The organism is Streptomyces sp. NPDC006997, assembly GCF_040635175.1.
Lineage (GTDB): Bacteria > Actinomycetota > Actinomycetes > Streptomycetales > Streptomycetaceae > Streptomyces.
This window is the reverse complement of record NZ_JBEYHH010000032.1, coordinates 1-88,904: the sequence shown is the minus strand read 5'-3', so window position 1 is coordinate 88,904 and position 88,904 is coordinate 1. Positions and strand designations below refer to the sequence as shown.

Below are 88,904 nucleotides of genomic sequence, written 5' to 3'. Positions count from 1 at the left end.
AAACGCCCGGTTACATTCCGAACCCGGAAGCTAAGCCTTACAGCGCCGATGGTACTGCAGGGGGGACCCTGTGGGAGAGTAGGACGCCGCCGAACTTCCTTTACAGCTCTGGCTCTTGGGTCTCTGACCCGAGAGCCAGAGCTTTTTTGCGTTGAGGTAAGGTCAGGAAGCATCGTTGGCTCGTTCCCCACAGGAGGCTCCCGGGTGGAGGTCCAGGAGACCCGTGTCCAGACGGATCGGGTCCTCACCATCCCGAACATCCTCAGCATGGCGCGGCTCGTTGGTGTGCCGCTCTTCCTGTGGCTGATCCTCAGGCCCGAGTTCGGGGGGCCCAAGAGCGATGGGTGGGCGCTGCTCGTCCTGGCGCTGAGCGGCATCAGTGACTACCTGGACGGCAAGCTCGCGCGGCGCTGGAACCAGATCAGCAGCCTTGGCCGACTTCTTGATCCCGCGGCCGACCGGCTCTACATTCTCTCGACTTTGGTGGGGCTCACCTGGCGGGAGATTCTGCCCCTCTGGTTGACCCTTGTACTGCTGGCCCGTGAGTTCGTCCTGCTGGTGATGGTGGGCATCCTCAGGCGCCACGGCTATCCGCCGCCGCAGGTGAACTTCCTGGGGAAGGCCGCGACGTTCAACCTGATGTATGCGTTTCCGCTGCTCCTGCTCAGTGACGGAAGTGGATGGATCGCGTCACTCGCTGCTATTTTCGGATGGGCGTTCGCAGGATGGGGTACAACCCTGTACTGGTGGGCAGGAGTTCTCTACGTGGTACAGGTGCGCCGTCTGGTTCGGGCGGACGCCATGGCCGATTGACTTCGCCCGATTGATGAGGCCGCAGTGGCGCGATGGCCCGCCGTGCAAAAGTGCGGGACAATGCGGGCGGGAGTAGTCGGCTAGACCGTCGTCTCTTAGAGGAGGACGCTTCCGACATGAAGGCCGTCGTGATGGCCGGTGGCGAAGGCACTCGCCTTCGTCCAATGACCTCAAGTATGCCCAAGCCGCTCCTGCCGGTGGCCAACCGGCCGATCATGGAGCACGTTCTGCGGTTGCTCAAAAGGCATGGGCTCAACGAGACCGTTGTCACGGTCCAGTTCCTCGCGTCTCTGGTGAAGAACTACTTCGGTGACGGCGAGGAACTCGGCATGGAGTTGACCTATGCCAACGAGGAGAAGCCACTCGGTACCGCTGGAAGCGTCAAGAACGCCGAGGAGGCGTTGAAGGATGACACGTTCCTCGTCATCTCCGGTGATGCCCTGACCGACTTCGACCTCACCGAGCTGATCAACTTCCACAAGGAAAAGGGGTCACTGGTCACGGTCTGTCTGACGAGGGTGCCGAATCCCCTGGAATTCGGCATCACCATCGTCGACGAAGAGGGCAAGGTCGAGCGTTTCCTGGAGAAGCCGACCTGGGGCCAGGTGTTCTCGGACACGGTGAACACGGGCATCTACGTCATGGAGCCCGAAGTGTTCAACTACGTCGAGGCGGATGTGCCCGTCGACTGGTCGGGTGATGTCTTCCCTCAGCTGATGAAGGAAGGCAAGCCGATTTACGGCTATGTCGCCGAGGGCTACTGGGAGGATGTCGGCACCCACGAGAGCTATGTGAAGGCGCAGGCCGACGTCCTGGAGGGCCAGGTCGACGTCGAGCTGGACGGGTTCGAGATCTCGCCGGGCGTGTGGGTGGCGGAGGGCGCCGAGGTACATCCCGACGCGGTGCTGCGCGGGCCGCTCTACATCGGGGACTACGCCAAGGTCGAGGCCGGCGCCGAGATCCGCGAGCACACCGTCGTCGGGTCAAACGTCGTCGTCAAGAGCGGGGCGTTCCTGCACAAGGCCGTAGTGCACGACAACGTGTACGTCGGGCAGCACAGCAATCTGCGGGGCTGTGTCGTCGGGAAGAACACCGACATCATGAGGGCCGCGCGGATCGAGGACGGGGCCGTCATCGGGGACGAGTGCCTGATCGGTGAGGAATCGATCGTCCAGGGCAACGTCCGGGTCTACCCGTTCAAGACGATCGAGGCCGGCGCCTTCGTCAACACGTCGGTCATATGGGAGTCGAGAGGCCAGGCGCATCTGTTCGGCGCGCGGGGCGTCTCCGGGATCCTGAACGTCGAGATCACGCCCGAACTGGCGGTACGGCTGGCCGGTGCCTACGCGACGACGCTGAAGAAGGGCTCCACCGTCACCACCGCCCGTGACCACTCCCGTGGTGCCCGGGCGCTGAAGAGGGCGGTGATCTCCGCCTTGCAGGCCAGCGCCATCGACGTACGGGACCTGGAGAACGTACCGCTGCCGGTGGCTCGGCAGCAGACGGCTCGGGGGAGTGCCGGTGGGATCATGATCCGGACCACGCCCGGTGTGCCGGACTCGGTGGACATCATGTTCTTCGACGGGCAGGGCGCGGACCTGTCACAGGGCAGTCAGCGCAAGCTGGACCGGGTGTTCGCGCGGCAGGAGTACCGGCGGGCGTTCCCCGGGGAGATCGGGGACCTGCACTTCCCGGCGAGCGTCTTCGACTCGTACACCGGGTCGCTGTTGCGGAACGTCGACACGACCGGGATCGCCGAGTCGGGGCTGAAGGTCGTCGTCGACGCGTCGAACGGCAGTTCCGGGCTGGTGCTGCCCAGCCTGCTGGGCAAGCTGGGTGTGGACTCGCTGACGATCAACCCCGGCCTCGACGAGTCGAGACCGACGGAGTCGGCGGAGGCGCGGCGGTCCGGGCTGGTCCGGTTGGGAGAGATCGTCGCGTCCGCGCGGGCCGCGTTCGGTGTGCGGTTCGACCCCGTCGGTGAGCGGCTGTCGCTGGTCGACGAGAAGGGGCGGATCGTCGAGGACGACCGGGCCCTGCTGGTCCTGCTCGATCTGGTGGCCGCCGAGCGGCGCAGCGGGCGGGTGGCGCTGCCGGTGACCACGACCAGGATCGCCGAGCAGGTGGCGGCGTACCACGGGACCCAGGTGGACTGGACGACCACCTCACCGGACGATCTGACGAGGGTCGGGCGGGACGAGTCGACGATCTTCGGCGGGGACGGCAAGGGCGGGTTCATCGTCCCGGAGTTCAGCAGTGTCTTCGACGGTACGGCGGCCTTCGTACGGCTGATCGGACTGGTGGCGCGGACGCAGCTCACGCTCAGCCAGATCGACGCGCGGATCCCGCGCGCACACGTCCTGAAGCGGGATCTGGCGACCCCCTGGGCCGTCAAGGGCCTGGTGATGCGGAGGGTCGTCGAGGCGGCCGGAGAACGCGACGTGGACACCACGGACGGGGTACGGGTGGTGGAGTCCGACGGGCGCTGGGTGCTGGTGCTGCCCGACCCGGCCGAGGCGGTCACCCATCTGTGGGCGGAGGGGCCGGACGACGCCTCCGCGCAGGCCCTGCTCGACGAGTGGTCGGCGGTGGTGGACAGCGCCGGACGCTAAAACACCCCGCACGCGCGCGTGCCGGACAAGTGTCCCCAAGGGGGCCTGTCCGGCACGCCGGTGGGGCCGTTCGGAGGTAGTGGTCGCGCCATGCGACGATGTGCGACATGCCGCAGCAGCCCCCCGTTCGGAGCACACCGCCACGCCCGGCGCGTCCGGACGCTTCCATGTCGCTGCTCACCAACGTCATGGACCACAGCCTCGACGACGGTTACGCCGAGGCGGCGGCGCGCAAGGAGGCCGCGGGGGCCGGGGGGCTGCCCAAGACGCTCCGCGCGAAGCTCGGCCTGGCCGCCGGTCTGGTGCTGGCGGCCCTGGTCGTGACCGTGGGCGCGGCGCAGGCGCGGGTCGCCGCACCCGTCGTGGCCAAGGAGCGCGAGGAGCTGATCGACCGCATCGAGAGCGAGACCGCCGCGGCGGACAAGCTGGAGAGCGGCGTCGACGAACTGCGCGACGAGGTGGGCGCGCGTCAGCGCGAGGCGCTCAAGGAGAGCGGCGACGGGGACCGTACGGCGCTGCTGGGGATCCTCTCCGGCGCCGCGGAAGTGCGCGGTCCCGGGGTGGAGTTGGTCGTCAACGACGCCGAGGACACCTCGGCGGGCGGGAACGGCGACCCGCGCGGGACGTCGGGTTTCTCCGACACGGGGCGGGTGCGGGACCGGGACATGCAGCGCGTGGTGAACGGACTGTGGGAGTCCGGTGCCGAGGCCGTCTCGATCAACGGGCAGCGGCTGACGGCGCTGTCCGCGATCAGGGCGGCGGGCGACGCCATACTGGTCGACAACAGGCCGCTGGTGCCGCCGTACACGGTCCTCGCGGTGGGGGACGGGGGCGAGCTGAAGCGCCGGTTCCAGGAGAGCGCGGACGGGCTCTACCTGGACGCCTTGAAGGACAGTTTCGGCATCCGCACCAGCATCTCCGTGGAGGACGGTCTCCGGCTGGCCGCGGCGCCCAGTGTGATCGTCCGTACCGCTGAGCCGCTGACCGGGACAGCACAGCCGAGAACCGAGAAGAACTGAGGTAGGCACAACGTGATCGCCGTACTGGGCCTCGTCGTGGGAGTCGTGGCCGGCCTGTTGGTCCGGCCCGAGGTTCCGGCGGCCGTCGAGCCTTATCTGCCGATCGCCGTGGTCGCGGCGCTCGACGCCGTCTTCGGTGGCCTGCGGGCCATGCTCGACGGGATCTTCGACGACAAGGTCTTCGTGGTGTCGTTCCTGTCGAACGTGGTCGTGGCCGCGCTGATCGTCTTCCTCGGTGACGAGCTGGGTGTGGGCGCGCAGCTGTCCACCGGTGTCGTGGTCGTCCTCGGCATCCGTATCTTCTCCAACGCCGCGGCGATCCGACGGCACGTGTTCCGGGCGTGAGGGCGATGGGCGAGAAGGACGAGGCGCCGGAGAACCGGCTGCGCAGGGAACTGCCCGCGGAGGTGCCCGCGCAGACACGGCGGCCCGAGGCTCCGGAGCAGGCCGGTGAGCCGGAGCTGACCGGCCGGCAGCGGCTGGCGCAGGGGCTGTGGCCGCCGCGGGTGACCCGGGCGCAACTGATCGTCGCGCTGCTGCTGTTCGGGCTCGGTTTCGGGCTGGCCGTCCAGGTCGCCTCCAACAGCGACGGCGACAGCGCGCTGCGGGGCGCGCGTCAGGAAGATCTTGTACGCATCCTCGATGAACTCGACGACCGTACCCAGCGTCTAGAAGACGAGAAGCAGGATCTTGAGGAGCAGCGGGACGAGCTGGAGAACAGCTCGGACCAGGCCGAGGAAGCCCGCAGGCAGCGGATCGAGAAGGAGCGGCAACTCGGGATCCTGGCGGGGACCGTGGCGGCGCAGGGACCCGGCATCACGATGACGATCGACGACACGAAGGGGACGGTCGAGGCGCACATGCTGCTCGACGCGGTGCAGGAGCTGCGCGCGGCCGGTGCGGAGGCGATCCAGGTCAACGGGGTGCGCGTGGTCGCCGGTACCTACCTGACGGCGTCGGGGTCGGGGAAAAGCGTCAGCGTCGACGGGAACAAGATCAACGCGCCCTATCGTTTCCAGGTCATCGGCAAGCCGCAGGACCTCGAACCGGCGCTCAACATCCCAGGAGGCGTGGTGCAGATGCTGGAGAAGGAGCAGGCCACCGTTACTGTGGAGCGGTCGGACAAGATCGTCGTGGATGCCTTGCGGGCGGCGAAGCGGCCTGACTACGCTCGGTCGTCCTCCCCGTGAACCGGCGGTGCATGGGAGAGGTCCGGCCAGGGCATGAGGTTGCGGGGGGTCGGCGCACCGAATGGGTGGTGCGTGGTGGAAACTGTCTGGTGGAGACGGACGTTGTGAAGGTGTCCGGGTCGGCCAGAGTGTGCAGTCAGGGTTCGTCCTGCCCCACGGGCGGGTCTGTTTCGGTCAAGGGGAATCGCCCGTGAAGTTGTTTGCGAAGTTGTTCGGCAAGAGCGCGCGAGAGGGCCGCGAGAACGCGACCGCTCGGCACCGCGCACAGCCCGACGCGGAGGGCCAGCGCCCGCTGTACCGGGATCAGGTGGCGGGTCAGGGAGGTGGCGTTCCCGGAGGTCAGGGCGCGCCGTCTGTTGACCCTGCCCAGGCCGCGGGCATAGGTTTCGGGCAACCGTCGACCTCAGGTACGGGTGGAGGGTTTACCGGCGACCCGTACGCGTCCCAAGCCCCCGGGGGGCAGCCGCGGCAGGAGGATCCGTCCATGTCGGCGCTGGTGTGTACGAGGTGCGGTAACCGCAACGCGGAGAACAGCCGCTTCTGCTCCAACTGCGGTGCGCCGCTGCGTGCCGGGGCGACGGCGGAGCGTCCGTCGGAGACGACGTCCACGATCTCCATCAGCGGTCTCGAAGCCTACGACGCCGAGGCCACCGGCCAGACGGCGGTGCCGATGCTCTCGCCCGAGGCGCAGGCGGCCGTCGACGCGCTGCCGCTGGGCTCCGCGCTGCTGGTCGTGCGCCGGGGGCCGAACTCGGGCAGCCGCTTCCTGCTGGACAGCGACCTGACCACGGCCGGGCGGCACCCGCAGAGCGACATCTTCCTGGACGACGTCACGGTCTCGCGCCGCCATGTGGAGTTCCGGCGCAGCCCCGACGGATCGTTCACGGTCGCCGACGTGGGTTCCCTGAACGGCACGTACGTCAACCGTGAGCGGATCGACCAGGTCGCGCTGTCGAACGGCGACGAGGTCCAGATCGGCAAGTACCGACTGGTCTTCTACGCCAGCCGGCACGGCATCTGATCCGCCCCCGGACCCGGTCCGGGGGAACTGCGAGGGAACGTCCATGCTGCGAACACCGAGCGGCGGTGCCGGGCGCGGTACCGCCGCCACGGACAGTGGGCTGATGAGCATCGGCACGGTGCTGAACGTGCTGCGTGAGGAGTTCCCCGAGGTCACCATCTCCAAGATCCGTTTCCTGGAGTCGGAAGGGCTGATCGAGCCGCAGCGGACGCCGTCGGGTTACCGCAAGTTCAGCTCCGGGGACGTCGAGCGGCTCGGGTTGGTGCTGCGGATGCAGCGGGACCACTATCTGCCGCTCAAGGTGATCCGTGAGCACCTGGAGGCCGTGGTGCGCGGTGAGGCCGTTCCGCTTCCGGTGCTGGGCCAGCAGCGGCAGGACGACGCGGAAGCCGTCCCCGAGCCCTGTGAGGGGCCTACGGCGGCCCGGATCGGCCGGGCCGAGCTGCTGGCCGCCGCCGGGATCGGCGAGGCGGAGCTGGTCGAGTGGGAGTCGTACGGACTGATCGCGGCGCTGCCCGACGGGGCGTACGACGCCGAGGTGGTCACCGTGGCGGCGCTCGTCGCCGAGCTCGGGCGGTTCGGGATCGAGCCACGGCACCTGCGGCTGATGAAGGCCGCGGCCGACCGTGAGGCGGGGCTGGTGGACCAGGTGGTGGCGCCGCTGCGGCGGCACCGCAATCCGCAGACCAGGACGCACGCCGAGGCCCGTACGAGGGAGCTGGCGGGGCTGACCATGCGGCTGCACGCGGCGCTGGTGCGGACGGCGCTCGGGGTCCGGCTGCCGTAAAGCCGGTGTACTGGGTTCGCCGGGCCCGTGGCGGGCTCCGTGGCTGGTCGCGGGGGGTGTGGGGCAGTGGGTGAGCGGGGTTCGGGCGGGGTCGGTCCGGCCGGTCCATGGTGGCCCGACTACCCAAACGTCCCGGGCACGTCCTAGGGTTGCTGTGTGAACGAGCTCGATGTCGTAGGTGTCCGGGTCGAAATGCCCTCCAACCAACCGATCGTGCTCCTGCGTGAAGTGGGAGGCGACCGTTACCTCCCCATCTGGATCGGGCCGGGGGAGGCGACGGCGATCGCTTTCGCCCAGCAGGGCATGGCCCCCGCACGGCCGCTGACCCACGACCTGTTCAAGGACGTGCTGGAGGCCATCGGCCAGGAGCTGACCGAAGTGCGCATCACGGACCTGCGTGAAGGGGTCTTCTACGCGGAGCTGGTCTTCGCCAGCGGTGTCGAGGTGAGCGCCAGGCCGTCCGACGCCATAGCGCTGGCCCTGCGCACCGGCACGCCGATCTACGGCAGCGACGGAGTGCTCGACGACGCCGGTATCGCGATTCCGGACGAGCAGGAGGACGAGGTGGAGAAGTTCCGCGAGTTCCTCGACCAGATCTCGCCGGAGGACTTCGGCACCAGCAGCCAGTGAGCCGTGTGGTCGGCCCGACGGACCGGTGGTCCGTGCGGGTCGTCCTCCGGTCGACGACCGCTCGCGTTCTGGCGTGTGCCGGGGGCTGGTGAGGGCGTCACGGGGCCCGTCACGAGAGCATTCGGCTAGCCTTTCCCCGCGGTGGGGCACGGGAAACCACTCTTAGGGTGATTATCACTCGGCGTGCCGAGTGTGGCGATCGTTGACGCACCCTTGGTGACTGCCTACCGTCGAGAAGGCAGGTCAAGGACGGAGGTCGGCGTGAGAAGCAGCGGCGACGGTACGGCTGGGGGTGCCCCCGGACGCATTCCGGGGGAGAGCGGTCCGTACCCTCCCTCAAGCTCGCGGCTCCGCTCGAACGGGGGATATCCCCAGGTCCGGGCGGCCGATCACGCGGTGCAGCGCCCGTCGGCCGTGCCCAGCAGCGGAGGGGCGGCGTCCATGGCATCCGAAGAGATCGGCTATCGGGGCCCGACGGCGTGCGCCGCCGCCGGGATCACCTACCGACAGCTCGACTACTGGGCCCGCACCGGGCTGGTCGAGCCGAGCGTGCGACCCGCCCACGGTTCGGGCACGCAGCGGCTCTACAGTTTCCGGGACGTCGTGGTCCTGAAGATCGTCAAGCGGTTCCTGGACACCGGGGTGTCCCTGCAGAACATCCGTAGCGCCGTCCAGCACCTGCGGGAGCGCGGGTTCCGGGATCTTGAGCGGATGACGCTGATGAGCGACGGTGCGACGGTGTACGAGTGCACCTCGTCCGACGAGGTCCACGCGCTGCTCCAGGGTGGGCAGGGGATCTTCGGGATCGCGGTGGGTGTGGTGTGGCGGGACGTCGAGAACGCGTTGTCGCAGCTGCACGGGGAGCGGGTGGACACCGGGGAGACGCTGGTCGGCCACAATCCGGCGGATGAGCTGGCGCGGCGGCGTAACCGGGCGGTGTGAGGCCGCGTGGGGGCCGGGGTCGCTGAGAATCGCTTCGGTCCTTGAGAGGCCCGTCGGGGGTCTTGGTGGAGTGCTTCGCGGGGCGCTTCTGTGGGGTGTTGTCAGTGGTGTGAGGCAGCATCGGAGAGGTGAGAACCGCGCCCACGATCCTGCATCTCGACATGGATGCCTTCTACGCCTCGGTGGAGCAGGCGTCCAAGCCGAGCCTGCGTGGGAAGGCCGTCGTCGTGGGCGGGCTGGGGCCGCGGGGGGTGGTGGCCACCGCGTCGTACGAGGCCCGGGTGTTCGGGGTGCACTCGGCGATGCCCGTGGCGCAGGCGCGGCGGCTCGCGCCGAACGCCGCGTACCTCGTGCCGCGGTTCCAGCTCTACCGGTCGGTCAGCGAGCAGGTCATGGAGCTGCTGCGGGCGCTGTCGCCGCTGGTGGAGCCGCTCAGCCTGGATGAGGCGTTCGTCGACCTGGAAGCCGGGGGAGCGGCCTGGGACGAGACCTCGGCGCGGCTGGTGGGGAGCAGGCTGCGGGCGGACATCCGGCGGGTCACGGGGCTCACCGGGTCGGTGGGGCTCGCCGCCTCCAAGATGCTGGCGAAGATCGCCTCCGAGCAGGCCAAGCCCGACGGGCTCGTGGTGATCGAGCCTGGTACCGAGCGGGCGCTGCTGGGGCCGCTGCCGGTGCGGACGCTGCCGGGGGTGGGGCCCGCGACCGGTGACCATCTGCGGCGGGCCGGGATCACCACGGTGGGGGAGATCGCCGAGGCGGGGGAGGACGAGCTGGTCCGGCTGCTGGGGAAGGCGCACGGCCACGCGCTGTACGCGATGGCGTTGGCGCGGGACGAGCGGGCGGTGGTGGCTGAGCGGGAGACCAAGTCCGTCTCGGTCGAGGACACGTATGACGTGGACATCCACGACCGGGTGCGGGTGGGGCTGGAGGTGCAGCGGCTCGCGGAGCGGTGTGTGCGGCGGTTGCGGGCGGCGGGGTTGTCCGGGCGGACGATCGTGCTGAAGGTGCGGCGGTACGACTTCTCGACGCTGACGCGGTCGGAGACGCTGCGGGGGCCTACGGATGATGCGGTGGTGGTGCGGGAGGCTGCCGCGCGGTTGTTGGAGGGGGTGGACACGACCGGGGGCGTGCGGTTGTTGGGGGTAGGGGTGAGTGGGCTCGCGGACTACACGCAGGAGGACTTGTTCGCGCAGGCGGTGGGAGGCGGGGAGGAGGTGGGGGGTGAGTCGGAGGAACGGCTGGATGGTGAGGAGGGGGAGCGGGAGCGGCGGGACGGGGAGGTTGGTGTGGGGGGTGAGCGGCGGTGGGCGCCGGGGGTCGATGTGCGTCACGCGGAGTACGGGTACGGGTGGGTGCAGGGGAGTGGCGTGGGGCGGGTGACCGTGCGGTTTGAGACGCCGGGGTCGTTGCCCGGTCGGGTGCGGACGTTCCTGATCGGGGATCCGGAGTTGGTGGGGGTGGAGCCGTTGCCGTTGGTGCCGGGGGTTCCAGCGTGAGCCGGGGTGGGGGCCGGCGTGGGGGCCGGCGTGGGGGTGGGGCGCGCGGCCCGGCGCTGCGGGGTGCCTCTCCCAAGCTCTGCCAGCAGGGGTACCCCCAGCGCCCACCCGTGCCGCCCCGGCGGCACGGCTGTCCGCAGTTCGGCGAGCAGGTGGGTCTGTGGAGCTGGGGGCTCAGGCGTCGGCCTCTTCTGTGGGGGCGGGGGTGATGTCCAGGGCGTAGTGGTGGTAGAGCTGGAGTTCCTGTTCGGGGGAGAGGTGGCGGCCTACGCCGAAGTCGGGGGCGTCCTTGATCAGGGTGCGGTCGAAGGGGACGTGGAGGGTGCCGTCGACCAGTTCGCTGGGTTCGAGGGGGACGAAGGCGTCCCTGCTGAAGAGGCCGGTGCGTATGGCGGCCCATTCGGGGACGCCGGTGGCGTCGTCGAGGTAGACCTCGTCGACGGTGCCGATCTTGACGCCGTTGCGGTCGAACGCCTTGCGGCCGATCAGGTTGCGCGGATCGATGTCGGTCTGCACGGGCCCTCCAACTGGTCGCAAGTCATCCGTTACGGCGTGGCTCGTAGCGGTTCGGGCGCTTTGCTCCGGTTACTACGAAAGGGCAGATTGAGGAGGGCGGCCACTCGAAGAAGTCGGTCTTGTGTGCGCTGGTAGGCTGGCAGACGGCTGCTGACCCTGTGCGGGAGAGTCCTCCAGACACCATCGGAGGCGCCGAAGGAGCAAATCCTCCCCGGAATCTCTCAGGCCCACGTACCGCACGGACGAGGTCACTCTGGAAAGCAGGGCGGGTGTCGACGGCGTCCGCCCTCACCGACGGTGAAAACCGGAGGCCCGCGGGTGTCCGGTGAAGCTCTCAGGTTGAGATGACAGAGGGGGAGGCCGTTGGGGCACCCGTTTCGCGGTGTCCCCCGAAGGTCGTGTCAGACCATGGAGGCCTCCGTATGACCGCCCATCGCATTCCCCTCGCCGAGCTCGAGCGGGGCATCGCCTTCGAGCAGCGCCATATCGGACCCGACCAGGAGGCGCGGGCGAAGATGCTCGCGCAGGTCGGCTACGGCTCGCTCGACGAGTTGACCGCCGCCGCGGTCCCGGATGTGATCAAGAACGCCGAGTCGCTGGAGCTGCCGGAGGCGCGGAGCGAGGCCGAGGTGCTGGCCGAGCTGCGGTCGCTGGCGGACCGTAACCAGGTGCTCGGTTCCATGATCGGGCTTGGGTACTACGGGACCTTCACACCGCCCGTGATCTTGCGCAACGTCATGGAGAACCCGGCCTGGTACACGGCCTACACGCCCTACCAGCCGGAGATCTCCCAGGGGCGACTCGAGGCGCTGCTGAACTTCCAGACCGTCGTCGCCGACCTCACCGGGCTGCCGACCTCGGGCGCATCGTTGCTCGACGAGGGCACCGCCGCCGCCGAGGCCATGGCGCTGTCGCGGCGCATGGGCAAGAACAAGAAGGGCCTCTTCCTGGTCGACGCGGACGCCCTGCCGCAGACCATCGCCGTGATACGGACCCGCGCCGAGCCGACCGGGGTGGAGGTCGTCGTCGCCGACCTGAGCGGGGGGATCCCGGCCGACGTCGCCGGGCGGGAGATCAACGGGGTGCTGCTCCAGTACCCCGGCGCCTCCGGCGTCGTACGGGACCTGGCGCCCGTGATCGCGCAGGCCCACGAGCTGGGTGCGGTCGTCACCGTCGCCGCCGACCTGCTGGCGCTCACGCTGCTGAAGTCGCCGGGTGAGCTGGGCGCGGACATCGCGGTCGGTACGACCCAGCGGTTCGGTGTGCCGATGGGCTTCGGCGGGCCGCACGCCGGTTACATGGCCGTACGGGAGAAGTTCGCGCGCAGCCTGCCCGGGCGGCTCGTGGGGGTCTCCGTGGACGCCGACGGGCACAAGGCGTACCGGCTCGCGTTGCAGACGCGGGAGCAGCACATCCGGCGTGAGAAGGCCACCAGCAACATCTGTACCGCTCAGGTGCTGCTCGCCGTGATGGCCGGGATGTACGCCGTGTACCACGGGCCCGAGGGGCTGAAGGGGATCGCCGCGCGGACGCACAGGTACGCCGCCATCCTCGCCGCCGGGCTCGTCGCCGGGGGCGTCGAGGTCGTGCACGGGTCCTTCTTCGACACCGTCACCGCGCGGGTTCCCGGGCGTGCCGGTGCGGTCGTCGAGGCCGCCCGGGACAACGGCGTCAACCTGCGGCGCGTCGACGCCGACCAGGTGTCGATCGCCTGTGACGAGACCACCACCCGGGCGCAGCTGGCCGCCGTATGGGACGCCTTCGGGGTCGAGGGTGACGTCGAGGCGCTGGATGAGGGGAGCGCGGACGCGCTGCCGGAGGCGTTGCTGCGGGGTGACGAGTTCCTGACCCATCCCGTCTTCCGCCAGCACCGGTCCGAGACCGCCATGCTGCGGTACCTGCGGCGGCTCGCCGACCGGGACTACGCGCTGGACCGGGGCATGATCCCGCTGGGCTCCTGCACGATGAAGCTCAACGCGACCACCGAGATGGAGCCGGTCACCTGGCCGGAGTTCGGTCAGCTGCACCCGTTCGCGCCCGCCGAGCAGGCCGGGGGCTACCTCACGCTCATCCGTGAGCTGGAGGAGCGGCTCGCCGAGGTCACCGGGTACGACAAGGTCAGCCTCCAGCCCAACGCCGGGTCGCAGGGGGAGCTGGCCGGTCTGCTCGCCGTACGCGGGTACCACCGGGCCAACGGGGACGAGCAGCGGACCGTGTGTCTGATCCCGTCCTCCGCGCACGGGACCAACGCGGCGAGCGCCGTGATGGCCGGGATGAAGGTCGTCGTCGTGCAGACCGCCGAGGACGGCGAGATCGACGTCGAGGACCTCCGGGCGAAGATCGAGCGGTACCGTGACGAGCTGGCGGTGCTGATGATCACGTACCCGTCCACGCACGGCGTGTTCGAGGAGCACGTCGCCGACATCTGCGCCCGGGTCCACGAGGCCGGGGGGCAGGTCTACGTCGACGGGGCCAACCTCAACGCGCTGGTCGGGCTCGCCAGGCCGGGCCACTTCGGCGGCGACGTCTCCCACCTGAACCTGCACAAGACGTTCTGCATCCCGCACGGCGGCGGCGGTCCCGGAGTCGGCCCGGTGGCCGTACGGTCCCACCTGGCGCCGTACCTGCCGAACCACCCGCTCCAGCCCGCGGCCGGGCCTGAGACGGGCGTGGGGCCCGTCTCCGCGGCGCCCTGGGGCTCCGCGGGCATCCTGCCCATCTCCTGGGCGTACGTCCGGCTGATGGGCGGCGAGGGGCTCAAGCGGGCCACCCAGGTGGCCGTCCTCAGCGCCAACTACATCGCCAAGCGGCTCGAACCGCACTACCCGGTGCTCTACACCGGGCCGGGCGGGCTCGTCGCGCACGAGTGCATCATCGACCTGCGGCCGCTGACCAAGGCGACCGGCGTGAGCGTCGACGACGTCGCCAAGCGGCTCATCGACTACGGCTTCCACGCGCCGACGATGTCGTTCCCGGTGGCCGGGACGCTGATGATCGAGCCGACCGAGTCGGAGGACCTGGTCGAGCTGGACCGGTTCTGCGAGGCGATGATCGCCATACGCGGGGAGATCGAGAAGGTCGGGGCGGGGGAGTGGCCCGCCGACGACAACCCGCTGCGCAACGCTCCGCATACCGCGGCTTCTGTCGGTGGGGCCTGGGAGCACGCCTACAGCCGGGAGGACGCGGTGTTCCCGGGTGGGGTGTCCGTCGCGGACAAGTACTGGCCGCCGGTGCGGAGGATCGACCAGGCCTTCGGGGACCGGAACCTGGTGTGTTCCTGCCCGCCGCTGGACGCGTACGAGGACTGAGGGCCGTTCCTCGGGTGCGGGTGTGTTGTGGCCGGTCGCGCGGTTGCCCGCACCCCTGAGGGGCGCTTCCCTGAGCGCGTTCCGATGACTTACGCCGGGTAGGCGTGCGTCTGGGACGCCTTCACCGTGGCCCAGACCTTCGCTCCCGGGTGCAGGTCCAGTTCCGCCGCCGCGATCGTCGTCAGGTCGGCCGTGAGGGTGAGGTCGCCCTTCAGGGCGGCGCGGATCTGGTCGCCGTGTGTCTCCAGGCCCGTGACCTCGCAGTGCCAGAGGTTGCGGGCGCTGGAGCCGGTGGGGCGGGCGCGGTGCAGGGTGACCGCGTTCGGGGGGAAGGCGACGAACGCCGGGCCCGTGAGGTGTTCCGTGGTGGTGATCGCCGGTCCGGTGGTCACGTGGACCGTGTGGCCGTCCGCCTCGCCCTGGTAGAGGTTCAGGCCCACCAGCTGGGCGATGTAGTCGGTGCGCGGGCGGCGGGCGATGTCCGCGGGGGTGCCCTCCTGGACGACCCGGCCGTCCTCGACCACCACCAGACGGTCGGCCAGCACCATGGCGTCGAGCGGGTCGTGGGTGACGAGGACGGCGACCGCCTCGAAGTCCGCCAGATGGCGGCGGAGCCCGGCGCGCACCTCAAGGCGGGTACGGGCGTCCAGCGCGGCCAGGGGCTCGTCCAGGAGGAGCAGCCGGGGGTGGGTGGCCAGGGCGCGGGCGAGGGCCACGCGCTGCGCCTGGCCGCCGGAGAGCCGCCGGGGCCTGGCGGTGGCGTGGTCGGTGAGGCCCATGCGGGCCAGCCACTCGGCCGCCCGCGCGCGGGCCGCCGCCTTGGGCACTCCCCGGCAGCGCGGGCCGAACGCCACGTTGTCGAGGGCCGTGAGGTGCGGGAAGAGCAGGTAGTCCTGGAAGACGACGCCGACCGGGCGGGACTCGGGCGGGGTGCCGTCCAGGTCGCGGCCGTCGAGGCGCAGGTGGCCGCCGGTGAGCGGGGTGAGGCCGGCGAGGGCGCGCAGGGCGGTGGTCTTGCCCGCGCCGTTGGGTCCGAGGAGCGCGACGACGTCGCCGGGGGCGGCGCCGAGCGCGACGTCGAGGTGGAAGGCGCCGCGGTCGACGACGAGGTGGGCGTCGAGGCCGCCGCGGAGGTCGGTCATGGGAGGGGCTTCCCTGTCGGTCATGGGACGGGCTTCCCTGGGGGTCATGACGGGGTCAGCCAGCGGTCGCGCAGGCCCGCGAGGACCGCGATGGAGACGGCGAGCAGGACCAGGCTGAGGGCGATGGCCGCGGCGGGGTCGTTCTGGAGGGCGAGGTAGACCGCGAGCGGCATGGTCTGGGTGCGGCCCGGGAAGTTGCCGGCGAAGGTGATGGTCGCGCCGAACTCCCCGAGGGCGCGCGCCCAGGCGAGTACGGCACCGGCGGCGACGCCCGGCGCGATCAGCGGCAGGGTCACGCGTCGGAACGCGGTGAAGCGGGACGCGCCGAGAGTGGTGGCGGCCTCCTCGTAGCGGGGGTCGGCGGCGCGCAGGGTGCCCTCGACGCTGATGACGAGGAACGGCATCGCCACGAAGGTCTCCGCGAGGATCACGCCGGTGGTGGTGAACGGCAGGGTGACGCCGAACCAGGCGTCCAGCCACTGCCCGACGACGCCGTTGCGGCCGAGGGCGAGCAGCAGCGCCACACCGCCGACCACCGGCGGCAGCACCAGCGGCAGGGTCACCAGGGCCCGCACCAGGCGGCGGCCGGGGAAGTCGGTGCGGGCCAGCAGCCAGGCCAGCGGGACGCCGATGACCAGGCTCAGCGCGGTCGCCGAGGTGGCGCACACCAGCGACAGCCGCAGCGCCTGCCAGACCTCCTCGCTGGTCAGCTGGTCGGGCAGGGTCCGCCAGGGCGTCCGGACCAGCAGGGCGGCGAGGGGGAGCAGGAGGAAGGCCAGCCCGGCGAGGGCGGGGACGAGCAGCGGCAGCGGTACGGAACGGGTGCCACGGCGCCGTGTCCTACGGGTGGCCGGTGGGCTGGTCATGGGGCGAGGAAGCCGGCGTCCGTGAGGATCTTCCGGCCCTCGGCGGAGCGCACGAGGTCGATGAACGCCTGGCCGCCCTCCGCGTTGGGGGCGTCCTTCAGGCGGGCGATCGGGTAGTTGTTGACGGCCTGCGCGGACTCGGGGAAGGGGACGCCGGTCACCTTGCCGCCCGCGGCCCGGACGTCGGTGCGGTAGACGAGGGCGGCGTCGGCCTCCTTCAGCTCGACCTTGGTCAGGGCGCTCTTGACGTCCCGCTCGTAGGAGACCGGGGTGACGCTGACGCCGCCCGCTTCCAGGGACCGTTGGGCGGCGATGCCGCAGGGCACCGTCGCGTCGCACAGGACGACCTTCAGACCGGACTTGCCGAGGTCCTTCAGGGTGGTGATCTGGTCGGGGTTGCCGGGGAGGGTGGCGATCTCCAGCTGGTTGCGGACGAAGGTGGCGGGCGGCCCCACCGTGCCGTCCGCGTTGACCACGGTCTCCATCGTCCCGGGGCTGGCGGCGGCGAACACGTCGGCCGGGGCGCCGCTGGTGATGCTCGCGGCGAGGTTGTCGCTGCCGCCGAAGCCGAGCGTCACCTCCGTGCCGGGGTGCCGCTTCTCGAACTCCGCGGCCAGGGCCGTGAAGCTCTCCTTCAGGGAGGCGGCGGCGAGGACGGTGACGGTGCCGGAGACCTGCCCCGAGGTGGTGTAGGCGGGGGCGCTGTGGGCGTCGGAGCCGGACTGGGTGTCGACGGCCGGGGAGCAGGCGCCCAGGAGGAGCAGCGCGGCGCCGCCGATCCCGCCCGCCGTCAGGGCGCGGTGGCCACGGCGGGTGCGGCGTGCGGAACGTATGGTCACGAGGGCCCTCGCTCGGTGTCCGGGAAGGGCCCCGGCAGGCCCTCCAGTGCGTCGACTCTACGCCGATCATACGTCCGCAGATGCGGGCTGTTTATTCGTTGGAACATCGCATGAGCGAGGTAATGCCGGGATGTCGGTTCGCATGTGCGACTCAGCTGATCGTCAGGTGCGGTCGATGTGGACGTTGGTCGACTTCACCCGGGCGGTGGCCGCCATGCCGACCTCCAGGCCCAGTTCCTCGACCGCCTCGCGGGTCAGCAGGGACACCAGCCGGTGCGGGCCGGCCTGGATCTCGACCTGGGCGGCGACGTCGCCGAGCTTGACGGCGGTGACGATGCCGGGGAAGGCGTTGCGGGCCGAGGTGTACGGGGTCTCCTCGTCGGTGCCGTCGGCCCTGGCGATGTCGACGGAGAACGCGGCGAGGTCCCGTCCGTCGATGAGTCGCCGCCCGTTGTCGTCGCGGTGGGTGGGCACGCGGCCCGCGTCCGCCCAGCGGCGCGCGGTGTCCGGGCTGACCCCGAGCAGGCGCGCGGCCTGGCCGATTGTGTAGGACTGCATGGGCGTCACCCTAGGGCGGCGCGGCGCGTCTCACGCCACGGGGTGCGGCCGGCTACGGGGAGTGACCGGTGCCGGACGCGCGTCGGGGCCGGTTCGCGGTGACGTCCCGCGGGCCGGCCCCTTCGGATCCCCCGGGCGGGGTGTCGCCCCCCGCCCGGTCGTGCTCACGCCGCCGTGGCCACCCGGAGTGGACGGTGCGGGTCGATGATCCTGCCGTCCGGCAGCAGTTCACCGGTGTCCTCGAAGAGCAGGACGCCGTTGCACAGCAGGCTCCAGCCCTGTTCCGGGTGGTGCGCCACGAGGCGGGCGGACTCCCGGTCGGCGGAATCGGCTGACGGACACGGTGGCTGGTGCTGGCACATGGGTGGGTTCTCTCGGTGTGGTGTGAGGTGTGGAATGGACTCGTTCATAACCGCCCCCGTTGATAAGTCGGTCGGAACCCAGTGTTGCCTTCCGGGCGGCGATCCGCAGGGATTTCGGGGCACCGCTCCTCACAGGTTCAGGACGCGCCACCCACGCGGACGGTTCAGCCCAACTGCACGGTCACTTCGGGTGGTTCGCCGTGACCGGATGGGACTAGTCCATTCTGTGTCCGCCCCGTCCCGTGCGGCGCCGGACGGGACAGGGGCGTACCCCGCCGCCGCGTCTGGTGGGGGACGCGGCAGCGGGGTACGGGACGGTCAGGCCGGGGAGCCGAGCAGCGGGGTACGGGACGGTCAGGCCGGGGAGCCGAGCAGCGGGGTCGGGGTCGCCCGGTGGGTGAGGACCGGCAGCAGGTCGGCCACCCGGTGCGGCCGGTGGGCGGCGATGCCGGGCGGGGCCGGGGCGAGCGGCACCAGCAGGTCCGTGGCGGCCGGGTGGCCGGTGGCGCCGTCCGCGGTGTGGTCGCCGTGCAGCCAGAGCGTGAGCATGTACAGGCCGGGCAGGGACAGCAGCCGCGGCTGGTACGGCTGGGTCAGGCTCTCCGCCTGGCGCAGCGCGCGCTCGGTGGAGGTGACGTACGGGCCCTCGAAGAAGTGCGAGAAGGCCCAGCCGTCGGGGGTCAGCATGGTCTCCGCGGCGGCCAGGGCGCGGTCGCCGCCACGGATCAGGAAGCGCCAGCCCGCCAGCCGGGTGGCCGGGGTGCCCTTGGCGGAGATCCGGTCCAGTACGTGGACCGGCAGTGGCAGTTCGGGTGCGACGGGACCCTGGGCGGTGCGCAGGGAGGGGGTACGTGCCTCGCGGACGGCGGTGGGGGAACCGAGAGCCGTGAGGACGGTACGGAGTGCGGGCGCGGGAGCCTCGGGGACATGCAGCGGCATGGTGGGTCGCCTCTCAATCGACAGGCACGGTGGCGCGAGGGGGCGGGGGCGGACGGCGCTGTCAGCTCACCAGGTCAGGAAGGCAGGGCCCAGGTCGGGGGCGTGCGGGACGGGTGCGGTCTGCCGCGTCGCGGACCGACGGCCGGACTCCGCGACCGCGGGCACCAACCTTCTGCCTGTTCGCGGAGTTTATACGACACGTGTTCAGGCTGTGTTTCGGCTAGTCGTTTCCCGCGACCTGGGCAAGGGTTCATTCGGTCGGTGATACGCGGGATTCTTCCCGTTTCCGGGGTGCTCGCACCGCGCTGACCTCGGGATTCGTGGCCGCCGCGGTAGGCTAATTCTCATCGGCGTTTTTCACGAGATCTCGGGCCCCGGAAGTTTCACGGGGCAACTTGCCGGGTGAATGTGCCATCGGTCGTTCGGTCGTGCCGTCACCACAGTAGCGCGCGGCGAGGTCCGCCGCAGACGTTACCGATGGCTTCGGCTGGGCATCATCCACCCTGACCAGGACACCGTGCGAGGAGGGACGCTCCATGGGGGAGAAGGTCGTGGCGGGCGCGTTCGACCTGTCTGACCGCCAGCGCTACCGCGACAAGGTCCGGCAGTGCCTGGTGGGGCTGGGGCGCCTCCTGGAGGAGGGGCGGTTCGACCGGCCCAAGAACCTCATGGGGCTGGAGATCGAGCTGAATCTCGTCGGTACGGACGGGATGCCGAGAATGTTGAATGCGCAAGTCCTTGAGCGGATCGCCAGCCGGGACTTCCAAACAGAACTCGCCATGTTCAACCTAGAGGTCAACATAGCCCCCCACCGATTGGGCGGCCGGGTATTCGACCGGCTCGCGGAGGAACTCCGCACGTCCCTGGCATATGCCGACCGGAAAGCCGGGGAGGTGTCCGCCGGAATCGCGATGATCGGTATTCTGCCGACCCTGGACCGCGACGACCTGGTCTCCTCCAACCTCTCCGACGTCGACCGCTACGCCCTCCTCAACGACCAGATCGTCGCCGCCCGCGGTGAGGACTTCGCCCTCGACATCGCGGGCGTGGAGCACCTCACCTGCACCTCCAAGTCCATCGCCCCCGAGGCCGCCTGCACGTCCGTGCAGCTCCACCTCCAGGTCACGCCGGGGCGGTTCGCCGACGTGTGGAACGCGGCGCAGGTCGCGTCCGCCGCGCAGATCGCCGTGGGGGCGAACTCGCCGTTCCTCTTCGGCCGGGAGCTGTGGCGGGAGTCCAGGCCGCCGCTGTTCCAGCAGTCCACCGACACCCGGCCGCCCGAGTTGCAGGCCCAGGGGGTACGGCCGCGCACCTGGTTCGGCGAGCGGTGGATCTCCTCGGCGTACGACCTGTTCGAGGAGAACCTGCGCTACTTCCCGGCGCTGCTGCCGATCTGCGACGACGAGGACCCGCTCGCCGTCGTCGAGAAGGGCGGGGTGCCCTCGCTCGCCGAACTCGTCCTGCACAACGGCACCGTCTACCGCTGGAACCGGCCCGTGTACGGCATCGCCGACGGCGTCCCCCACCTGCGGGTGGAGAACCGCGTCCTGCCCGCCGGTCCCACCGTCACGGACGTCATCGCCAACGCGGCGTTCTACTACGGGCTGGTGCGCGCCCTCGCCGACGAGTCCCGGCCGGTGTGGACCCGGCTGCCCTTCGACGCGGCGGCGGCCAACTTCGACGCCGCCTGCCGGTACGGCGTCGAGGCCCGCTTCCAGTGGCCGCGCCCGGTGCGGTACGGCGGGACGACCGAGGTCGACGCGGTCCGGCTGGTGCGGGACGAACTGCTGCCGCTCGCCGAGGTCGGGCTGGACGCGTGGGGCGTGGAGCCCGCCGACCGGGACCTGTACCTGGGCGTGATCGACGAGCGCTGCCGGCGCCGGTTCAACGGGGCGTCCTGGCAGGTCGCCACCTTCCACCGGGCGCTGGAGTCCGGGCTCTCCCGGGACGTCGCCCTCGCGGCGACCACCCGGCGCTACTGCGAGCTGATGCACGTCGGCGACCCGGTGCACGCCTGGCCGGTGGGGCTCCCGGAGCCGGTGCCGCTGGGCTGACCCCCGTACCCGGCCGGTCCACCGGCCCCTGACGCCGCCCCCGGTGCTGCTGAGGCCGGAGTGACCGGCGAAGATGGGGGCCGGTGGTCGGCTGAGTGAAGGCGGGTGCGCGGGTGGTGGCGGCGTCGGGGGTTGCGGACGAGGGGCTCTCGCGGCGGCGGTTGCGGGACGAGACGCTCCTCGTGCTGGCGGTGTCGCTCGGGGCGAGCGGGGTGTCCGCGCTGATCAGCTTCGTCGGGTCGGTGACCCGGCCGGGCGGTCTGAAGGACCAGGCGGCCACGCTCAACGCCTCCGCGGCGCCCGGGCGGCCCTGGCTGGACCTCGCCTGGCAGCTCTTCGGCATCGCGACGGCGCTGGTGCCGGTGGCGCTCGTCGCGCACTTCCTCATCCGCGAGGGCCGCAGCCTGCGCGTCCTCGGCTTCGACCGCACCCGGCCCTGGCCCGACCTCGGCCGGGGCGCGGTGATCGCCGCCGTCATCGGCAGCAGCGGGATCGCCTTCTACCTCGCCGCCCGCGGCCTCGGCTTCAACCTCACCGTGGTGCCGGAGGCGCTGCCCGAGGTGTGGTGGAAGTACCCGGTGCTGATCCTCTCCGCGATCCAGAACGCCGTGGTCGAGGAGGTCATCGTCGTCGGCTACCTGCTGCGCAGGCTCGGGCAGCTGGGCTGGTCGCCGGGGGCGGCGCTGACGGGGAGTTCGGTGCTGCGCGGGTCGTACCACCTGTACCAGGGCGTCGGCGGGTTCGTCGGGAACATGGTGATGGGCGTGGTGTTCGTCCACCTGTACCGGCGCTGGGGGCGCGTGGGGCCGCTGGTGGTGGCGCACTCGCTGCTCGACATCGGGGCGTTCGTCGGGTACGGCCTGCTGGCCGGGAAGGTGGACTGGCTGCCGACCGCCTGAGCGGCGGCCGGGCTCTCGTCCGTCAGGCGTGCAGTTCGCCCTCGATGACCGTGACCGCGCGGCCCGTCAGGAGGGTGCGCTCGCCGCGCAGGGAGGTGCGGACGCGGCCGGAGCGCCGGGACGCCTGGAGACCGGTGAGGTCGGGGCGGCCGAGGCGCTCGGACCAGTAGGGGGCCAGGGCGGTGTGCGCGCTGCCGGTGACCGGGTCCTCGTCGATGCCGACGTTCGGGAAGAAGCACCGGGAGACGAAGTCGTAGCCGCGGGCCGGGTCCTCGGCGCGGGCGGTGGCGATGACGCCGCGGGTGGAGTAGGCGGCCAGCGCCTTGTGGTCCGGGCGCAGGGCGTGCACCGTCTTCTCGTCGGCCAGTTCCACGAGCAGGTCGCCGACGTGCGGGCCGGTGTCGTAGGCCGCGCGGGGCTCGGCGCCCAGGGCCGTGGCGACGCCGTCGGGGACGTCCACCGCCGTCAGCGGGGCGGTGGGGAAGTCCAGGGTGAGGGAGCCGTCCCCGGCGGGCGTCGCGAGGAGCACGCCGCTGCGGGTGGCGAACCGTACGGGGCCCTCGTGGGCGCCCGTGGAGTGCAGCACGTGGGCCGTGGCGAGGGTGGCGTGGCCGCACAGGTCGACCTCGGTGGCGGGCGTGAACCAGCGCAGCGCCCAGTCGGCCCCGCCGCCCTCGGGCAGCCGGTGCGCGAAGGCCGTCTCGGCGTGGTTCACCTCCAGCGCGACGTTCTGGAGCCAGCTGTCGTCCGGGAAGGCGTCCAGCAGCAGCACTCCCGCCGGGTTGCCGGAGAAGGGGCGCTCGGTGAAGGCGTCGACGATACGGATTCGCATGAGCCGACCGTAGACGGCGCGCACGGGCACGGGCCAAGGCCAATCCGCGGGTGCTGGACCGGTCAGCCGGGGGAGCTGCCCGCGCCGTACGGGGCGTACAGGTCGAGCAGGCGGGTGCGGGACGCGCGCAGGCGGTGGGCCAGGACGGCGCCCACCCACTGGCTGACCGTGTTGCCCATGGCGGGGTCGTCCTCGCACATGGCGCGCACCGCGGTGGCGTCGAACTCGTAGGCCCGCACCGGTGAGGTGGTGACGGCGCCCAGGTGCCAGACGTGCGGCGAGAACAGCCAGGACCAGCCGACGAGTTCGTTGTGGCCGAGGGACTCGATGACGGCGGCGCGGCGGCCGGGCACGTGCATGTCGAGTTCCACCGTGCCGGTGCGGATGATCCAGAACCGGTCCGCGCGCCCGCCCTCCTGGAACAGCCGGGTGCCCTCCGGGAAGGACACCTCACGGGCGACGCGCATCAGCCGCTGCCGGTGCTCGAGGGGCAGGGCGCGCAACATGCTCGGGGTCTGCGCGGTGTTCATGGGGTGCCTCCCGTGCGGTGAGGGGGTGGGGGAGGGTGCGGTCCACCGTTCTTCCAGGGTGGCCACGCGGCGCCCGCGCGAGCGTGGGCCGACCGGCCCCGGTACGGGCGCCACTGGACCCTCACCGGCCCGGCCCCGCCTCCTCGGGGGAGACCAGGCGGATGCCGGTGACCAGGTCGGGGCGGATGCGCACGGCGTGGTCCATGTCCAGGGCCGGGAGCGTCCAGGGCCGCAGCAGGGCCCGGTAGCGGGCCAGCTCGTCCGGGTCGGTCACCAGGTACGCGTAACCGGTGACCACCACGCTCCAGCCGAGGTGGGTGTCCGGGTCGATGACGTCGGCCTCGTAGGCGACGACGACGCCGTGGCCGCCCGCGCCGCGCGCGTGCGAGGTCAGCGCCGCGCCCTCGTGGGTGCGGATGACGATGTCACCGCCGTCCAGGACGTGGTTGACCGGACGGACGGTCGGCAGCGCCTGCCGGGTGAAGACGATCCTGCCCAGCGATACGCTGCCGAGCAGCCGCAGCGCCTCCGCGCTGTCGAGTTCGATGCTCTGGCGGGGCCCGGCGGCGACGGTCCGGGCGTTGTCGAAGGTCATGTGTGTGGTCTCCGGGAGATTGATCCGTCCATTCGACCGGCTCGCGCGCCCCGTCACCAGGGCCGAACGGCCCCGTCCCGCGGCGGTCGGCGCGACCAGGGACCATCGGCCCTGGCCCTTCGGGCACCGCACCAGGCAGGATGGGGACACAGGTGCGGCAGGTGGCCGTACCGGCGACCCAGACAGCGGAACCAGGAGCGCATCCATGGCGGACAGTGAGCAGAGTGGCCCCGGCACCCCCATCCGGGTCTTCCTGCTGGACGACCACGAGGTGGTACGCCGCGGAGTGCACGACCTGCTGGACGACGAACCGGACATCACCGTGGTCGGCGAGGCGGCCACCGCGGAGCAGGCCCTCGCCCGGGTCCCCGCGCTGCGCCCGCAGGTCGCCGTGCTCGACGTGCGGCTGCCCGACGGCGACGGGGTGAGCGTGTGCCGGGAGCTGCGCTCGCGGATGCCGGACCTGGCCTGTCTGATGCTGACCTCCTTCGACGACGAGGAGGCGCTGCTGGACTCGATCATGGCGGGCGCCGCCGGTTACGTCCTCAAGCAGATCCAGGGCTCGGACCTGGTCTCCGCCGTGCGCACGGTCGCCAAGGGGCAGTCCCTGCTCGACCCGAGCGCCGCGACCAAGCTGATGGCGCGGCTGCGTGGCGGCCAGGAGCAGGAGACCGAGGTGGACGTGCTGCCGGGGCTGACCGCCCGGGAGCGGGAGATCCTCGCCCTGATCGGGGAGGGGCTCACCAACCGGCAGATCGGGCAGCAGCTGTTCCTCGCGGAGAAGACGGTGAAGAACCACATCTCCCGGCTGCTGGCCAAGCTCGGTGTGGAGCGGCGCATCCAGGCGGCGGTGATCGCCACCCAGGCGCAGGACCGGCTGCGGCAGAGCGGCGGCGGCCACTGATCCGGGGGGCGCGACGACGTGCGTGTTCCCGCGCGTACGTGGTGACGACGTGCGTTGATCCCGGTGTCGGGAGGGTGCGTGGCCACCGCCCGTGAGGGTGCGTGGCCGCAGCTCGCGACGCCAAGTCCGACACCGGAGTAACCTCTCGCGCGTCGGCCCATTAACGTGTCCTCTGACCGGCACATCATCTTCCGGTGTGCCGCGCGATCTGGAGGAACACTGGTGGGAAGCTCCGACGAGTCCCCGGAGGCGCGGGTCCAGCGTCCGCAGCTCAGGCTGGACGAGCTGCTGGAGGAGCTACAGGCCCGTATCGACGCGGCCCGCGGTACCCGTGACCGGGTGCACAGCCTGCTGGAGGCGGTGCTCTCGGTCGGCCGTGAGCTGGACCTCGAACAGGCGCTGCGCCGCATCGTCGAGGCCGCCGCGGTGCTCGTCGACGCCGAGTACGCCGCCCTCGGCGTGATCGGCCCGGACGGAAAGCGGCTCTCCGACTTCCACACCGTCGGGATCAGCGACGAGCAGATCGCCCGGATCGGCCACTACCCGGAGGGCCACGGCATCCTCGGCGAGCTGATCCGCCACCCCGAGCCGCTGCGGCTGACGAAGCTCTCGGACCACCCCGCCTCGTACGGCTTCCCCGCCAATCACCCGCCGATGAACTCCTTCCTCGGCGTCCCCATCCGGGTGCGCGACCAGGTCTTCGGCAACCTGTACCTCACCGAGAAGCGCGGCGGGGCGCAGTTCGACGAGGAGGACGAGTCGGTGCTCGCCACGCTGGCCGTGGCGGCGGGCGTCGCGATCGACAACGCCCGGCTCTACGAGGAGTCCCGGCTGCGGGAGCGCTGGCTCCACGCCAACGCGGAGATCACCCACGGCCTGATGTCCGGCACCGAGCGCGCCGAGGTGCTGGGCCTGATCACCGGGCGGGCCGCCGAGATCACCGGCGCGGCGCTGGCCGTGTTCGCGGTGCCGATGGAGGACACCGGCACCCTCGCCGTGGAACTCGCCGTCGGCAAGGGCGCGGAGGGGCACCGGGGGCTGGTGCTGCCGGTGCGCGGCACGCTGATGGGCGAGGCGTTCGCCAGCGCCGCCCCGGTCACCAGCGGGGACGCCTCCAACGACGAGCGCATCACGGCCGGACCGCCGCGCTTCGCCGGGCTCGGCCCCGCCGTGGCCGTCCCCGTCGGCACCGGCGAGGGCGGGGTGGAGGGCGTGGTCCTGCTGGCGCGGGAGGCGGGCAGGCAGCCGTTCTCCGAGAAGGAGATCCAGCCGTTGCAGGGCTTCGCCGCGCAGGCCGCGATCGCCATGGAGCTGGCGGAGCGCCGCGAGGACGCCGAGGAGATCGCCGTGCTCAAGGACCGCGACCGGATCGCCCGGGACCTGCACGACCTGGCGATCCAGCGGCTGTTCGCCACCGGGATGACGCTGCAGAGCGCGGGCCGTTTCATCGAGCACACCGAGGCCGCCGAGCGCGTGGTGCGGGCGGTGGACGACCTGGACGAGACCATCAAGATCATCCGGTCCACGATCTTCGGACTGCGGACCCGGGACGGGGCCGCGGGCCCCGGGCTGCGCGCCCGCGTGGTGCGCGTCGTCGGCGAGGCGGCCCCGGTGCTCGGCTACGCGCCCAGCCTGCGCATGGAGGGCCTGGTCGACACCCATGTGCCGCGGGAGACCGCCGACCACGTCGTCGCCGTCCTCTCCGAGGCGCTCACCAACATCGCCCGGCACGCCCAGGCCGACCGGGCCGACGTCGCCCTGGAGACCGACGGCCGCGAGGTGCGCCTGACGGTCTCCGACAACGGGGTGGGCATCCCCGCCGAGGGCCGCCGCAGCGGTCTGCGCAACATGGCCGAACGGGCCCAGCAGCTCGGCGGCGACCTGGAGATGAGCAGCCCGCCCGGCGGTGGCACCACGCTGGTGTGGCGGGCACCGGTTACTTCACAGTAACTCCCTGTTGTCTGGGGTCCATCGGCCCCGGCCGGGGACCTGCGGCCCCTGCCGCGCGCCCTCGCCCTCTCCGATCCTGGAGTCACACACCAGGTCAGGGGAGGCGAACCATGGAACGCATCGTCGTCAGCGGCATCGACGGCTCGGCGGAGAGCCGCGCGGCGGCCGAGTGGGCGGCGCGCGAGGCGCGGCTGCGCGATCTGCCGCTGAAGGTCGTCCACGTCTGGGACCCGGTCCCCGACCCCATCGCGCAGGCCCCCCACCTGAGCGGCGGCACCCTGGAGCACTGGGCCGAGCGGATCCCCCGGGAGACGGTCGAGGGCCTGCGCCTGCGCCACCCCGGCCTGGAGGTGACGGCCGAGCAGCTGCCCGGCGGCGCCGCCGAGGTGCTGGCCCGCGTCGCGGGCGACTCCGAACTGCTCGTCCTCGGCTCCCGCGGCATGAGCGGCGTCGGCGGCTTCATGGTCGGCTCCGTGGGCCTGTCCGTGGTGGCGCACGCCGAGCGGCCGGTCGTCCTGGTCCGCGCCGGTGAGCAGGCCGCCGACGAGCACGAGCCGGACCCGGCGGGCATCCCGTCCGCCGCCACCCCCTACCGGCAGGTCGTCCTCGGCCTGGACACCACACGGCCCGACGAGTCACTGCTCGAGTTCGCCTTCGAGGCCGCCGCCGCCCGCGGCGCCGCCCTGCGCGTCGTGCACGGCTGGAGCCCGACGCCGTACGAGGTCTACAGCCTCGCCGCCAGCCCCGAGACGCAGCAGCTGCTCGCCGCGCAGCGGGCCGCCGCGCTCGCCGCCGCCCTGGAGCCGTGGCGGGCCAAGCACCCGCACGTCGAGGTCGTCGAGGAGGCCGTGGTCGGCGTGCCCGCCCACCACCTCGTCGACGCCTCCCGCACGGCCTCGCTGGTCGTCGTCGGCCGCCGGATCCGGCGCCGCTCCTTCGGCCCCCGCGTCGGCTCCGTGACCCACGCGGTCCTGCACCACTCCGCCGCGCCCGTCGCCGTCGTCCCGCACTCGTGAGCCACATCCCCCTGATCGACCGCACCACAGCAAGGGAGTCCCGTCATGAAGGCAGCCGTCGTCCGAGCGTTCGGTGAGCCCCTCGTCATCGAGGAGCGCCCCGACCCCGACCCCGAGCCCGGACCCGGCCAGGTCCTGGTCCGGGTCGAGGCGTCCGGACTCTGCCACACCGACATCCACGCCGCCCACGGCGACTGGCCGGTCAAGCCCAACCCGCCCTTCGTCCCCGGCCACGAGGGCGTCGGCCTCGTCGAGCGGCTCGGCGAGGGCGTGACGCACCTGTCGGTGGGCGAGCGGGTCGCCGTACCGTGGCTCGGCTGGGCCTGCGGGCGGTGCGAGCACTGCCGGACCGGCTGGGAGACGCTGTGCGAGCGGCAGATCAACACCGGTTACGGCTGCGACGGCGGCTACGCCGAGAAGATGCTCGCCTGGGCCGACTTCGCGCAGCCGGTGCCCGAGGGCGTCTCCGCCCTCGACGCCGCCCCGCTGACCTGCGCCGGGGTCACCACGTACAAGGCGCTGAAGGTCGCCGAGGTACAGCCGACGCAGCTCGTCGCCATCTCCGGGGTGGGCGGTCTCGGCCATCTCGCCCTCCAGTACGCCAAGATCGCCGGGGCCACGGTCGCCGCGATCGACGTCACCGACGAGAAGCTGGAACTCGCCACCGAACTCGGCGCCGACGTGGTGATCGACGCACGCAAGGACGACGTCGGGGCGGTGCTGAAGCAGCACGGCGGCGCGCACGCGGCCATCGCCCTCGCGGTCAACGACGCCGCCTTCGAAGCGGCGTACACCGGCCTGCGGCGCGGCGGCAAGCTCGTCATGGTGGCGCTGCCCGCGCACGGCACGGTCCGGGTGCCTATCTTCGACACCGTCCTGAACGGCACCTCCGTCATCGGCTCCATCGTCGGCACCCGGCAGGACCTCGCCGAGGTCTTCCAGCTGCACGCGGCCGGACGCACCCGGGTGGTCCGCGAGAGCCGTCCGCTCAGCGCGGTCAACGAGTCCATCGCGGAAGTGCTGCGCGGTGACGTCCGGGCCCGGATCGTCTTCGACCTGGGCGCCGGGGGGTGACGGCGGTGGACCTCCCGCTGGTGGTCGGCGTGGACGGCTCCGAGCCGAGCCTGCGGGCCGTGGACTGGGCGGCCGACGAGGCCGTCCGGCGCGGGTACGCGCTGCGGGCCGTGTACGCCTCCCTCTGGGAGCGCTACGAGGGTGCCGCCCCCGGGCACGGCACCACCGCGACGCGACCGCGCGGCGAGGAGGTCCTGGACGCCGCCCTGCGCCGGGCGGGCGCCCGGCAACCCGACCTGAAGGCCACCGCCGAGATCGTGCCCGAGGAGCCGGAGTACGTCCTCATCCGGGAGGCCCGTCAGGCCGCCGCCGTGGTCGTGGGCACTCGCGGCCACGGCGGCTTCGCGGGCGCGCTGCTCGGCTCGGTCAGCGTGACGGTGGCGGCGCACGCGCACTGCCCGGTGGTCGTGGTGCGCGGCGACACGGCGGCTCCCGCGGACGGCCGGGTCGTGGTCGGCGTCGGCGACGGCGCGGAGACCGCGGCGACCGTCCACTACGCCGTCGAGTCGGCCCGGGCCCGCGGGACCTCCGTCGAGGCGGTACGGGCCTGGCGGCGCCCTTCCCGGGAGCCGGGCGGCCACCCGCCGCTGCCCGGCGGGACCGCCGACCCGGCGCACGAGGAGCAGGCGGCGCGGCGGCTGGACGAGGCGCTGCGCGACGCCCCGCCGGACGTCGAGCTGCTGCGCCGCACCGTCGAGGGCCATGCCCGGCGGGCCCTGGTCGACGCCTCGTACGACGCCGAGCTGGTGGTCGTCGGGGCGCGGCGACGCGGCGGGCGGTTCGGGCTCCAGCTCGGCCGGGTGGCACACGCGGTGCTGCACCACGCGGCGTGCCCGGTGGCGGTCGTACCGCAGCGGGTGGCGTGACGGGCGGGGGCGCGTCCTTCGGACCGCGGGGAACCAGGGCGCGTCGGCCTGGTACCGGCCGGGGAGGGGCTGGTACCCATCCCCGGTGCGGGGAAGTGTCCCCGGCAAGCGCCCGACGACCGGCAAGCGCCCGACGACCCACGGAGTCGCCCCATGCCCACGGCAGACGACCAGGACAGCCGCCGTACCGCACGGACCCGAGCGGACGGCCACGACGGCCGCCGTACCGTACTGACCGACGAGGAACTGCACCGACTGGACGCCCACTGGCGGGCCGCCAACTACCTGGCCGCCGGACAGATCTACCTGCTCGCCAACCCGCTGCTGACCGAGCCGCTCCAGCCCGCCCACATCAAGCCGCGGCTGCTCGGCCACTGGGGCACCTCGCCCGGCCTGAACCTGGTGTACACCCACCTCAACCGGGTGATCCGGGCGCGTGACCTCGACGCGCTGTGCGTGTGGGGGCCCGGACACGGAGGGCCGGCGGTGGTGGCCAACTCCTGGCTGGAGGGCAGCTACGGCGAGACCTACCCGAACGTGTCGCGGGACGCCGAGGGCATGGCGCGGCTGTTCCGGCAGTTCTCCTTCCCCGGCGGCATCCCGAGCCACGTGGCTCCGGAGACACCGGGCTCCATCCACGAGGGCGGCGAACTCGGCTACGCGCTGGCGCACGCCTACGGCGCCGCGTTCGACCACCCGGACCTGCTGGTCGCCTGTGTCATCGGCGACGGCGAGGCGGAGACCGGCCCGCTCGCCGCCTCCTGGCACTCCAACAAGTTCCTCGACCCGGCGCACGACGGCGCCGTCCTGCCGATCCTCCACCTCAACGGCTACAAGATCGCCAACCCGACCGTCCTCGCCCGCCTCCCCGAGCCGGAACTCGACGCGCTGCTGCGCGGCTACGGCCACGAACCCCTCGTCGTCGCCGGGGACGACCCGGCCCAGGTGCACCGGGACCTGGCCGCCGCCCTCGACCGGGCGCTGGACCGCATCGCCGCGATCCAGCGCGCCGCGCGCGAGGAGGACGCCGCAGAGCGCCAGCCCTGGCCGATGATCGTGCTGCGCACCCCGAAGGGCTGGACCGGCCCCGCCGAGGTCGACGGCGACCCCGTGGAGGGCACCTGGCGGGCCCACCAGGTGCCGCTCGCCGGGGTCCGCGAGAACCCCGAGCACCTGCGGCAGCTGGAGGCCTGGCTGCGCTCCTACCGCCCCGAGGAGCTGTTCGACGCCGACGGCCGGCCCGTCCCCGACGTCCTGGCCTGTGTGCCGGACGGCACCCGCCGCCTCGGCGCCACCCCGTACGCCAACGGCGGGCTGCTCGTCCGCGACCTGCCGCTGCCGCCCCTGGACGACTTCGCCGTACCGGTCGACAAGCCCGGCGTCACGCTGCACGAGCCGACCCGCGTCCTCGGCGGCCTGCTGGAGCAGGTCATGCGGGACAGCGCCGCCCGCCGCGACTTCCGGCTGGTCGGCCCGGACGAGACCGCCTCCAACCGGCTCCAGGACGTCTACGGCGCCACGGGCAAGGCGTGGCAGGCCCGCGTCCTCCCGGTCGACGAGCACCTCGACCGGCACGGCAGGGTGATGGAGGTCCTCTCCGAGCACCTCTGCCAGGGCTGGCTGGAGGGCTACCTGCTGACCGGGCGCCACGGCCTGTTCTCGTGCTACGAGGCGTTCGTGCACATCGTCGACTCGATGGTCAACCAGCACGTCAAGTGGCTGAAGACCTCCCGCGAGCTGTCCTGGCGGGCCCCGGTCGCCTCCCTCAACTACCTGCTGACCAGCCACGTCTGGCGGCAGGACCACAACGGCTTCTCCCACCAGGACCCCGGCTTCGTCGACCACGTCCTCAACAAGAGCCCCCAGGTCGTACGGGTCTACCTGCCGCCGGACGCCAACACGCTGCTGTCCGTCGCCGACCACGTGCTGCGCAGCCGCGACTACGTCAACGTCGTCGTCGCCGGGAAGCAGCCCTGCTACGACTGGCTGACCATGGACCAGGCCCGCGCCCACTGCGCGCGCGGCGCCGGGGTCTGGGACTGGGCCGGGACCGAGAACGGCACCGAACCGGACGTCGTCCTGGCCTGCGCCGGTGACGTGCCCACCCAGGAGGTGCTGGCCGCCGCCCAGCTGCTGCGCCGGAACCTGCCCGCGCTGGCCGTGCGGGTCGTCAACGTCGTCGACATGACGACCCTGCTGCCGCGCGAGGAGCACCCGCACGGGATGACCGACTTCGAGTACGACGGCCTGTTCACCGCCGACAAGCCGGTGATCTTCGCCTACCACGGCTACCCGTGGCTGATCCACCGCCTCGCCTACCGCCGCACCGGCCACCCGCACCTGCACGTGCGCGGGTACAAGGAGTCCGGGACCACGACCACGCCGTTCGACATGGTCGTCCGCAACGACCTCGACCGCTACCGCCTGGTCATGGACGTCATCGACCGGGTCCCCGGCCTCGCCGTCCGCGCCGCCGCCGTACGCCAGCGGATGGCCGACGCCCGCACCCGCCACCACGCGTGGATCCGCGAGCACGGCACGGACCTGCCGGAGGTGGCGGAGTGGAGCTGGGGAGCGTGACGGGCGCTCCGGTCAGCGCGGGGCGGGGAGGCCGTCCCGGCCGACGGCCGCCCGGATCCGGTCCAGCCACTCGGTGCCCATCCGGCGCCCGTCGGGGAACTCGTCGTCGCGGTCCCAGCGCCAGGCGGTGATCATCGCCAGGACGAGGACGCGGCAGGCGTGGAGCAGGTCCTGGTCGGCGCCGGGGTAGTGCGCGCCGACCTCCTCCGGGGCATGGGCGAGGTCGAACTCGACGGGGCCGCGGCAGCACGTCTCCAGGTCGATGAAGAGCGGCCCGTGCTCCGTGGCGAGGACGTTGCCCGGGTGCGGCTCGCCGTGCAGCACCTGCTCGGCGCCGCCGCGCTCGCGGATCACCCGGCGCAGGCCGCGCAGGGTGCCGTCGAGCAGCTCCCGGTCGGCTGCGGTGAGCGCCGGGGTGCGGTCGTGGTCCGCGACGAGCCGCTGGGCCCGCTCGACGCGGTCCGTGAAGTGCGGCGCCGGGACGTCGAGTCCGCGCATCCCCGTGTGCAGTCGCCGCAACGCGTCGGCGTACTCGGCGGGCGGGACCCGCTGGTCCGCCAAGGGCGCGTAGTAGCTCCACAGCGTGACCACGAACCCGTCACGCGCGTGCACGCCCGGCGGCACGCGGGGCTCCAGGGCGGCCACGGGGCACCCGGCCGCGGCGAGCCGCTGGGCGAGCCCGACCTCGAACTCCGCGACCTGGTCCGCGGCGGGCGCCACCCGGGCCAGCACGTCACCGGGCAGCAGCCGCAGGGTGAGCTTGTTCGAGTCGTGGAGGACGACCGCGTCGTCCACCGGCAGGCCGAGGGACGAGGCGACCGAGGTGGCCGCGGCCACCGCTCGTGGCTTCTCCGCTGTCCGCATGGTGGGGCTGGGATCCTTCGTCTCTGGACGCTACGCGTGGGTCGGTTCGCCGGGGCGGCCCGGCACGACGCTGGCCCGGATCCCGGGCGCGCGGTGGGTGCGCAGCGCCAGCCCCGGCATGGCCGTCACGCCTATGCCCGCGGCGACCAGGGCCTGCTGGACGATGATCTCGTCGCTGGTGTAGGCGATGGCCGGCACGAACCCCGCCTTGCCGCAGGCGTCGAGGAACTCGCGGCGGCGGTTGTCGCACCCGGCGATCCAGGCGGAGCCGCAGGATGTCGAGCATCCGGCAAGGCTACTGATGATTCAGCCCCAAGATTGTCGTTAGACGAATGATTCGGCGCGCGGGACGCTGAGGGGAACGGGCCCGCTCCGCGGAGGAGGAGGCGGCCATGGCGGACCGAGTGGGAGCCGAACGTGAGGTCGCTCTACGACGGACGGCATGGTCCGGGTGGTGGTGCAGCCGACCCGGGTCAAACTGATCGACTTCGAGACCACGCTGCCGACCGCCGTCGAGGAACTCGCGCGGCGCCAGCGGGACCGTCAGACCGCCTGAACCCCGGAAGGAAGACCACCATGACCGACACCGACCAGCGAGGCCCCGGACGCGGATCGATCCGGCGGATGGACAACGTCGCCGTCGTCGTCGACGACCTCCCGGCCGCGAAGGCGTTCTTCACCGCGCTCGGACTGGAACTGGAGGGCGAGGCGACGGTCGAGGGCAGCGAGGTGGACCGCCTCGTCGGGCTCGAAGGGGTCCGCTCGGACATCGCGATGATGCGCACCCCGGACGGCCACGGACGGCTCGAACTGACCAGGTACCACACCCCGACGCCCCGCCAGTCCGACCCGCAGGCCCCGCCGAACACCCTGGGCGCCCACCGCGTCATGTTCGCCGTCGAGGACATCGACGACGTCCTCGACCGCGTCAAGCCCCATGGCGCCGAACTCCTCGGCGACCTGGTGCAGTACGAGAACGCCTACCGCCTCTGCTACCTCCGCGGCCCCGCGGGCATCATCGTCGCTCTGGCCGAACAGACGCGCTGACCGGTCTCCGGCGCCGTGCCCACTGAGGAGTTGCCGCGAGAAGGCCCCACGGCACCGCCACAAGGCCACGGCCGCCAGAGGCTGCCAGAGGCCAGGGCACGTATCGAGTCTTGATCTCAGCATGGCGCCCAGGTCCTCCTCGTTCAGTTCCGCGCCTCGAATCCCGCCAGGAGTGCCCGGGGATCGAAGGTCACCCGGATCCGGGTGACCTTCCCGTCCTCCACATGCATCCAGTTCGCTGTCGGCGTTGGCGGCGCGACGCTTGTGCACAGGTCGAACCAGGTGATCACTTCGCCGCCTTCCGCCACCCGCGCCTTCACGTCGATCTTCTCCAGCACCCGACCAAGCCCCTTCAGCCCGGCGAGCGCCTCCTCGACCCCCGACGCGGTTCCCAGGGCTCCGACGAAGTCGACGTTCTCGGCCAGCACCCCTCGCAAAGTATCGAAGTCACCCGCCTCCCAGGCGGTGAAGTAGGTCTCGGCAAGCTCCCGCGCAGTCCTCGTCGTCATGCCTCCATCCTTCAGTCACCGGTTACATCCGTCCAACAGATGGATCAGATGGCATCTATCATCATTGGGTATGGAGATGCGTCAGCTGCGCTACTTCGCCGCGATCGTGGACGAGGGCACGTTCACCGCTGCCGCCCATCGCCTGCACGTCAGCCAGTCCGGCATCAGCACCCAAGTAGCCAAGCTGGAGTCGGAGTTGGGGCAACGGCTGCTCGACCGCTCCGGCCGTCAAATCCGCCTCACCCCGGCCGGCGAGGCCGTTCTCCCCCTCGTGAAGAACGCCCTCGCCACTCTCGAGGCCATCAAGCACGCCGCCGCCGAGTTCGCCGATGCCGTCCGTGGCCGGGTCCGTCTCGGCATGATCACGGGCTGCTCGATCCCGGCCTTCCTCGACACCGTCGCCGACCTCGGCCACACCCACCCCGGCATCGAGGTCAGCCTTCACGAGGGCTCCTCCGACAACCTCCAGGCTCAGGTCCTTGCCAGCTCTCTCGACCTCGCCCTGATCGGCTACGCGAACGGCGTCGCCCCCGGCCTGGAGGAGAGCGTCGTCACCGACGAGCCCCTCACCGCGGCCGTCCCTGCCGGGCATCGCCTCGACCGGCCGGAACTTCGCCTCGATGACCTACGGGGCGAGAGGATCCTCTGCCTCTCCGCAGGCACCGGTATTCGCGCCGCCTACGAGGACTCCTGCCACAGGATCGGTCTCGGCCCACGCGTGGACATCGATGCCAGTTCTCCTGCCACCCTGCTCCGCCTCGCTGAGCGCGGCGCGGGCGTCGCCGTTCTCACCGCGTCCTCCATAGAGGGCGCCAGACTGCGGACCATCTCGCTCACCGACGCGACCACGCACGCTCGGCTCGGACTGATCGTTCGCCGAGGTCAGCACTCCCCAGCCGTGCGACTTCTGCGATCCAGACTCCTCGCTGCGCTGCAAGGTGGCCAGGAAGGCGGGTGACGCGGTCACGGCTGCGTCACCCGCAGCCGGTGCTGGACGCAGACTCACTGGGACGTATCACTACGGCGTGCGGATCTACTGAGACGACGTTGATTCGGTGCGACTTCGTCGAGAGCCGCGTCAGCTTCATGGGGACAGGTCACACATCCGCTCCGGTGAAGGCTTGTCGTGCGACAGGTGCCGATATATCGTTGAGGCGTCGCGATGGATCAACGATAGATGGAGTGAGTGCGATGGACCAGCACGGATTCGAGCGTGGACACGGCCCCCAGTCGCGGGGGCGCGGCGGCTTCGAGGGGCGTCGGGCGGCCTTCGGGCCCTTCGGTCCTGGTGGTCACGGGTTCGGGCCCGGGGGACCCGGATTCGGACCGGGGCCCTGGGGGCGGGGGCGTGGCGGGCCCAGGGGGAGGGCGCGGCGCGGTGACGTGCGGGCGTCGATCCTGGCCCTGTTGAAGGACCGGCCGATGCACGGCTACGAGATGATCCAGGAGATCGCCGAGCGGAGCGGTGGGGCGTGGAAGCCCAGTCCCGGTTCGGTGTACCCGACCCTCCAGTTGCTGGAGGACGAGGGTCTGATTGCCAGTATGACCGAGGGTGGCAAGAAGCTGTTCTCGCTCACCGAGGCGGGTCGGACCGCCGCCGAGGACGGTCCGGAGGCGCCCTGGGAGGAGGCCTCGCGTGGGGTCGACTGGGAGGCCCTCGGGGAGATCCGGCAGGCCGGGTTCGGTCTGATGGAGGCCTTCGGGCAGGTCTGGAAGACGGGCAGCAAGGAGCAGCGCGAGAAGGCGCTCGCCGTCATCAACGAGGCCCGCAAGAAGCTGTACCTCATCCTCGCCGACGAGGACTGAGTGGTGAGTGGGCGGTAGCGGCAGGGGCGTTCCGGGTGGGCCCGGGGTGCCCCTGCCGGGTCTGACAGGGGACCGACGCGGACAGTCGGCTCAGCGAGTCGTTCAGGGCCGCCGCCGCCGGGTCCCTCGGCCTGCCCGCCGTCAAGGAGACCACGGCGCCCGTGGGCTCGCCGTGGACCCGGACCGTCGTGGAGCCGTCGTCCGGGGTCAGGGTGGAGCGGGTGGCGACCGTGGCCGCCGTCAGGCCCTTGCCGCGGATGGCCAGCACCCGCGCGGGCTCCAGTTCCTCGACCGCCCGCTGTACCACGACCGTCCGCTCCATGTCGGCCGTCCGCTCCACCTCGGCCGTCCGCTCCACCTCGACCGTCCGCTCCGCCTCGGCCGGGGAGCCCATCAGTCTCAAGTTCTCCTCGAAGGTCGCGCCGGTCTCCAGCGCCTCGGGTCGCCCTGGGGGAGCTGGCGCGGTGGCGTTCCGGTCGGCGTAGAAGGACCAGTCCGTGAGCCCGGCCCAGATCTTCTCGGCGGGGGCGGTGACGCGTGCCTGTGGCGCGGCGCTGGCCTGAAAGTGGCCTGATCTCCTCCGTGAGGATGAGATACCGGCGGGGGATGTCCACTCTGTGTGGGACGCGAAGATGCGTCCTGCCGGGGATGACCTGATCTTCCGGGGCTGATGGGGTAGGGGCGTGCAACACCGGATCCCCCCTCAGGCCGCCCCTCAGCGGGGCGCCCACCGCGTGGACAACGATGCCAGTCTCAGCGCCGAGCTGGCCGCGGTGGTGACAGGCGCCCGTCGACGGGCCCAGCGGGACGGGGACCGGCACGTCGACTCCGCCCATCTGCTGCACTCGCTGCTGGAGCACGACCCCGAGGTGCGCGCCGTCTTCGGCGACGGGCCGCAGCTCGCGCGGCTGCTCGGCTACCTCGTCCAGCGCAGCATCGGCTACGGACTGCGCTGGCAGGCCAGCGTGGAGGACTCCGGCGCCCTGCCCCTCGTCACCGCGCTCCCCGAGGCCGTCGGATGCTCGCCACTCGCGGCCGAGGCGATGGAGCTGGCGTGCGCGCGTGCCGCGGGGCGGGGTGAGGCGCTCGCCCGCGGCGTCGACCTGCTGGCGGGGCTCCTCGTGGACCGGCGGTCCCGGGCCGCCGAGGTGCTCGGGCGGGCCGGGGTGGACGTGGGGCGGCTGCTCGCCGTCCTCTGAGGCATCCGCCCCCGGCCGACGCGCGTCCAGTCGGTGAGACAGGTGTCAACGGGGGTGACGCTCCTGTCGGTGCCTGCCATCATATGCCGGTGCGGACGACGAACAGCAGTCACGGCAGCCACGGGAAGGGGCTCGGCCTCGGGCTCGCGCTCGGGTCGGCGGTCGCCTTCGGCGGATCAGGGGTGGCGGCCAAGCCGCTGATCGAAGCGGGCCTCGACCCGCTGCACGTGGTGTGGCTGAGGGTCGCCGGTGCGGCCCTGGTGATGCTGCCGCTCGCCGTGCGGCACCGCGCGCTGCCGCGCCGAAGGCCCGCGCTGCTCGTCGGGTTCGGGCTGCTCGCCGTCGCCGGTGTGCAGGCCTGCTACTTCGCCGCGATCTCCCGGATCCCGGTCGGCGTCGCCCTGCTCGTCGAGTACCTGGCGCCCGCGCTGGTCCTCGGCTGGGTGCGGTTCGTGCAGCGACGGCCGGTGACCCGGGCCGCCGCCCTCGGAGTCGTCCTCGCGGTCGGAGGTCTGGCCTGCGTCGTCGAGGTGTGGGCGGGCCTCGGCTTCGACGCCCTGGGGCTGCTGCTCGCCCTCGGGGCGGCCTGCTGCCAGGTCGGCTACTTCGTCCTGTCCGACCAGGGCAGCGACTCCGGCGCCGACGCTCCCGACCCGCTGGGCGTCATCGCCTACGGACTGCTCGTCGGCGCCGCCGTGCTCGCCCTGGTGGCCCGGCCCTGGGGCATGGACTGGGCGGTGCTCGGCGGGACCGCCGACATGGACGGCACCAGCGTCCCGGCCGCCGCGCTGCTGGCCTGGATCGTGCTGATCGCCACGGTCGTCGCCTACGTCACCGGCGTGGTCGCCGTGCGCAGACTCTCCCCGCAGGTCGCCGGAGTGGTCGCCTGTCTGGAGGCGGTGATCGCGACCGTCCTGGCCTGGGTGCTGCTCGGCGAGCACCTCTCGGCGCCGCAGCTGGCGGGCGGCGCGGTGGTGCTGGTCGGTGCCTTCATCGCGCAGTCGTCGACGCCCGCGAGAGGCGCCCCGGAACCGGTGGCGGCGGGTGGCGGGGAAACGCGGTTGTCCACCAGCGAGAGGGCGGCCTAGGGTGTCGATCATGCATTCGGACGCACGCGTTCTCCCGCCTCCGGCCGCCTGAGGCGGGCGGTCCCCCACGGACAGCGCCCGGCGCCCCGGGAGCCGGTGACCGGTTCCTGACCCGCCGTCGGGGCCTGCCGTGCTGCCCGCAGACGAAGTCCGCGGACCCCCGCTCAGCGGCGGTCCCTTCCCGAACTTCCGCGCGACTCGCGCACTGCGGAGAGAACACGTGTCCACTGTTTCTTCCGGCCTGCCCGTCGGGCGTGGCCTGCTCTACCTGATCGTCGCCGGTGCCGCCTGGGGCACCGCGGGCGCCGCCGCCGCGCTGGTCTACCGGACCAGCGACATGGGCTCCGTCGCCCTGTCCTTCTGGCGCTGCGCGGCCGGGCTGGCGCTGCTGGTCGCCGCCCGGCTGCTGACCCCGCGCCCGAGGGGCGCCCGCACCCTCGCCGCCCCCGAGGCGGGCCGCCGTACGGCGCTGCGGATCGGCGCCACGGGGCTCGGCCTCGCCGTGTTCCAGACGGCCTACTTCGCCGCCGTGTCGGCCACCGGGCTGGCCGTGGCGACCGTCGTCACGCTCGGCGCCGGGCCCGTGCTGATCGCGCTCGGGGCGCGGCTGACCCTGGGGGAGCGGCTCGGCCGCGCCGGGGCCGCCGCCGTGCTCGGGGCGCTGGCCGGGCTCGGGGTGCTGGTCGCCGGGGACGGGGCCGCGACCGTACGGCCGTCGGGCGTGCTGCTCGCGCTGGTGTCGGCCGCCGGGTACAGCGCGATGACGCTGCTCACCCGCTGGTGGGGCCGCGACGGCGGAACGGACGCCGCCCACACGACCGTCTGGGCGTTCGCGGTGACGAGCGCGTGCCTGCTGCCGTTCGCGCTGGCGGAGGGGATCGTGCCGCAGACCGCCGACCCGGTACGGCTGCTGTGGCTGGTGGGGTACATCGCGGCCGTGCCCACCGCGCTCGCGTACGCGCTGTACTTCGCCGGGGCGGCCGTCGTACGGTCCGCGACCGTGTCCGTGATCATGCTCCTGGAGCCGGTGAGCGCGGCGGTCCTGGCCGTCGGACTGCTCGGCGAACGGCTCACCCCGGCCACCCTGACGGGCACCCTGCTGCTGCTCGGCTCGGTGGCGGGGCTCGCGGTGGCGGAGTCGCGCGGGACGCGGGAGGCCGGGGAGAGGTGACAGCGGCGCGTGCCGGTCAGCGGTCCATCGCCGCCAGGTAGTCGGGGACGCCGGTGCCGGGGGCCAGGTCCGCGTTGGCGACGGGTGCCTCGTAGCCCTTGCGCAGGGGGAGGACGCCCGCCCAGTGCGGGAGGCCGAGGTCCTCGGGCTCGTCGTTGGCGCCGCCGCCGCGGAGCTTGGCGGAGACCTCGGCCAGGTCGAGGCGGAGGACGGCGGTGGCGGCCAGCTCCTTCTTGTTGGCGGGCCGGGAGTCACGGGAGCGGCCGGGGACGACGTGGTCGACCAGCGCGTCCAGGGCCGTACGCCTCTCGTCCGGGTCCGTCACGTCGTACGCGGTGCCGTGCACCACCACCGAGCGGTAGTTCACGGAGTGGTGGAACGCCGAGCGGGCCAGCACCAGGCCGTCGACGTGGGTGACGGTCAGGCAGACCGGGAGGCCCGGGTCGGCCCGGCCCGCCATCCGCAGCGGGCGGGAGCCCGTCGAGCCGTGCACGTAGAGGCGCTCGCCGACCCGGCCGTAGAGCGTGGGCAGGACGACCGGGGCGCCGTCGCGGACGAAGCCGAGGTGGCAGACGTAGCCCTCGTCGAGGATCGCGTGCACCAGCTCCTTGTCGTAGGAGGCGCGTTCGGGGGCGCGGGTGGGGACGGTGCGGTCGGTCGGGGTGTAGGCGGCGGGCTGTGACGGCGGCTGTGTCTCCCGGGTCTCCGGCGTGGCCTGCATGGCGTTCTCCATTGCACTAGTGCATACTGTGGTTTGTGCTAGGAGATTATCCGATCAGTGGGCGGCGCGCAGCGGAGATTTCGGCGAGCGTGGAGCGGGCGGTGGGCTCGGGGGAGCTGGAGCCGGGGCAACCGCTGCCGCCCATGCGGGAGTTGGCCGGCCGGCTCGGGGTGAACCCGAACACCGTCGCCGCCGCGTACCGCACCCTGCGCGAGCGCGGGGTGATCGAGACCGCCGGACGCCGGGGCAGCCGTATCCGCGCGAAACCGGCCACCACCGGGCGCGAGGAGATCCGGGTGGACGTGCCGGACGGCGTGCGCGACCTGTCCGACGGCAACCCCGACCCGGCGCTGCTGCCGTCGCTGGCGGCGGCGTTCGCGGCGGCGGCCGAGCGGGGCGACCGGGAGCCGGTCCTCTACGGGGCGGCGGCGGTCGATCCCGAACTGGCCCGGCTGGCGCGCGCCGACCTGGACGCGGGCGGCGTGCCGGACGGGCCGGTCGCGGTCGCCTCCGGCTCGCTGGACGCCATCGAGCGGGTGCTCGCCGCCCATCTGAAGCCCGGGGACGCCGTCGCCGTGGAGGACCCCGGCTGGGGCGGGCTGCTGGACCTCGTCCCGGCGCTGGGGCTGCGCACCCACCCGGTCGGCGTGGACGGCGACGGACCGCTCCCCGACGCCGTGCGCGTCGCGCTGGCCGCCGGGGCGCGCGCCCTGATCGTCACGGACCGGGCGCAGAACCCGACCGGCGCGGCGGTGAGCGGCGCACGCGCGCGTGCGTTGCGGTCGGTCCTCCTGGAGTACCCCGAGACGCTGCTCGTCGAGGACGACCACGGCCACGGCATCGTCGACCTGCCGTTGCATCCCCTGGCGGGCGGCACCCGGCACTGGGCCTTCGTCCGCTCCGCCGCCAAGGCGTACGGCCCCGACCTGCGGCTCGCCGTGCTCACCGGGGACGAGGTGACCCTGGACCGGGTGCGCGGACGGCAGCGGCTCGGGCCCGGCTGGGTCAGCCGGATCACGCAGGGCGCGGTGGCCCGGCTGTGGGCGGTCGGCGCGGTGGACGCGCGGGCGGTCGCGGCGGCGTACGGCCGACGCCGGGACGCGCTGATCGCGGCGCTGGCGCGGCGCGGGGTGCCCGCGCACGGCCGCAGCGGCCTCAACGTGTGGATCCCCGTGCCGGACGAGACCGGCGCCGTCGCCCGGCTGCTGCACTCCGGCTGGGCCGTCGCCCCCGGCGCCCGCTTCCGCCTCGCCGCCCCGCCCGGCATCCGCGTCACCGTCTCGACGCTGGGCGAGGGTGAGACGGGTGCCCTGGCCGCCGCGATCGCGGCGGCGGTGGGGAGGTGGGCGCCCGGGGGGACGCGGGTGTAGGGCGCCGCCTACCCGCGGGGCCGGATCTGCGTCAGCGCCGCCCCCGCCAGCACGATCACCGCGCCGACCGGGGTCGACCAGGCCAGCGGTTCGCCGAGGAGGGCGATGCCCGCGGCCGTGGCGATGACGGGGACGAAGTACGTGACCGTCTGTGCCGTGGTCGGGCCGACCTCGGCGACCAGGCCGTACTGGACGAGCATGGCGATGCCGGTGCCGAGGGCGCCCAGGGCGGCGACCGCGAGCAGCGGCAGCACGGGAAAGTGGGTCGGGACGTCCGTGAACAGCGGCGTCACCACCGTCAGTTGGACCGTCGCCAGCAGCAGCTGGGCCCCCGTCAGGGAGAGGTGGGAGTGGTTCGCGCCGGCCAGGGTGCGGCGGACGTAGATCCAGCCGACCGGGTAGCTGAGCGAGGCCAGCAGGGCCATCGCCGTGCCCGGACCGTCCAGGCCCGCGAAGCCCTGCCAGGCCCCGAGCACCGTCAGGACGCCGAGGAAGCCCAGGCCGAGACCGGCGACCCTGAGCCGCGTCGGCCGGTCCTCGGAGAGGGCGACCAGGGAGAGGGCCATGCCCCACAGGGGCGAGGTGGCGTTGCAGATGCCCGCGAGCGTCGACGGGATCGTCAGTTCCGCGTAGGCGAACAGGGAGAACGGCAGCGCGTTCAGGAAGAACGCGGCGACCGTCAGGTGCGCCCAGGTGCGCGCCCCGCGCGGCAGCCGCTGCCGCCTGACCACCAGCGCCGCCGCGAGCACCGCCGTACCGAACGCCAGCCGCCCCAGGGTGACCTGGAAGGGGGCGTACGCCCCGGTGCCCACCTTGATGAGCAGGAAGCTGAAACCCCAGATCAGGGAGAGGGCGCCGAGGCGCAGACGCCAGTCAAGGCGGGGGCGGGGGCGGGGGCCCGGCTCGGTCGCAGGGCTCGCGGTGGCCCGGGAGGTGCTGGTCACGCTGGTCATGAACGCAACGATGCGGGACGCGATCTCGTAGAACAAGCGACAATAGGAACCGAGTATCTCGTAGCATCGCTTACATGTTGAACCTGGAGCGGCTCCGCACCCTCGACGCCCTCGCCCGGCACGGCTCGGTCAGCGGCGCGGCCGAGGGGCTGCACATCACGACCTCGGCCGTCTCCCAGCAACTGGCCAAGCTGGAACGGGAGGTCGGCCAGCGGCTGCTCGCCAAGCACGGCCGGGGCGTACGGCTCACCGACGCCGGGCGGCTGCTCGCCGACCACGCCGCGCGGATCCTGTCGCAGGTGCAGCTCGCCCAGTCCGACCTGGAGGCGCAGCGCGGCCAGGTCGTCGGCGAGCTGCGGCTGTCCGCCTTCCCGACCGCCGCGCGCGGGCTGTTCCCCACCGCGCTGGCCGCGCTGCGCGCCGAGCACCCCGCGCTGCGGCTGCGCTCCTGCGAGCTGGAGCCGGAGCGGGGCATCGCGGGCGTGGTCCGCGGCGACCTGGACCTGGCGGTCGTCCTCGACTGGTACAACAAGCCGATGCCGCTGCCGGACGGCCTGGTCAAGGCGCCGATCCTGGACGACCCGGCGGACGTGGCGATGCCTGCCGGGCACCCGCTCGCGGGGCGGGAGGAGGTGGACCTGGAGGAGTTCGCCGAGGACGAGTGGATCACCTGGGGCGAGGGCGAGTTCTGCCACGAGTGGCTGATCTTCACGCTGCGCTCCCGTGGCATCGAGCCGATCCTCGGCCACCGCGCCGCCGAGACCCACACCCAGTTCGGGCTGGTCGCGGCGGGCCTCGGCGTCTGTGTCGCACCCCTGCTGGGCCGCCACCCACTGCCGCCCGGCGTCGTCACGGTCCCGCTCCGGCCACGGGTCCGGCGGCACGTCTACGTCGTCTGGCGCGCGGACGCCGACCGCCGCCCGTCGATCCGCGCGGCGGTACGGGCACTGCGGGCGGCGGGGGAGAGCGTGGGGGCGGGGGAGGGCTGACACGGGGCCGCGCCCGCGGGTGTCACCCCTGCGGCGCCCGCGTGCGCAAGTCACGCCCGGGTCGCTCGCCCGCGCCGCGTCCTGCCTGTGGCGCCTGCCCGTTTCGCGTCACGCCTGTCGCGACTGCCCGCGTCACGCCTGTCGCGACTGCCCGCGTCGCGTCACCGCGCCCGCCCGCGTCGCGCCTCGCCTCGCCGCGCGCCTGGCTCGCCATGCCCGACCGCGTCACGTACCCCGCGTCACGCCCCCCGGACCCCCGGCAGCTTCCGGAAGTCCCACGACCGGACGGCGTCCGGGGTCAGGCGGAGCCAGGCGTGGCGGCCGTCGTGGGGGAGTTCGTCGATGCCGAAGTACTTGCGGGCGAAGAGGCGCTCCACCGCCGTCAGCTCCTCGTGCGGGGCGCCGGTGCGCGGCACCTCGCCCACGGACTCGACGGTGCCGGACAGCTCGGCGCCGCGCAGTTCGTCGTACTCGTGCCCGGCGTCGACCACCACCGCGACCCGGCCGTCCCGGCGGAGCTGGGCCCAGCGGAGGCTGCGGGTGAGCGAGTACAGCCACAGGGAGGTGCCGTCCCAGGCGAACCAGAGGGGGCTGACGTGCGGGGCGCCGTCGGCGGAGACGGTGGCGACCCGGCAGGTGCGCTCGGCGGCGAGGAACGCGTCCAGCTCCTCGGGCGTCATCATGATCTTCCGGCCCCGGCGCTGGGTGACGGTCATGCGGTTCCCTCCACGGCGACTCCACCATTGCTGACGGCTCGTCAGGGACAGTGTGGCCCGACTTCCGTCCGTACGCGACGGCGGCTACTCTCGCCCGCCCCGGGACCGGTGACAAGGGAGGGCGCGGCATGACGTCGGCCACGCGGCTCGGCCAACTCCTTCCCCCCGCCGCCTCGGTGCCGCTCACCGTCGAGTGCCAGGAAGGCGTCGTGGGAGCGGGCCGCGCGCTGCCCGAACTCGCCCGGCGGGCCCGGGACCCGGTGCGCTCGCCAACATCGCCCGGCTGGTGACCGCGGCCCACGCGTGCGGTGTCCACGTGATCCGCGCCGTCGCGGAACGCCGCCCCGACGGCCGGGGTGCGAGCCGCGACGCCCGCCTCTTCCGCGCCGCCGAACGGCTCCCCGTGCAGCAGCAGTCGGACACCACGGCGGTCCGGGTGGCGGCGCCGGTCGAGGTCGCCGAGGAGGACATCGTCGTACGGTGCCCGCACGGCCCGTCGCCCGTCGAGGGCACCGAGGTCGACGTACTGCTGCGCGACCTCGGCTGCCGCGCCCCGGGTCGTCACCGGCGTCCCGGCGAACGCCACGGCCCCCGACGCGGTGCTCGCCGCCGTGCACCGGGGCTACACCGCCGTCGTACCGACGGACGCGATCGCCGGGGTGCCCGCCGAGTACACCCCGGCGATGATCCGGCACACCCCCTCCCTGGTCGCCAGCCGCGCCACCACGCACGAGGTGCCGGGCTGTCTGGCGGAGGCCGCCGCCGCTGACCTACACCCGCGTGATCGACTCCCCGTCGACCGCGATCTCGGCCGCCGCCAGCGGCTGGGTCGCCGGGCCCTTCGTGACGCTCCCGTCGGCCGCCGAGAACTGGCTGCCGTGGCAGGGGCAGTGGATGACGCCGTCCTTGACGTCCTTCACGGCGCAGCCCTGGTGGGTGCACTTGGAGGAGAACGCCTTGAACTCGCCCGCCGTCGGCTGGGTCACGACCACGTCGCCGACGACCATCCCGCCGCCCTCGGGGACGTCCGAGGTCCTGGCGATGACGGTGCCGCCGCCCGCCGCCTCCCCGCCCTCCGCCTGATCGCCGGCGCCAGTCGGCCCGGAGCCCTCCGCGTCCACCCCGGTGCCGGTCCCGGACCCGGAGTCGTCCTCCGACCCGCACGCCGTCAGCGCGGCGGTGAGTCCCGCGGCTCCGGCCGCCGCGATGACCGCCCGCCGGGCGGGCCGGCCGGAGGGGCGCGACGAGGGCTGTGCGGGCTGAAACGGTGCGCTGGTCATGCTGAGAGTCCCTTCCCCAGGACACGAGTGCCTCGGTGATTCCGCCCACAGGTACGGGCCGGGCGCCGGTCCCGTTCAGAGCGGGCCGGAATCCGCCCTTCGGCGGCCCAACTGCGGTTTCGGTGTCCGACTCGGCGCCTCTGCCCAGTACTGTCCTGCTTGGGGAGAGGCGATCGATCGTCCCGTCCCGTCGCCACGCACCAGAGTCGGCTGATTCACGGAGGCGCCGACAGGGCATGTGGTTCCGGCCCGGTCCGCACGGGTCGGCGAGGGGAGCGCCCAGGCCCCCAGCCCCGGGATCACACGACACCAGAGGAGAGCAATGTCGGATTCACCCCCTCAACGGATCGGCGTCGTCACCGAGTCCACCCGCGGGGAGACACGGGTGGCGGCCACGCCGGACAGCGTCCGCCGACTCCTCGGCCTCGGCTACGAGGTCGTCGTGGAGTCGGAGGCCGGTGCCGCCTCCGGCTTCTCCGACGAGGCGTACACCGAGGCGGGCGCGCGGATCGGGGACGCCTGGCAGGCGGACGTCGTCCTCAAGGTCAACGCCCCCTCGCACGAGGAGATCGAGAGACTGCGCGACGGGGCGACCCTGATCGGACTGATCGCCCCGGCCCACAGCCCCGAGCTCGTCGAGGAGCTGGCGGCACGGCCGATCACCGTCCTCGCCCTCGACGCCGTCCCGCGCATCTCCCGCGCCCAGTCGATGGACGTGCTCAGCTCGATGGCGAACATCGCCGGGTACCGGGCGGTGATCGAGGCCGCGCACGTCTTCGGTCGGTTCTTCACCGGCCAGGTCACCGCCGCGGGCAAGGTGCCACCGGCCAAGGTCCTGGTGGCCGGGGCGGGCGTCGCGGGCCTCGCCGCGATCGGCGCGGCGGGCAGCCTCGGCGCCGAGGTGCGGGCCACCGACCCGCGGCCCGAGGTCGCCGACCAGGTCCGCTCCCTGGGGGGCGAGTTCCTCGCCGTCGAGGTGGAGCAGACGGCGAGCGGCGACGGCTACGCGCGCGCGACCTCCGAGGAGTACGACCGGCGCGCAGCCGAGATCTACCGCGAGCAGGCCCGGGACGTCGACATCGTCATCACCACCGCGCTGATCCCGGGCCGCCCGGCGCCCCGGCTGATCACGGCGGCCGACGTGGCGTCGATGAAGCCCGGCAGCGTCATCGTCGACATGGCCGCGGCCCAGGGCGGCAACGTCGAGGGCACGGTCAGCGGCAAGGCGATCGTCACCGACAACGACGTGACGATCATCGGCTACACCGACCTGGCGAGCCGACTGCCCGCGCAGGCCAGCCAGCTCTACGGGACCAACCTCGTCAACCTGCTCAAGCTGCTGACGCCCGGCAAGGACGGACGGCTGACGCTCGACTTCGACGACGTCGTGCAGCGTTCCGTCACGGTGGTGCGGGAGGGCGAGCAGACCTGGCCGCCACCGCCCGTCCAGGTGTCGGCGGCGCCCGCCGGGCAGACCCCGGCCCCGAAGCCGCCCGCGCCGCAGCCCAGCAAGCCGCGGCTCACCCCGGCCGCGCGGTACGGCCTGACCGGCGCCGCGATGCTCGCGCTGTTCCTGCTGATCGCCTTCTCCCCGGCGCAGCTCGTGGGCAACTTCACGGTGTTCGCGCTGGCCGTGGTCATCGGCTACTACGTCATCGGCAAGGTGCACCACGCCCTGCACACCCCGCTGATGTCGGTCACCAACGCCATCTCCGGGATCGTGGTGGTCGGGGCGCTGCTCCAGATAGGCCACGGCGGTCCGGCGATCACCGTGCTGGCGTTCGCGGCGATCATGTTGACCACCGTCAACATCTTCGGAGGCTTCGCCGTCACCCGCCGTATGCTCGGCATGTTCTCGAAGGGCTGAGACCGATGACCGCAACCACGGCCGCACAGGCCGCCGACATCGTCGCCGCGCTGCTGTTCATCCTCAGCCTCGCCGGGCTCTCGCGCCACAACACCTCCCGCGCCGGGGTCGCCTACGGCATCGGCGGCATGGCCCTGGCCCTCGTCACCACCGTCGTCGCCGCCGCGCAGGACGTCTCCGGCACCGCCGTGACGCTGATCGTCGTCGCCACGGCCGCCGGCGCCGCCATCGGGCTGTGGCGGGCCCGCCGGGTGGAGATGACCCAGATGCCGGAACTCATCGCCGTCCTGCACAGCCTCGTCGGCCTGGCCGCGGTGCTGGTCGGCTGGAACAGCTACCTGGAGGTGGAGGCGCACGACGGCGGACGGGGCAGGATCGCCGACGACCTGCTCTCCATCCACCACGCCGAGGTGTTCATCGGCATCTTCATCGGCGCCGTCACCTTCACCGGCTCCATCGTCGCCTACCTCAAGCTGTCGGCGCGGATCAAGTCCCGCCCGCTGACGCTGCCGGGCAAGAACGCCCTCAACCTCGGTGCGCTCGTCGCCTTCCTGGCGCTCACGGTGTGGTTCACGGCGAGTCCGGGCCTCGGCCTGATGATCGCCGTCACCGCGCTGGCGCTCGCGCTCGGCTGGCACCTCGTCGTCTCCATCGGCGGCGGTGACATGCCCGTCGTCGTCTCCATGCTCAACAGCTACTCCGGCTGGGCGGCGGCAGCGGCGGGCTTCCTGCTCAACAACAACCTGCTCATCGTCACCGGCGCGCTCGTGGGCTCCTCCGGTGCCTACCTGTCGTACATCATGTGCAAGGCGATGAACCGGTCCTTCCTCTCGGTGATCGCCGGCGGCTTCGGCGTCGAGGCGCCGGCCGGCGGTGACACCGAGCACGGCGAGCACCGCGAGACCACCGCGCAGGAGACCGCCGAACTGCTGGAGAACGCCACCTCGGTGATCATCACCCCCGGCTACGGCATGGCGGTGGCCCAGGCCCAGCACCCGGTGGCCGAGCTGACGCAGGCGCTGCGGCGGCGCGGCGTCCAGGTCCGCTTCGGCGTCCACCCGGTGGCCGGCCGACTGCCCGGCCACATGAACGTGCTGCTCGCCGAGGCGCGGGTGCCGTACGACGTCGTGCTGGAGATGGACGAGATCAACGACGACTTCCCCGACACCGGGGTGGTCCTCGTCATCGGCGCCAACGACACCGTCAACCCGGCGGCGGAGGAGGACCCGGCCAGCCCCATCGCCGGGATGCCGGTGCTGCGGGTGTGGGAGGCGGAGAACGTCGTCGTCTTCAAGCGGTCCATGTCCTCCGGGTACGCCGGGGTGCAGAACCCGCTGTTCTTCCGGGAGAACAGCCGGATGCTGTTCGGCGACGCCAAGGCCAGCGTGGAGGCGATCCTGCGCTCGCTGAGCCCGCTCGACGCCGGTTCCGCGGCCGCGCAGGGCGGGGAGGCGGCGATGCAGGGCACCTCCGTGTGAGCGGCGGTTCGCTCGCGCGGCGGGCCGGGGAGGCGGCGCTTCCCCGGCCCGCCGGGCGTGGCTGATCACCCCCGGTACGATGCTCCCTTCATGCCGGAGCCGAAAGGGTGGCCTGGGAAGATGCTGGACGAGGTCACCGCGACCCGCTACGTCACGCCTTTGCGGGAGGGCGGCTCACTGCCGGGACTCGTCGAGGGCGACGACTTCCGCCCGTACGTCATGAAGTTCACCGGCGCGGGCCAGGGCCGCAAGACGCTCGTCGCGGAGGTCGTCTGCGGTGAACTCGCCCGCCGACTGGGCCTGCGCGTGCCCCGGCTGGTCACGCTCGGCCTCGACCCGGTGCTGGGGCTCGGCGAGCCCGACCCGGAGGTGCAGGAACTGCTGAAGGCCAGCGGCGGCGCCAACCTCGGCATGGACTTCCTCTCCGGCGCCCTCGGCTTCGACCCGCTCGCCTTCCCGGTGGACGCCCGGGAGGCGGGCCGGATCGTCTGGTTCGACGCGCTGGTGGGCAACGTCGACCGGTCCTGGCGCAACCCCAACCTGCTGGTGTGGCGCGGCGAGCTGTGGCTGATCGACCACGGTGCCACCATGATCTGGCACCACAACTGGCCCGGTGCCACCGCCTCCGCCGCCCGCCCCTACGACGCCTCCGACCACGCCCTGCACTCCTTCGCGCCGGACGTCGCCGCCGCGGCGGCCGACCTCGCGCCCCGGGTCACGGCCGACCTCCTCGCCGAGGTCACCGCCGAGATCCCCGACGTCTGGCTGGCCGGTGAACCCGGCTTCGAGACCGCCGACGACCTGCGGCGGGCCTACGCGGAGCCGCTGCTCGCGCGGGCCGCCGACATCCACGAGCGCATCCGGGGGACCAGATGAGCGACCGGCACGTCTTCGAGTACGCGCTGCTGCGGGTCGTCCCGAGGATCGAGCGCGGCGAGTGCGTCAACGCCGGGGTGCTGGTGTACTGCCGCGCCAAGGCGTACGTCGGCGCCCGCACCCACCTCGACGAGGCGCGGCTGCTGGCCCTCGACCCGGAGGTGGACCTCGGCGGCGTACGGGCCGCGCTGCGCGCCGTGGAGGGCGTCTGCGCGGGCGGCGCGGCGGCGGGCCAGGCGGCGCCGGACGACCCCGGACGGCGCTTCCGGTGGCTGATCGCGCCGCGCTCCACCGTCGTCCAGCCGGGGCCGGTGCACACCGGGCTCACCGCCGATCCGGCCGCCGAGGCGGAGCGGCTGCTCGACCTCCTGGTGAGGTAATGGATCACACGGCGCGGTGAGCCGTTGACACCGGGTGCCAGGGCTTCTAGCGTCTCGTCCTGCTGAAGGTACTAAGCGGTCGCTCACCGATGGGCGTACCGCGGAGCCGCACCCTGAGGACGAGGAGAAGCAGCCATGTCCAGCACTGACCAGCGGGTCGCCGTAGTCACCGGCGGAGCGCGCGGAATCGGCGCGGCCACCGCCGTACGCCTGGCGGCCGAGGGCCGGGCCGTCGCCGTGATCGACCTCGACGAGGCCGCCTGCAAGGACACCGTCGAGCAGATCACCGGCGCCGGTGGCCGGGCGATCGCGGTCGGCTGCGACGTCTCCGACGAGGCCCAGGTCGAGGCGGCCGTCGCGCGGATCACCGAGGAGCTGGGCGCGCCCACCATCCTCGTCAACAACGCGGGCGTGCTCCGCGACAACCTGCTGTTCAAGATGAGCGCCGCCGACTGGGACACGGTCATGAACGTGCACCTGCGCGGCTCGTTCCTGATGGCCAAGGCGTGCCAGAAGCACATGGTCGACGCGGGCTTCGGCCGGATCGTCAACCTCTCCTCGTCCTCCGCGCTCGGCAACCGCGGCCAGGCCAACTACGCCGCCGCCAAGGCCGGTCTGCAGGGCTTCACCAAGACCCTCGCCAAGGAGCTGGGCAAGTTCGGCGTCACCGCCAACTCCGTCGCGCCCGGCTTCATCGTCACCGAGATGACCAAGGCCACCGCGGAGCGCGTCGGCATGGGCTTCGAGGAGTTCCAGGCCGCCGCCGCCACCCAGATCCCGGTACAGCGCGTGGGCCGCCCGGAGGACATCGCCAACGCCGTCGCGTTCTTCACGGGCGACGACGCCGGGTTCGTCTCCGGACAGGTCATGTACGTCGCCGGCGGACCGCTCAACTAGGGATCTGGAGCAGGAACATGACTGTGGAGCTTTCGGGCAAGGTCGCCCTCATCACCGGCGGCAGCCGCGGCATCGGCTACGGCGTCGCCGAGGCCCTCGTCGCGCGCGGTGACCGCGTCTGCATCACCGGTCGGGGCGAGGACGCCCTGAAGGAGGCCGTCGACCGGCTCGGCTCCGACCGCGCCATCGGCGTCGCGGGCAAGGCGCACGACGAGGCCCACCAGGCCGTCGCCGTGGAGCGGACCATGGAGGCCTTCGGCCGGGTGGACTACCTGGTCAACAACGCGGGGACCAATCCGGTGTTCGGGCCGATCGCCGATCTCGACCTGAACGTCGCGCGCAAGGTGTTCGAGACCAATGTGATCTCCGCGCTCGGCTTCGCCCAGCGGACCTGGAAGGCGTGGCAGCGGGAGAACGGCGGCGCGATCGTGAATATCGCCTCCGTCGCCGGACTCGCTCCGTCGCCGTTCATCGGCGCTTATGGCGTCAGCAAGGCCGCGATGATCAATTTGACGGTGCAACTCGCCCACGAATTCGCACCCTCCGTGCGTGTCAACGCAATCGCTCCGGCTGTGATCAAAACGAAATTCGCGCAGGCCCTCTACGAAGGCCGGGAGGCGGAGGCGGCTGCCGCCTATCCGCTCCAGCGGCTCGGCGTTCCCTCCGACATCGGCGGCGCCGCCGCGTTCCTCACCTCCGGGCAGTCCGACTGGATCACCGGCCAGACGCTCGTCGTGGACGGCGGCATCTTCCTCAACGCCGGGGTCCACTGAGAATCCTGACCGAGCGTCGCAGGCGCCGTACTCCCCGTTCGTCGGAGGGGTACGGCGCCTTTTCGGTGCAACGGACAGCTTTCCTTCGGAAAAGGGCAGCTCACCCCTGTCTGACAACGTAGTCATGACACGGGTTGATCAAGAAGCGTGCACGGGCATGGCCCAACGGCCCAAAAGGCTGCGGTAATGTCTGCCGACCCTTGGTATGGCAGATCGAGGAGCGTGCGCGTGTTCAACCGGAATCGGTGCTTGCGGCAACTGGCCGCGCTGGCGTCCATATCCCTGATAGCGGGGTGCGGTTTTTTCTCGGACGACGACTCCGACGCGGGACCCATCGTCGTGGGCACCACCAGCGCGCCCAGCACCCTGGACCCGGCCGCCTCCTGGGACGGCTCGTGGGAGCTGTTCCGCAACATCTACCAGACGCTGCTCAGCTACCCGAACGGCGCGACCACGCCCCAGCCCGACGCCGCCGAGAGCTGTGGCTTCACCGACGGCTCCAACCGCGCCTACCGCTGTGAGCTGCGCGAGGGCCTGAAGTTCGCGGACGGCTCCGCGCTCGACGCGCAGGCCGTGAAGTACTCCATCGACCGGATCCTGGCCATCAAGGTCCCCGGCGGCCCATCCGGTCTGCTCGGCAGCCTGGAGCGGGTGCAGGCGCGCGGCGACCGCGAGGTCACCTTCCACCTCAAGACGGCCGACGCGACCTTCCCGTTCGTGCTCGCCACCCCGGCGATGTCCATCGTCGACCCGGACGACTACCCCGCCGACGCGCTGCGCGAGGGCGACTCGGTGAGCGGCTCGGGGCCGTACACCCTGAAGTCGTACAAGGAGGGCGACCGGGCGGAACTCGTCCGCAACGACAACTACGAGGGCTACGCCGAGCGCCGCAACGACGCGGTGACCATCCGCTACTTCGGCGACTCCGGCGCCATGGTCAAGGCCCTCAGAAGCAAGCAGATCGACATCACCTACCGCGGTCTGGCCTCCGGCGACGTCCTCGCGCTCCAGGAGCGCAACAACGGCTCCGAGCTCCAGCTCATCGAGAACGCGGGCACCGACATCAGCTACCTGGTGTTCAACCCCAAGGACCCGTGGGCGGCCAAGCCCGCCGTGCGCCAGGCGATCGCCCAGGTCGTCGACCGGGCGTCGATCGCGCACAAGATCTACAAGGACACCGTGGACCCGCTGTACTCCATGGTCCCCAAGGGCCTGACCGGCCACACCACCGGCTTCTTCGACAGCTACGGCGACCCGGACGCCGACAAGGCCCGCGAGACCCTCACCAAGGCGGGCATCACCGAGCCGGTGCCGCTCACCTTCTGGTACACCACCGACCGGTACGGCTCCGAGACGGCCACCCAGTTCCAGGAGCTGAAGCGCCAGCTGGAGGCCACCGGGCTGTTCAGGATCACGCTGAAGAGCCGCCCCTGGAAGACCTACGTCGAGGGCTACCAGAAGGGCGAGTACCCGGTGTTCGGGCGCGGCTGGTTCCCCGACTTCCCCGACGCCGAGAACTTCATCGCCCCGTTCGTCGGCGAGGAGAACGCGCTCGGTACGCCGTACCCGGCCACCAGGATCACCAACGAACTGCTGCCCCGCTCCCGGCGGGAGAGCGACCGGGCGCAGGTGGCGAAGGACTTCGAGGAGGCCCAGGAGATCCTCGTCGAGGACGCGCGGCTGCTGCCGCTGTGGCAGGGCAAGCAGTACATGGCCGCCAGCGAGGAGATCGCGGGCGGGGAGCGGGCGCTGGACCCGTCGACGATCATGATGATGTGGGAGCTGTCCCGCAAGACCAGCTGGTGACGCGGCGGATCCCCGGGTGGCGAGGGCGGTTGTCAGTGGTCGCCGGTAGGTTCTGAGGCACTGCAAGCGACCGCACACCGTAAGGAAGTTGACGTGACCGACACCGCCATGCTGCCCGAGTCCTGGCGCGGGGTACTGGGCGACGAGCTGCACAAGCCCTACTTCAAGGAGCTGACGGAGTTCGTCGAGGAGGAGCGGGCGAAGGGTCCCGTCTACCCGCCGCGCGAGGAGGTCTTCGCCGCCCTCGACGCGACGCCGTACGACCAGGTGAAGGTGCTGGTCCTCGGCCAGGACCCGTACCACGGCGAGGGCCAGGGCCACGGCCTGTGCTTCTCGGTGCGGCCCGGGGTGAAGACCCCGCCCTCGCTGCGGAACATCTACAAGGAGATGCAGTCGGAGCTGGGCCTGCCCGTCCCGGACAACGGCTATCTGATGCCGTGGGCCCGGCAGGGCGTGCTGCTGCTCAACGCGGTGCTCACGGTCCGCGCCGGTGAGGCCAACTCGCACAAGGGCAGGGGCTGGGAGAAGTTCACCGACGCGGTGATCCGCGCGGTGGCCGACCGGCCCGACCCGGCGGTGTTCGTGCTCTGGGGGAACTACGCGCAGAAGAAGCTCCCGCTGATCGACGAGACCCGGCACGCGGTGGTGAAGGGCGCCCACCCCTCGCCGCTGTCGGCGAAGAAGTTCTTCGGCTCCCAGCCGTTCACCCAGATCAACGAGGCGGTCGCCGCGCAGGGCCACGAGCCCATCGACTGGCGCATCCCCAACCTCGGCTGACCTCATGGGCTCCGGGCGCCGATCGGGCCCCCGGAGCCGCTCTCGGGGCTGCCTCGCCCGGATTGTCAGTGCCTGCGGCTAGCGTCGGGGTACGAGGGTCGGCGAGTGTGCGGAGGGCGTGATGGCGGAGCGGCGGGAACAGGTGGCGCCGGACGCGGTGATGACGCGGATCGGGCAGGTCGTGATGCTGCATCACGCGGGGGACCGGGAGGAGGCCCGGCAGCGCTTCCTGACGTTGTGGGCGGAGATCGGTGAGGACGGGGACCCCCTTCACCGGTGCACCCTCGCCCACTACATGGCCGACACCCATGACGACCCTGCCGACGAACTCGCCTGGGACCTGCGGGCGTTGGGCGCCGCGGAGGAACTCTCCGACGACCGCCTCGCCCGCCATGACGGCACCCTGGCGGTGCGGGCGCTCTACCCCTCCCTGCATCTGAACCTCGCCGCCGACTACGTGAAGCTCGGCCGCGTGGAGGCCGCCCGCAGCCACCTCAGACGCGCCAGGGGCGCCGCCGCCGCGCTGGCCGACGACAGTTACGGCGACGGGGTCCGGGCGGCGATCGGGCGGTTGGAGTCGCGACTGGGGGCGGGCGGCGCGGACGGGTAGCCGGGCCGCGCCGAGGGACGGGGGTGGGCCACGTCGGCGGCCCTCTACCGGTGGCCGTACACCTTCTCGCAGGTCACCGACTCCGGGCTGCCCGGGCGCCAGCCGCCGTACCGGGTGCCGAGCGCGCAGACGTCGGTCTGCTCGCGGACGGTCCGGGACACGTCCGGGATCTCGGGGGGCGCGGGGGCGGCGGGGCGTGTGGGGCCCGAGGGGCGTGCCGGGCGCGAGGCCGGGTGCGGTGGGTCGTCGGGGCGGTGCTCGGGGGAGCGGCCGGGGGTTTCGGCGCGGGGCGCCGGGTGTGCCTGGGAGCGGTGGGCGGGCTGGTCCCGGGGCGGGGGCGCGGGTGTGGGGGAGGTGGCCGGGCGGGGGGAGGGGGCGACCAGCTCCAGGGCCTCACGCGCCGGGGCCTGCACGACCTGCGGCTCCGTCGCGTGGTCCGGGTGCCGCGCCGGGGCCGTGGGCGGCGGCGGGGGCGGACCCGGCGCGGGCCGGTGGGGGACCGTCGTACAGCCGGAGAGGGCCGAGACGGCCACGGTGACCAGAAGCGCTGCGGTGGTCGTCGTTCGATGCACCCGCGCCACTCTGCTGGGTCGCCTCCGGCACGGCACGGCCAACAAGCGCGAGTTGCCCCACACGGGTGATCCGCGTCCCCGGTAGGGAGGGCGCGCGGGGGGCGCGGCTGACGTCAGCCGCCGGTGCCGGTGCCGGTGCCGGTCGCGTCGCCCGCGGGGCGGGTCGCGTCGCCGTCGAACATCCCGGCGAGCAGTTCCCGCAGCCCCGCCCGCACCTCCGCCAGGGTCGGCGGTTCGGCGTTGTAGGAACCGGCCGCGCAGCTGAACATCAGCCCGTCCGCCCAGGCGACCAGCGACAGCACGTGCCGGGCCGGGGCGGTCGAGCCCAGCGCGGTGACCAGGGCGGTGAGGTGCCCCCGGAAGACGGCGCCCTCGGCGTCGTAGAACGCGCGCAGGGCGGGCCGCCGGGTGGCCTCCAGGGCGAGTTCGTGGCGGGCGACGGGCAGGTCGCGGTGGTCGGTGACGGAGAGGTGCACCGCCAGCGCCATGGCGTCGGCCAGGGAGTCGAGCCCGGCGCGCGGATCCGGCGTCTCGTGCAGCCCGAGCACCCGCGCCTCCCGCTCGGCGTGCCGCCGTACCGCCAGCTCCAGCAGTGCCTCCGGGGTGCGGGCCACGTTGGAGGTGGAGCCCTGGGGGAGCCCGGCCGCCTCGTCGACCGCGCGGTGGGTGAGCCCGCGCATCCCGCGCTCCGCGAGCAGGGCGAGCGCGGTGTCGGCGACGAGGTCGGCGCGGGAGGTGCCCGGGGCGTGATCGGCCATGGCGCTCAACCTGCCGCCGCCGGTGTCCCCCGCGGCGCCCGTATGCTGCCGGAGGAGCAGGCTCAGGCAAGCGGTAGAGGAGACCCACGTGAAGGTCGGCTGCATCGGACTCGGGGACATCGCGCAGAAGGCGTATCTGCCGGTGCTCGGCGTCCAGCCCGGGGTGGAGCTGCATCTCCAGACCCGTACGCCCGCCACCCTCGCCCGGGTCGCCGACAGCCTCCACCTCCCGGCGGAGCGGCGCCACGCCGACCTGGACGCGCTGCTCGCGGAGGGCCTCGACGCCGCGTTCGTGCACGCCCCCACGGACGTCCACCCGCAGATCGTCACCCGGCTCCTCAAGGCGGGCATACCGACGTACGTCGACAAGCCGCTCGCCTACGAACTCGCGGACTCAGAACGGTTGGTGGAGCTGGCCGAGGAGCGCGGCGTGTCGCTCGCGGTCGGGTTCAACCGGCGGTTCGCGCCCGCGTACGCGCAGTGCGCCGAGCACCCGCGCGAGCTGGTCGTCATGCAGAAGAACCGCGTCGGCCTGCCCGAGGAGCCGCGCACGATGGTCCTCGACGACTTCATCCACGTCGTGGACACCCTCCGCTTCCTGGTGCCGGGACCGGTCGACGACGTGACCGTGCGCGCCCGCACCGAGGGCGGGCTGCTGCACCACGTCGTGCTCCAGCTCGCCGGGGACGGCTTCACCGCGCTCGGCGTGATGAACCGGCTCAGCGGCTCCGCCGAGGAGGTCTTGGAGGTGGCCGGGCAGGACACCAAGCGGCAGGTGCTCAACATCGCCGAGGTGGTCGACCACAAGGGGCAGCCGACCGTGCGGCGGCGCGGGGACTGGGTGCCGGTGGCCCGGCAGCGCGGCATCGAGCAGGCGGCGCTGGCCTTCCTCGACGCGGTCCGGGCCGGGAGGACGCTCAGCGCCCGGGACGCGCTGGCGACGCACGAACTGTGCGAGCGCGTGGTACGCGCGGTCCAGGACGGCGCCGACCGGGCCGCCTGACCCACCGCGCCCCCTCCGCCACCCCGTACGCGGCGAGCACCAGCAGCGCCGCGTACACCGGCCAGGCGCCGAGCCGGGCGTACGGCGTCACCCCGTGCGCCAGCGGCACCTCGTACACCCGCGCGGCGCTCGCGTCCGTGCCCAGCCAGGAGCCCACGCGCTGTCCGCCCGGGCCGTACACGGCGGAGTCGCCGGTCAGTGTGGCGTGCACCATCGGGCGGCCGGTCTCCGCTGCGCGCAGCGCGGCGAGCGAGGCGTGCTGGGCGGGCGCCCAGCTCTGCTGGAAGGTGGAGGTCGCGGACTGGGCCACCAGCACGTCCGCGCCGTCGCGGGCGAGGGCCCGGCTGAGGTCGGGGAAGGCCGACTCGAAGCAGACCATCGGGCCGATCCTGAGGCCGTCACCGACGTCCATCACGACCTGCTCGGTGCCGCGCCTGCGGTCCTCCGCGGCGGCCCTGCCGACCGAGGTCGCCCAGCCGAGCAGGGAGCGGGCCGGGATGTACTCGCCGAACGGGACCAGCCGCATCTTGTCGTAGCGGTCGCCGGTGCGGCCCTCGGGGCCGACTAGGACCGAACTCTTGTAGATGCCGGGCTGGTCGGAGCGGCGCGCGTCCACGTTCACCAGGATCTCGGCGCCCGTCTCACGCGAGAGGGCGGCCAGCCGCCGGGTCAGCTCGGGCCGGTCGCCGAGGTCGAAGCCGACGCTGCTCTCGCCCCAGACCACCAGGTCGACGTCCTGCCCGACGAGGCTGCGGGTCAGCCGCTCCTCCAGGTCGAACCGGCGGTCGGGACTGTCCGGGCCGCTGACGACACCGGGCTGGACGACGCCGATCCGCACGTGGGCGTCGGTACCGGGACGCGGGGACCAGAGGTGGGCGGCGAGGGTGGCGGCGGCGGTGAGGACGAGGGCGGTGGCGGCGAGCAGGGCGGGACCGGTGGTCCCCGGCACCGCGGCGGCGGGGTTCCGCGGGATCGGCGCCGAGGCGGCGCGGGCCCGCCGGGCCGCCGCCCCCACGAGTACGGCGACCGCCACGTTCACCGTCACCACCAGGAAGCTCAGCAGCCACACCCCGCCCACGGAGGCCAGCCGCAGCGCCGGTTCCCGCTGCCACTGGCTGGCGCCGAGCATCCCCCACGGCCCGCCCAGGGCCTCCCAGGAGCGGACCAGCTCCACCGCCAGCCAGCCGGACGGCAGCACGAGCAGCGCCGCCGTGATCCGCCGCGCGCCGGGCGCCCCGCCCAGGAACCGGCGTACGAGCCAGCCCCAGGGCGCCCACAGCGCGCCGAGCAGCGCGGCGATGACGAAGGTGAAGACGTGCAGGTTGGGCAGCAGCCAGTGGTGCACGGCCAGCATGAAGCCGAAGCCGCCGGACCAGCCGTCGTACAGCGCCCGGCTTCCGGTCGGCGCGGTGCGGGCGAGCAGCAGCCACGGCACCAGGGCGACCGGGGCGAACCACCACCAGGACGGCGCGGGGAACGCCAGCATCGGCAGCGCGCCGGCCGCCGCGGCCGTCACCGAGCGCCGCCAGGGGGAGGCGAGCCACTGGCCGGACCACTTCATACGGCGCCTCCCTACCCGCTGGATCCAGTGTGCGCGCTGCGGGCGATCCCAAACCGGCGGCGCGGGGTCAGTTGATCACACCGGCGCCGGGGTCGTCGGGCAGACGGCGCCACTTCTCCTGGACGACCACCTCGCGCAGCCGCCATCCCTCGGCCGTCCGCAGCAGCCCGAAGGCGTACCGGCCGCCGCCCACGAAGTCGGGCACGACGGAGCCGGTGTCGGCGGCGCGCCGCATCGGATTGACGTAGTCGGCCCTGACCTGAGCGGTGTCGCCGGTGTCCCGCTCCAGCAGGCCGAACCGCACCCGGCGGTTGACGATCAGGTGCTGCCGCGTCGAGAACGGCCCGAGGCTTTCCGCGAGCCATTCGGCGACCTGCCCGGCGTCCCCCTCGATGCCGCCCGCCGAGCGGTAGTCGGCGCGGCCGTCCGGGGTGAAGAGTCCTCGGTAGCCGTCCCAGTCCCCGTCGTCCACCGCCCCCGCGTAGTCGGTGATCAGGTCGTCCACGGCGAGTCGGTCCATCACGTTCGCCAGCTCCACACGCTGCGTCATCGGCTCAGTGTTGGGCACGGGGCCGATCCCGCCAAGAGGGCGTGCGGCCCTAAGCTGATCCATCTCGGCACCTACCTCGGGAGACCTCCCATGACTCGTCCTGTCACCGTCGTCACCGGCGGCAGCCGCGGCATCGGCGCCGCGGTCTGCCTGCGCCTGGCCGCGGACGGGCACGATGTCGCCCTCGGCCATCTCCGGGACGCCGAGGCCGCCGACAAGGTGGCGGCGGGCGTACGCGCGGCGGGCGGGCGCTGTGTCACCGTCCGCATGGACACCTCGGTCGAGGCGGACGTGGACCGGCTCTTCGACACCGCCGAGGACCGGCTCGGACCGGTGACGGGGCTGGTGAACAACGCCGGGGTGACGGGCCCGCTGGGACGGCTCGCCGACACCGACACCGCGGTGCTGCGCCGGGTCGTCGACGTCAACGTCCTGGGCGCGCTGCTGTGCGCGCGCCGTGCGGCGCGGCTGATGACGCCCCGCGGCACCGGGGTGATCGTGAACGTCTCCTCGGCCGCCGCCACCCTGGGCAGCCCCGGCGAGTACGTGCACTACGCCGCCACGAAGGCCGCCGTGGACGCCCTGACCGTGGGCCTGGCCAAGGAACTCGGCCCGGACGGCGTCCGCGTCACCGCCGTCGCCCCCGGCACCACCGACACCGACATCCACGCCGCCATGGGCGCCCCCGACCGCGCCGCCCAGGCGGCCCCCCGCATCCCGCTGCGCCGCCCCGGCCAGCCGGAGGAGATCGCCGCGGCCGTGGCCTGGCTGATGTCACCGGACGCCTCGTACACGACGGGGACGGTGCTGCGGGTGGCGGGCGGGATGTGACGTCCGGCGGTGCCCCGGGGTCAGGCCGCCTCGATGACGCCGTCGCGGATCGCGGCGGCCCACTCCACCACCAGGAGTTCGTACTCCGCGCGCTCCTGGGGCGAGAGTCTGCCGCCCGCGCGCAGCCACAGGGCGCGGATCTGCTCGTTCACCTCTGCTGCGGAGCGCGTGGGGCCGGGCGGTGGGGCGCCGGGCGTCAGGGACTCGGGGGACATGCGGGCCAGACTAGGGGCAAGGTCTGACACTGCGCTACCGGGCGGCTACGCAGATCGTATGCGGTGGCCGGATGCGTTCGGTGCGGCGCCGCCGTGGCCGTCAGTGCGCCGGTTCCCCCGCGTGCGGGCTGAGCACGCCGGACATCACCAGGATGATCAGGACGATGCCGAGCGCGACGCGGTAGTAGACGAACGGCATGAAGCTCTTGGTCGAGATGAACTTCATGAACCAGGCGATCACGGCGTAGCCGCTGCCGAAGGCGATCACCGTGGCGAAGACCGTCGGCCCCCAGGAGACGTGGCCGGTCTCCATGGCGTCCTTCAGCTCGAAGAGGCCGGAGGCGAGGACGGCCGGAATGGCCAGGAGGAAGGAGTAGCGGGCGGCGGCCTCACGCTTGTAGCCCATGAACAGGCCGCCGCTGATGGTGGCGCCGGAGCGGGAGACGCCCGGGATCAGGGCCGCCGCCTGGCAGAAGCCGAAGATCAGGCCGTCCTTGACGCCGAGGTCCTTGAGTTCCTTGCGGGCGCGGGGCGCGCGGTGCCGTCCCCCGGTCTCGTCGCGGGCGGCGAGCCGGTCGGCGACGCCGATGACGACGCCGACCACGACCAGCATGGTGGCGGTGATCCGCAGGTCCCGGAACGGGCCCTCGATCTGGTCCTTCAGCGTCAGGCCGAGCACACCGATCGGGATCGAGCCGACGATCACCAGCCAGCCCATCTGGGCGTCGTGGTCCTTGCGCCACTCCCGGTCGTGCAGCGAGCGGGTCCACGCGGCGAGGATCCTGCCGATGTCCTTGCGGAAGTAGATCAGCACGGCCGCCTCCGTGCCGATCTGCGTGATCGCCGTGAAGGCGGCGCCCGGGTCCTCCCAGCCCGAGAAGGCGGCGGTGAGGCGCAGGTGGGCGCTGGAGGACACGGGGAGGAACTCGGTCAGCCCCTGGACGAGTCCGAGGATGAGTGATTCGAACCAAGACATGAAGTTACGGAGTCCAAGTGCCGATCGTGGAACGGGCGACGGTCACGCCGAGCGTCCACGGATGCGGTGATCGGGTGTACCGGAGGGCAGCGTAGCGCCCTTGGAAGACGGCCAGGACACAGGGGTTGAGAAGGTGAACCGCGGTCTCGCGGCCGCTGGATCAGGCCGCGGTCGGACCGCTCACCGACCAGCCGGGGATCTGCGGGTGGGGGACCAGGTCCTCGTGGCGCACGGGGTCCCCGCAGGCGGCGCAGGTGACGACCGGGACCAGTTCGTTGCCGCAGACGTGCTCCAGGACCATCGGGCGGTCGCCGTCGCCGCGCAGGTGCCGGTCGCCCCACGCCATCAACGTGAGCAGGACGGGCTCCAGTTCGAGCCCCGCCTGGGTCGGCCGGTACTCGAAGCGCTGCGGGCGCTCGCTGTAGGCGCGCTTGGCGAGGATCCCGGCGTCGACCAGGCGGCGCAGCCGGGCGGCGAGGATGTCGCGCGGGGCGCCGGTGTTGCGTACCAGCTGGTCGAAGCGGCGGTTGCCCATGCACACCTCCCGCAGGACCAGCAGGGAGTACTTCTCGCCCACCAGGGCCAGGGTGTCGGCGATGGAGCAGGGGCGGGGGTCTTTTCGGGCGGCCATGAGGCTCAGTCTAATGAGGGTTTGATTTTCCAACTCACACGGATATCGTGAGTTTGGATTTCCAACGCACTGATCGCAGCCCCGTCGTTCCAACCCACTCGTTCCAACCCACTCGTTCCGGTCCACCCGGATCACTCCACACAGGAGGCCCGCACATGCGTGACGCGGTCATCGTCGAAGCCGTACGCACCCCCGTCGGCAAGGGCAAGCCGGGCGGCGCCCTCGCCCACGTGCACCCCGTCGAACTGCTCGCCCACACCCTGCGCGCCCTCGTCGAACGGACCGGCGTCGACCCCGCGCTGATCGACGACGTCATCGGCGGCACCGTCGACCAGGTCGGCGAGCAGGCCATGAACACCACCCGGTACGCGGCTCTGTCGGCGGGCTTCCCGGAGTCCGTCCCCGCGACCACCGTGGACCGCCAGTGCGGCTCCTCCCAGCAGGCCGTCCACTTCGCCGCGCAGGGCGTCCTGGCCGGGGCCTACGACCTGGTCGTGGCCTGCGGTGTCGAGTCGATGAGCCGGGTGCCGATGTGGTCCAACGTGCCGCCCGGCACCGACCCCTTCGGACCCGGCGTCGCCGAGCGCTACCGCGAGGGACTGGTCCCGCAGGGCATCAGCGCCGAACTGATCGCCGCCAAGTGGTCCCTCACGCGTGAGCGCCTGGACGGCTTCGCGGCGGCCTCGCACCAGAAGGCCGCCGCGGCCTGGGACGCGGGCCTCTTCGACGCCGAGGTGGCGCCCCTCGACGGCGTGGCCCGCGACGAGAGCGTGCGGCCGGGCAGCAGCGTCGAGACCCTCGCCGGTCTGCGGCCCGCCTACCACGACCCCGACTTCGCCGAGCGCTTCCCGCAGATCGAGTGGAACATCACCGCGGGCAACGCCAGCCCCCTCAACGACGGCGCCGCCGCCGTGCTGATCACCTCCAGCGAGACCGCCGCCCGCCTCGGGCTGCGCCCGCTGGCCCGGCTGCACAGCTTCGCCGTCACCGGCTCCGACCCGCTGCTGATGCTCACCGGCGTCATACCCGCGACGGAGAAGGTGCTCCGCAGGGCCGCACTGACCCTGGACGACATCGACCTGTTCGAGGTCAACGAGGCGTTCTCCAGCGTCGTCCTGGCCTGGCGGCAGGAGACCGGCGCCGACCTCGCCAAGGTCAACGTGCACGGCGGCGCCATCGCCCTCGGCCACCCGCTCGGCGCCAGCGGCGCCCGCCTCACCACCACCCTGGTGCACGCGATGCACGAGCGCGGCGCCCGCTACGCCCTCCAGACCATGTGCGAGGCGGGCGGCCTCGCCAACGCGATGATCCTGGAGAACGTCTGAACGGACGCCGGAAGGACCGTCTGACCGCTCAACGCCCCCGCAGCCGGTGCCGCTTGCGCCACGCCACCACCGCGCCCGCCAGCGCGGGGACGGCGATGCAGGCCATCGCGATCAGGAAGGCGGGGGAGGTCGGCGTCGAGGCGCGGGCCCCGGCGACGGCGTACGCGGCGGTGTTCGGGACCGAACCGAGCGCCGTCGCGAGGAGGAACGGCAGGATGCCCATGCGGGAGACGGCCGCGCAGTAGTTCGCCGCGGCGAACGGCACCCCGGGGAACAGCCGCACCGCCAGCATCGACCGGAAACCGTGCCTGCTGAGCTGCCCGTCCGCCGCCTGGAGCAACCGCCCCCGCAGCAGCGGACGCAGCGCGTCCTGCCCGAGCACCCGGCCCAGCACGAAGGAGGTCCCGGCCCCGAGCACGGTGCCCGCGACGGCCGCCCCGAGCCCCAGCTGGGAGCCGAACAGCGCGCCCGCCGCCAGGTTGAGCAGGGGCCGGGGCACGAACGCCACCGTGCACAGCCCGTACGCCACCGCGAACACCAGCGCCGCCGCGGCACCGCCGAGCTGCGGTGGCCAGCCGTGCGCCAGCAGCCGCTGCGGTTCGAACAGCAGCACCGCCGTGGCGGCCCCGGCGAGCAGCGCCACCAGCAGCGAGAAGCGGGACCAGGGCGACACCAGCACCCGCACCACACGGGCGGCGGGGCTCACGGGCAGGGCGACGGCGGCGGCGGTGGTCGGGACGGTGGCCTGGGGAGGGGCCGTGGTGGTGCCGCCAGAGCGGGTGGAGGCGAGCATCCCGTGACCCTAACCGACCGATGTGTGTGATCGCCGTATGGTTCGTCTCACGCCCGTCACAGGCGCTCACGGACCGTGCCGTCCGGGCCCGGGGAAAACCATTCGACGCGGGGTGGCGGGTCGGCGATGATCGACGTCATGTTCCGGCTGGCCTTCCTCCTCGCAGCATCCGCGGTCGCGGATGCGCCGAAGGCCGCCGTTCCCGTCTTCCTGACCGCCGTCGACGGCGCCCGAAGCTGACCCTCCCCGGATCGTCCGGCGGACCCCGCAGGGGGAGGGTCGGCACGTTCCCGGGGTCCCCGGCTCACGCTCCAGTGACTTCGAGGTACAGCCATGCCCAAGACGGCATACGTCCGCACCAAACCGCATCTCAACATCGGCACCATGGGCCACGTCGACCACGGCAAGACCACCCTGACCGCCGCCATCACCAAGGTCCTCGCCGGCCGCGGCTCCGGCACCTTCGTCCCGTTCGACCGCATCGACCGGGCCCCGGAGGAGGCGGCGCGCGGCATCACCATCAACATCGCGCACGTCGAGTACGAGACCGACACCCGCCACTACGCGCACGTCGACATGCCCGGTCACGCCGACTACGTGAAGAACATGGTCACCGGCGCCGCCCAGCTCGACGGGGCCATCCTCGTCGTCTCCGCGCTCGACGGGGTCATGCCGCAGACCGCCGAGCACGTGCTGCTCGCCCGGCAGGTGGGCGTCGACCACATCGTCGTCGCCCTGAACAAGGCCGACGCCGGGGACGAGGAGCTGACCGACCTGGTCGAGCTGGAGGTCCGCGACCTGCTCACCGCGCACGGCTACGGCGGCGACGCCGCGCCCGTCGTACGGGTCTCCGGGCTGCGGGCGCTGGAGGGCGACCCGAAGTGGACGGCGGCCGTCGAGGCGCTGCTCGACGCGGTCGACACGTACGTGCCGATGCCGGAGCGGTACGTCGACGCGCCGTTCCTGCTGCCGGTGGAGAACGTGCTCACCATCACCGGGCGCGGCACCGTCGTGACCGGCGTGGTGGAGCGCGGCACGGTACGCGTGGGCGACCGCGTCGACGTGCTCGGCGCCGGCCTGGAGACCGTCGTCACCGGCCTGGAGACCTTCGGCAAGCCCATGGACGAGGCGCGGGCCGGGGACAACGTGGCGCTGCTGCTGCGCGGCGTGCCCCGGGACGCGGTCCGGCGCGGGCACGTGGTCGCCGCGCCGGGCAGCGTGGAGCCGCGACGCCGGTTCACCGCGCGGGTGTACGTGCTGTCGGCCCGCGAGGGCGGCCGGACGACGCCGGTCGCCACCGGGTACCGGCCGCAGTTCTACATCCGTACCGCGGACGTGGTCGGTGACGTCGACCTCGGTGAGACGGCGGTGGCCCGGCCCGGCGACACCGTCTCGATGACGGTCGAACTGGGCCGCCCGGTCCCGTTGGAGCCCGGCCTCGGCTTCGCCATCCGCGAGGGCGGCCGGACGGTCGGCGCGGGCACGGTCACGGAGGCGCGCTGACCGTCCCGCGCGGGGCGCGCCCGGGCCTCCACCGGCCCGGGCGCGCCCCGGCACAATGGGCGCGTGAGCGAGCCCGAGCCGATACCCGTCACCCGAGCCGTCGACCACGGCACCGCCAAGCTGCTGCCGGACGTCGACCGCGAGCGGGCCTGGCTGCTCACGGTGGACGGGGCGCCGCAGTCGTACGTCGACCTGGACGAGCCGGAGCACCTGGAGTTCGAGTACGCGCGTCGGCTGGGGCATGTGCTGGACACCGTCGCGGAACCCGGCCGTCCGCTGGACGCGGTGCACCTCGGCGGCGGGGCGCTCACCCTGCCCCGCTATCTGGCGGCGACCCGCCCCGGTTCCCGGCAGGACGTCGTGGAGGCTGACCGGGGCCTGCTGGCGCTGGTGGCCGCGCACCTGCCCGTCCCGGACGGCAGCGGGATCGCCCTGCACGCGGCGGACGCGCGGGCCTGGCTGGAGCGGGCGCCCGCCGACCGGGCCGACGTGCTCGTCGCCGACGTCTTCGGCGGCTCCCGGGTGCCCGCGCACCTGACGTCCGTGGCGTACGCGCGGGAGGCCGAGCGGGTGCTGCGGCCGGACGGGGTGTACGTGGCCAACCTCGCCGACGGGGCGCCGTTCGGGTTCCTGCGCTCCCAGCTCGCCACGTTCGCCGAGGTCTTCGAGGAGCTGGCGCTGATCGCGGAGCCGGGGGTGCTGCGCGGACGGCGGTTCGGCAACGCGGTCCTCGTCGCCGCCCACCGCCCTCTGGACACCGCCGCCCTCGCCCGCCGCACCGCCGCCGACGCCTTCCCGGCGCGCGTCGAACACGGCGCCGCCCTGCGGGACCTCACCGCCGGGGCGCGGCCGGTCCGGGACGCGGACGCGGTGCCGTCGCCGGAGCCGCCGGAGGGGGCGTTCGGGGTGGGCTGACGAAGGCGCGCTCAGCCCGCGGCGCGTCCGGCGTCCGCTGGCGCGGCGGACGGGACCGTGGACGCGATCTCCTTGCCGCCCCGGCGGCGCAGTCGGCGGACCTCGGGCACGGTCAGCACCAGGGCCGTGACCAGGACGATCAGGGCCGAGCAGCCCCACAGGGCGCTGTCGCGTCCGAACGCCGTCTCCGCGGGGCCCGCCAGCGCGGTCGCCAGCGGCAGCAGCGCCACGGAGCCGAACCAGTCGTACGCCGAGACGCGGGAGAGCTTCTCCTCGGGTATCTCCTGGTGCAGCGCGGTCATCCAGGAGACCCCGAAGACCTCCACCGTGACGCCGGTGAGGAACATCGTCGCGCAGAGCAGCTCGACCGACACGGGCACCGCGAGCGCGGCGGACGGCAGGGCGAGCGGGAAGACGCACAGGGTGCCCGCGAGCAGCAGACGGCGTGGTTTCCAGCGGGTCATCAGCAGCGCGCCCGCCACCGTGCCCGCCCCGAAGAAGCCGAGCGCCAGCCCCCAGGGCCCCGCCCCGCCCAGGTGGTCGCGGGCCACGAGGGGGCCGTAGACCGCGTCGGCCGCGCCGACGACCGCGTTGGCGAGGGAGAACTGCACGACGATGCCCCACAGCCAGGGCCGCCCGGCGAACTCCCGCCAGCCCTCCCGCAGGTCGGACAGCAGTCCGCCGCCCGGCTGGCGCGGCCCGATATGGCTGACGTCGAGGAAGGACCGCAGCGCACCGGCGGCGGCGAACGCCACCGCGTCCGCCGCCAGCACCCAGCCGGGACCGACGGCGGCGACCATCGCGCCGCCCAGCGCGGCCCCGCCGACCGCCGCGCCCTGCATCGCCATCCGGAACACCGCGAACGCCCGGCTGGCCTGCTCGCCCTGGACCGAGGAGAGCAACATGCCCTCCGCCGCCGGGCTGAAGAACGCCTGGCCGGTGCCGCCGAGCGCGGTGAGCAGCATCATCTGCCAGAGCTGCGGCTGCCCGGTCAGCACCAGCACGCCGAAGACGCCCTGGGAGACGCAGTTGAGGGCGTTGGCCGCGACCATCACCCGGTGCCGTGGCAGCCGGTCCGCGACCGCGCCGCCGATCAGCAGGAACACCACCAGCGGCAGCGTGCGGGCGGCGGCCACCAGCCCCACGTCGCCGCCCTCGCCGCCCGCCTCCAGCACCGCGAACGCGGCGGCGATCAGCGCGCCGTGGCTGCCGAGGCTGGTGATGAACGCCGAGGCGGTCAGCAGGCTGTGGTTGCGGCCCGCCCACGCCGGGCGGCGCGTGCGGTGAGGGGGGCGGGGGCCGGTGCCGGTGCGGGTGCTCACCGGCTGACTATCGCCGTCCCCACCTCGACTTGCCAAACCCTTTCGCCCATGTCAGCGGCGGGATCGGGCCGGCCGTGGTCAGCCGCCGGTGGGCTCCCCGTGCAGCCGTACCGTGGAGAGGATCTTCATGATGGTCTCCTTGGGCACCTCGTCCTTCACGCCCTTGGCACCGTAGAAGTTCCACGACACGAAGTCGCCCGCGGAGTTCTTGAAGCCGAAGGTGATGGCCTTGCCGTCGCTGGCGCACTTGCCCTTCTGCGGGGTGTTCTTCGACTCCGCCCAGGCGATGCTGCCCTCGATGCCCGCCTTGGTGGTGTACGGCGTGGCCTTCTCGTCGAAGGTGAGGCTCTTCTTGTCGGGCTGGGTGTAACCGCCGTAGACCCACCAGGCGACGGTGTTCACGGCGACCTCGTCGGTGCTCTTGGCGCCGCTGGCGCCCTTGGTGCCGGTCGCGGCGAGGTGGGTGTCGTCGGTCTGGCCGTCCTTGTCGTCGTCCTCGGTGCACCACTTGGACTTGTAGATCGCGGGTGCCGTCATGACGATGATCGGCTTGGCGTCGTCCGACTCGGGGTCCTCGAAGCCGATGGTCAGACCGGGGGACTGGACCTCCCAGTCGGCCGGTACGTCGAACGCGGTGCCCCACTTGGGGTTCACCACGACCTTCCAGCCGTCGATGGTCGGCTTCAGGTCGTCGGCGCCGCGCGGGTTGTCCTCGCCGCCGGAGGCGGACTCGCTCGGCCCGGTGGACGGGGACGCCGACTGGCTGGCCTTCTTGTCGTCCTTGCCGCCGTCCGCCTCGTCGTCCTTGTCACCGCCCAGGACCAGGAACCCGGTGACACCGGCGGCCACCACGACCGCCGTGGCCGCGATGATCGCGGTCAGCTTCGTGCGGTTCCCGCCCCCGCCCCCGCCGCCGCCCGGCTGCGCCTGCGGGGCGCCCACCGGCTGCGGCGCGCCCCACTGGGGCTGCGTGGGCGGTTGCTGCCCGTACGGGCCGGGCTGCTGGTACCCCGGCTGCTGGTACGGGTTCGGCTGCTGGTACCCCGGCTGCTGATAGGGGTTGGGAGTGTTCTGCTGCTGCGGGTTCTGCTCGCCCCCGGGCGGCTGCTGTCCTGGCCACATGTGGCGTAACCCTAGTGCTGTCAGGGACACGATTCGGTCACCGGCCCTTGTCAGGGGCGTAGCAAAAACGATGAACGGCACCGAGCGGTGGCCCCCGCGGTGACGCGGGCGACCCCGCCGGTCTCTGGCCAGCGCTGGCTACTCGTGGGTAACCTGCGGCCATGAGCGCAGATCAGATGTCGATCGGCGAGTTGCTCGCCGCCACGGTGCCCATGGTCAGGACCCTGAACCTGGAGTACCTGGAGACCACCCCGGAGAAGGCCGTGCTGGCCCTGCCGGACCAGAGCGAGTACCGCAACCACGTCGGCGGACCGCACGCGGGCGCCATGTTCACCCTGGGCGAGTCCGCGAGCGGCGCGATCGTCCTCGCCGCCTTCGGCGACCAGCTCGCGCGCGCCACCCCGCTCCCGGTGCACGCCGAGATCGCGTTCAGGAAGATCGCCCTCGGCCCCGTCACCGCCACCGCCACCCTGGGCCGCCCGGCCGCCGAGGTCGTCGCCGAACTCGACGCGGGCCAGCGCCCCGAGTTCCCGGTCACCGTCGCCGTACAGCGCGCGGACGGCGCCGTGACCAGCGAGATGACCGTCATCTGGACCCTGCGCCCCAACGGCTGACCACCCTTGTGGGGCCCGTACGGCAGTCCCGTACGGGCCGTCGCGCCGCCCTGGCCGGAGTGCGCCCCACCGCCGCGCCGAGGGCGCCCACCTGATGGTGGGTCAGGGGTCTGGCGGCGCATAGTGCCGGGGAAGCGCACCCACGGTGCGCCACGTCGTGCCCGTAACCCCCAAGGAGTGACGGCCTATGACCGACCCCGTCCCCCGGCGCTCCGCGCTCTGGCTGCTCGGCGGTGCCCTCACGGTCGCCGCGGCGATGCCCGCCTCGGCGCGCGGTGACGCGGGCGCCCGCTCCCGCGTCGAGCGGCTTCTGGCCCGGCTCACCCTCGACGAGAAGATCTCCCTGCTGCACGGCGCCCCCGACCCGGCCCCGCTCGGCCAGGCGGGCTACGTCCCCGGGGTGAAACGCCTCGGCATCCCGCCGCTCCGCCTCGCCGACGGCCCCGCCGGGGTCCGCGTCACCGCGCACGCCACCGCCCTGCCCGCTCCCGTCCTGCTGGCCGCCGCCTTCGACCCCGGCCTCGCCCGCCGCTACGGCGAGGTCATCGGACGTGAGGGCCGCGCCCTCGGCCAGGACGTGCTCCTCTCCCCGATGGTCAACCTCATCCGCACCCCGTACGCGGGCCGCAACTTCGAGACGTTCAGCGAGGACCCGCTCCTCTCCGCCGACCTCGTCGCCGCCGAGATCGACGGCATCCAGGGCGCGGGCCTGATCGCCACCGTCAAGCACTACGCCCTCAACAACCAGGAGAAGGACCGCCGCTCGGTCGACGCCCGCGCCGACGAACGCACCCTGCACGAGACCGAACTGCGCGGCTTCGAAGCCGCCGTCGGCGCCGGGACCGGCGCCGTCATGGGCGCCTACAACAAGGTCAACGGCACCTACGCCTGCGAGAACAGCGCCCTGCTCACCGACGTCCTGCGGGAGCGCTGGGGCTTCGACGGCTGGGTCATGACCGACTGGTTCGCCGCCCACAGCACCGCCCGCGCCCTCACCGCCGGACTCGACATGGAGATGCCGGAGGGCAGGTACCTCGGTACGGCGCTGAAGTCCGCCGTCCGCGACGGCGCCGTGTCCGAGCGGGACGTCGACCGGGCGGTGCGCCGGATCCTCGCCGTCCTGGACCGCTTCGGGCTCCTCGACGGCAGCGCCCCCGCGCGCCCGGACCGGGACGCCCGCGAGGGTGCCGCCGTCGCCCGGGAGGTCGCCGAGGCGGGCGCCACCCTGCTCCACAACGACTCCGACACCCTGCCGCTGACCGGCGGCCGCAGCATCGCCGTCATCGGCCCGACCGGGGCGACGCCGTTCGTCAGCGGCGGCGGCAGCGCCCATGTCGTCCCCGACCGGGCGACCAGCCCCCTCACCGAGATCCGCGCCCGCGCGGGAGACGGCACCCCGGTGTCGTACACCCTCGGTGAGGACCTCTTCGGCCGGCCGTTCCCCGCCGGGGTGCTCGACCCGGGCTTCGCCACCGAGGGCCAGGGCGTCGACGCCGGGCGGACCTGGGCCTACGACGGCACGCTCACCGTGCCCGCGGCCGACGCCGGTCGGTGGACCCTCGTCCTGCACTTCTCCGGCGATCCCCTCGCCCGGCCCGAGGTCCTCCTCGACGGCGACGAACTCTTCCCCGTGGCCCCCGACTTCGGCGAGTACTTCATGGGCGGACTCGGCACCGCCGCCCCCGACGGCCTCGCCGTGCGCCGCGGCACCCGCCGCCTCACCGCGGGCCCGCACCGGCTGCGCGTCACCGCGCGGGGCGGCGAGGACGGACTGCTGTTCCGGCTGCGCCGCATCACCCCCGCCACCCGCGCCGCCGACGTGGCCGAGGCGGTGGGCGCCGCCCGCGCCGCCGACCAGGTCGTGCTGTTCGCCTACGAGGACGCCACCGAGGGCCAGGACCGCGCCACCCTGGCGCTGCCGGGCAACCAGGAGGCCCTCATCGAGGCGGTGACCGGGGCCAACCCCCGCACCACCGTGGTCCTCAACACCTCGTCCGCGACCTCGATGCCCTGGCTGCGTGGCACCGGCGCGGTGCTCCAGATGTACTACCCTGGTCAGGAGGGCGCCGCGGCCACCGCCGCCGTGCTGTTCGGCGACCGCGACCCGGGCGGCCGTCTCACCCAGACGTTCCCCGCCGACGACGGCCACCACCCCACCGCCGCCGACGCTCACCGCTACCCCGGGGTCGACGGCGTGCAGGAGTACTCGGAGGGCGTGCACATCGGCCACCGCTGGTACGACGCGCGGGGCGTGCGGCCGCTGTTCCCCTTCGGCCACGGACTGTCGTACACCTCCTTCTCCTACGGCGGGCTGGCGGTGCGCGCCGACGGGAGCGGCGCACTGGAGGTGGCGTTCACCGTGCGCAACACCGGGCGGCGGGACGGTATCGCCGTACCGCAGGTGTACGTCGGGCCCTCGCCCGACCTGCGGCTCGACCAGCCGGTGCGGGTGCTCGCCGGGTACCGGCGGCTGGCGCTGGCGGCGGGGGAGCGGCGCCGGGTGACCGTGCGGGTGGCGGCGCGGACGCTGTCGTCCTGGGACCCGGCCCACCACGCCTGGGTGCTCGGCACCGGGCGGCGCGCCCTGTGGGTGGGCGCCTCGTCCGGTGATCTGCGGCTGCGCGCCAGCGTGACGGTCCGGACCGGGTAGGCTGCCCCGGCGCGCGCTCGCCCGTGAGCGTGCGCCGGGAAGCCGGTCCGGCACAGGGGAGGAAGCGGCCTTGCACGTCCAGGAATGGCTCGAAACAGTACCGCCGCTCAGCATCTATCTGCTGGTCGGCCTGGTCATCGGCCTGGAGAGCCTGGGCATCCCGCTGCCCGGCGAGATCATCCTGGTCTCCTCGGCGCTGCTGGCCTCCCAGCACGGCGAGATCAACCCGGTCGTCCTCGGCGCCTGCGCCACCGCCGGTGCCATCGTCGGCGACTCCATCGGCTACGCCATCGGCCGCAAGGGCGGACGGCCGCTGCTGGCCTGGCTCGGCCGGAAGTTCCCCCGGCACTTCAGCGAGGGGCACATCGCCACCGCCGAGCGATCCTTCGAGAAGTGGGGCATGTGGGCCGTCTTCTTCGGCCGGTTCATCGCCCTGCTGCGGATCTTCGCCGGGCCCCTCGCCGGCGTGCTGCGGATGCCGTACTGGAAGTTCCTCACCGCCAACGTCCTCGGCGGCGTCCTGTGGGCGGGCGGCACCACCGCCGTCATCTACTACGTCGGCGTGGTCGCCGAGGCGTGGCTGAAGCGCTTCTCCTGGCTGGGCCTGGTGCTGGCGGTCCTGGTCGGCCTGACGTCCCTGCTGGTCGTCAGGAGCAAGGCGGCGAAGGCGACGGCGGAGCGGCAGCGGAGCGAGGGACAGGAGGCGGAGCCGGTGAACGCCGGGGGGTGAGCCGGGCCCTCAGCTCCCGTGCGTCCCCCGGTGCGCCGTGGCCAGCTCGGCGTACATGACGCCGTTCAGTGAGACCCCCTGCCGCTCCTCCTCCGTCAGCTCCCGCCGCACCTTCGCCGGGACGCCCGCCACCAGCGACCCCGGCGGCACCCGCATCCCCTGCGGCACCAGCGCCTGCGCGGCGACCAGCGAGCCCGCCCCGATCACCGCGCCGTTGAGCACGGTGGCGCCCATGCCGACCAGACAGTCGTCCTCGACGGTCGCGCCGTGCACCACCGCGTTGTGCCCGATGGAGACCCGCGCCCCGACGGTGACGGGGAAGCCCGGGTCGGCGTGCAGGGTGCAGTTGTCCTGCACGTTGCTGCTCGCGCCGACGGTGATCCGCTCGACGTCGCCGCGCAGCACGGCGCCGTACCAGACGCTCGCCCCGGCGTGCAGCGTCACGTCCCCGACCACCGAGGCGGTCGGGGCGACGAACGCCTCCGCGTCCACCTTCGGCTCCCTGCCGCCGATGCCGGTGATCAGTGCCTGGTGCGTCATCGTCGCCTCCTGGTCGGGTGATGTACGGCACCGTACCGGGCCGCGGTGGGGCGAAGATCACAGGGGCTCGGTCCCCGGGGCGCGGCCCGCGCTGAGTACCGTGAGCGGGTGCCGAAGCGCAAGAACACGTTCTCATCCTGGAGCCGCCGCCTCGCGCAGCGCGCCGTCCACGCGGCGTGGGCCTGGGCGCAGCGCACCGGCTCGGTGACCGCGGCGCACCCGGGACGCTTCCGCTTCGGCGCCATCGGCCACGGCACCCGGCTCGCCTTCCCGCTCGGCACGGTCTTCGGGGAACCCTGGATCCACCTCGGCGCGCACTGCATCGTCGGTGAGCAGGTCACCCTGACGGCCGGTCTGATGCCGGGCCTCGACCTCGGCCCGGAGCCGATCCTGCGCCTCGGCGACGGTGTCGTCCTCGGCCGCGGCAGCCACGTCATCGCGGACACCACGGTCACCATCGGCAGCGACTGCTACTTCGGCCCGTACTGCTACGTCACCTCGACGAACCACTCCTACGACGACCCGCACGAGCCGATCGGCAGGCAGTGGCCCCGCATGGAGCCGGTGGAGATCGGCCCCGGCTGCTGGATCGGCACCGGCGCGGTGATCCTGCCCGGGGCGCGGATCGGCCGGAACGTCGTGGTCGCCGCGGGCGCGGTGGTGCGCGGCACGGTGCCCGACCACGCCGTGGTGGCGGGCGCGCCCGCCCGGGTCGTACGGCGCTGGACGGCCGACGACGGCTGGCAGCCGCCGCTGCGGACCCCGGCGCCGGTGCCGATACCCGACGGGGTCACCCCGGACCAGCTGATGGCGCTCGCCGACCTCGACGAGGAGGAGGCGGCGCGGCTGGCCCAGCTGGAGGTGGACGCGGAGTCCTGACCGGACCGGTTCGGAGTTGTCGGGGGTCAGCCCGCCGCCTGCTGTCACGGGCGGCCTCGCAGTACAGTTCGGTGCGCGATCGGGTGCACCACGCCGTAGTGCACTGTACTGAACTACGTCATTCGACATATGAGGCGCCGGAGATGCTCCCTTGGACGTGATGTGTCAGACCTCGACCTGCTGACCCGGTCCCTGGCCCGCAACGTCAAACGCTGGCGCACCGAGCGCGGCTTCACCCTGGACACGCTCGCCGCCCGCGCCGGGGTGAGTCGCGGGATGCTCATCCAGATCGAGCAGGCCCGCACCAACCCCAGCCTCGGCACGGTCGTCAAGATCGGCGACGCCCTCGGCGTCAGCATCACCACCCTGCTCGACTACGAGCAGGGGCCCAGGGTGCGGATCGTCCCCGCCGACCAGGTGGTCCGGCTCTGGCACACCGACGCCGGCAGCTACAGCCGCCTCCTCGCGGGCGCGGAGGCGCCGGGCCCGCTGGAGATGTGGGACTGGCGGCTGATGCCGGGCGAGGGCAGCTCCTCCGACCCGCACCCCTCCGGCACCGTCGAACTCGTCCACGTCACGGCGGGTGAACTGACCCTCACCGTGGACGGCGCCGAGCACCGGGTCCCGGCCGGGGCCAGCGCGTCCTTCGAGGGTGACGCCCCGCACACCTACGCCAACCGGGGCGACGTGCCGATGGACATGGTGCTCGCCGTCTCGGTGCCGCCCGTGCACTGAGACACCCCGCGGACCGTCGCCGCGCTGCTGTTACGGTGCGGCCATGCGCGCACCCATCGGAGACTTCGACACGGCCGTCCCCGCTCCCGACGCCCTCGGCGAACTCACCGGCCCGGTCGCCGACGCCCTGCGCCACTGGCGCGGCAGCGTCCCCGCCGAGCAGGTGGTGTACGTCGACACCGACCCGCGGTGGGCCGACACGGCCGTCTTCGTCGAGCACTACGGCCAGGAGCTGCTGGAGTCGTCCGCGAACTGCGTCGTCGTGGCGGGCAAGCGGGGCGGCGAGACCACCCTGGCCGCCTGTGTCGTGCTCTCCACCACCCGCGTCGACGTCAACAACGCCGTCCGCCGCCAACTCGGCGCCCGCAAGGCGTCCTTCGCCCCGATGGACACGGCCACGGGGGAGACCGGCATGGAGTACGGCGGCATCACCCCGATCGGCCTGCCCGAGACCTGGCCCCTACTCGTCGACGCGGCCGTGGTCGACCTGCCCTACGTCCTGGTCGGCAGCGGCCGCCGCCGCGGCAAACTGCTCGTCCCGGGCAAGGCGTTCGCGGAACTGCCGGGAGCCGTGGTGCTGGAGGGGCTGGGCGTGGCCTGAGAGCTGCTGGCGCCTATGCCTGCGCGGGCGCGTGATGCGCCAGCGCCAGGTGCGGGTCCGTCTCGCCGGGCGTCGGGGACGGGTCCGCGTGGACCAGGGCCGCGGTGAGGCCGGGGACCGCGTGCAGCAGGGCGTGTTCGGCGTCCACGGCGATCGCGTGGGCCTGCCGTACCGTCGCCTCGCCGTCCACCACCACCGCCACCTCGGCGCGCAGCCGGTGCCCGATCCAGCGCAGCCGTAGTTCCCCCACACCCCGCACTCCGGGGACCTGACGCAGCGCCCGCTCGGCCCGGTCCACCAGGGCCGGGTCCACGGCGTCCAGCACCCGGCGGAACACCTCACGCGCCGCGTCCCGCAGCACCAGGACGATCGCGGCCGTGATCGCCAGCCCCACCACCGGGTCGGCGAGCCGCCAGCCCAGCGCCGAGCCGCCCGCGCCCAGCAGTACGGCCAGGGACGTGAACCCGTCCGTGCGGGCGTGCAGACCGTCCGCGACCAGCGCCGCCGAGCCGATCGACCGGCCCACCCGCATCCGGTAGCGGGCCACCCACTCGTTCCCCGCGAAACCGACCAGCGCCGCCACCGCCACGACCGGGACGTGCTCCACCGGGCGCGGATCCATGAGCCGCTCCACCGCCGTCCACCCGGCGAAGGCCGCGGACGCCGCGATCGTCAGCACGATCACCAGGCCCGCCAGGTCCTCGGCCCGCCCGTAGCCGTAGGTGAACCGGCGGGTCGCCGCCCGGCGGCCCAGCACGAAGGCGATGCCGAGGGGGACGGCGGTCAGCGCGTCCGCGGCGTTGTGCACCGTGTCCCCGAGCAGCGCCACCGACCCGGACACCGCCACCACCACCGCCTGCGCCAGCGCCGTCACGCCGAGCACCGCCAGCGAGACCCACAGGGCGCGGATGCCGCGTGCCGAGGACTCCAGCGCGCCGTCGACCTTGTCGGCGGTCTGGTGGGAGTGGGGGCGGAGGAGAGGGAACAGGCGGTGGCGGGTGGTGTGGCGGTCGTGGCGATCGTGCTCGTGGTGCTCGTGGTGCTCTTGGTGCTCTTGGTGTTCGTGGTGTTCCTGGTCGCTCACGGGTGGGTTCTCCCTCCGGTGCGGGCGCTGGACGTGTCGCGCCCCTTGGCGTCATTATGTGCGTATGAGCGCACGTACGCACCTGTCACCTGCGACCGATGCGCACCCGCGCACGCCCGGCGAGGAGCAGTTCGCGCTCGCCGCGGAACTCCTCGCCCTGCTCGGCGACCGCACCCGGCTCACCCTGCTGCACGCCCTGACGGGTGGTGAGGCCGATGTCACCACGCTCACCGAGGTCTGCGGCGCGGCCCGGCCCGCGGTCAGCCAGCACCTGGCCCGGCTGCGGCTCGCGGGGCTGGTCAGCACCCGCAAGGAGGGGCGGCGGGTGGTGTACGCGCTGCGCGACGGCCATCTGCGCAGACTGGTGGACGAGGCGCTGAAGGTCGCGGACCACCGGATCGCCGACCGGCCCGCTCACGACTGACGCCTACGGGACGGCCTGGTAGCGCTCGGCCGTCCCGAGGTACTGCTCCGCGAACGCGGCGGCGGCCACCGGCGAGGTGAACAGTCGGCGCAGCCGCGCCACCGTCGTCCCCGCCCGGAACGCGTCCCCCGCCGCGGCGCCGTGGTAGGCCTCGGACAGCCACTGGGAGAACTCCTGGTAGTCCCACACGCGCCGCAGGCTCGCCTCCGCGTAGCCGTCGAGTCCGCGACCGTCGCCCTCGGTGAGCCGGGCGAGCAGGGCGTCGGCGAGCAGCAAGGCGTCGTGCAGCGCCAGGTTCATCCCCTTGGCGGCGATCGGCGCGACGAGGTGCGCGGCGTCCCCGGCCAGGTAGAGCCGCCCGTACGCCATCGGCTCGACGACGTAGTCGTGCATGTCCAGCACCCGCTTCTCGATCAGCGGGCCCCGCGTCAGCGGTGGCGCCCCGGCCGCGCCGAGCCGTACCTGGAGCTCCGCCCAGACCCGGTCCTCCGGCCAGTGCTCCGGGTCGTCGCCCGGCGGGCACTGGAGGTAGTAGCGGGTCACCTCGGGGCTGCGGGGCATGTGCCCGGCGAACCCGCGCGGATGGCAGCCGAACAGCACGCAGTCGGAGGACGGTGGCGCCTCCGCGAGCAGCGCCAGCCAGCCGATGCCGTAGTCGTGCCGGGCGATCCGGGTCCGCTCCGGCGGAAGCGCAGCCCGCGTCACCCCGCGCGCCCCGTCGCAGCCCGCCACGAAGCCACAGTGCAGCACCCGCCGTTCACCACCCGTCTCCGGGCTGGTGTACGACACCGAGGGCCGGTCGGTGTCCAGGTCGTGCAGCCGTACGTCCTGGACGTGGAAGCGGATGTCCCCGCCGCGCACGTCGGCGTACTCCCGCACCAGGTCCGTGACCAGCAGGGGCTGCGGATAGACGAAGTGGTGCCGCCCCGTCAGTTCGTGGTAGGGCAAGCGGTGCCGCTCCCCGTCGAAGCGGAACTCGCAGGCCGTGTGCCGCTCCGCCCGCTTGAGCAGCTGGTCCGCCAGCCCGTGCCGCTCCAGCGCGCGGACCGCCCACTCCTCCAGGACCCCGGCACGCGGCCGACGCTCGATGAACGACCTGCTCTCCGTCTCCAGCACCACGCAGTCGACCGACGCCGCCCGCAGCAGGTTGCCCAGCGTGAGACCTGCCGGTCCGGCGCCGACGATGACGACGGGTACACCTGACCGAGTGGGGGAGTCGGACGTCATCCGAGCATTATGGGCGCGGCGCGCGCGGCTGTCCTGCCGTACGACTCAGCCCAGGCGGGGTATCTCGATGGCCGGGCAGCGGTCCATCACCATGTCCAGGCCCGCCGCGCGGGTGCGCTCGTACGCCGCCTCGTCCACCACGCCGAGCTGGAACCAGACCGCCTTGGCGCCCTTGGCGACCGCCTCGTCCGCGACCGCGCCCGCGAGGTCGCTGTTGACGAAGACGTCCACGACGTCCACCTCGAAGGGGATCTCCGCCAGGGACGCGTAGCCCTTCTCCCCGTGCACCGTCTCCGCCTTGGGGTGGACCGGCACCACGCGCTTGCCGAAGCGCTGGAGGACGTCCGCCACGCCGTAGGCCGCGCGTGACCGGTTCGAGGACAGGCCGACCACCGCCCAGGTGTCACCCGACCCGGTGAGGATCCTGCGGACCGTCTCTGCGTCGCCGTACATCCCGTCGGCCTCCTTCGGCCTCGCCGTGCCTCATCGTCCCCGTCAGGGGGCGGAAACCACCCCCGCCCCGACAACGGCCGACCGCACCCGAAGATTCCCGGGCGGATAACGCGCTCCGGCGCCCCGGACTCCCGGCACATGCTGCGCCGGGCCGCCCGCCCGCCTACGCTCGCCACGTGTTGCGCATCACCGACGCCCGAACCGGCGAACCCGTCGAGGCCGCGCCAGCCCGCCGCGGCCTCACCCGGGTCGAGGCCCATGCCACGGGCTTCGACACCACCGCCCTGCGCGTGCTGCTCGTGGCCGACCTGCTCGTCCGCGCCCTGGAACTCGGCGGCACCCCCGTCTGGGCGCTGCTCAGCGGCGAACGAGACCAGGCCGAGCTGCGGGCGGGCGCCGCCGCCCTCGGCATCCGCCCCTTCGAGGACACCCGGGACGTCGGCGGGCCCGGCCTGGGCGAGACCCAGGTCCTCCGCGTGGCCGCCGGGGGCCGCGCCGCGCCCGACGCCGAGGGCGGGTCGCGCGTCGCGCACGGCGGGGTGTGGGTCGCCGTGGCGCCCGTGGAGGCGGGGCCGGACCCGGCGGCGGCCGGGGACGATCCGGCGGTCCTGCGGTTCGCCCTGCTCGCCCGCCGCCGGGACCGGCCGGTACGGCTGGACGCGGCCACCCTGGGCGAGGCGCGCGACACCCTGGCCGACTGGCGCCGGGCCGTCGCCACCTGGGCGCGCGAGCCCTCCCGGCCGATCCCCGACGAGGTGCGCGCCGACCTGCGGGCCGCCTGGGAGGACGACCTCGACGTCCCCGGCGTGCTCCGGGTCCTGCGCTGGGTGCGGACCGAGCCCGACCTGCCGGACGGCGCCCGCTTCGAGACCTTCGCCTACGCCGACCGGCTGCTCGGCGTCGACCTCGCGCGCGACCTGGGCTCCCTCGCGTGAACGAGCGGAGCGGCGCGGGCCCGCCGCGCCGCCTGGTCGTGCTCCGGCACGCCAAGTCCGCCTGGCCGGACGGCGTCCCCGACCACGACCGCCCGCTCGCCCCGCGAGGCCGCCGCGACGCGCCCGCCGCGGGCCGCGTCCTCGCCGAGGCCGGCCGCCTGCCCGACCTCGTCCTGTGCTCCACCGCCGTACGCGCCCGCCAGACCTGGGAGCTGGCCGCCGCCCAGGTGACCACGCTCCCGCGCGTGCGGCACGATCCGCGGCTGTACGCCGCCGACGTGCCCGCCCTGCTGGCGGCCGTCCACGAGGTGCCGTCCGAGGTCGGCACCCTGCTCCTCGTCGGCCACAACCCGGGCCTGGCGGACCTCGTCCGCGTCCTCGCCGGGGACGGCGTGGACGACGCCCTGGACCGGCTCCGGGCGAAGTTCCCCACCTCGGGGCTGGCCCTCCTGTCCTGGTACGGCCCCACCTGGCGGGCCCTCGTCCCGGGCGCCGCCCTGCTGACCCGGTTCGCGGTGCCGCGAGGCGGGAAGGACGGCGCTTAGGGCCTCCGCCCGGGGAGGGACGCGGTACGGCATAGGCTGGCCCGATGCAGGACGAGTACCGCACGGTCGCCCGCGCGGGTGTGCACGAGACCGAGGTCAACCGCTCCCGCTTCCTGTGCGCCCTCGCCCCGGCGGCCAGCGAGCGGGAGGCGCAGGAGTTCGTCGCCGCCGTGCGCGAGGAGCACGCCGACGCCACCCACAACTGCTGGGCCTACGTCGTCGGCGCCGACGCCGCCGTCCAGAGGGCCAGCGACGACGGCGAACCCGGCGGCACCGCGGGCGTCCCCATGCTCCAGATGCTGCTGCGCCGCGACATGCGGTACGTCGTCGCCGTCGTCACCCGCTACTACGGCGGCGTCAAGCTCGGCGCGGGCGGCCTCATCAGGGCGTACGGCGGAGCGGTCGGCGAGGCGCTGGACGCCGTCGGCACCCTCACCCGCCGCCGGTATCGGCTGGCCACCGTGACCGTCGACCACCAGCGCGCGGGCAAGCTCCAGAACGACCTGCGCGCCACCGGCCGCACGGTCCACGACGTCCACTACGGCGAGGCGGTCACCATCGGCATCGGCCTGCCGGACGCCGACGTACCGTCCTTCCGCTCCTGGCTCGCCGACGCCACCGCCGGGACGGCGGGGTTCGAGCTGGGCGGGGAGGCGTACGGGGACGCGTGACCGGAGCCGCCCCCGTGGTCAGGGCGAGGGAGGGGCCAGGCGGACGGGCAGGGACTGGTGTCCGTTGCTGATGAGGGAGTCCAGCGGCGGCAACTCGTCCGCCGCGACGGCGAGTTCCATCCGGGGGAAGCGGGTGAACAGTCCCTGGAGCGCCGCCGCGGCCTCCAGACGGGCGAGGGGCGCGCCGAGGCAGAAGTGGACGCCGTGGCCGAAGGCGAGGTGGTCCTTGACGGTGCGGGTGACGTCGAAGGCGTCCGCGGTCGGACCGTGCCAGTCGGGGTGGCGGTTCGCCGCGGCGTAGGAGGCCAGGATCGCGTCGTGCCGGGCGATGACCTGGCCGTCGGGCAGTGCGATGTCGGTGACGGCGTACCGCAGGGGCAGGTGGGCGACGGGCGGTTCGAGGCGGAGGGTCTCCTCGACGGCGTCGTTCCAGCCCGCGCGGCCCTCGCGGACGTGGGCGAGCTGGGCGGGGTGGGTGAGCAGGAGGGTGACGGCCTGGTCGATGAGGTCGACGGTGGTCTGGTAGCCCGCGCTGATCATCAGCAGCAGGGTGTCGCGCAGCTCGGTCTCGGTGAGCCTCCGGCCGTCCCCGTCGTCGTCGCGGGCGCTGATGAGCAGGGAGGTCATGTCGTCGCCGGGCTCGGCGCGCCGGGCCGCGACGAGCTGGTCGAGGGCCCGGTAGAGCGCGGCGGTGTTGGCGCTCGCCTGCTCCGGGGTGAAGGTGGTGTCGAAGACGCCGTCGACGACCTCGCGGAAGGCGCCCCGCTGCCCGTCGGGGACGCCCATGAGGTGGCTGATGACGGCCATCGGCAGCGGGTAGGCGAGACGTTCGCGCAGGTCGACGACGGCGCCCGCGGGGTGGGCGGCGAGGCCGTCCAGGAGGTCGGTGACGATGCCGTCCACGACACCGGCCAGACGGGCGATCCGGTGGTGCGAGAAGGCCGGGGCGACCATGCGGCGCAACTGGCGGTGGTCGGCGCCGTAGGCGGTGAACATGTTGTGCACCGCGATCCACAGGGCGAGCGGCCAGCGCTGTACGACCTCACCGAAGCGGGGCCAGTGCGCCTGCGCGTCCTTGGACACGTCACTGCTGGTCAGCAGGCGCTTGAGGACGTCGGGGTCGGTGACGGACCAGGCCCGCACGCCGAGGATGTCGACGGGGACGGCGGACCCGTGCGCGCGTAACCGCCGGTGCTCGGCGTGGCGTCGGCGTCCGGTGGGGTCGAGGACGATGGGGGTGGCGGGCGGGTGTGCCATAGGGGTCTCCGATCTGGGCGCCAGAGCCGCCCCGGACCGTGCGAAGGCGGCTTCCCACTATGACGCGGACCGGTGGGAGGTGGGGAGACGCCTCCGCGCCGGTGGCCGCTTCCGAGGTCCATGGGGGACTACGGGGCGACAGGCGATTGAGCTGACCCCGGTTTCGTGGAGTCCCTGAAGCCAGGCTTATGATCCTGGCCCGGAGGAGAACCACGAGTGCCAGCACCACGTAAATATCCCGACGAGCTCCGTGAGCGGGCCGTTCGTGAGGTTCGCACCACCGGCCGGCCGATTCCGCATGTCGCCAAGGACCTGGGCATCCGCAAGGAGGCCCTGCGGGGCTGGGTCCGCAGGGCCGAGGCGGACGTCGGCGAACGCGACGACCGGATGACCACCGTCGAGCGTGTGGAACTGAAGAAACTCCGCCAAGAGAACGCAGAGTTGAGGTGGGCGAACGAGATCTCAAAGCGGCGAGTGCGCTTTTTGCCCAGGAGCTCGACCGTCCCCGGACGAGGCCGACCAGGTGATCGACAGCCTGAAAGACAACGGCTTCGGGGTCGGGCCCGTATGCGGGGTGCTCGGCTGGTCCGAGTCGGCCTACTACGCTCGCAAGAAGTGGCCGAAGTCGGCCCGTCGGCTGCGGGATGAGCAGCTCATGCCGCTGATCCAGCAGGTTCACGCCGAGTCGGGCGACACCTATGGTGCCCGCCGGATCACCCGCGCGCTGCGGCGCAAGGGCGTCGACGTGGCCCGCTGCACCGTCGAACGCCTGATGCGTGAGCTGGGCCTGGAGGGCGTCATCCGTGGTCAACGCCGGAGGACTACCGTGCCGGAGCCTTCGGCGCCCCGTCCGCCGGACCTGGTCGACCGCGACTTCACCGCCTTGCTCCCCGGTCAGCTGTGGGTGGCGGACATGACGTATGTCCGCACGTGGTCGGGGTGGGCATACGTGGCGTTCGTCCTGGACGTGTACTCGCGGGTGATCGTCGGCTGGCAGGTCGCGAACCACATGCGGACCGAACTCCCGCTGGACGCGCTGGAGATGGCGTTGTGGAGACGGCGGATCAAGAAGGGCTCCGGTCTCATTCATCACGGCGACCGCGGGGCGCAAGGCGGATTCAACTGGTCGTCGCAACACCCTGGTCTCGGAGGTGTGCGACGTGGCCACGGCGGACTGGAGTTTGAAGACCAGCGATGTTCCGGAGGGGGCGCGTCGGCAGTGGCGCGCTGACCGTGCGTTGCGGCCGGCGATGCGTTCGCCGGGGCGGCCTGGATCCGTCTCGGGTCGTGCAGCGCCAGTTCTGGCGACTGATCGCCACGGGGGCCACGAAGGCCGAGGCGTCGCTTGGGGTCGGCGTGTCGTGGCCGGTGGGTGCGAGGTGGTTTCGTCGCGCTGGGGGCATGCCTCCGATCTCGTTGGCCGAGCCCTCGGGCCGGTACCTCACGTTCGAGGAGCGCGAGGAGATCGCGATCCTCAGGGCGATGAGCAAGGGTGTGCGCGAGATCGCCCGCGCCCTGGGGCGTGCCCCCGGGACGATCTCGCGCGAACTGCGCCGCAACGCCGCCACGCGCAGCGGCGAGCGGGAGTACCGTGCGACGGTCGCCCAGTGGAAGGCTCAGCAGGCGGGCAAGCGCCCGAAGAGCGCGAAGCTCCTGGGCAACGACCGGTTGCGTGAGTACGTTCAGGAGAGGTTGTCGGGGAACGTTCACCGGCCTGACGGGACGGTCGCCGCAGGACCGCGGACGCCGCCGTGGAAAGGGCTGAACAAGCCGCACCGGCAAGACAGGCGGTGGGCGACAGCGTGGAGCCCGGAACAGATCTCGCACCGGTTGAAGGCCGACTTCCCCGAAGATGAGTCCATGCGCATCAGCCACGAGGCGATCTACCAGTCGCTGTTCATCGAGTGCCGTGGTGCGCTCAAGCGTGAGCTGGTCGCCTGCCTGCGCACCGGACGGGCGCTTCGAGAGCCTCGGTCGAGGTCACGGAACAAGCCGCAAGGGCATGTCACCGCGGATGTCGTCCTCAGTGAACGTCCTGCAGAGGCCGCAGACCGCGCGGTCCCGGGGCATTGGGAAGGCGATCTGATCATCGGGACGGGCCGGTCAGCGATCGGCACGCTCGTCGAGCGCAGCAGCCGATCCCCCCTCCTGGTGCATCTGCCGAGGATGGAGGGCTGGGGCGAGGTGCCACCCGTGAAGAACGGCCCGGCGTTGGGCGGTTACGGCACCGTCGCGATGAACGCTGCCCTGACGGTGTCGATGACGAAGCTTCCCGAGCAGCTCCGCAAGACACTGACCTGGGACCGCAGGAAGAAACTCTCCGGGCATGCCCAGTTCGCGCTCGAGACCGGGACAAAGGTGTTCTTCGCCGATCCGCACTCGCCCTGGCAGCGACCCACGAACGAGTACACGAACGGGCTGCTGCGTCAGTACTTCCCGAAGGGCACCGACCTGTCCCGGTGGTCCGCCGAGGACCTGGAAGCCGTCGCCCTGGCGATCAATAACCGACCCCGCAAGATCCTCGGCTGGAAGACCCCGTCCGAGGTCTTCGAGGAGCAGCTCCGCTCACTACTGCAGCCTGGTGTTGCAACGACCGGTTGAACTCGCCCAATATTTATCAATTCGGTATACCGAGAGGCTGTCCGAGATCGGGGCTTCGGCCTCGGTCGGCTCCGTCGCGGACAGCTATGACTGTCAGTCTGTTGGCACCGGATCCCGCAAGGATTCGGGAGCCCCGGCCGTGACGGTCTGACTCTTGCTTACGACCGACCCCACGGGTGTCCTTGCGTTGATCTGTCGACCGTCCGGCCGGGCACGCAGCAAGCGCTGCCGTCGGCCGGACGTGACCTGATAGGAGCCTAGAGCCACCTCGTCAAAGCGTCCCCGTGACAGTCCTGTCCGCCCGACCGGCGACAGCGTGCATCCCACGCTAGCGGCCGGAAGGAACATCGTGAACGACAGTGGACAGGCCAGGTCCGGGCATCTGGTGATCGGCGGCGACACCCACAAACACGTGCACGTCGCGGCAGTCATGGACACCATCGGCGGCATCCTGGCGACCTTGACGATCCCCACGGACGCTGGCGGGTTCCAGCAACTGCTCGACTGGGCCTCCTCGTTCGGCGAGGTCCTTGCATTCGGCATCGAGGGCACCGGCTCCTACGGCGCCACGCTGACGTCGTTCCTGCGCCGGGCCGGTCACAAGGTGGTCGAGGCCAGCCGCCCGGACCGGCGGTTACGGAGGATGAACGGCAAGTCCGACACTCTGGACGCCGAGAACGCAGCCCGCGCAGTGCTCGCTGGATTCGCCACGGCCACTCCCAAGACAGCTGACGGCGAGGCCGAGATGATCCGGCAACTCAAGATCGCCCATGACCAGGCTGTCGAACAGCGCACGGCCGCGATGGTCACGATGAAGGCGATGCGTCCACGCGCCCGATGACCTGCGGCACGAGACCGCCGGGAAGACGCAGATCGCTCTGTCCCGACACCTGGCCGGCCTACGTCCTCGCCAACTCGAAGGGCCGACAGACGCCCTCCGCCATGCCCTGCGCACCCTGGCCAGGCGCTGGCAGTATCTGAACGACGAGGCCAAAGAGCTGACGAAGATGATCGACGGCCTGGTGCACCGAGCCGCTCCGCAGTTGCTCGAACCGTTCGGCATCGGCGTGGACACGGCCGCGGAGATCCTCGTCGTGGTCGGTGACAACCCCGAGCGGATCAAGTCCGAGGCCGCACTGGCCAAACTCGCAGGCATCGCGCCCGTGCCCACCGGTTCCGGAATGACCAGCGGCAGGCACCGCATCAACCACGGCGGCCATCGCCAGCTCAACGCCGCGATCTATCGCACCGTCATCGTCCGCATGCGGTTCCATCAGCCCACGATCGACTACGTCGCCCGCCGGGCCGCCGAGGGCAAGACGAAACGCGAGATCATCCGCTGCCTTAAACGCTACGTGATCCGCGAGGTCTACCACCTCATCCGACCTGCCCCGAACCGGGCCCCGGCGGCGAGTTGACAACTATAGGAGTCGACCGTTCACCTGCGGTGACGCCCCGCAGGCGTGAAAATCGGTACAGGGGCTGTCCGCCGACGCCGCTTGATGTTTGGGCTGTGAGCCCGCATAGGAGTCTGGTGAGGAAGCCGTCCGAGGGGGCCGCACACTGTCGCCTTGAGCACGCCGATCAGCTTCTCCGTTACCCCCTTTGGCTTCCCGGACAGCCCCGTCCGAACGAGCACGACAGGGGGCACCTCATGGAGGAGTTGAGAGAAGACCACGACGACGGAACGGAACGGTTGCCAGGGTCGCGGCGATCGACATCGGCAAGGCGTCCGGGATGGTCTGCTTGCGCGTCCCGCACGACACCGTCGAGGGCCGGCGCGTCCAGAAGGTCTGGACGGTCCCCTCGACCACCAACGCGATCCTCGGGCTCGGCGACACGCTGGTCTGCCAGGGCGTCGAGCGGGTGGTCATGGAGGCCACGGGCTCGTACTGGCGCCCGTTCTTCTATCTGCTGGAGGCCCGCGGTCTGGACTGCTGGCTCGTCAACGCCCGTGACGTGAAGAACGTCCCTGGTCGGCCGAAGACCGACAAGCTGGACGCGGTGTGGCTGGCCAAGCTCACCGAACGCGGCATGGTCCGTGCCTCGTTCGTCCCGCCGAAAGCGGTGAGGCGACTGCGGGACTTCACCCGCACCCGCACCGTGTTCGTCCATGAACGCACCCGGCACAAGCACCGCGTCGACAAGGCCCTGCAGGACGCGCAGATGAAACTGTCCGGCGTCGTCTCGGACCTGTTCGGCATGTCCGGGCGGGCCATGCTCGACGCGATGGTCGCCGGCGAACGCAACCCGCGCACCCTCGCCGATCTCGCCAGGGGCAATCTGGTCAAGAAGAAGCCCGCCCTCGTCGAGGCCCTCACCGGCCAGTTCGAGGACCACCACGCCCGGCTGCTGCAGGTGCTGCTGGGCACCGTCGACCACCTCACCGCACAGATCGCCGAACTCGACCGACACATCGCCCGCACCCTGGAAGAGATCACCACCCCGCCCGACGGGTCCGCCGACAATGCGTCACGTGACGCCGTGACCGCTCGCGTCCTGGCCGAGAAGCTGGACGCCGTTCCCGGCATCGGACCCGCCACCGCGCAGATCATCCTGGCCGAGGTCGGCGCGGACATGAGCCGCTCTCCCACCCCCGAACACCTCGTCTCATGGGCGAAGTTGTGTCCGCGGACGATCCAGTCCGGAGCGAAGAACACATCAGGTCCCGCCGGACAGGGCAACCCCTGGCTCAAGGGCGCCCTCGGTGAGGCCGCCAACGCCGCCGCCCGCACCGACACCTTCCTCGGCGCCCGCTACCGCCGCATCGTCAAACGTCGAGGCCATGCCAAAGCCCTGGTCGCCGTCGCCCGCTCGATACTCGTCATCGCCTGGCACCTGATCAACGACCCGGACGCCTCCTACCAAGAGCTCGGCGCCGACTGGCACCGCCGTCACCTCGACCCCGCCCGCAAGACCCGCGATCTCGTCCGCCAGCTCCACGCACTCGGCCACCGAGTCGCCCTCACACCAGCGTCAGCCTGACCGGCCCGTCTCACCGTCATCCGGTCCGCACGCGGCCCGGATGCTGCCGCCTGCCCTCCCGGACATCGATTTTCCGATCAGCGTCAACGCGCTGGACGAGGCCCTGAACGGCACCTTCAAGGCCGAGCTGATCGAGATGCAGGGCCCTTGGAGGGACGTCGACCAGGTCGAGCGGGCGATCTCCCAGTGGGTCACGTGGTACAACGAGGAACGGCTCCACTCCGCGCTCGACTACGTACCGCCCGCCGAGTACGAACGCCACTGGTGGCGACAACAGCAGGCCAGGGAGTGTTCAATGATCGGCGGATCCGATGATCAAGGAGACGCCTCATGAGCGACACCACCATCGAGCAGATAGCGGGCGCGGATGTCGAGCCGG

87 protein-coding genes, 1 rRNA gene, 5 pseudogenes and 1 riboswitch are annotated in these 88,904 nt (G+C 72.7%); of the genes and pseudogenes, 60 read left to right on the top strand and 33 right to left on the bottom strand.

All coding sequences use genetic code 11. From position 1 onward, the window contains the following. The 11 genes from rrf to ABZ659_RS27700 all read left to right on the top strand — a co-directional run. A 5S ribosomal RNA gene (rrf, locus tag ABZ659_RS27750) occupies positions 1-95 on the top strand; the annotation flags it as partial. A gap of 109 nt (positions 96-204) precedes the next feature. After that, complete coding sequence (locus ABZ659_RS27745; RefSeq protein WP_360225074.1) at positions 205-813, top strand: CDP-alcohol phosphatidyltransferase family protein; 609 nt, start codon at positions 205-207, stop codon at positions 811-813. Between the two features lie 116 nt (positions 814-929). Then, positions 930-3,425, top strand: coding sequence for a mannose-1-phosphate guanyltransferase (locus ABZ659_RS27740; protein WP_360225072.1), 2,496 nt, complete (start codon positions 930-932; stop codon positions 3,423-3,425). A 107-nt stretch (positions 3,426-3,532) separates the two neighbouring features. Beyond that, positions 3,533-4,444 (top strand): DUF881 domain-containing protein, encoded by a 912-nt coding sequence (locus tag ABZ659_RS27735; RefSeq protein WP_360225070.1) that lies wholly within the window; start codon positions 3,533-3,535, stop codon positions 4,442-4,444. Positions 4,445-4,456: 12 nt separating this feature from the next. Continuing rightward, complete coding sequence (locus ABZ659_RS27730) at positions 4,457-4,789, top strand: small basic family protein (RefSeq protein WP_360225068.1); 333 nt, start codon at positions 4,457-4,459, stop codon at positions 4,787-4,789. Between the two features lie 5 nt (positions 4,790-4,794). Next, the gene (locus ABZ659_RS27725) at positions 4,795-5,634 is read left to right on the top strand and encodes a DUF881 domain-containing protein (protein ID WP_360225066.1); all 840 of its coding nucleotides are present in this window, start codon (positions 4,795-4,797) and stop codon (positions 5,632-5,634) included. Positions 5,635-5,695: 61 nt separating this feature from the next. Next, positions 5,696-6,655: an FHA domain-containing protein gene (locus tag ABZ659_RS27720; RefSeq protein WP_360225064.1), complete on the top strand. Its 960-nt coding sequence runs from the start codon at positions 5,696-5,698 to the stop codon at positions 6,653-6,655. Between the two features lie 43 nt (positions 6,656-6,698). Then, positions 6,699-7,442 carry a MerR family transcriptional regulator gene (locus ABZ659_RS27715; RefSeq protein WP_360225062.1) on the top strand — a complete coding sequence of 248 codons (744 nt, stop codon included), beginning with the start codon at positions 6,699-6,701 and terminating at the stop codon, positions 7,440-7,442. A gap of 156 nt (positions 7,443-7,598) precedes the next feature. After that, positions 7,599-8,072, top strand: a complete 474-nt coding sequence (locus ABZ659_RS27710) for a bifunctional nuclease family protein (protein ID WP_360225060.1) — start codon at positions 7,599-7,601, stop codon at positions 8,070-8,072. A 261-nt stretch (positions 8,073-8,333) separates the two neighbouring features. Then, complete coding sequence (locus ABZ659_RS27705) at positions 8,334-9,014, top strand: MerR family transcriptional regulator (protein ID WP_360225058.1); 681 nt, start codon at positions 8,334-8,336, stop codon at positions 9,012-9,014. A gap of 128 nt (positions 9,015-9,142) precedes the next feature. Beyond that, positions 9,143-10,510, top strand: a complete 1,368-nt coding sequence (locus ABZ659_RS27700; protein ID WP_360225056.1) for a DNA polymerase IV — start codon at positions 9,143-9,145, stop codon at positions 10,508-10,510. Positions 10,511-10,684: 174 nt separating this feature from the next. Here ABZ659_RS27700 and ABZ659_RS27695 read toward each other — a convergent pair whose 3' ends face one another. Next, the gene (locus ABZ659_RS27695) at positions 10,685-11,026 is read right to left on the bottom strand and encodes a PRC-barrel domain-containing protein (protein WP_360225054.1); all 342 of its coding nucleotides are present in this window, start codon (positions 11,024-11,026) and stop codon (positions 10,685-10,687) included. 151 nt (positions 11,027-11,177) lie between these two features. Next, a riboswitch (glycine riboswitch) is annotated at positions 11,178-11,273 on the top strand. Positions 11,274-11,448: 175 nt separating this feature from the next. On the opposite strand from ABZ659_RS27695, the gene gcvP reads away from it, so the two are divergent. Further along, a complete protein-coding gene (gene gcvP, locus ABZ659_RS27690; protein WP_360225052.1) occupies positions 11,449-14,334 on the top strand; it encodes an aminomethyl-transferring glycine dehydrogenase in 2,886 nt (961 codons plus the stop codon). 89 nt (positions 14,335-14,423) lie between these two features. Here gcvP and ABZ659_RS27685 read toward each other — a convergent pair whose 3' ends face one another. From ABZ659_RS27685 to ABZ659_RS27660, 6 genes are all read right to left on the bottom strand, one after another. Continuing rightward, the gene (locus tag ABZ659_RS27685) at positions 14,424-15,476 is read right to left on the bottom strand and encodes an ABC transporter ATP-binding protein (protein WP_360225050.1); all 1,053 of its coding nucleotides are present in this window, start codon (positions 15,474-15,476) and stop codon (positions 14,424-14,426) included. A gap of 44 nt (positions 15,477-15,520) precedes the next feature. Further along, positions 15,521-16,342: an ABC transporter permease gene (locus tag ABZ659_RS27680; RefSeq protein ID WP_360225048.1), complete on the bottom strand. Its 822-nt coding sequence runs from the start codon at positions 16,340-16,342 to the stop codon at positions 15,521-15,523. Next, positions 16,339-17,181, bottom strand: a complete 843-nt coding sequence (modA, locus tag ABZ659_RS27675) for a molybdate ABC transporter substrate-binding protein (RefSeq protein WP_360225046.1) — start codon at positions 17,179-17,181, stop codon at positions 16,339-16,341. The genes ABZ659_RS27680 and modA overlap by 4 nt, the downstream gene beginning before the upstream one ends. Before the next feature lie 162 nt (positions 17,182-17,343). Then, positions 17,344-17,739: a helix-turn-helix transcriptional regulator gene (locus ABZ659_RS27670; RefSeq protein WP_360225044.1), complete on the bottom strand. Its 396-nt coding sequence runs from the start codon at positions 17,737-17,739 to the stop codon at positions 17,344-17,346. A gap of 164 nt (positions 17,740-17,903) precedes the next feature. Next, entirely contained in the window at positions 17,904-18,101 is a 198-nt protein-coding gene (locus ABZ659_RS27665; protein ID WP_360225042.1) for a DUF5999 family protein, read from the bottom strand. 354 nt (positions 18,102-18,455) lie between these two features. Then, positions 18,456-19,040, bottom strand: coding sequence for a hypothetical protein (locus ABZ659_RS27660; RefSeq protein ID WP_360225040.1), 585 nt, complete (start codon positions 19,038-19,040; stop codon positions 18,456-18,458). A gap of 536 nt (positions 19,041-19,576) precedes the next feature. On the opposite strand from ABZ659_RS27660, the gene ABZ659_RS27655 reads away from it, so the two are divergent. Together ABZ659_RS27655 and ABZ659_RS27650 are read left to right on the top strand one after the other, a co-directional pair. Beyond that, a complete protein-coding gene (locus ABZ659_RS27655) occupies positions 19,577-21,094 on the top strand; it encodes a glutamate--cysteine ligase (protein WP_360225038.1) in 1,518 nt (505 codons plus the stop codon). A 95-nt stretch (positions 21,095-21,189) separates the two neighbouring features. Beyond that, on the top strand, positions 21,190-21,993 hold the full coding sequence (locus ABZ659_RS27650) for a type II CAAX endopeptidase family protein (protein ID WP_360225036.1): 804 nt from the start codon (positions 21,190-21,192) through the stop codon (positions 21,991-21,993). 22 nt (positions 21,994-22,015) lie between these two features. On the opposite strand, the gene ABZ659_RS27645 is transcribed toward ABZ659_RS27650, so the two are convergent. The 3 genes from ABZ659_RS27645 to ABZ659_RS27635 all read right to left on the bottom strand — a co-directional run bounded on the left by ABZ659_RS27645 (position 22,016) and on the right by ABZ659_RS27635 (position 23,950). Continuing rightward, on the bottom strand, positions 22,016-22,825 hold the full coding sequence (locus tag ABZ659_RS27645; protein ID WP_360225034.1) for a PhzF family phenazine biosynthesis protein: 810 nt from the start codon (positions 22,823-22,825) through the stop codon (positions 22,016-22,018). 62 nt (positions 22,826-22,887) lie between these two features. Further along, a complete protein-coding gene (locus ABZ659_RS27640; protein WP_360225032.1) occupies positions 22,888-23,355 on the bottom strand; it encodes a cyclic nucleotide-binding domain-containing protein in 468 nt (155 codons plus the stop codon). A 121-nt stretch (positions 23,356-23,476) separates the two neighbouring features. Continuing rightward, the gene (locus ABZ659_RS27635; protein ID WP_360225030.1) at positions 23,477-23,950 is read right to left on the bottom strand and encodes a pyridoxamine 5'-phosphate oxidase family protein; all 474 of its coding nucleotides are present in this window, start codon (positions 23,948-23,950) and stop codon (positions 23,477-23,479) included. 205 nt (positions 23,951-24,155) lie between these two features. Between ABZ659_RS27635 and ABZ659_RS27630 the strand changes: the two genes are divergently transcribed. The 6 genes from ABZ659_RS27630 to ABZ659_RS27605 all read left to right on the top strand — a co-directional run bounded on the left by ABZ659_RS27630 (position 24,156) and on the right by ABZ659_RS27605 (position 32,340). Next, positions 24,156-24,854 (top strand): response regulator transcription factor, encoded by a 699-nt coding sequence (locus ABZ659_RS27630; protein ID WP_360225028.1) that lies wholly within the window; start codon positions 24,156-24,158, stop codon positions 24,852-24,854. A gap of 222 nt (positions 24,855-25,076) precedes the next feature. Beyond that, positions 25,077-26,804, top strand: coding sequence for a GAF domain-containing sensor histidine kinase (locus tag ABZ659_RS27625; protein ID WP_360225026.1), 1,728 nt, complete (start codon positions 25,077-25,079; stop codon positions 26,802-26,804). Between the two features lie 110 nt (positions 26,805-26,914). Further along, on the top strand, positions 26,915-27,820 hold the full coding sequence (locus tag ABZ659_RS27620; protein WP_360225024.1) for a universal stress protein: 906 nt from the start codon (positions 26,915-26,917) through the stop codon (positions 27,818-27,820). Positions 27,821-27,865: 45 nt separating this feature from the next. Next, positions 27,866-28,894, top strand: coding sequence for a zinc-dependent alcohol dehydrogenase (locus ABZ659_RS27615; RefSeq protein WP_360225022.1), 1,029 nt, complete (start codon positions 27,866-27,868; stop codon positions 28,892-28,894). A gap of 5 nt (positions 28,895-28,899) precedes the next feature. Then, positions 28,900-29,760, top strand: a complete 861-nt coding sequence (locus ABZ659_RS27610) for a universal stress protein (protein WP_360225020.1) — start codon at positions 28,900-28,902, stop codon at positions 29,758-29,760. Between the two features lie 153 nt (positions 29,761-29,913). After that, the gene (locus ABZ659_RS27605) at positions 29,914-32,340 is read left to right on the top strand and encodes a phosphoketolase family protein (RefSeq protein WP_360225018.1); all 2,427 of its coding nucleotides are present in this window, start codon (positions 29,914-29,916) and stop codon (positions 32,338-32,340) included. A gap of 12 nt (positions 32,341-32,352) precedes the next feature. Here ABZ659_RS27605 and ABZ659_RS27600 read toward each other — a convergent pair whose 3' ends face one another. Then, positions 32,353-33,204: an aminoglycoside phosphotransferase family protein gene (locus ABZ659_RS27600; protein ID WP_360225016.1), complete on the bottom strand. Its 852-nt coding sequence runs from the start codon at positions 33,202-33,204 to the stop codon at positions 32,353-32,355. 30 nt (positions 33,205-33,234) lie between these two features. Beyond that, a complete protein-coding gene (locus tag ABZ659_RS27595; RefSeq protein ID WP_360225084.1) occupies positions 33,235-33,462 on the bottom strand; it encodes a LysR substrate-binding domain-containing protein in 228 nt (75 codons plus the stop codon). A 366-nt stretch (positions 33,463-33,828) separates the two neighbouring features. On the opposite strand from ABZ659_RS27595, the gene ABZ659_RS27590 reads away from it, so the two are divergent. Further along, positions 33,829-34,251 carry a VOC family protein gene (locus ABZ659_RS27590; RefSeq protein WP_360225082.1) on the top strand — a complete coding sequence of 141 codons (423 nt, stop codon included), beginning with the start codon at positions 33,829-33,831 and terminating at the stop codon, positions 34,249-34,251. Positions 34,252-34,394: 143 nt separating this feature from the next. Here ABZ659_RS27590 and ABZ659_RS27585 read toward each other — a convergent pair whose 3' ends face one another. Further along, positions 34,395-34,760, bottom strand: coding sequence for a nuclear transport factor 2 family protein (locus tag ABZ659_RS27585; protein WP_360225014.1), 366 nt, complete (start codon positions 34,758-34,760; stop codon positions 34,395-34,397). A gap of 70 nt (positions 34,761-34,830) precedes the next feature. Between ABZ659_RS27585 and ABZ659_RS27580 the strand changes: the two genes are divergently transcribed. After that, positions 34,831-35,718: a LysR family transcriptional regulator gene (locus ABZ659_RS27580; protein WP_360225012.1), complete on the top strand. Its 888-nt coding sequence runs from the start codon at positions 34,831-34,833 to the stop codon at positions 35,716-35,718. 233 nt (positions 35,719-35,951) lie between these two features. Next, on the top strand, positions 35,952-36,566 hold the full coding sequence (locus ABZ659_RS27575) for a PadR family transcriptional regulator (protein WP_360225010.1): 615 nt from the start codon (positions 35,952-35,954) through the stop codon (positions 36,564-36,566). A 79-nt stretch (positions 36,567-36,645) separates the two neighbouring features. Here ABZ659_RS27575 and ABZ659_RS27570 read toward each other — a convergent pair. Beyond that, positions 36,646-37,161, bottom strand: a pseudogene (locus tag ABZ659_RS27570) (hypothetical protein); the annotation flags it as partial. Positions 37,162-37,249: 88 nt separating this feature from the next. Here ABZ659_RS27570 and ABZ659_RS27565 point away from each other — a divergent pair. The 3 genes from ABZ659_RS27565 to ABZ659_RS27555 all read left to right on the top strand — a co-directional run bounded on the left by ABZ659_RS27565 (position 37,250) and on the right by ABZ659_RS27555 (position 40,024). Further along, positions 37,250-37,765, top strand: a complete 516-nt coding sequence (locus ABZ659_RS27565) for a Clp protease N-terminal domain-containing protein (protein ID WP_360225008.1) — start codon at positions 37,250-37,252, stop codon at positions 37,763-37,765. Positions 37,766-37,848: 83 nt separating this feature from the next. Continuing rightward, a complete protein-coding gene (locus ABZ659_RS27560; RefSeq protein WP_360225006.1) occupies positions 37,849-38,853 on the top strand; it encodes an EamA family transporter in 1,005 nt (334 codons plus the stop codon). 220 nt (positions 38,854-39,073) lie between these two features. Further along, positions 39,074-40,024 carry an EamA family transporter gene (locus ABZ659_RS27555; RefSeq protein ID WP_360225004.1) on the top strand — a complete coding sequence of 317 codons (951 nt, stop codon included), beginning with the start codon at positions 39,074-39,076 and terminating at the stop codon, positions 40,022-40,024. A 16-nt stretch (positions 40,025-40,040) separates the two neighbouring features. Here the strand turns inward: ABZ659_RS27555 and ABZ659_RS27550 are convergent, their stop codons facing one another. Further along, a complete protein-coding gene (locus ABZ659_RS27550) occupies positions 40,041-40,745 on the bottom strand; it encodes a pyridoxamine 5'-phosphate oxidase family protein (protein ID WP_360225002.1) in 705 nt (234 codons plus the stop codon). A gap of 35 nt (positions 40,746-40,780) precedes the next feature. On the opposite strand from ABZ659_RS27550, the gene ABZ659_RS27545 reads away from it, so the two are divergent. Continuing rightward, positions 40,781-42,115, top strand: coding sequence for an aminotransferase class I/II-fold pyridoxal phosphate-dependent enzyme (locus tag ABZ659_RS27545; protein WP_360225000.1), 1,335 nt, complete (start codon positions 40,781-40,783; stop codon positions 42,113-42,115). An 8-nt stretch (positions 42,116-42,123) separates the two neighbouring features. Here ABZ659_RS27545 and ABZ659_RS27540 read toward each other — a convergent pair whose 3' ends face one another. Continuing rightward, the gene (locus ABZ659_RS27540; protein WP_360224998.1) at positions 42,124-43,068 is read right to left on the bottom strand and encodes a DMT family transporter; all 945 of its coding nucleotides are present in this window, start codon (positions 43,066-43,068) and stop codon (positions 42,124-42,126) included. A 74-nt stretch (positions 43,069-43,142) separates the two neighbouring features. Here ABZ659_RS27540 and ABZ659_RS27535 point away from each other — a divergent pair, with 74 nt between their 5' ends. Then, the gene (locus tag ABZ659_RS27535) at positions 43,143-44,057 is read left to right on the top strand and encodes a LysR family transcriptional regulator (protein ID WP_360224996.1); all 915 of its coding nucleotides are present in this window, start codon (positions 43,143-43,145) and stop codon (positions 44,055-44,057) included. A gap of 239 nt (positions 44,058-44,296) precedes the next feature. Here ABZ659_RS27535 and ABZ659_RS27530 read toward each other — a convergent pair whose 3' ends face one another. Further along, on the bottom strand, positions 44,297-44,773 hold the full coding sequence (locus ABZ659_RS27530) for a pyridoxamine 5'-phosphate oxidase family protein (RefSeq protein WP_360224994.1): 477 nt from the start codon (positions 44,771-44,773) through the stop codon (positions 44,297-44,299). A 128-nt stretch (positions 44,774-44,901) separates the two neighbouring features. On the opposite strand from ABZ659_RS27530, the pseudogene ABZ659_RS27525 reads away from it, so the two are divergent. Then, positions 44,902-45,519: pseudogene (locus tag ABZ659_RS27525) on the top strand (isochorismatase family protein); the annotation flags it as partial. Positions 45,520-45,543: 24 nt separating this feature from the next. Here the strand turns inward: ABZ659_RS27525 and ABZ659_RS27520 are convergent. Next, the gene (locus ABZ659_RS27520; RefSeq protein WP_360224992.1) at positions 45,544-46,053 is read right to left on the bottom strand and encodes a Rieske (2Fe-2S) protein; all 510 of its coding nucleotides are present in this window, start codon (positions 46,051-46,053) and stop codon (positions 45,544-45,546) included. Between the two features lie 322 nt (positions 46,054-46,375). Here ABZ659_RS27520 and ABZ659_RS27515 point away from each other — a divergent pair, with 322 nt between their 5' ends. From ABZ659_RS27515 to ABZ659_RS27475, 9 genes are all read left to right on the top strand, one after another. Further along, a complete protein-coding gene (locus ABZ659_RS27515) occupies positions 46,376-47,920 on the top strand; it encodes a Re/Si-specific NAD(P)(+) transhydrogenase subunit alpha (RefSeq protein ID WP_360224990.1) in 1,545 nt (514 codons plus the stop codon). A 5-nt stretch (positions 47,921-47,925) separates the two neighbouring features. Then, entirely contained in the window at positions 47,926-49,398 is a 1,473-nt protein-coding gene (gene pntB, locus ABZ659_RS27510) for a Re/Si-specific NAD(P)(+) transhydrogenase subunit beta (RefSeq protein WP_360224988.1), read from the top strand. 120 nt (positions 49,399-49,518) lie between these two features. Beyond that, positions 49,519-50,274: a HipA family kinase gene (locus ABZ659_RS27505; protein ID WP_360225080.1), complete on the top strand. Its 756-nt coding sequence runs from the start codon at positions 49,519-49,521 to the stop codon at positions 50,272-50,274. Further along, on the top strand, positions 50,271-50,654 hold the full coding sequence (locus tag ABZ659_RS27500; RefSeq protein ID WP_360224986.1) for a DUF3037 domain-containing protein: 384 nt from the start codon (positions 50,271-50,273) through the stop codon (positions 50,652-50,654). The genes ABZ659_RS27505 and ABZ659_RS27500 overlap by 4 nt, the downstream gene beginning before the upstream one ends. A gap of 135 nt (positions 50,655-50,789) precedes the next feature. Continuing rightward, entirely contained in the window at positions 50,790-51,551 is a 762-nt protein-coding gene (fabG, locus tag ABZ659_RS27495) for a 3-oxoacyl-ACP reductase FabG (protein ID WP_360224984.1), read from the top strand. A gap of 17 nt (positions 51,552-51,568) precedes the next feature. After that, positions 51,569-52,324: an SDR family oxidoreductase gene (locus ABZ659_RS27490; protein ID WP_360224982.1), complete on the top strand. Its 756-nt coding sequence runs from the start codon at positions 51,569-51,571 to the stop codon at positions 52,322-52,324. 228 nt (positions 52,325-52,552) lie between these two features. Beyond that, positions 52,553-54,130, top strand: a complete 1,578-nt coding sequence (locus ABZ659_RS27485) for an ABC transporter substrate-binding protein (protein ID WP_360224980.1) — start codon at positions 52,553-52,555, stop codon at positions 54,128-54,130. Positions 54,131-54,223: 93 nt separating this feature from the next. Continuing rightward, positions 54,224-54,907: a uracil-DNA glycosylase gene (gene ung, locus ABZ659_RS27480; RefSeq protein ID WP_360224978.1), complete on the top strand. Its 684-nt coding sequence runs from the start codon at positions 54,224-54,226 to the stop codon at positions 54,905-54,907. Positions 54,908-55,028: 121 nt separating this feature from the next. Next, positions 55,029-55,517 carry a hypothetical protein gene (locus ABZ659_RS27475; RefSeq protein WP_360224976.1) on the top strand — a complete coding sequence of 163 codons (489 nt, stop codon included), beginning with the start codon at positions 55,029-55,031 and terminating at the stop codon, positions 55,515-55,517. Between the two features lie 44 nt (positions 55,518-55,561). Here the strand turns inward: ABZ659_RS27475 and ABZ659_RS27470 are convergent, their stop codons facing one another. Both ABZ659_RS27470 and ABZ659_RS27465 read right to left on the bottom strand, forming a co-directional pair. After that, on the bottom strand, positions 55,562-56,089 hold the full coding sequence (locus ABZ659_RS27470; RefSeq protein ID WP_360224974.1) for a hypothetical protein: 528 nt from the start codon (positions 56,087-56,089) through the stop codon (positions 55,562-55,564). 113 nt (positions 56,090-56,202) lie between these two features. Then, positions 56,203-56,847 (bottom strand): TetR/AcrR family transcriptional regulator, encoded by a 645-nt coding sequence (locus ABZ659_RS27465; RefSeq protein ID WP_360224972.1) that lies wholly within the window; start codon positions 56,845-56,847, stop codon positions 56,203-56,205. Between the two features lie 88 nt (positions 56,848-56,935). Here ABZ659_RS27465 and ABZ659_RS27460 point away from each other — a divergent pair, with 88 nt between their 5' ends. Further along, a complete protein-coding gene (locus tag ABZ659_RS27460; protein ID WP_360224970.1) occupies positions 56,936-57,850 on the top strand; it encodes a Gfo/Idh/MocA family oxidoreductase in 915 nt (304 codons plus the stop codon). Here ABZ659_RS27460 and lnt read toward each other — a convergent pair. Together lnt and ABZ659_RS27450 are read right to left on the bottom strand one after the other, a co-directional pair. After that, positions 57,765-59,411: an apolipoprotein N-acyltransferase gene (lnt, locus tag ABZ659_RS27455; protein ID WP_360224968.1), complete on the bottom strand. Its 1,647-nt coding sequence runs from the start codon at positions 59,409-59,411 to the stop codon at positions 57,765-57,767. The two genes, ABZ659_RS27460 and lnt, sit on opposite strands and share 86 nt — an antisense overlap. Before the next feature lie 67 nt (positions 59,412-59,478). Then, positions 59,479-59,961 carry a nuclear transport factor 2 family protein gene (locus ABZ659_RS27450; RefSeq protein ID WP_360224966.1) on the bottom strand — a complete coding sequence of 161 codons (483 nt, stop codon included), beginning with the start codon at positions 59,959-59,961 and terminating at the stop codon, positions 59,479-59,481. A 90-nt stretch (positions 59,962-60,051) separates the two neighbouring features. Here ABZ659_RS27450 and ABZ659_RS27445 point away from each other — a divergent pair, with 90 nt between their 5' ends. Further along, positions 60,052-60,792, top strand: coding sequence for an SDR family oxidoreductase (locus ABZ659_RS27445; protein WP_360224964.1), 741 nt, complete (start codon positions 60,052-60,054; stop codon positions 60,790-60,792). A gap of 20 nt (positions 60,793-60,812) precedes the next feature. On the opposite strand, the gene ABZ659_RS27440 is transcribed toward ABZ659_RS27445, so the two are convergent. The 3 genes from ABZ659_RS27440 to ABZ659_RS27430 all read right to left on the bottom strand — a co-directional run bounded on the left by ABZ659_RS27440 (position 60,813) and on the right by ABZ659_RS27430 (position 62,614). Next, positions 60,813-61,007 carry a hypothetical protein gene (locus ABZ659_RS27440; protein ID WP_360224962.1) on the bottom strand — a complete coding sequence of 65 codons (195 nt, stop codon included), beginning with the start codon at positions 61,005-61,007 and terminating at the stop codon, positions 60,813-60,815. 100 nt (positions 61,008-61,107) lie between these two features. After that, complete coding sequence (locus ABZ659_RS27435) at positions 61,108-61,983, bottom strand: undecaprenyl-diphosphate phosphatase (protein ID WP_360224960.1); 876 nt, start codon at positions 61,981-61,983, stop codon at positions 61,108-61,110. Positions 61,984-62,143: 160 nt separating this feature from the next. Continuing rightward, on the bottom strand, positions 62,144-62,614 hold the full coding sequence (locus ABZ659_RS27430; RefSeq protein WP_360224958.1) for a helix-turn-helix domain-containing protein: 471 nt from the start codon (positions 62,612-62,614) through the stop codon (positions 62,144-62,146). 155 nt (positions 62,615-62,769) lie between these two features. Between ABZ659_RS27430 and ABZ659_RS27425 the strand changes: the two genes are divergently transcribed. Then, complete coding sequence (locus tag ABZ659_RS27425; protein ID WP_360224956.1) at positions 62,770-63,939, top strand: thiolase family protein; 1,170 nt, start codon at positions 62,770-62,772, stop codon at positions 63,937-63,939. 28 nt (positions 63,940-63,967) lie between these two features. On the opposite strand, the gene ABZ659_RS27420 is transcribed toward ABZ659_RS27425, so the two are convergent. Then, complete coding sequence (locus ABZ659_RS27420) at positions 63,968-64,732, bottom strand: VTT domain-containing protein (protein WP_360224954.1); 765 nt, start codon at positions 64,730-64,732, stop codon at positions 63,968-63,970. 333 nt (positions 64,733-65,065) lie between these two features. On the opposite strand from ABZ659_RS27420, the gene tuf reads away from it, so the two are divergent. Next, on the top strand, positions 65,066-66,235 hold the full coding sequence (tuf, locus tag ABZ659_RS27415) for an elongation factor Tu (RefSeq protein WP_360224952.1): 1,170 nt from the start codon (positions 65,066-65,068) through the stop codon (positions 66,233-66,235). A 63-nt stretch (positions 66,236-66,298) separates the two neighbouring features. Beyond that, positions 66,299-67,150 carry a fused MFS/spermidine synthase gene (locus ABZ659_RS27410; RefSeq protein ID WP_360224950.1) on the top strand — a complete coding sequence of 284 codons (852 nt, stop codon included), beginning with the start codon at positions 66,299-66,301 and terminating at the stop codon, positions 67,148-67,150. Between the two features lie 11 nt (positions 67,151-67,161). Here the strand turns inward: ABZ659_RS27410 and ABZ659_RS27405 are convergent, their stop codons facing one another. Next, on the bottom strand, positions 67,162-68,472 hold the full coding sequence (locus ABZ659_RS27405) for an MFS transporter (protein WP_360224948.1): 1,311 nt from the start codon (positions 68,470-68,472) through the stop codon (positions 67,162-67,164). A 78-nt stretch (positions 68,473-68,550) separates the two neighbouring features. Further along, positions 68,551-69,594 carry a hypothetical protein gene (locus tag ABZ659_RS27400; RefSeq protein ID WP_360224946.1) on the bottom strand — a complete coding sequence of 348 codons (1,044 nt, stop codon included), beginning with the start codon at positions 69,592-69,594 and terminating at the stop codon, positions 68,551-68,553. 176 nt (positions 69,595-69,770) lie between these two features. On the opposite strand from ABZ659_RS27400, the gene ABZ659_RS27395 reads away from it, so the two are divergent. The 3 genes from ABZ659_RS27395 to ABZ659_RS27385 all read left to right on the top strand — a co-directional run bounded on the left by ABZ659_RS27395 (position 69,771) and on the right by ABZ659_RS27385 (position 73,588). Beyond that, the gene (locus ABZ659_RS27395; protein WP_360225078.1) at positions 69,771-70,208 is read left to right on the top strand and encodes a DUF4442 domain-containing protein; all 438 of its coding nucleotides are present in this window, start codon (positions 69,771-69,773) and stop codon (positions 70,206-70,208) included. A 187-nt stretch (positions 70,209-70,395) separates the two neighbouring features. After that, the gene (locus tag ABZ659_RS27390) at positions 70,396-72,858 is read left to right on the top strand and encodes a glycoside hydrolase family 3 C-terminal domain-containing protein (RefSeq protein WP_360224944.1); all 2,463 of its coding nucleotides are present in this window, start codon (positions 70,396-70,398) and stop codon (positions 72,856-72,858) included. Positions 72,859-72,928: 70 nt separating this feature from the next. Then, positions 72,929-73,588 (top strand): DedA family protein, encoded by a 660-nt coding sequence (locus ABZ659_RS27385; RefSeq protein WP_360224942.1) that lies wholly within the window; start codon positions 72,929-72,931, stop codon positions 73,586-73,588. A gap of 9 nt (positions 73,589-73,597) precedes the next feature. Here the strand turns inward: ABZ659_RS27385 and ABZ659_RS27380 are convergent, their stop codons facing one another. Next, positions 73,598-74,128: a gamma carbonic anhydrase family protein gene (locus ABZ659_RS27380; protein WP_360224940.1), complete on the bottom strand. Its 531-nt coding sequence runs from the start codon at positions 74,126-74,128 to the stop codon at positions 73,598-73,600. 108 nt (positions 74,129-74,236) lie between these two features. On the opposite strand from ABZ659_RS27380, the gene ABZ659_RS27375 reads away from it, so the two are divergent. The 3 genes from ABZ659_RS27375 to ABZ659_RS27365 all read left to right on the top strand — a co-directional run bounded on the left by ABZ659_RS27375 (position 74,237) and on the right by ABZ659_RS27365 (position 76,343). Continuing rightward, the gene (locus ABZ659_RS27375; RefSeq protein WP_360224938.1) at positions 74,237-75,007 is read left to right on the top strand and encodes an acyltransferase; all 771 of its coding nucleotides are present in this window, start codon (positions 74,237-74,239) and stop codon (positions 75,005-75,007) included. Between the two features lie 162 nt (positions 75,008-75,169). Next, positions 75,170-75,742, top strand: a complete 573-nt coding sequence (locus ABZ659_RS27370) for an XRE family transcriptional regulator (protein WP_360224936.1) — start codon at positions 75,170-75,172, stop codon at positions 75,740-75,742. A gap of 43 nt (positions 75,743-75,785) precedes the next feature. Then, a complete protein-coding gene (locus ABZ659_RS27365) occupies positions 75,786-76,343 on the top strand; it encodes a YbaK/EbsC family protein (protein WP_360224934.1) in 558 nt (185 codons plus the stop codon). A gap of 13 nt (positions 76,344-76,356) precedes the next feature. Here ABZ659_RS27365 and ABZ659_RS27360 read toward each other — a convergent pair whose 3' ends face one another. Then, entirely contained in the window at positions 76,357-77,427 is a 1,071-nt protein-coding gene (locus ABZ659_RS27360; RefSeq protein ID WP_360224932.1) for a cation diffusion facilitator family transporter, read from the bottom strand. A 64-nt stretch (positions 77,428-77,491) separates the two neighbouring features. On the opposite strand from ABZ659_RS27360, the gene ABZ659_RS27355 reads away from it, so the two are divergent. Continuing rightward, a complete protein-coding gene (locus ABZ659_RS27355) occupies positions 77,492-77,851 on the top strand; it encodes a metalloregulator ArsR/SmtB family transcription factor (protein WP_360224930.1) in 360 nt (119 codons plus the stop codon). 3 nt (positions 77,852-77,854) lie between these two features. Here ABZ659_RS27355 and ABZ659_RS27350 read toward each other — a convergent pair whose 3' ends face one another. Both ABZ659_RS27350 and ABZ659_RS27345 read right to left on the bottom strand, forming a co-directional pair. Further along, positions 77,855-79,078, bottom strand: a complete 1,224-nt coding sequence (locus ABZ659_RS27350) for a 4-hydroxybenzoate 3-monooxygenase (RefSeq protein ID WP_360224928.1) — start codon at positions 79,076-79,078, stop codon at positions 77,855-77,857. A gap of 45 nt (positions 79,079-79,123) precedes the next feature. Then, the gene (locus tag ABZ659_RS27345; RefSeq protein ID WP_360224926.1) at positions 79,124-79,531 is read right to left on the bottom strand and encodes a CoA-binding protein; all 408 of its coding nucleotides are present in this window, start codon (positions 79,529-79,531) and stop codon (positions 79,124-79,126) included. A gap of 176 nt (positions 79,532-79,707) precedes the next feature. On the opposite strand from ABZ659_RS27345, the gene ABZ659_RS27340 reads away from it, so the two are divergent. The 3 genes from ABZ659_RS27340 to ABZ659_RS27330 are packed head-to-tail and all read left to right on the top strand — an operon-like array spanning position 79,708 to position 81,682. Then, on the top strand, positions 79,708-80,466 hold the full coding sequence (locus ABZ659_RS27340; RefSeq protein ID WP_360224924.1) for a hypothetical protein: 759 nt from the start codon (positions 79,708-79,710) through the stop codon (positions 80,464-80,466). Next, positions 80,463-81,011, top strand: coding sequence for a histidine phosphatase family protein (locus ABZ659_RS27335; protein ID WP_360224922.1), 549 nt, complete (start codon positions 80,463-80,465; stop codon positions 81,009-81,011). The genes ABZ659_RS27340 and ABZ659_RS27335 overlap by 4 nt, the downstream gene beginning before the upstream one ends. A 44-nt stretch (positions 81,012-81,055) precedes the next feature. Then, positions 81,056-81,682, top strand: coding sequence for a YigZ family protein (locus ABZ659_RS27330; RefSeq protein WP_360224920.1), 627 nt, complete (start codon positions 81,056-81,058; stop codon positions 81,680-81,682). Positions 81,683-81,700: 18 nt separating this feature from the next. Here ABZ659_RS27330 and ABZ659_RS27325 read toward each other — a convergent pair whose 3' ends face one another. Further along, positions 81,701-82,939 carry a cytochrome P450 gene (locus tag ABZ659_RS27325; RefSeq protein WP_360224918.1) on the bottom strand — a complete coding sequence of 413 codons (1,239 nt, stop codon included), beginning with the start codon at positions 82,937-82,939 and terminating at the stop codon, positions 81,701-81,703. Between the two features lie 216 nt (positions 82,940-83,155). Here ABZ659_RS27325 and ABZ659_RS27320 point away from each other — a divergent pair. The 7 genes and pseudogenes from ABZ659_RS27320 to ABZ659_RS27290 form a co-directional block, all read left to right on the top strand. Next, a pseudogene (locus ABZ659_RS27320) lies at positions 83,156-83,326 on the top strand (transposase); the annotation flags it as partial. 136 nt (positions 83,327-83,462) lie between these two features. After that, positions 83,463-84,170: an IS3 family transposase gene (locus ABZ659_RS27315; RefSeq protein WP_360224916.1), complete on the top strand. Its 708-nt coding sequence runs from the start codon at positions 83,463-83,465 to the stop codon at positions 84,168-84,170. After that, positions 84,121-85,540, top strand: a pseudogene (locus ABZ659_RS27310) (IS30 family transposase). The gene ABZ659_RS27315 and the pseudogene ABZ659_RS27310 overlap by 50 nt, the downstream one beginning before the upstream one ends. A gap of 349 nt (positions 85,541-85,889) precedes the next feature. Then, positions 85,890-86,381 (top strand): transposase, encoded by a 492-nt coding sequence (locus ABZ659_RS27305; protein ID WP_360224914.1) that lies wholly within the window; start codon positions 85,890-85,892, stop codon positions 86,379-86,381. A gap of 166 nt (positions 86,382-86,547) precedes the next feature. Next, on the top strand, positions 86,548-86,958 hold the full coding sequence (locus ABZ659_RS27300) for a transposase (protein WP_360224912.1): 411 nt from the start codon (positions 86,548-86,550) through the stop codon (positions 86,956-86,958). A 295-nt stretch (positions 86,959-87,253) separates the two neighbouring features. Beyond that, positions 87,254-88,525 (top strand): IS110 family transposase, encoded by a 1,272-nt coding sequence (locus tag ABZ659_RS27295; RefSeq protein WP_360225076.1) that lies wholly within the window; start codon positions 87,254-87,256, stop codon positions 88,523-88,525. An 85-nt stretch (positions 88,526-88,610) separates the two neighbouring features. Continuing rightward, positions 88,611-88,859, top strand: a pseudogene (locus ABZ659_RS27290) (integrase core domain-containing protein); the annotation flags it as partial. Between the last annotated feature and the right edge of the window lie 45 nt (positions 88,860-88,904).

What these genes read in the sequence shown, in the direction of transcription:
- ABZ659_RS27740 (WP_360225072.1), top strand. Translation starts at nt 930, where the DNA reads ATGAAGGCCGTCGTGATGGCCGGTGGCGAAGGCACTCGCCTTCGTCCA.
- ABZ659_RS27735 (WP_360225070.1), top strand. Translation starts at nt 3,533, where the DNA reads ATGCCGCAGCAGCCCCCCGTTCGGAGCACACCGCCACGCCCGGCGCGT.
- ABZ659_RS27725 (WP_360225066.1), top strand. Translation starts at nt 4,795, where the DNA reads ATGGGCGAGAAGGACGAGGCGCCGGAGAACCGGCTGCGCAGGGAACTG.
- ABZ659_RS27720 (WP_360225064.1), top strand. Translation starts at nt 5,696, where the DNA reads ATGGGTGGTGCGTGGTGGAAACTGTCTGGTGGAGACGGACGTTGTGAA.
- ABZ659_RS27715 (WP_360225062.1), top strand. Translation starts at nt 6,699, where the DNA reads ATGCTGCGAACACCGAGCGGCGGTGCCGGGCGCGGTACCGCCGCCACG.
- gcvP (WP_360225052.1), top strand. Translation starts at nt 11,449, where the DNA reads ATGACCGCCCATCGCATTCCCCTCGCCGAGCTCGAGCGGGGCATCGCC.
- ABZ659_RS27685 (WP_360225050.1), bottom strand. Translation starts at nt 15,476, where the DNA reads ATGACCGACCTCCGCGGCGGCCTCGACGCCCACCTCGTCGTCGACCGC.
- ABZ659_RS27680 (WP_360225048.1), bottom strand. Translation starts at nt 16,342, where the DNA reads ATGACCAGCCCACCGGCCACCCGTAGGACACGGCGCCGTGGCACCCGT.
- ABZ659_RS27670 (WP_360225044.1), bottom strand. Translation starts at nt 17,739, where the DNA reads ATGCAGTCCTACACAATCGGCCAGGCCGCGCGCCTGCTCGGGGTCAGC.
- ABZ659_RS27665 (WP_360225042.1), bottom strand. Translation starts at nt 18,101, where the DNA reads ATGTGCCAGCACCAGCCACCGTGTCCGTCAGCCGATTCCGCCGACCGG.
- ABZ659_RS27660 (WP_360225040.1), bottom strand. Translation starts at nt 19,040, where the DNA reads ATGCCGCTGCATGTCCCCGAGGCTCCCGCGCCCGCACTCCGTACCGTC.
- ABZ659_RS27655 (WP_360225038.1), top strand. Translation starts at nt 19,577, where the DNA reads ATGGGGGAGAAGGTCGTGGCGGGCGCGTTCGACCTGTCTGACCGCCAG.
- ABZ659_RS27645 (WP_360225034.1), bottom strand. Translation starts at nt 22,825, where the DNA reads ATGCGAATCCGTATCGTCGACGCCTTCACCGAGCGCCCCTTCTCCGGC.
- ABZ659_RS27640 (WP_360225032.1), bottom strand. Translation starts at nt 23,355, where the DNA reads ATGAACACCGCGCAGACCCCGAGCATGTTGCGCGCCCTGCCCCTCGAG.
- ABZ659_RS27635 (WP_360225030.1), bottom strand. Translation starts at nt 23,950, where the DNA reads ATGACCTTCGACAACGCCCGGACCGTCGCCGCCGGGCCCCGCCAGAGC.
- ABZ659_RS27630 (WP_360225028.1), top strand. Translation starts at nt 24,156, where the DNA reads ATGGCGGACAGTGAGCAGAGTGGCCCCGGCACCCCCATCCGGGTCTTC.
- ABZ659_RS27620 (WP_360225024.1), top strand. Translation starts at nt 26,915, where the DNA reads ATGGAACGCATCGTCGTCAGCGGCATCGACGGCTCGGCGGAGAGCCGC.
- ABZ659_RS27615 (WP_360225022.1), top strand. Translation starts at nt 27,866, where the DNA reads ATGAAGGCAGCCGTCGTCCGAGCGTTCGGTGAGCCCCTCGTCATCGAG.
- ABZ659_RS27605 (WP_360225018.1), top strand. Translation starts at nt 29,914, where the DNA reads ATGCCCACGGCAGACGACCAGGACAGCCGCCGTACCGCACGGACCCGA.
- ABZ659_RS27600 (WP_360225016.1), bottom strand. Translation starts at nt 33,204, where the DNA reads ATGCGGACAGCGGAGAAGCCACGAGCGGTGGCCGCGGCCACCTCGGTC.
- ABZ659_RS27590 (WP_360225082.1), top strand. Translation starts at nt 33,829, where the DNA reads ATGGACAACGTCGCCGTCGTCGTCGACGACCTCCCGGCCGCGAAGGCG.
- ABZ659_RS27585 (WP_360225014.1), bottom strand. Translation starts at nt 34,760, where the DNA reads ATGACGACGAGGACTGCGCGGGAGCTTGCCGAGACCTACTTCACCGCC.
- ABZ659_RS27580 (WP_360225012.1), top strand. Translation starts at nt 34,831, where the DNA reads ATGGAGATGCGTCAGCTGCGCTACTTCGCCGCGATCGTGGACGAGGGC.
- ABZ659_RS27575 (WP_360225010.1), top strand. Translation starts at nt 35,952, where the DNA reads ATGGACCAGCACGGATTCGAGCGTGGACACGGCCCCCAGTCGCGGGGG.
- ABZ659_RS27560 (WP_360225006.1), top strand. Translation starts at nt 37,849, where the DNA reads ATGCCGGTGCGGACGACGAACAGCAGTCACGGCAGCCACGGGAAGGGG.
- ABZ659_RS27550 (WP_360225002.1), bottom strand. Translation starts at nt 40,745, where the DNA reads ATGCAGGCCACGCCGGAGACCCGGGAGACACAGCCGCCGTCACAGCCC.
- ABZ659_RS27540 (WP_360224998.1), bottom strand. Translation starts at nt 43,068, where the DNA reads ATGACCAGCGTGACCAGCACCTCCCGGGCCACCGCGAGCCCTGCGACC.
- ABZ659_RS27535 (WP_360224996.1), top strand. Translation starts at nt 43,143, where the DNA reads ATGTTGAACCTGGAGCGGCTCCGCACCCTCGACGCCCTCGCCCGGCAC.
- ABZ659_RS27530 (WP_360224994.1), bottom strand. Translation starts at nt 44,773, where the DNA reads ATGACCGTCACCCAGCGCCGGGGCCGGAAGATCATGATGACGCCCGAG.
- ABZ659_RS27520 (WP_360224992.1), bottom strand. Translation starts at nt 46,053, where the DNA reads ATGACCAGCGCACCGTTTCAGCCCGCACAGCCCTCGTCGCGCCCCTCC.
- ABZ659_RS27515 (WP_360224990.1), top strand. Translation starts at nt 46,376, where the DNA reads ATGTCGGATTCACCCCCTCAACGGATCGGCGTCGTCACCGAGTCCACC.
- pntB (WP_360224988.1), top strand. Translation starts at nt 47,926, where the DNA reads ATGACCGCAACCACGGCCGCACAGGCCGCCGACATCGTCGCCGCGCTG.
- ABZ659_RS27505 (WP_360225080.1), top strand. Translation starts at nt 49,519, where the DNA reads ATGCTGGACGAGGTCACCGCGACCCGCTACGTCACGCCTTTGCGGGAG.
- ABZ659_RS27500 (WP_360224986.1), top strand. Translation starts at nt 50,271, where the DNA reads ATGAGCGACCGGCACGTCTTCGAGTACGCGCTGCTGCGGGTCGTCCCG.
- fabG (WP_360224984.1), top strand. Translation starts at nt 50,790, where the DNA reads ATGTCCAGCACTGACCAGCGGGTCGCCGTAGTCACCGGCGGAGCGCGC.
- ABZ659_RS27490 (WP_360224982.1), top strand. Translation starts at nt 51,569, where the DNA reads ATGACTGTGGAGCTTTCGGGCAAGGTCGCCCTCATCACCGGCGGCAGC.
- ABZ659_RS27475 (WP_360224976.1), top strand. Translation starts at nt 55,029, where the DNA reads ATGGCGGAGCGGCGGGAACAGGTGGCGCCGGACGCGGTGATGACGCGG.
- ABZ659_RS27465 (WP_360224972.1), bottom strand. Translation starts at nt 56,847, where the DNA reads ATGGCCGATCACGCCCCGGGCACCTCCCGCGCCGACCTCGTCGCCGAC.
- lnt (WP_360224968.1), bottom strand. Translation starts at nt 59,411, where the DNA reads ATGAAGTGGTCCGGCCAGTGGCTCGCCTCCCCCTGGCGGCGCTCGGTG.
- ABZ659_RS27450 (WP_360224966.1), bottom strand. Translation starts at nt 59,961, where the DNA reads ATGACGCAGCGTGTGGAGCTGGCGAACGTGATGGACCGACTCGCCGTG.
- ABZ659_RS27445 (WP_360224964.1), top strand. Translation starts at nt 60,052, where the DNA reads ATGACTCGTCCTGTCACCGTCGTCACCGGCGGCAGCCGCGGCATCGGC.
- ABZ659_RS27440 (WP_360224962.1), bottom strand. Translation starts at nt 61,007, where the DNA reads ATGTCCCCCGAGTCCCTGACGCCCGGCGCCCCACCGCCCGGCCCCACG.
- ABZ659_RS27435 (WP_360224960.1), bottom strand. Translation starts at nt 61,983, where the DNA reads ATGTCTTGGTTCGAATCACTCATCCTCGGACTCGTCCAGGGGCTGACC.
- ABZ659_RS27430 (WP_360224958.1), bottom strand. Translation starts at nt 62,614, where the DNA reads ATGGCCGCCCGAAAAGACCCCCGCCCCTGCTCCATCGCCGACACCCTG.
- ABZ659_RS27425 (WP_360224956.1), top strand. Translation starts at nt 62,770, where the DNA reads ATGCGTGACGCGGTCATCGTCGAAGCCGTACGCACCCCCGTCGGCAAG.
- ABZ659_RS27420 (WP_360224954.1), bottom strand. Translation starts at nt 64,732, where the DNA reads ATGCTCGCCTCCACCCGCTCTGGCGGCACCACCACGGCCCCTCCCCAG.
- tuf (WP_360224952.1), top strand. Translation starts at nt 65,066, where the DNA reads ATGCCCAAGACGGCATACGTCCGCACCAAACCGCATCTCAACATCGGC.
- ABZ659_RS27400 (WP_360224946.1), bottom strand. Translation starts at nt 69,594, where the DNA reads ATGTGGCCAGGACAGCAGCCGCCCGGGGGCGAGCAGAACCCGCAGCAG.
- ABZ659_RS27395 (WP_360225078.1), top strand. Translation starts at nt 69,771, where the DNA reads ATGTCGATCGGCGAGTTGCTCGCCGCCACGGTGCCCATGGTCAGGACC.
- ABZ659_RS27390 (WP_360224944.1), top strand. Translation starts at nt 70,396, where the DNA reads ATGACCGACCCCGTCCCCCGGCGCTCCGCGCTCTGGCTGCTCGGCGGT.
- ABZ659_RS27380 (WP_360224940.1), bottom strand. Translation starts at nt 74,128, where the DNA reads ATGACGCACCAGGCACTGATCACCGGCATCGGCGGCAGGGAGCCGAAG.
- ABZ659_RS27365 (WP_360224934.1), top strand. Translation starts at nt 75,786, where the DNA reads ATGCGCGCACCCATCGGAGACTTCGACACGGCCGTCCCCGCTCCCGAC.
- ABZ659_RS27355 (WP_360224930.1), top strand. Translation starts at nt 77,492, where the DNA reads ATGAGCGCACGTACGCACCTGTCACCTGCGACCGATGCGCACCCGCGC.
- ABZ659_RS27350 (WP_360224928.1), bottom strand. Translation starts at nt 79,078, where the DNA reads ATGACGTCCGACTCCCCCACTCGGTCAGGTGTACCCGTCGTCATCGTC.
- ABZ659_RS27345 (WP_360224926.1), bottom strand. Translation starts at nt 79,531, where the DNA reads ATGTACGGCGACGCAGAGACGGTCCGCAGGATCCTCACCGGGTCGGGT.
- ABZ659_RS27330 (WP_360224920.1), top strand. Translation starts at nt 81,056, where the DNA reads ATGCAGGACGAGTACCGCACGGTCGCCCGCGCGGGTGTGCACGAGACC.
- ABZ659_RS27325 (WP_360224918.1), bottom strand. Translation starts at nt 82,939, where the DNA reads ATGGCACACCCGCCCGCCACCCCCATCGTCCTCGACCCCACCGGACGC.
- ABZ659_RS27300 (WP_360224912.1), top strand. Translation starts at nt 86,548, where the DNA reads ATGATCGACGGCCTGGTGCACCGAGCCGCTCCGCAGTTGCTCGAACCG.